We start from the raw sequence: 111,968 nt of genomic DNA, 5'->3' as shown, positions 1-111,968 counted from the left end.
CGGCGTCGCGTTCACCTTCACCAACCTGCTGTACTGCCTGATCGGCTGCATCCTGGGCACGCTGATCGGCGTGCTGCCGGGCATCGGCCCGGTCGCGACCATCGCGATGCTGCTTCCGGCCACGTATGCGCTGCCGCCCGTGTCGGCACTCATCATGCTGGCCGGCATCTACTACGGCGCGCAGTACGGCGGCTCCACCACGGCCATCCTGGTCAACCTGCCCGGGGAGTCGTCCTCGGTGGTCACCTGCATCGACGGCTACCAGATGGCAAGGCAGGGCCGCGCAGGCCCGGCCCTGGCCGCCGCGGGGCTGGGCTCGTTCTTCGCCGGCTGCGTGGGCACGCTGATCCTGGCCGCCTTCGCGCCGCCGCTGACCGAGCTGGCCTTCAAGTTCGGCCCGGCCGAGTACTTCTCGCTGATGGTGCTGGGCCTCATCGGCGCCGTCGTGCTGGCCTCGGGCTCGCTGGTGAAGGCGGTGGCCATGATCGTGCTCGGCCTGCTGCTGGGCATCGTGGGCACGGACGTGAACTCGGGCGTGGCGCGCTACAGCTTCGACATTCCCGAGCTGACCGACGGCATCGGCTTCGTGGTGATCGCCATGGGCGTGTTCGGCTACGGCGAAATCATCGGCAACCTCTCGCAGCCCGACGACGAGCGCGAGGTCTTCACGCACAAGGTCAAGGGCCTGTGGCCCACCAAGGACGACTTCAAGCGCATGACGCCCGCGGTGCTGCGCGGCACGGCGCTGGGTTCGGCACTGGGCATCCTGCCCGGCGGCGGTGCGCTGCTGGCGGCCTTCGCGGCCTACGCGCTGGAGAAGAAGATCAAGATGCGCCCCGGCGAAATCGCCTTCGGCAAGGGCAACATCCGCGGCGTGGCCTCGCCCGAGTCGGCCAACAACGCCGGCGCGCAGACCTCCTTCATTCCGCTCCTGACGCTGGGCATCCCGCCCAACGCCGTGATGGCGCTGATGGTGGGCGCGATGACGATCCACAACATCCAGCCGGGTCCGCAGGTCATGACCAGCAACCCCGAGCTGTTCTGGGGCCTGATCGCCTCGATGTGGATCGGCAACGCGATGCTGATCATCCTGAACCTGCCGCTGATCGGCATGTGGATCAAGCTGCTGACGGTGCCCTACAAGTTCCTGTTCCCGGCGATCGTGCTGTTCTGCGCCATCGGCGTGTACTCGACCAACAACAACACGTTCGACGTGTGGATGGTCGCGATCTTCGGCTTCATCGGCTACCTGTTCCTGAAGCTGCGCACCGAGCCGGCCCCGCTGCTGCTGGGCTTCATCCTCGGGCCGATGATGGAAGAGAACCTGCGGCGTGCGCTGCTGCTGTCGCGCGGCGCGTGGAGCGTGTTCATCACGCGTCCGCTGTCGGCCGGGCTGCTGGTGGCCGCGGCGATGCTGCTGGGCATCGTGCTGCTGCCGGCGATCAAGGCCAAGCGCGAGGAAGCCTTCGTCGAAGAATAAGGCTCGCCCCCAGGATTCGCGCACTTCGTGTCGCTGCTCCTTCCCCCTACCGGGGGCAACACCTGCGGCCCGGCGAAGCCGGTTCCGCGGTGTTTCTGGCTCGCCCCCAGGATGCGCGGCACTTCGTGTCCGCTTCTCCTTCCCCCTACCGGGGGCAACACCTGCGGCCCGGCAAAGCCGGTTCCGCGGTGTTCACGGCTCGCCCCCAGGATCGCGCACTTCGTGTCGCTACTCCTTCCCCCTGCCGGGGGCAACACCTGAGGCCCGGCAGAGCCGGCTCCTCGGTGTTCCTGGCTCGGCCCCGGGCTTCGCGCAGTTCGTGCGCTCGCCTGTCCCCTGCCGGCGTTGTTGCAGAGCCGGTTCTGCGGTGTTTTCGTGAAGAAGCCCCTGCGCACCTGCGCCAGGGGCTTTCTCATTTGAGGAACGCGTCGTAGGCGGTCTTGAGGATCAGGGCGCTCACGACGACGATGAACACGACGCGCACGAAGCCGGCGCCGTGCTTGAGCGCCACGCGGGTGCCCAGCAGGCTGCCGGCCACGTTGGCCACCGCCATCACGAGGCCGTAGTGCCACCAGACGTGGCCCTTGGCGGCGAGCAGGATGAGGGCGGCGCCGTTCGTGAGGGTGTTGATGATCTTGGCGGAGGCCGAGGCGTTGAGGAAGTCGTAGCCCATCCAGCGCACGAACAGGAACACGAGGAAGCTGCCGGCGCCCGGCCCGAAGAAGCCGTCGTACAGCCCGATCGACAGGCCGATGGTGCAGGCGGCCGCCGTTTCGGCGCGGCCGGTGAAGCGCGGCGCGTGCAGCCGACCCATGTCCTTGCGCGCCAGGGTATAGAGCAGCACGCCCAGCAGGATGACGGGGAGCGCCCGGCGCAGGAAATCGCCGGGGAACAGCGTGACGGCCCACGCGCCGAGCATGGCGCCGACGAAACCGAGCAGCGCGGCCGGCCACAGGGCGCCCCAGCGCATCTGCACGCGCTGGCTGAACTGGGCTGCGGCCGCTGCGGTGCCCCAGATGGACGCGCTCTTGTTGGTGCCCAGCAAGGTCGCGGGCGGCGCGCCCGGAAAAACGGCGAACAGGGCCGGCACCAGGATCAAACCGCCCCCGCCCACGATCGAATCGACAAAACCCGCGAGCAGCGAGGCACCCGTGACCACCAGCATTTCCATGGCGGCGATTGTCGCACCTCGGTCGCTATCAAAAGAGTAGCTTCATGCGCAGATGCGGCAAGCGAAAGAAGGGGTTTTTTCTGGAGGAAAACAAGGCCCGACGCTGGGTGTGCGGGCATAAAAAAAGGCGCCGACCAGCGGCGCCTTCCAAGTTCTGACCAGGCATCTCGTACGGAGCCTTTGAAGAATTTTTGTTGTTGCTTGGGAATTTGTCTCCTCGGACCCTCGGCAGTACGAGCAGGGCCCGTTCGCGAGTGGGCAGACTTTAGGGCGTGCACCGCGTCAGTGCATTGGGAATTACCCGCTTTGCCTTACGTCGATCGCCAATTTGGTGAACCAAAGTGTTTCGGCGCGTTACCTGCATGGCATGACTCGTGCAGGCAAGACCACACCACAACTCGAAGAAGACGACGGCCATGGCCCTGGCTCCACAAGCCTCCATCAGTGCGGCAGACACCGCCTGGATGATGACCTCGACCGCGCTGGTGCTGCTGATGACGCTGCCCGGCATCGCGCTCTTCTACGCAGGCATGGTGCGGCGCAAGAACGTGCTGGCCACCATGGCCGCCGTGGTGGCTGTCGCGGCGGTCGTGTCGCTGACGTGGTTCGCGCTGGGCTATTCGCTGGCCTTCACGCCCGGCTGGCCCTGGCTGGGCGGACTTGCGCGCTGGGGCTTCTCGGGCTTCGAGTACCTGAAGGACGCGGGCCAGGTGGCGGTGAGCCATGTGGCGCCCAACGTGCCCGAATCGGTCTACGCGATGTTCCAGCTGAGCTTCGCGATCATCACCACCGCGCTGGTGCTGGGCGCCTTCGTCGAGCGGATGCGCTTCTCGGCGGTGCTGTGGTTCGCGCTGCTGTGGAGCGTGCTGGTCTACGCGCCGGTCGCGCACTGGGTGTGGGAGCCGGGCGGCTGGCTCGCGCAGATGGGCGCGCTCGACTTCGCGGGCGGCTCGGTGGTGCACGTCAACGCCGGCATCGCGGGCCTGGTGTGCGCCTACGCACTGGGCCCCCGCAAGGGCTACGGGCGCGAGGCCTTCGAGCCGTACAGCCTGGCGTTCACGATGATGGGCGCGGGCCTGCTGTGGGTCGGGTGGTTCGGCTTCAATGCCGGCTCCGCGGTCGCGGCCGACGGGCGCGCCGGCCTGGCCATGCTGGTGACGCACATCGCCGCAGCCGCGGGCGCCATGAGCTGGATGGCGGGCGAGTGGATCGTGCGGCGAAGCCCCTCGCTGCTGGGCCTGTGCTCGGGCCTGGTGGCCGGGCTGGTGGCGATCACGCCGGCGGCCGGCTTCGTCGCGCCGCCGGCGGCGCTGGCCATCGGCGCCATCGCCGGACTGGCCTGCTACTGGGGCGCCACCGGCCTCAAGCATCTGCTGGGCGCGGACGACTCGCTCGACGTGTTCGGCGTGCACGGCGTCGGCGGCATCGTGGGCGCCCTGCTCACGGGCGTGTTCGCCGATGCGCGCATCTCGGGCGCCACGGGCGACGTCCTGACCCAGGCCATCGCGGTGGGCAGCGTGGCGATCTACAGCGCCACGGGCACGGCGGTGGTGCTCTGGCTGGTGCATGTGCTGGTCGGACTGCGCGTCGACGCCAACGGCGAGCAACTGGGCCTCGATCTTGCTCAGCATCGGGAACACCAGGGAGGCTGACCGGCCACAAGTCACAGGGAGACGCCATGCCATCCATGTCCGAAAGCGAACGCATCGCCCTCGCCGCCCGCCTTCATGTGGCGCTGCGGCGCAAGCACGGGCGCGTGACCGACACCGAATGGATGGCGACCAACGCCGAGTACGCCACCGAGATCGTGCGCATGACGCGGGCGCACGCGGCGGACACGAAGGACGAGGAGCTCTACCAGCTCGCCACGCGGCTCGAGCAGGCGATGGAGCCGCTGGCACGCGCCGCGCGGCTGGCGGCGCGGCAGCCGGACGGGCAGCCGCCCTCGCCGCCGCCGCGCTACGTCGGCGGCCTGCGCTGAAGGGCTGCCAACCAGTTCGCGGGACACCGCGGAACCGGCGTCGCCGGGCCGCAGGTGTCGCCCCCGGCGAGGGGGGGGCGAAGCGAAACGAAGTGCGCGAAGCCTGGGGAAGTGCTCAGCTCACGGCAAGTGCGGCCTTGCGGATCGACTGCAGCGTGCTGCCCGGCGTGATGGCTTCGGGGTCCAGCAGGCAATGCAGGATCGCCGGCTTGCCGCTGGCACGCGCGCGGGCCAGCGCGGGGCCGAACTCTTCCGTGCTCGTCACGCGCTCGCCGTGGCCGCCGAACACCTCGGCATAGCCGCGGAAGTCGGGGTTCCTGAGCTGCGTGGCGCTGATGCGGCCGGGGTAGTGCTTTTCCTGGTGCATGCGGATGGTGCCGTACATGGCGTTGTCGAGCAGCACCACGATGATCGGCAGGCCGTACTGCACCGCGGTGGCGAACTCCTGGCCGTGCATCATGAAGTCGCCGTCGCCGGCGAACACCACCACCTCGCGCTGCGGCCACAGCCGCTTGGCGCCCACGCCGGCCGGCAGGCCGTAGCCCATCGAACCGCTCGTGGGCGCCAACTGGCTGGCGAACGCGCGGAACGGCCAGAAGCGGTGCACCCAGGTGGCGAAGTTGCCCGCGCCGTTGCAGAAGATGGTGTCGGCGGGCAGCACCTCGCGCAGGTGCTGCATGACCTCGCCCATCTGCAGCGGGCCGGGAATGCGGATGGGCGCCGGGTCGCTCCAGCGCAGGAAGTCTTCGCGCGCGGTCTTGCTCTCGGCCTCCCACGCGGGCGTCGACGCGGGCCGAAGCGCAGCCACCGCCTCGGCGAACGCCTGCGGCGTGGCATGGATGCCCTGCGCCGGTCGGTACAGCTTGCCGAGTTCGTCGGCGTCGGCATGCACGTGCACCAGTTGCTGCTTCGGCTGCGGAATCGCCAGCAGCTCGTAGCCCTGAGACGGCACTTCCGACAGCCGCCCGCCCACCAGCAGCACCAGGTCGGCATTGCGGATGCGCTCGAGCATGCGCGGATTGCCGCCCAGGCCCAGGTCGCCGGCATAGCTGGGGTGTTCGGCCGACATCAACATCTGGCGGCGGAACGAGCAATACACCGGCAGCGAATACGCGGCCGCGAAGTCCGCGAACTGCTGCGTGGCCTTCTCCGACCAGCGGCTGCCGCCCAGGATCACGACCGGCCGCTGCGCCTGCGACAGCCGCTGCTGCAGCTCGGCGATCTGTGCCGCGCCGGGATGGGTTTCGGTGACGGCGTAGGGCAGCGCATCGGCCACCGTGGCGGCCTCGGTCAGCATGTCCTCGGGCAGCGCGATCACCACCGGGCCGGGGCGGCCCGAGGTCGCGACGTGGAAGGCGCGCGACACCAGCTCCGGCACGCGCGCGGGGTCGTCGATCTGCACCACCCACTTGGCCATGGTGCCGAACACCGCGCCGTAGTCCAGCTCCTGGAAGGCCTCGCGGCCCAGCGCGTCGCGCGCGACCTGGCCCACGAACAGCAGCAGCGGCGTCGAGTCCTGGTGCGCGATGTGCACGCCCGCCGCCGCATTGGTGGCGCCGGGGCCGCGCGTGACGAAGCACACGCCGGGCCTGCCGGTGAGCTTGCCTTGCGCCTCGGCCATCATCGTGGCGCCGCCTTCCTGGCGGCACACGGTCACGTCGATCGATGCGTCGTGCAGCGCGTCGAGCACCGCAAGAAAGCTTTCGCCGGGCACGCAGAAGAGCTGCCTGACGCCGTGGGTGATGAGCTGGTCGACCAGGATCTGGCCGCCGGTGCGGGGTGAGGTCATGCTTGTTCCAATGGGCTGAAGGTATGGGGTATTGCTCCTTCCCCTTTGGGGAAGGCCGGGATGGGGGCAAGCGGCGTTGGTCAGGCCGACAGCAATTGCCAGGCCGCCTGCCCCCACCCTGCCCTCCCCAGCGGGGAGGAGAAAGTCAAAGTCATTCGAGGGCTTCGCACGCGGCCACGATGCGCTTGCACGCCTCTTCCAGCTGCGCCATCGACGTCGCATACGAAATCCGGAAGTACGGCGCCAGCCCGAACACGCTGCCCGGCACCACCGCGACCTCGAAGTCCTGCAGCAGGTAGCGGCAGAAGTCGCTGTCGCTGTGCAGCAGCATGCCGCCGCGCGTGCGCCTGCCGAGCACGCCGGCGCAGCTGGCAAAGGTATAGAACGCCCCCTCGGGCACGCGGCAGTTCAGGCCCGGCGCGCGGTTCAGCGCGGCCACCACGAAGTCGCGCCGCGCCTGGAAATCGGCGCACCGCTCGGCCACGATGTCCTGCGGCCCGGTCAGTGCCTCGATGGCCGCGGCCTGGCTGACCGACGAGGGACACGAGGTGGTCTGGCTCTGCACCACTGCCATGGCCGCGATGAGCGCACGCGGACCCGCGCCGTAGCCCACGCGCCAGCCGGTCATGGCATAGGCCTTCGACACGCCGTTGACGGTCAGCGTGCGTTCGCGCAGGCGCGGCTCCACCGCCACGGGCGTGGCGAACGCCAGGCCGTCGTAAAGAATGTGCTCGTAGATGTCGTCCGCCAGCACCCACACCTGCGGGTGCCGCAGCAGCACCTCGCACAGCGGCTGCAGCTGCGCCGCGCTGTAGGCCGCGCCGCTCGGGTTGGACGGCGAGTTGACGAACAGCCAGCGCGTGCGCGGCGTGATGGCCGCCTCGAGCTGCCCGGCATCGAGCCGGAAGCCGTTGGCCTCGGTGCAGGGCACGCTCACCGGCACGCCGCCGCAGACCTGCACGATGTCGGCGTACGAGGTCCAGTACGGCGCGGGCAGGATCACCTCGTCGCCGGGGTTCAGGCTGGCCATCAGCGCATTGAAGATCACCTGCTTGGCGCCCGCGCTCACGCTGATCTCGTCGGGCGCGAAGTCCAGCGCGTTGTCGCGCCTGAACTTGAGCTGCACCGCCGCCTTCATCGCCGGGCTGCCGTCGAGCACCGTGTAGCGCGTGTCGCCGCGTTCGATGGCACGCACCGCCGCCTCGCGCACGTTCTGCGGCGTGTCGAAGTCGGGCTCGCCCGCGCCCAGCACGATCACCGGGCGGCCGGCGCGCTTGAGCGCATTGGCGTGGTCGGTGATGCGCAGGATCTCCGAGACGCCGATGGCGCGCACGCGCTGCGCGGGAAAGAAGGCAACGGTATCGGAAGTCACTTGGCGTAGGCCTCCAGCGGCTTGTCGTTGGGCTCGGCGATGAGCTGCTTCAGCGTCGCGCTCATCGGCAGGTTCAGGCTGGTGTTCTTCGGCGGAATGGCCGCCACGAACCACCTGGTGTAGATCTTCTCGAGGTCGCCGCTCTTCATCATGCGGCGCAGCGAGTCGTCCACCGCCGCCTTGAAGGCCGGGTCGTCCTTGCGGAACAGCAGCGCGATCGGCTCCGAGCCCAGCGGCTCGCCCACGATGCGGTAGGCCGACGGGTTCTTCGAGTTCGCGATGATCCCGGCCAGCAGGTTGTCGTCGAGCACGAAGGCATCGGCGCGGCCCGACTCCATCAGCAGGAAGCTCTCGAGGTGGTCCTTGCCGAGCATGGTGTTGTACGACACGTTCTGCGCGCGCTCGCGCTTGCGCAGCAGCTGCACGGCGGTGGTGCCGGTGGAGGCCGACACGTTGCGGCCCGCGAGCTGGTCGAGCGTGCCGATGCCCGAATCGACCTTGGTGGCCATGCGCACCTCGCTCACGTAGGTGGTGAGGGCGAAGGCCACCTGCTGCTGGCGCGCGGTGTTGTTGGTGGTGGGGCCGCAGCCGATGTCGAGCGTGCCGTTCTGCACCAGCGGGATGGTGTTCTGCGCGGTGACGGCCATGTACTCCAGCTTCGCCTGCGGCGCGATGTCCTTCAGCACGCGCTCGCACAGCTCCACGTGGTAGCCCACGTACTTCTCGCCCGCGCCCAGCATGTAGGCCATGGGTGGCGAGGCCTCGCGCACGCCGAGCACCACCTTGCCGCTGGACTTGATCTTGTCGAGCGTGCCGGTGGCTGCCGTCTGCGCGGTGGCGCCGAAGGCGAGCGCGAGCATGGCGGTTGCGATGGCGGCGGTGGCCGCGGTCTTGAAGGGAATGTGCATGGTCTCTGTCTCCTGTGGTTGTTGTGATCTGCAAGGCAAAGGCCGGCCGCGAGCAGCGGACAGCCCATTCGCGGGACATCGCGGAACCGGCTCTGCCGGGCCGCAGATGTCGCCCCCGGCGAGGGGGAAGGCGCAGCGACACGAAGTGCGCGAAGCCTGGGGGAGAGACTTACTCCCCGATGTCGAAGGTCACGCCCTGCGCGAGGGGCAGCGCCGTGGAGTAGTTGATGGTGTTGGTCGCGCGGCGCATGTACGCCTTCCAGCTGTCGGAGCCGGCTTCGCGGCCACCGCCGGTTTCCTTCTCGCCGCCGAAGGCACCGCCGATCTCCGCGCCGCTCGGGCCGATGTTGACGTTGGCGATGCCGCAGTCCGAGCCCGAACTCGACATGAAGCGCTCGGCCTCGCGCACGTTCAGCGTGAAGATCGACGACGACAGGCCCGCGCCCACCGCGTTGTGCCATTCGATAGCCTCGTCGAGCGCGCTGTAGCGCACCACGTACAGGATGGGCGCGAAGGTCTCGCGCAGCACCGGGCCGTCGTGCGACGTCAGCTCGACCAGCGCCGGGCGCACGTAGTAGGCGTCCGGGGTGCCGATGCCGTCCACGCGCTGGCCGCCGTGCACCTTCGCGCCGGCCTCGCGGCTTTCGCCGAGCGCCTTCTGCATGCCGTCGAAGGCCGCGCGGTCGATCAGCGGACCGACCAGCGTGCCGGCCTCGCGCGGATCGCCCACCTGAACGTTGCCGTAGACCTTCGCCAGCTTGGGCACCAGCTGGTCGTACACGCTGTCGTGCACGAACAGGCGGCGCAGCGTGGTGCAGCGCTGGCCCGCCGTGCCCATGGCCGCGAAGGCGATGCCGCGCAGTGCCAGGTCGAGATCGGCCGAGGGCGTGACGATCGCGGCGTTGTTCCCGCCCAGCTCGAGGATGGCGCGGGCGAAGCGCGCGGCCAGCTTGGGCCCCACCTGGCGGCCCATGGCCGTGGAGCCGGTGGCCGAGAGAATGGGCACGCGGTGGTCGTCCACCAGCACCTCGCCGATGTCGCGCTGCCCCAGCAGCAGGCCCAGCAGGCCTTCGGGCGCGTCGCCGAAGCGGGCGATGGCGCGCTGCGCGATCGCGTGCACGGCCAGGGCCGTCAGCGGCGTCTTCTCGGAAGGCTTCCACACCACCGAATCGCCGCACACCAGCGCGAGCGCCGCGTTCCACGACCACACGGCCACCGGAAAGTTGAAGGCCGAGATCACGCCGCACACGCCCAGCGGATGCCAGGTTTCCATCATGCGGTGCTCGGCGCGCTCGGTGGCCAGCGTGAGGCCGTAGAGCTGGCGCGACAGGCCGACCGCGAAGTCGCAGATGTCGATCATTTCCTGCACCTCGCCCGCGCCTTCGGACGGGATCTTGCCGGCCTCCAGCGTGACGAGCCGGCCGAGGTCGCGCTTGGCGATGCGCAGTTCTTCACCCAGCAGGCGCACCAGCTCGCCGCGGCGCGGGGCGGGCACGTTGCGCCAGGCCTTGTAGGCCTCGTGCGCGCGCCCGATGGCGGCGGTGGCCTCGGGCGGCGTGATCTGCCGCACCTGTGCGACCACCTCGCCGGACACCGGCGAGCGCACCGTCAGTTCGCCGCCGGTGTGGGCTTCACGCGGCACGCCCAGGCGCTGCAGCAGTTGTTCGACTTCGGTGGCGACGGACGCCGGGGAAAGGGGGGTGTGGTCTTCGGACATGGACGCGCTCCGGGAAGGAGGAGAAAGAAGGAAGGCAGGAAGGCGGTACGGGGTAAAACCCGGCCAATATCAGCGAACTGCGCGCGATTGGCTAGTGAAAAAATGGAAGGACCTGATGCGTTTGAGGAAGGATGATGGCGTGCGCCGCGCATCCGACGGGCTGCGCGCCTACGCACAAGGCGCCATGCCGCATCCAAGATGCGCCACCCTCACTCGCCCGACGCGCCATGAAGACGATCCTTTCTCTCTACGCCGCGCTCCACGCGCTGACGGCGTTCGCGTTCGCCGCAGCGGCCGTGGTGCTGATCGCGGTCGCGGGGCACGCGGGCCTTGTCGCCGTCATGCAGGGCATCGACATCGCGACGGCCGAAGCGGTGATCGAGGCGGTCGGCCTGCTGGCGGCCGCGGTCGTGGCGCTGCAGATCTCGCAGACCGTGCTCGAAGAAGAAGTGGTGCGCGACGCCCACATCGGCGCGCCGACGCGGGTGCGCCGGTTCCTGTCGCGGTTCATGGTGGTGATCGTGGTGGCCGTGGCGGTCGAGGGCCTGGTCGCGATCTTCAAGGCCCGCGAGACGCCCGAGCTCATGCTCTACGGCGCCGCCCTGCTGGGCGCGGTGGGCCTGCTGATGGCGGGCTGGGGCGTGTTCATTCGCCTCAACCGCTACGCCGAAGAGCTGGAGCCCGAAGCGATGCAGGAAGCCAAGAGCGAGGACATCAAGCTGAAGGAGTGAGCATGCCTTTTACGAACTTCCTCAAGCCCACCCTGGCCGCGCTGGGCGTGGCTCTGCCGCTCGCGGCCGCCGCCGCGGAACGCAACCCGCTCCTGGCCGAGCGCTGGAAGACGCGCCCGGTGGTCGTGGTGGTGCCGGCAGAAGGCGACGCGCTGCTGCGCAAGGTCGAGTCCGCCCTGCGCCAGACCGCCACGCGCGAGGCCTTCGTCGACCGCGAGATGGTGCTCTACACGGTGGTCGCGGGCCAGGGCCGCCGCAATGCGCAGCCGCTCGACGCGCCCCGGACCCGCGCGCTGCTGGCCGCGCTGAAACTCGATGCCGCGGGCCCGCCCACCTTCGTGCTGGTCGGCAAGGACGGCGGCGTGAAGATGACCGAAGGGCCTGACGTCGACCTGCAGGCGGTGTTCGCGGAGATCGACAGGATGCCGATGCGCCGGCGTTGAAGCTGGCGGTGCCGACACGCCGGCGTTGTTGATGCCCCGGCGTTGAACGCTCAGGCCTTCCCCGGCCCCGGCGCCTCGGGCATCGGAATCTTCTGCCCCGCCGGCGAGCCCGCGAGGCTCTGCGCCGGCCGCCTCAGCGTCGCATCGAACGGGTTGATCCGCGGCCCGATCGCCGCGGCCTCGCGCTTGAGCAGGTCGACCACGGTCGGCATGCGGTCGGCGTTGAGCCGGTCGGCGATGGTGCCCACGCTCAGCGCAGCCACGGCGCGACCTTCGCGGTCGAGCACGGGCACCGCCACGCCGGCCATGCCTTCGAGCAGGCCGGTGTTGCGGCCCGCGTACCCCTGCTGGCGCACGCGCTCGATCTCGGTGCGCAGATAGACCTCGTCGTACACGCCGTACTCGCGCACGCGCGAGAGGTTGAAGCGGATCACTTCTTCTCGCTCGGCCTCCGGCAGGAACGCCAGGATGGCCAGCGCGCCCTGCCCCACGCCCAGCGCGATGCGCCCGCCGATGTCGCCGGTGAAGGAACGGATGGGGAACGGGCCTTCGCTGCGGTCGAGGCACACGGCGTCGAAGCCGCTGCGCGCGAGCAGGAAGATGCTGTCGCCGAGGCTCGCGCACAGGCGCAGCAGCACCGGGCGGCAGATGGAGCGCAGGTCGCCGGGGTTGCCCGCGCTGGCAGCGAGCGCGAAGAAGTCGATGCTCAGCCGGTAGAGCTTGCTGCGCTCGTCCTGCTCGACCATGCCTTCGGCCATGAGCGACTGCAGCAGACGGTGCGTGGTGGCCTGGGTGAGGCCCACCGAACGTGCGATCTGGGTCACGCGCCCGCCCTCGGCCTGCACCGCGCCGAGCGCGCGGATCACCGAAAAGACGCGCGGCACGCCGCCACTGGACGCCGTCGTGGCCGGCGTGCCCGCCGGGGTGTTCGCCGAAGTGCTTTCCATACCTTGCTCCTGCGGAATCCAATCCGTTTCTTTGCCTCATCATATTCCATTGAATGGAATAAATTGAAGAAAGATTCTGATTAATGGAATACCCGGAGCGATCTGGCGCAATCGTTGCAATAGAGTGAATCGAAAGCAGCAAGTTGTCCATGGCCTGCACCAAGATGAATCACGGTGCCCGAAGCCATCTTTTCGCTTCCGCAGAAAGGCACTGTTCCATGTCATTCCTACGGCTCACCGACGTGACCAAGTTCTACGGCACCACCCGCGCGGTGTCTGCCATGAACCTCGCGGTGGAAAAGGGCGAGTTCGTCTCGTTGCTCGGCCCCTCGGGGTGCGGCAAGACCACCACGCTGCAGATGATTGCGGGCTTCGAGGCCGTGAGCAGCGGCCGCATCGAACTCGCGGGCAAGGACATCACGCATGCCAAGGCCAACACGCGCGGGCTGGGCATCGTGTTCCAGACCTATGCGCTGTTCCCGCACATGACGGTGGCCGACAACGTGAGCTTCGGCCTGGAGATGCGCAAGATGCCGAAGGCCGAGCGCACCGAGCGGGTGAAGCAGGCGCTGGCGCTGGTGCACCTCGACCAGCACGCCGCGCGCTACCCGCGCGAGCTGTCGGGCGGCCAGCGGCAGCGCGTGGCGCTGGCGCGTGCGCTGGTCATCGAGCCGCCGGTGCTGCTGCTCGACGAGCCGCTGTCCAACCTCGACGCCAAGCTGCGCGAGGAGATGCAGTTCGAGCTGCGCCAGATCCAGCGCAAGGTCGGCACCACCACGGTGATGGTCACGCACGACCAGAGCGAGGCCATGTCCATCAGCGACCGCGTGGTCGTGATGGAAGGCGGCTGCGCCACGCAGATCGACCATCCGCAGCGCGTGTACGAGCATCCGAGCACACGCTTCATTTCCACCTTCGTGGGCAAGGCCAACCTGCTGGACTGCCGCGTGTCGACAAGCGATGCCACGCGCACCTGCGTGAAAGTTGGTGCGCTGTCGCTCGACGTGGACGACACCGGTTTCAGCGCCGATGCCGCGGCGCTGCTGAGCGTGCGGCCCGAGAAGCTGCAGCTGGTGGCGCCGGGCCGCGGCCGCATCGACGGCGAGGTGGTCGAGCGCTTCTTCCTGGGCAGCCAGTGGCTGTATCGCGTGGCCACGCCGGTGGGCGACCTTACCGTGCTGAGCCCCAACGACGGCCGCGATGCCCTGGAGGAAGGCGCACGTACCGGCATCGACTGGCCGGCGCACTGCATGCGGCTGCTGCCCGCAGAGGAGATGGCGCAATGAGCGCGCTCTGCACCTCTTGCTCCGTCTCTTGCACCCTCTCCCCTCGGGGAGAGGGTGGGGATGAGGGCGGTACGCGATGAGCGGCGCATCCCGCACGGCCACGCCCTGGTGGCTCTCCGGTCCGGCGCTGCTGCTGTTCACGGCGCTGCTGGTGGTGCCGCTGCTGCTCACCGCCGTGCTGTCGTTCAACGTGTACGACCCGGCCACGGGCCCGAAGTCCGGCGAGTTCACGCTGGCGCACTACGCGCTGGTGTTCTCCGACTCCTACTACCTGGGCATCTTCTGGCGCACCTTCTGGGTGTCGGCGCTGGTCACGCTGATCTGCGTGCTGATCGGCGCACCCGAGGCCTACGTGCTGAGCCGCATGCGCAACCCGTGGCGCTCGGTGCTGCTGCTGGTGGTGCTGGCGCCGCTGCTGGTGTCGGTGGTGGTGCGCGCCTTCGGCTGGAGCATGCTGCTCGGGCCCGAGGGCGCGGTGAACGGCCTGCTGCAGGTGCTGGGCATCGGCCCGGTGAAGATCCTCTACACCAACGCGGCCGTGGTCATCGCGCTGGTGCACGTGATGCTGCCCTTCATGGTGATCCCGGTGTGGACTTCGCTGCAGAAGCTCGACCCCGGGGTGGAGAACGCGGCCCTGTCGCTCAACGCCACGCCTTTCACGACGCTGCGCCGCATCGTGCTGCCGCAGGTGATGCCGGGCATCCTCTCGGGAAGCCTGATCGTGTTCGGCCTCGCCGCGAGCTCGTTCGCCATTCCCGGTCTGCTGGGCGGGCGCCGGCTGAAGATGGTCGCGACCATCGTGTACGACGAGTACCTGAGCGAGCTCAACTGGCCGCTGGGCGCCGCCGTGGCGCTGGTGCTGCTGGTGGCCAACCTGGTCGTCATGCTCAGCTACAACCGCCTCGTGGAAGGCCGCTACAAGAAAGCGCTGGGCTGAACCATGACCTCCACGCTCCATCGATTCGTGTATCCGCTGGCATCCGGAAGGCGTGCGCCATGAACAGGAACGGCCCCATCGCCCTCGCATTCAACGCGCTCGTCGTCGTCTTCATGCTGGCACCGCTGGCGGTGGTGTGCATCGTGGCGTTCACGCCCGAGAACACGTTGACGATCCCGACCACGCACTTCTCGCTGCGCTGGTTCGAGGCTGTGTTCGCGCACCCCGACTTCATGCAGTCGTTCTGGAACAGCCTGTGGCTCGCGCTGAGCTCGGCCACCATCGCCACGCTGCTGGCGGTGCCGGCGGGCATGGCGATCACGCGCTACGAGTTCCGAGGCCGCAACTTTCTCAACGGGCTGTTCCTGTCGCCGCTGATCGTGCCGCACCTGGTGCTGGGCGTGGCGCTGCTGCGGCTGTTCGCACTCGTCGGCGGCACGGGCAGCTTCGCCTGGCTGGTGATGGCGCATGCGCTCATCGTCACGCCCTACACGCTGCGGCTGGTGGTGGCGGCGCTGGTGGGCTTCGACCGCAGCGCCGAGCAGGCCGCGCTGTCGCTGGGCGCGAGCCAGGCCACGGTGTTCCGCCGCATCACCCTGCCGATGATCCTGCCGGGCGTCACCGGCGGCTGGCTGCTGTCGTTCATCAACAGCTTCGACGAAGTGACCATGTCGATCTTCGTCACCTCGCCCAGCACGGTGACGCTGCCGGTGCGCATGTACATGTACGCCACCGAGTCGATCGACCCCCTGATGGCCGCGGTGTCGGCGCTGATGGTGGCGGTGACGGCCGTGGCGATGATCGTGCTCGACCGGGTCTACGGCCTCGACCGTGTGCTGGTGGGACGCAGATAGATGACGAAGACTTCGCATGCCCCTCACGCCTTGCTGCACCGCGTGGCCGAGGCCACCGGCCGCGACGCCGTGCCCTTCACGATCGACGGTGCGCCCGCGAGCGCGCTGGCCGGCGACACGGTGCTGACCGCGGTGCTCACGCAATGCACCCAGCTGCGGCGCAACGAGTTCAGCGGCCTGCCGCGCGCGGGGTTCTGCATGATGGGCGCCTGCCAGGACTGCTGGATCTCCACCGGCGACGGCGAACGCCTGCGCGCCTGCTCCACCTTCATCGCGCCCGGCATGGCGCTGCTCACCGGAAAGGACGTCGCATGACGGCCGCCGGCGAACTCCGTCCCGTGGTCGTGGGCGCCGGCCCGGCCGGCGTGCGCGCCGCGCAGACGCTCGTCGCGCACGGCCTGCGGCCAGTGGTCATCGACGAAGCGCCGCGCGCCGGCGGCCAGATCTACCGCCGCCCGCCCGCGAGCCTCGCGCAGCGCAACGCGAAGACGCTCTACGGCTTCGAGTCGAAACGCGCCGACGCGCTGCACGCAGCCTTCGACGGCCTGTGCGGGCGCATCGACCACCAGCCCGACAGCCTCGTGTGGAATGCGCAGGACCGGCAGCTCGACGTGATGCATGGCCCCACGCACGGCAGCCGCCAGGTGCCCTACAGCCACCTGATCGTGGCCACGGGCGCCACCGACCGCGTGCTGCCGGTGCCCGGCTGGACGCTGCCCGGCGTCTACACGCTGGGCGGTGCGCAGGTCGCACTCAAGTTCCAGGGCTGCGCCATCGGCCGGCGCGTGGTGTTCATGGGCACCGGGCCTCTGCTGTACCTGGTGGCCTACCAGTATGCGAAGGCCGGTGTGGAAGTGGCCGCAGTGCTCGACACCGCGCGCCTGTCGGACCAGGTGGCCGCCGCGCCCGCGATGCTGACGCAGCCTGCGGTGTTCGCCAAGGGCGTGTACTACGTCGGCTGGCTGCGCGCGAACGGCGTGGCGCTGCACAGCGGCGTGCGGCCGCTGCGCGTGACCGGCGACGGCACGCAGGGCCGCGTCACCGGCGTGGCCTGGCAGGACGGCGGCAAGGAACGCACGCTGGACTGCGACGCGGTCGGCTTCGGCTACGCGCTGCGCTCCGAAACGCAACTCGCCGACCTGCTCGGCTGCCGCTTCGAGTACGCGCCGCTGCACCGCTCGCACCTGCCGGTGCGCGACGCGGCGGGGCGCTCCAGCATCGCGGGCGTGTACCTCGCAGGCGACGGGGCCGGCATCATGGGTGCGGACGCGGCCGAATGGGCCGGCGAGCGCGCGGCGCTGGCGCTGCTGGCGGACAACGGCATCGCCGTCGAAGCCGAGCGCGCGGCGCAACTCGAACACAGACTCGGGCGGCTCGCCGGCTTCCGGCGCGGCCTGGAGCGCGCCTTCCCGGTGCCGCACGACTGGGCCGCGCACGCGCCCGACGACCTCGTGGTCTGCCGCTGCGAGAACGTCACCGCCGGCACCCTTCGCCAGACCGTGGCCGGCGCCGGTGCGGACGAACTGAACCGGCTCAAGGCGCTGTCGCGCGTGGGCATGGGCCGTTGCCAGGGTCGCATGTGCGGCGTGGCCGCGGCCGAGATCCTCGCGCACGCCACGCAGCAGCCGCTGCAGCAGGTCGGCCGGCTGCGCGGACAGGCGCCGATCAAGCCGATCCCGATCCGGCTGGTGCCGGCGGACAGGAGCGGTGCATGAGCACGCATCCGATCACCGTGCTCCGGTCCTGGTCCTGCGCCTTCCCCTTCCGGCGGAAGGCCGGGATGGGAGCAGGCAGAGCGCCCCGTGGAAGCGCCACTCGTCCCCACCCTGCCCTCCCTGGACGGGAAGGGAGAAAGACGGGGCGCACTGTCATGAGCACGATCAGCCAACTGCGAACGGACGTCGTCATCGTCGGCGGCGGCATCGTCGGCGCCTCGGCCGCGCTCGCGCTGCGCCGAATGGGCGCCGGGGTGGTGCTGCTCGAGCGCGACCTGTGCGGCTCGCGCTCGAGCGGCGTGAACTTCGGCGGCGTGCGCCGCCAGGGCCGGCCGGTGAGCCAGCTGCCGCTGGCGCAGCGCGCGCACCGGATCTGGGGCGGGCTGCCCGAACTGCTGGGCACCGACGGCGAATACATCCGCTCGGGCCATTTCAAGATCGCGCGCAGCGAATCGGACATGGCCTCGCTGGAGCGCTACCGCGCACTCAGCAGCGATTTCGACCTGGGCCTGGAACTCTTCTCCGCCGCGCGCCTGCGCACGCAGTGTCCCTGGCTCGGCGAGCGCGCCGTGGGCGGCTCGCTGTGCGTGGAGGACGGACAGGCCAACCCGCGGCTGGTGGCGCCGGCCTTCGCGCTGGCGGCGAAGCGCCACGGCGCGCAGGTCTTCGAGCGCCACAAGGTCGAGGAAGTGGCACACGACGGCGAGCGCTTCATGGTGCGCGCGGCGCATGGGCAAGGCACGCTCGAAGTGCAGGCGCCGCTGATGCTGAACTGCGCCGGCGCATGGGCCGGCGCCATCGCCGGCCAGTTCGGCGAGACGCCGCCGATGTATGCGCGCAGCCCGCTGATGGCCGTGACCGAGCCGCTGCCGCGCTTCATGACCTGGAGCCTGGGCGTCGAGGGCGGCGGCATCTACTGCCGCCAGGTCGAGCGCGGCAACCTCGTGCTCGGCGGCGGCAGCGGCTTCACCATCGGCGACGACAGGGCGCGCGCCGAACGCGAAGGCATCGCCACGCTGGCGTTGCAGGCCGTCGAGCTGCTGCCCGCGCTGCGCCACGCGCACATCATCCGCACCTGGGGCGGCAACGAGGGCTACTTGCCCGACCGCGAACCGGTCCTCGGCCCCAGCCGCACCACGCCCGGCCTGTTCCACGGCTTCGGCTTCGCGGGCGCGGGCTTCCAGATCGGCCCGGCCGCCGGCGAGGTGCTCGCCGAACTGGCGCGCGACGGGCACACCGACACGCCCATCGACGCCTTCGCCATCGACCGCTTCGACGCGCCGCCCGGCGCACCCGTTTCATCCGCGTCCCCCGTTTCCACCGTCGTCCCCACCTGAACTTGATTGGAGAGCATCACCATGTCCCGCACCGCCAGGTCCCTGAAGTCCCCCCGCCCCCTCCTGCTCCTCGCCTCGCTGCTCGCGGCCTCCGGCATCGCCGGCGCGCAGACCAAGACGCTGTACATCGGCATGAACGGCGGCACCATGGAGAAGGCGTACACGCAGTACGTGTTCCCTGCCTTCGAGAAAGCCTACGGCGCGAAGGTGGTGGTGGTGCCCGGCACCTCCTCCGACATCCTCGCGAAGGCGCAGGCGAACAAGGACAAGCCGCAGATGCACGTGATGTTCCTCGACGACGGCGTCATGGTGCGGGCCATCGGCATGGGCCTGTGCCAGAAGCAGAAGCCCAGCCAGGCGCTCAGCGAGATCTACCCCGCCGCGCGCTTCAAGGACGACATGGCCAGCGGCGTGAGCCTGGGCATGACCGGCCTGGCGTACAACGCCAAGATGTTCAAGGAAAAGGGCTGGGCGGCGCCCACCTCGTGGATGGACCTGGCCGACCCCAAGTACAAGGGCAAGGTGGTTTTCCAGTCGATGTCGTCCTCGTCCTTCGGACTGCACGGCTTCCTGATGATCAACCGCATCCAGGGCGGCAACGACAAGAACGTGGAGCCCGGCTTCAAGGCCTGGCCCACCACGGTCGGCCCGAACGTGCTGGAGTACATCCCGAGTTCGGCCAAGCTCTCGGAGATGGTGCAGACCGGCGAGGCCGCCATCTTCCCGCTGACGCCCACCGCCGTGGCCGCGCTCAAGACCAAGGGCATCCCCGTGGAGTACGCGCCGCCCAAGGAAGGCGCGGTGGTGCTGATGGTGGGCCAGTGCGTGATTGCCAACAACAGCGAGCCCGAGCTGTCGCAGAAGCTCGCCGAGTTCCTGCTGAGCCCGGTGGCGCAGGCCAACGTGCTGCAGTACGGCGCGCAGATCCCGACCAACCCGAAGGCCCCGGCCGAGGGTGAAGGCGCCGCCCAGGTGGCCGACATCAACAAGTGGATGAAGACCGCCGTCACCATCGACTGGGAGAGCATCAACGCGAACCGGCCCGCGTGGAACGCGCGCTGGAACAAGACCATCGAGCGTTGATTTGGGTTGCTCCCTCAACTTCCGGGGGAGGGCTGAGGTGGGGTGAGCGGCGATGAGATACGCGCGATGTCGTGAGGCCGTCGGCCCTCACCCTGGCCCTCTCCCGCAAGCGGGAGAGGGGGCAACACGACACGCCCCGCTGCGCCGAATCCATCGCCGATGTCTTGCCCCCTCTCCCGCACGCGGGAGAGGGCTGGGGTGAGGGTGAGCGGCGATGACGTCCGCGCGATGCAGCAAGTCTCCTGCCCCACCTAACGCATCGTCTTCAAATCAATCAGCGTGCGCTGGTCGCGCAGTGACGACTCCGAACGGCGGAACATCGGCACGGCGGCGCCGCGCCCGGCCCCCGCGGGCGCGGCCATGGGCTGCGCAAGTGCGGCGCCGGCCTTGCCGATGCCGCGCGCGGCCTGGCTCGGCGGCTTCGCGCCGGCGACGATGCGGCGGAAGGTCGACATCACCGTCTTCTCGTCGTCGTCGAAGTCGCCGTGGTGCATGGCGGCAGAAGCGCTCTGCGAATCGGCCGGCTGGTTGTTCGGCGCCAGCACCAGTTCGGCCCCGAGCTTCTGGAAGGTCTGGCGCAGGTCGGCGTCGATCCAGCGCTCCATGCCCAGGATGGGCTCGCCCTCGCGGAACAGCGGGATGCGCGCCTCCTTCTCGAACGCGGCCGACACGAGGTAGAGCAGCGACTTGTTGTAGATCCTGGCGCAGTTGTCGTCGCGCTCGGTCTTGTCGCTGAGCGCGAACACCGCCATCTTGCCGAGCGTGCCCTTCTGCATCGCCGGCAGGTAGGCCGATCGGAACAGGTCCACGGTGCAGGCGGGCGCCCACAGCGTGCAGGTCTCGACCTTGAGCCCGCGGTCGGTGAGCAGCTTGACCACCGGCGCCAGCAGGATCGAGCCCGCGCTGTGGCCCACCATGTGGATCTCGAGCCCCGGCAGCTTCTTCGCCAGCGCCTTCAGGTGGTCGGCCACCAGCACCGCGGCGCCGCCGGGCGCGCTGGTGGCGAGCGCGTTCTGCTTCATCTCGTCCCACGCCGACTTGCCGGTGAGCACGCGCGCCAGCGGCTCCAGCGCGTCGTCGAGCCGGTCGAGCATGAAGTCCTTGGTGGCGTCGAGTGCGCCTTCGGGGCGCCGCCGGCTCACCGTGTCCTTCAGGATGTTGGTGACCGTGGTCCAGTAGTCGGTGCGCCAGATGAAGGCCAGCGGATACACGTTGCCGCCGAGCAGCGGCGGCCGGTACTCGGCCAGCCGCTGCGTGGCGGCCTGCTCGCCCACCAGGCCGCCGTGCGCGTACAGGAGGATGCGCGGCTTGTCCCAGCCCTGCGTCACGCGCGGAATGTCGTCCTCGAAGATGCGCGCGAGTTCGGCCTCGGTGCAGCCGTAGTCGCCGCCGGCCTTCAGCGTGCCGTTGTTGCCGACGCTCACGATGTGCGGGCGCAGGTCGGCGAACGAGTACGCGTTCGACTGCGCGGCCGCGGCCGAATGCACCGCCGCGATCGATTCGAGCCTGCGCAGCGTGACCGGCGCACCCAGGCGCGCCACCCACGCGTCGCTGCCGTTCTCGAGCCAGTCGTCGTAGCTGATGCGCGCGAAGCCCTGGCGGCCCCAGCCCGGCCCCCACGAGTTCTGCAGCCAGAAGCCCTGGTCGTCGAAGGCCACGATGGCGAAGGCATGGCCGCCGGTGATGCTGGGCGACTGGGTGATGACGCCGTCGGCGCCCACGTCGTTCCAGCCGGTGTGCACGGTGCAGGTGACATACAGGATGCCGACCTCCGCCAGCGCGGTGTGCATCGCGACGATGTCCTTGTGGTTCACGCGGAAGTAGGCGCCCAGCGGCCGGCGCAGCGCGTCGGACGTGCGCGCGTCGGTCAGGCCCTGCGGGTCGCTCTTCTTCGCGGGCTTGTAGGGGAACAGCGTCTCGGAGCACACGCCGTGCTTGTGCCAGCCCTTCATCGCGCCGCGCGCGCTGGAGCCGCTGTAGTTCTCGCCGGGCCACTCGTCGTAGCGTCGCGCCAGCTCGTAGAACATGCGCGGACTCACCGGCACGTTGTCGGGCACCACGCGGCGGCGCAGCAGCAGGTAGTTGGCCACCGTGGCCAGCCCGAAGCCGGTGCACGCGCCCTCGCTGCCCTGGTCGAGGATCGGCACGCCGTGCTCCATGTAGTCGCCCAGCGGCACGTGCGTCGGCACCTCGATCAGCGTGGGGATGTACATGAGGTCGCGGAAGTCGAGCGTGTCGGGGCGGGCGTCGAGCACGCGCCGGGGTGCGGCGTCATCCGTGGCGGCACCGGCCTCCGGCGAGCCCGCGCGCTTCTTCGTGCGGCCCGTGGGCCGCTTCGCCGCGACCTGCCCGCCCGCGGCCTGCGCTTCGGTGTCGAGGGCGATCAGCTCGGGGCCGCGTTCGAGCGCGTCGGCCGCTGCCGTGCCGGCGCGCGCCCTGGCGCCCTTGCCGGCGGCCGCACGCGCACCGGCGGGAGACTGCACCGGCGCGCCCGCGCCCAGCACCTGCTTCGCCACGCCATAGAAGCGCTCGCGCTCGGCCGCGCCGTTCTGTCCGCCGTTGATGCGCCGCGTGATCTCCGTGAAGTCGCCCGCGTCGGCCAGTGCGTTGAGGCCCTTGCGTTCCCAGAAAAGCCCCGCGATGGCGAACCCGACCTCCGGCGTCGCGGCCTGGTCGGGGTTGCCCACGAGGTCGAGGCCCATCAGGTCGCCGAAGGTCTTGTAGTTGGCGCGGCCGGTGATCTGGATGGGCCCGCGCCCCTTGAAGCGCCGGCCGTCGCCGGGCTGCGTGTTGCCCAGCCGGCGCGCGAGGTCGCCCGGCGGCTCGTAGCGCTTCTGCGCGGCGGTCGGTCCCCAGATCTCCTCCATGAACTGCAGCTCGCCCGACTCGTGCGCCAGCTGCGCGAGGAAGGCCGCCATGCGCAGCGGCGTGTCGATGCCGTGCGCGGCCATGGCGTCGTTGAGCGGCTGAAGGAACAGCGCGCGCCGGCGCTGCGAGGCGTTGCGCATGATCTGCGCAAGTTGGAGATCGGTCAGCATGGGAGGTGCTCCTTCGGGCGATGAGGTCGCGTGCCGTGCGGCCCGCGCATCTTTCCGCGCGCGGGCGGCGAAGGAAATTCCACGAACTGCGTATGCCGAAGGTGGAGCGTCGCTGTAACGCTTCGTTCCTTTTTCGTCTCGGTGTTTCAGCCCTGCGGCGGGTCCGTCTTGCGCATCAGCACCGGCAGGCACAGCAAGTACACCGCGGCGCCCGCCAGCCACACGATGCCCGGGAAGGTCGTGCGGTACGCGAAGTAGAGCGTGCTGATGAGCAATGGCCCGAGCACCGCGGCCAGGCTGGTGATGCTCGCGAGCACGCCCTGCAGCCGGCCCTGGTGCGCCTCGCCCACGCGCACCGACAGCGATGAGCGCAGCGCCGGCGCGCCGATGCCGCCCAGGCACAGCAGCGGCAGCATCGCGAGCGCCATCCAGCCGCGCGTGGCGAAGGCGATCAGCACGTAGGCCGTGAAGTCGGCAGCGGTGCCGAGGGCGATCGTCGCGCGCTCGCCCCAGCGCTCGGCCACCGGCCCCGCCACGAAGGCCTGCACCAGCGCATGGCACAGGCCGAAGCCCGCGAGCGAGAGGCCGACCATGGTGCCGTTCCACGCGAACCTGTCCTCGCCGTAGATCACCCAGGTGGTGCCGGCCACTTCGCCCACCAGCACGAGCACCAGGAACACGCCGAGCATCGGCAGCAGCGCGGGAAAGCCCGCGGCCCAGCGCAGCGGAGCGAGCGGATGCAGCACGCCGCGGTCGAAGGGCTTCGCCCCGAGCGCCTGCGGGCGCGACTCGCGCAGCAGCACCAGGGCGGCCAGGAAGGTCAGCCCGTTGAGCGCGGCGGCCGCAACGAACGGCAGCCGCACGCCGTGGTCGCCCAGCACGCCGCCGAGCGCGGGTCCGGCGATGAAGCCGAGCCCGAAGCAGGCGCCCATGCGGCCGAACCAGCGCGCGCGCTGGTGCTCGGGCGTGAGGTCGGCGATGGCCGCCGACGCCACCGCCATGCTCGCGCCGGTCATGCCCGCGATCGCGCGGCCGACGAACAGCATCCACAGCGAGGACGCATTGGCCATGAAGAGCGCATCGACCGCGGCGCCTGCCAACGAGACCAGCAGCACCGGCCGGCGCCCGAAGCGGTCGCTCAGGGCGCCGAGCACGGGCGCGCAAAGGAACTGCATCAGCGCGTAGAGCGAAAGGAAGGCGCCGAAGCGCCAGCCGAGGTCGCCGGTGTGGCCGACCTCGCGCAGCAGGCCCGGCACGATCGGCATGACGAGGCTGATGCCCACGGCATCGAGCATGACGATGGCCAGGATCACGGCATGCGCGTGCCGGCGGCCCGCGACGGCATGCGAAGGGGTGTTTGAATTTATCATCGATAAGGAATTATCAGCGATAAATTCCAACCCGTGAAGTCCGCGCGCGCCATGGCATCCTCGGTGGCATGAAACTGGACCGCGAAGCGATCCTCGAAGCGGCGCTCGCGCTGCTCGACGAGGTCGGCATGGACAAGCTCAGCACCCGGCTCCTGGCCGAGCGGCTCGGCGTGCAGCAGCCTGCGCTGTACTGGCATTTCCGCAACAAGCGCGCCCTGCTCGACGCGATGAACGGCGAGATCCTGCGCCGCGCGCACGACCGCAAGCTGCCGTTGCCGGGCGAGACGTGGGATGCGTTCCTGCGCGAGAACGCGCGCAGTTTCCACCGCGCGCTGCTGGCGCGGCGCGACGGCGCGCGGCTGCATGCGGGCTCCGAGCCCGATCCGGGCGACCTCGACATGGTCGAGGCGCAGCTCGCTGCCGTGGTCGGCCTGGGGGTGCCCGCGCCGCAGGCCATGACGCTGCTGATCGCGCTGGGCCGCTACACGGTGGGCTGCGTGCTCGAGCAGCAGGCCACGCCGCCCGATGCCGAGGTGCAGCAGCAGGCGCTCGATGCGGCGGCGGCCTCCCGCCCGCTGCTGGCGGAGGCCTTCGCGAGCTACCGCAAGGCCGGCCCCGATGCGCTGTTCGAGATCGGCGTGGACCTCATGCTCGAGGGCGCGAAGGCGCGGCTGGCGGGTGAGCCGGCCCCGGCGGCCGCTTCCATTCCGAAGAAGCGCCGCGCCGCCAAGGGCCGCTGAGCGCCTCCCGGCCTCAGCCCTTCACGAAGGCCAGCAGGTCGGGGTTGATCACGTCCGCGTGCGTGGACAGCATGCCGTGCGGATAGCCGTCGTAGCTCTTCAGCGTGCCGTGCTTGAGCAGCTTGGCCGACAGCGGGGCCGAATCCGCGTAGGGCACGACCTGGTCGTCGGTGCCGTGCATCACGAGCACGGGCACGTCGATCTTCTTCAGGTCTTCGGTGAAGTCGGTTTCCGAGAACGCCTTGATGCACTCGTAGTGCGCATTGGCCGCGCCCATCATGCCCTGCAGCCACCAGCGGTCGATGAGGCCCTGCGAGACCTTCGCGCCCGGCCGGTTGAAGCCGTAGAACGGGCCGGCGGGCACGTCGATGAAGAACTGCGCGCGGTTGGCCGCGAGCGCGGCCCTGAAGCCGTCGAACACTTCCAGCGGCAGGCCCCCGGGGTTGGCCGGCGTCTTCAGCATGATGGGCGGCACGGCGCTCACCAGCACCGCCTTGGCCACGCGCCCCGGCTTGGCGCGGGCCACATAGCGCGCCACTTCGCCGCCACCCGTCGAATGGCCGATGTGCACGGCGTTCTTCAGGTCCAGCGCGTCGGTCAGGGCCGCGACGTCCGCCGCGTAGGTGTCCATCTCGTGCCCGTCGGCGGTCTGCGACGAACGGCCGTGGCCGCGGCGGTCGTGCGCGATCACGCGGTAGCCCTTGCCGAGGAAGAACAGCATCTGCGTGTCCCAGTCGTCCGCGCTCAGCGGCCAGCCGTGGTGGAAGACGATGGGCTGCGCGTCGCGCGGGCCCCAGTCCTTGTAGAAGATGTTCGCGCCGTCCTTGGTGGTGACAAAGTTCATGGGAGATCCTTTCGAGTGACTGGAGGAGACCGGTGGCGCCGCGCGTTTCTGCGTGGCGGCCGCTGTTGAAGTACCGAAGGCGGACGCGGACAAGATGCCGGCCGCGCCCGCCAGAATACGTCGCCGCGATGCACCTGTGGTGTCTGCCGTGCCTGTCTCGGGGGTCGTTGGGGTGTCGGACATGCTCTTTCCTGGCTGGGTTGTGTTCCGGCGAACGCGGGATTGCTGCGCCGGGCACGAGACTGTCGGCCAAACGGCGCGGCGCATCTTGAACAAAATGCCGGCGCCTTTCACGTTCGCACCGGCGCTCGACGCGCGGTGCGGGCCGGTCTAGAGTCGCCGTTCCTCCAACCTGCAGCCGCCCCCATGACGCGCCACCCTGCCGCCCCGCTCCACCGGACGGGCTTCTGCGCCCGCCGCGGCGGGAAGGTCGTCGCATGAGCCTGCCACCGTCGGACTGGCTGCTGCGCGGCGCCGGCAACAGCGGCCTGGAGCGCATCGAGGCCTTCTTCCAGGGCGACGCCTACGCGCTGCACCGCCACGACACATACGCCATCGGCTGCACCATGGCCGGCGTGCAGTCGTTCACGTACCGCGCCTCGATGCGCCACAGCTTGGCCGGCAACACGGTCGTGCTGCATCCCGACGAGGTGCACGACGGCCACGCCGGCACGGACGAGGGCTTCCGCTACCGGATGCTGTACGTGGAGCCGGCGCGGCTGCAGGAGGCGCTGGGCGGCGTGGCGCTGCCATTCGTCGCAGGCGGCGTGTCCACCGACCCGCGTCTCGCCCGCGCGGCGCGGGCGCTGCTGGACCATCTGGATGCGCCGCTGGAAGCGCTCGAGGAAGACGACGCGCTGCTCTCGCTGGCGCTCGCCCTGCAGGCCGCCGCCGGGACGCCGGCTCGCGAGCCGGCAGGCGACTTTCGTGCAGCGCGGATCGCGCGCGAGTTCATCCACGACGACCCCGATCGCGCCGTCACGCTGGACGCGCTCGCAGCGGCAGCAGGGCGCGACCGCTGGAGTCTCTCACGCGACTTCCGCACCTTCTTCGGCACGAGCCCCTACCGCTACGTCACGCTGCGGCGGCTCGACCGTGCCCGCGGCCACATGCTGGCGGGCCGGCCGCTGGCCGAATGCGCCGTCCTGGCGGGGTTCGCCGACCAGAGCCACATGACGCGGCAGTTCGCGGAGGCCTTCGGCGTCACACCGGCCCGGTGGCTGCGCATCTTCAGGGCCGGGCACGACCTCGCAAGCGACGCACGATCGTTCAAGACGACCGATGGAGAGCCTTCTAGAGTGCAGTTCGATTGAATCTTCCGGACCGCAAACGCCATGACACCGACTCTCGCGCCTCCTGAGCGCAACTACGCCAGCATCAACCTCGCCCACAAGCTGTCGCTGCTGCACGAGCACTGGTCGCAGCGCGTCGTCGCCGAGATGAACGACTACCAGTTCAAGATCGCCAAGCTGCAGGGCGATTTCGTGTGGCACAGCCATGCCGACACCGACGAGTGCTTCCTCGTCGTGGCGGGTGAACTGCGGATCGACTTGCGCGACGGCGCCGTCCGGCTTCGCGCCGGCGAAATGTTCGTGGTGCCGAAGGGCGTGGAACACAAGCCCTTCGCCCGCAGCGAAACGCACGTCCTGCTGGTGGAGCCGCGCGGCGTGGTCAACACCGGCGGCGAGCAAAGCGACCGCACCCGCCCGAACGACGTGTGGATCTGACGCGCACTCAGCGGTTGTCCTCGACGATCCAGCCCGCCGCCTTCTCGGCCATCATCAAGGTCGGGCTGTTGGTGTTGCCGCTGGTGATGGTGGGCATCGCGCCGGCGTCCACCACACGCAGCCCGCGCACGCCGCGCACGCGCAGGCGCGAATCGAGCACCGCCATCGGGTCGGCCTCGGCGCCCATCTTCGTCGTGCCCACCGGATGGAAGATGGTGGTGGCGATGTCGCCGGCCAGACGCGCGAGGTCCTCGTCGGTCTGGTACTGCACGCCGGGCTTCCACTCCTGCGGCTTGTACCTGGCCAGCGCCGGCTGCTCGGCGATGCGGCGCGTCACGCGCAGCGACTCGGCCGCGACCTTGCGGTCCTCGTCGGTGCTCAGGTAGTTGGGCGCGATGGCGGGCGCGTCCTCGAAGCGGCCGCTCTTGATGCGCACCGAGCCCCGGCTGGTCGGGTTGAGGTTGCACACGCTCGCGGTGAAGGCCGGAAAGCTGTGCAGCGGATCGCCGAAGGCATCGAGCGACAGCGGTTGCACGTGGTACTGCAGGTTGGGCCATTCGCGATCGGGCGAACTGCGCGTGAAGGCGCCGAGCTGCGAGGGCGCCATGCTCATCGGGCCGCTGCGCTTCATCAGGTATTCGAGGCCGATCTTCGCCTTGCCCACCATCGACGAGGCCATCACGTTGAGCGTGGGCGCGCCGGCGATCTTGTAGACCGCGCGGATCTGCAGGTGGTCCTGCAGGTTGGCGCCCACGCCGGGCGCGTCGAGCACCACGTCGATGCCGTGCTGGCGCAGCAGCTCGGCCGGGCCGACGCCCGAGAGCTGCAGGATCTGCGGCGAACCGATGGCGCCCGCGCTCAGCACCACCTCGCGCGAGGCGGTGGCGGTGGTCATCTCGGTGCCGTTCCACACCTCGGCGCCGGTGCAGCGGCGCGTGCCGTCGGGCTGGGTCTCGAACAGCAGGCGCGCGACCTGCGCGCCGGTCCACAGCTCGAAGTTGGGCCTGCCATAGCAGGTCGGACGCAGGAAGGCCTTGGCGGTGTTCCAGCGCCAGCCGTTCTTCTGGTTGACCTGGAAGTAGCCCACGCCCTCGTTGCTGCCGCGGTTGAAGTCGGTGGAGTGCGGCACGCCGGCCTGCACCGCGGCCTCGGCGAAGGCGTCGAGGATGTCCCAGCGCAGGCGCTGCTTCTCGACGCGCCATTCGCCGCCCGCGCCGTGCATCTCGTCGGCGCCCAGGTAGTGGTCTTCGTGCTTCTTGAAGGCCGGCAGCACGTTCTGCCAGCGCCAGCCGTCGTCGCCCGTGGCCTCGGCCCACTGCTCGTAGTCGCGCGACTGGCCGCGCATGTAGATCATGCCGTTGATGCTCGAGCTGCCGCCCAGCGTCTTGCCGCGCGGATAACGCAGCACGCGGCCGTTGAGGCCGGCGTCGGGCTCGGTGCTGTAGAGCCAGTCGGTGCGCGGGTTGCCGATGCAGTACAGGTAGCCCACCGGGATGTGGATCCAGTGGTAGTCGTCCTTGCGGCCCGCCTCGATGAGCAGCACGCGCCTGCTCTTGTCGGCGCTCAGGCGGTTCGCCATGAGCGAGCCCGCGGTGCCGGCGCCGATGATGATGTAGTCGAAGGTGTTGTCGTTGTCTCTCATCTTTTTTCTCAGGGTTTCACGGTCATGGTCTGGGCGGTGCCCTCGCCGAATACTTCGGGCGCGTACATGGCCTCGGCACGCACCGGCGGCAGCCTGAACTCGCCCGCGTTGTTCAGCCGCACGCTGTATTCCACGCTCCAGCTGCCGCGCGGCAAGTAGCGGAAGAAGGCCCGGTAGCTGTCGGTGGCGCGCTCGATGTGGCTGGGCCACGCCCAGCCCGCGCTGCGTTCGCCGCGCTGCGCAAGGGTGCTTTCGCGGCCGAGGCCGCGACCGAGCTGGCTGGCACCCGATGGCACGGCGTCGCGCACCACCACCCAGGTCTGCTCGGCGGTGGATTCGAGGTCGAGCCGCACGCGGTAGACATCGCCCACCGACCATTGGCCCTTGCGCTTCTGCTCCACCGGCGTGACCGTTCGGCGCACCACCAGGCCATTGGCCACGGGCTGCGTGTTGCGCACCGCGGCCAGCGTGCTGATGGTGGCCCAGGGCTTGCCGCTGCCTTCGTGGCGCAGCTGCAGCGTGCCTTGCGCGCCTTGCCCGGGCCACGGCAGCAGCATGTCCGGCACCTTCGCATCGGCCCATGCGGCCTCGCGCGTGGTGCGGCCCAGCGCAGCGCGCGTCACGCCGTCGACCGGGCCGGCCTCGAACTGCTGCTGGAAGCGGCGCAGCGCGACCGTGCTCCACGCGTTGCCGGTGGTGGTGCCCCAGCGGCCCGCGTCCTGCCGGCCGACCAGGCCCTGCGTGATGAGCGGTGCGTCGGCTTTCCAGGCCGCGTCGGTCTCGGCCCACTTCTGTGCCAGCAGCGCCATGCGCGCGGCGGTGCTGTCGCCGCTCCACATGAACCACCACCAGTGCTGCGCCGACTCGTCGCGCCAGCGCAGGCGCGTGCCCTGCACGTCGAAGCGGCTGCGCAGTTGCGCGCCGGCTTCATTCAGCGCGGCGTCGCGTTCGGCATCGGCCGGCATCGCCATGAGCGTGCGCGACCAGTCGACCAGCGACTGGGCCGAGAGCGCATCGAGCGCCCGGGGGCGCACCACGATCTTCGCGCGGCCGTGCTCCGCCAGCGTGGCCTGCGCGGCGAGCTGCTGCGGCTCGAGGTAGTTGCGCGGCGCCCAGTCCTGCGCCGCGAGGCGGCCCTGCAGCAGCGCATCGAGCGCGTCGAGCATGCGCGCGCGCTGCGCCTCGGGCACGGGCCAGCCCTTGGCCTGGGCGAGGTCGAGCAGCTGCATGGTGAGCATCTCGCTGCCGCCCAGGCTGGCCTCGGGGAAGAAGCGCGCCAGGCCGTTGCCGTCGACGTATTTCGGCAGTTCGGCCATGAGCCGGTCCCAGCCCGCGCGGTCGTCGAGCGAGACGAAGCGCGAGCTCTGCTGCTCGAGGCACATGTAGGGGTACTGCGCCATCCAGCGCATCGACTCGGCCAGCGCCGCGTCGACCAGGCTGGACTGCAGCGACACGCGCACGCCGCCGGTGAGCGGCACCGCGTCGCGCGGCTGCACGACGGGCACGGCACCGGCATCGGCCACCGACAGCAGCGTCGACTGGCGCACGGTCGCGGTCAGCGCCGGCACCACGCGCTGCGCGACTTCCAGCGCGTCGCGCTCCTCGCCGCCCTGCGCGCCGATGCGCCAGCGCAGCATGCCGGCGCCGGCGGGCACGGCCACGGGCCACAGCACCTCCTGGGTCTGGCCGGGCGCAAGCTGCACGCGGCGCTCGATCTTCAGGCCGCGCGCGGCCAGCGCATCGGCCGGCACCACGTCGCGCGCGCCGGACCATTCGCTGCCCGGCTCGACGGACGCCTCGGCCTTGAGCACCACGGCCATCGCGCTGGCGCCGGTGTTGCGCAGGCTGAGCTTCTGCGCGATGGCATCGTCCGCGCGCAGCAGCTCGGGCATGCCGCTGAAGATCTGCAGCGGCTGGGTGCTGGTGAGGGTGGTCTCGCCCTGCCCGAACAACGCCTCGCCCGCGCTCGCGATGGCGACGATGCGGAACTGCGTGAGTGCATCGTTCAGCGGCACGGTGGCGCGCGCGATGCCCTGGGCATCGGTGCGCAGGTCGGTGCGCCAGAGGATCAGCGACGAGAGGTCGCTGCGCGGCGGCGCCTCGTCGGGCACATCGGGCTTGCCGGCGCGCATCATGGCTGCGGCGGCCGCCGGTGCCGGGGCCGGCACGGCGCCGAACGCACCGCGGTCGGCCTCGTCGTAGGGCTTGTGCTGCGGCTGCGGGCCGGTCTCGACGCGGCGCATCAGCCGTGCATCGAGCGCCGTGCTGGTCACCGCGTTGCCGCGCGCCGCGAACATGACCTTGGCCAACGACCAGGTGTCGTTGGGCTTGAGCGCAAGCAGGGCCTGGTCGACCGCCACCAGCGTGACGCGCGCGCCGGCCACTGGCTGGCCGGCGGCGTCGCGCACCGCGACTTCCATCGGCACGGGCGTTTTCGGCCGCGCCACGGCGGCCGTGGGCCGAACGCCGACCGACAGCGTCCAGGCGTCGGGGCGCACCGGCACGTCGGCCCGCTGCGTGCTGGCAACGGGCTCGTCCTTGCCCGCGCCCTGCAGCGGATAGACATAGCGCGCGGACAGGTGCACGTTGGGCGCGTGCTGCGCGGCGATCGGCAGTTCGATGCGCTGCGCCATCGCGACGATCGGATGCACGCTGGCGGCAATGACGCCTTCGCGCTCGGTGGTGAGCAGCAGCGACGCCGGCAGCCGCTCGGGACGCGCCACGATCACGGCCGTCTCGCCGGGCCCGAACGACGGGCCGTTCTCCAGCTGCAGCGCGGTACGGGCCGCGGCTTCCTGCCAGCCCAGCGACCAGCGGTACTGCAGCATGCCGGTGCGCACGATGGCGCGGCTGTGCTTCAGGCTGGCGGCGCTGGCGTCGAACAGCCAGAGTTCGCTCGGCTGCTGCTGGCCCTGCGCCGCGGGCAGTTGCCATTCGCACGACCACTGGCCCTGCGCATCGGTGCGGGTGCTGCACACCTCCACCTCGGGGCCCAGGTCGGTGAGGCGCTGGCGGCCGCCGTTCCAGTCGCGCGTCACCGGCTTCACGCGCACGGTGACGGGCTCGTCGGCCAGCGGCTGGTCCCTGTCGTCCAGCGCGATGCCTTCGACGGCCTGCGGACGGTCGCGGTCCTTCGCGCGCAGGCGCAAGCCCAGCTTCATGCGGTCGGGCCACAGCATGGTGCCGGTGCCGACGGTCTGCGTCTCGCCGTTGGGGTCCTGGAACTTGAGCTCGGTGCGCAGCAGCATCGGCCGCTCCAGCGGCGGCACCTTCAGCCGCACCTGCGTCTTGCCGGCGGCGTCGAGCCTGGCGGATTGCGGCGCGATGGCCGCCGGCGAGGCCATCGACGCATCGACGGTTTCCTCGTAGAAGGTGTAGCCGGGACGCGGGCCCTGCACCGCGCGCGTCCAGCCCTGCTGCATGGTCACCGGCAGGTTGGCCGCCGCGCCGCCCGCGAAGTAGGCCAGGCGCGCATCGACCACCGCGAGCTGCGCATCGCGCTCCCACGTTGCGCGGGCGCGCAGTTCGCTGTCGAACACCGGCGTGCGGAACTCCTCGACCTGGAACTGCGTGCTGGTGAGCTGGCGCCCGCCCTGCGACACCGTCACTGTGTACCCGCCGAGCCTGGCGGCGACGGGGATCGTCCATTGGTTCGAGGCGCTGCCGTCGGCGCCGAGCGGCACGCTGGCGCTGTGCACCTTGTCGCTCCAGCCGTAGCGGATCTCGATGTCGAGCGTGCCCGCCGGCGGCAGTGCGAAGCCGCGGCTCTCGAGCTGCCGCACCACGTGCTGCATGCTCACCGTCTCGCCGGCCTTGAACAGGGTGCGGTCGAGCACGGTGTGGGCGCGGACGCCCTGCGCTGCGCGACCGCCGTAGAAGCCGCTCCACCCGGCCGAGACCTGCATCAGCGCCATGTCGTCGCCGGCGCGCACCACCACCCAGGGGCTGTTGTTGCCACCGCCGAAGCGCGGCGCGAGCGACGTGGGTGGGTTGTAGTTGCACGCCAGCTTGCCGCGCAAGGCTTCGTCGGGCCGCGCCAGGCCCTGCGCGTCGGTCCTTCCGCGCCAGAGCAGTTCGCGGTTGCACGAGTACACCGCCACGTCGGCACCGGCCACGGGCTTCGCGCTGTCGAACGCGGTGACCCAGATCACCGACGCGCCACCGTTGCTGAAGCTCGCACCGGGGTTGAGGTTGGTGGCCTGCACCACGGCGTAGCGCTGGCGCGGCGTGGTGTCGCGAGGCTGGTTCGGCGACTGGTTCGGCGGCGGGGGGCGCGTGTCGATGTACCGCGCGAACGCGGCGCTGTCGGCGCGCACCACGTGCAGGCCGGGCGCAGCGAGCGGCACGCCGACGAACTCCATCGCGTCGCCGCTCGTTTCGAGCGTCGAGGTGCGCGGCGCGCCGGCCCTGGCATTGAGCTGGTCGGTGGGCCACCGGCCCTCCTGCTGGCCTTGCAGCAGTTCGATGGCGTAGGCCTCGATGCCCTCGCCCATCTCGCCGCCCAGGCGCCATTGGCGCAGCGGCAGCGATTTCTCGACGCGGCGCACCGCGAAGGCCGCCATCGCATCGGACCTGCCAGCCTGCCAGGGCATCACCGCCAGCGGGTTGGCGACGCCGAGATACGGCGGCAGGCGAGCGAACTCGACGGTCTTCGGAAACTCCGACGCATTGGCCAGCGGCCGGCCGAGCACGTCGCGGAAATCCTGGGGCAGGCGCACGGTGAAGCGGGTGCCTTCGCCGAAGCCGTTCTGCGCAGGCGACACCTGCAATTGCCGGAACTCGTTGCGGCGCCAGCTGTCGACGACGTCGAAGGGCCGTTCCTCGCCCGAGGCATCGACCAGCCGGAACGTGCCGGCGCGCGCCGCAGCCACATCGCCCGAGAAGCTCAGCACGACCGGCTGGCGCGGGTCGCAGGCCTGCTGGCCCGCCGGATGGTCGAGCACCGTGCAGGAGATCCGGGCCGTGAAGCGCGGGCGCACGCTGTAGTTGAAGCGCTTCGGCTCGGCGTTGCCGACCGCCGCCTGGCTCAGGCGAAACTGCGAGCCTTCGGGCAGCGGCTGCGCGCAGCGCAATGCAAGCGCAAACACGCCCGGTGCCGTGGCGCGCACGGCGGCCGCCAGCGCGGCGCCGGTGACGGCCACTGCGGGCTGGCGCAGCACCTTGTCGCCGTCGCGCTGTTCGCAGGCGAAGCCCGCGGCCAGCGCCTGGGGATCGTCGGTCGGCTGGGGATCGTGGTGGCCCAGGAAAAAGACCTGGTCGGGCGCGACCTCGGCGCCCTCCATCGGATAGGAAGCAAAGAAGCCGTAAGGCCCGGCGACGAAGCTCGCCGTGGGGGGCGCGGTCACCGCCTCGCCCGCCAATGTCCTGAGGCCCGGCTTGAAGACGACGTTGCAGCGCGTGCCGCCGCGCACGTCCTTCGCGAACTCGAAGGCCCAGGTGCGCGGGCCGATCCAGCGCGCGCGGCCTTCGGGCACCTGCGGGGAACACCGGAGGGTGGCGGGCTCGGCGCCATCGCTCTGGCCGAGCGGCACCATGTCGGCGTCGAAGCGCACCGACACCTGGCGCACGTCGCGCGCCTCGCCCTGCGGGCTCACGGCGAGCACGCCGGCCGCGTGCAGCGGCGGCGCCGCCACGAGCGCTGCGGCCAGGGCCGGCAGCCACCACAGCGCGCGGCTGCCCGTCAGGGGAAAAGTCTTGTTCTTCTTTCGTTCCGCGGCCATCGTCTCCTCGCTCCTCTCTGGGTGTTCTGGAATGGGACCTGAAAGGCGTCCATGTTTCTAGCTGTTCATCGCGAACTCTACGAAAGAAAAACTTCAGAACCGAAGGAGGGAGAAAAACCCGGCCCCGGAAAGCACCGGGGCGGGGCCGCGCAGGCGCCTCGGGCCTGGCTTACTTGGCGGTGGGCATCACGAACTCGGCGCCCTTGCCGATGCTCTCGGGCCAGCGCTGCATGACCGACTTCTGCTTGGTATAGAAGCGCACGCCCTCTTCGCCGTAGGCATGCATGTCGCCGAAGAGCGAACGCTTCCAGCCGCCGAAACCGTGCCAGGCCATGGGCACCGGGATCGGCACGTTGATGCCGACCATGCCCACCTGGATGCGGCGGCTGAATTCGCGCGCCACGTTGCCGTCGCGGGTGAAGCAGCTCACGCCGTTGCCGAATTCATGCGCGTTGACCAGGTCGACGGCGTCCTTGAAGTTGGCCACGCGCACGCAGCTCAGCACCGGGCCGAAGATCTCTTCCTTGTAGATGCGCATCTCGGGCGTGACGTGGTCGAACAGCGTGCCGCCCATCCAGAAGCCGTCGCCGCAGCCTTCGCCTGCCTTGTTGCCGTCGAAGCCGCGGCCGTCCACCAGCAGCTTGGCGCCTTCCTTCTCGCCCAGGTCGATGTACCCGGTGATGCGCTCGTGCGCGGCGCGCGTGACGATCGGGCCCATCTCGGCCGCGAGGTTGGTGCCGTTGAGCACCTGCAGCGACTTCGTGCGCTCGATGAGCTTGGGAATGATCCTGTCGGCCACGTCGCCCACCAGCACCGCCACCGAGATGGCCATGCAGCGTTCGCCGGCCGAGCCGTAGCCCGCGCCGATCAGCGCGTCGACCGTCTGGTCGATGTCGGCGTCGGGCAGCACCACCATGTGGTTCTTCGCGCCGCCCAGGGCCTGCACGCGCTTGCCGTGACGGGCGCCGGTTTCGTAGATGTAGTTGGCGATGGGCGTGGAGCCCACGAAGCTGATGGCCTTGACGTCGGGGTGCTCGAGCAGTGCGTCGACCGCCGCCTTGTCGCCCTGCACCACGTTGAACACGCCGTCGGGCAGGCCGGCTTCCTTCAGCAGCTCGGCCATGCGCAGCGAAGCGCTCGGGTCGGTCGGGCTGGGCTTGAGCACGAAGGTGTTGCCCGCGGCGATGGCCACCGGGAACATCCACATCGGCACCATCACCGGGAAATTGAACGGCGTGATGCCGGCGACCACGCCCAGGGGCTGGCGCAGCGTCCAGTTGTCGATGCCGGTGCTGACCTGGTCGGTGAAGTCGCCCTTGAGCAGTTGCGGGATGCCGCAGGCGAACTCGACGATGTCGATGCCGCGGCTGACTTCGCCCTGCGCGTCGGTGAAGACCTTGCCGTGCTCGGCGGTGATGAGGTGGGCCAGCTCGTCCTTGTGCTCGTTGAGCAGCTGCAGGAACTTGAACATGACGCGCGCGCGGCGGATCGGCGGGGTGTCGGCCCATGCCGGGAAGGCAGCCTGCGCGGCGGCCACGGCGGCATCGACCTGCGCGGCGTCGGCCAGGCCGACCTTGCCGGTGACGGCGCCGGTGGCGGGGTTGGTCACGTCCTGCGTGCGGCCGGAGGTGTTGGCGGCGGGCTTGCCGGCGATGTAGTGGTCGATGGAGGTGGTCATGGAGAAGGCTGGAATGACGGGAGAATCCGGCCAGTTTAGGCAGCGGGGTGGCTGTCGCCTAGTCACGAGGCTTGAACTTATTGTTCATGCTGGCGAACAATGCTTGCATGAAACCCCAAAATATCGAAGCGCTCTGGACGCACCTGCATTGGCTCACGGTGCTGGCGCAGCAGGGCAGCTTCACGGCCGCGGCGCTGCGCCTGGGCGTGAGCAAGGCGGCCATGAGCCAGCGCATCGCCGAACTCGAACGCGCCGCCGGCGCGCCTTTGGTGCAGCGCACCACACGCAGCGTGCGGCTCACGGAGGCCGGCCAGCGGCTGGTGGACGACATGCGCGCGCCGTTCGAGCAGATCGCCCACAGCTTCGCCGGCGTGCGCGACCTGGCGGGCGTGCCGCGCGGGCTGGTGCGGGTGACGGCGCCGGTGGCCTTCGCGCGCCAGCAGCTGGTGCCGCGGCTGGCCGACTTCCTGCGCGCGCAGCCCGAGGTGCGCATCGAGCTCGACCTGTCGGACCGGCTCAGCTCGCTCGCCATGGAGGGCTTCGACCTGGCCATCCGCCACACCGCCGCACCGCCCGACACGCACGTGGCCTGGACCCTGTGCGACACCGGCTCGTTGCTGGTGGCCAGCCGCGCGTACCTGCGCCGCCGCGGAACGCCGCGCGAGCCCCAGGCGCTGGCCGGCCACGACTGCCTGCACTACCCGCGCGCGCAGGACACGCCGACCTGGCACTTCGAGCCCCGCGCCCCGGTGAAGGGCAAGGCGGCGGCGCCGCGCATCACGGTGCCGGTGTCGGGCCCGCTGGTCGCCAACAACAGCGAGGCGCTGCGCGACGCCGCCCTGGGCGGGCTGGGCATCGCGCTGGTGCCCGACTTCACCGCCCAGTCGGCACTGCAGTCCGGCAAGCTGCAGCAGGTGCTGCCGCAGTGGCGCTCGGTGGGCGCGTTCGGCGAACGGCTCTATGCCATCCGGCCCTATGCGACGCACGTGCCGCAGGCGGTGACGGCCTTCGTCGGCTGGCTGCGCTCGGCGCTGGCGGCGGGCTTCGCGGCATGAGGCGACATGGGGGGTGCGCCGGCCCCCACCCACGGGAGAGGCCCGGAAGCTGAAAGGAAACTGAAAAAACGGCGTTGCGCCCTACGCAAAGGAAGGGTCCGCGACACATGACGCGTGGATGCACCCGGTTACGATGCGCGCACCCTCCTCATTTTTTGTTAACTTTCCCGCTCACCCGTCCTATGTCCCCTGCCTCATCGCCTGCCGACGCTCCAGCCGCCGACAGCGCGTGGCCCAGCGTCGGGCAGCGTGAGGAAGACGGGCGGCAGTGGACCGTGGCCAGCGGCTGCTGGACCACGCTGGCGATGTCGTCCAAGCCGGCCTGGCAGGCGCTCACGCGCGGGCTCAAGGACGTGCCGCCGGACGACGACCGCGCCTGGGACCTGCGGCCCATCGGCCAGCTCGACCACATCGGCGCACAGCTGCTGTGGGAGCACTGGCGCCACCGCTGGCCCGAGACGCTGGAAATGTCGCCGCAGCACAAGGCGGTGCTCGATCAGGTGGCCCAGTACACCGTCGCCACGCCGGCCGAACCCGCCCCTTCGCTGAACGAGCGCATCCGCGCGTTCGCCCACCACGGACCGCGCGCGATGTTCGTCCTGCGCGACCTCACCGGCCTCATCGGCCAGCTCGCGCTGGACATCGGCACGCTGATCCGCGCGCCGCACCGCGGTCCGTGGCGCGATTTCTCGGGCCATCTCTATCAGTTCGGCGCGACGGCGCTGCACATCACGGCGCTGGTCGGCCTGCTGATCGGCGTGGTGCTGGCCTACCTGATCTCGCAGCAGCTGCGCCAGTACGGCGCCGAGACCTTCGTGGTGAACATCCTCGGGCTGTCGCTGGTGCGCGAGCTCGGGCCGGTGCTGGCGGCTGTGCTGATCGCCGGGCGCTCAGGCTCGGCCATCACCGCGCAGATCGGCGTGATGCGGGTGACCGAAGAACTCGATGCCATGCGCGTGATGGGCATTCCGCACGGCTTTCGCCTCGTGATGCCGCGCGTGCTGGCACTGGCCATCGCGATGCCGCTCATCAGCCTGTGGACCTCGATGGCGGCGCTGGCGGGCGGCATGCTCGCGGCCGACGCGGCGCTCGACATCTCGCCGGCGTACTTCCTCTCGGCGCTGCCGCGCGCAGTGCCCATCTCGAACCTGTGGCTGGCCATGGCCAAGTCGGCGGTGTTCGGCGTGCTCATCGCGCTGATCGGCTGCTACTTCGGCATGAAGGTCAAGCCCAACACAGAGAGCCTGGGGCGCGGCACCACGTCGTCGGTCGTGACGTCGATCACCGCGGTGATCCTGGTGGACGCACTTTTCGCCGTGCTCTTCAAGGGCATCGGTTTCAGGGCATAGCATGACGCACTCCCCCAGGCTTCGCGCACTTCGTGTCGCTTCTCCTTCCCCCTCGCCGGTGGCAACACCTGCGGCCCGGCAAAGCCGGTTCCGCGGTGTTTCTGGCGTGGGCGGGGAGCGATTTGCGCGTCGCGCGCCTTGCCTGCGGGCAGGAGCATCGGCATGAGCATGCCTGTGCGCCCGGACACCGACACCACCGTGGTGGACATCCGCGGCCTGTGGACGGTGTTCCAGAGTGCCGACGGCGAGCAGGTGGTGCACCGCGACTTGCAGCTGCACATCGACCGTGGCGAGGTGCTGTCGCTGGTGGGAGGGTCGGGCACCGGCAAGACGGTGCTGCTGCGCCAGATCCTGGGGCTGGAGAAGCCTTCGCGCGGCCACGTCGAAGTGCTGGGCCAGGAACCGGGCGAGCTCAGCGCCTCGGGCGCTGCCAACGTGGGCATGCTGTTCCAGCACGGCGCGCTGTTCTCGGCCTTCAGCGTGCTGGAGAACATCGCCTTCCCGCTGCGCGAGCTCAAGCTGCTGCCCGACGAGCTGATCCGCCACGCGGCGCTGGTGAAGCTGCAGATGGTGGGCCTCGGCCCGCAGCATGCCAACAAGAGCCCGTCGGACCTGTCGGGCGGGATGATCAAGCGCGTGGCGCTGGCGCGCGCGCTGATCATGGACCCGCCGCTGCTGCTGCTGGACGAACCCACCGCCGGCCTCGACCCCGAGGCGTCGGACAGCTTCTGCGACCTGTTGCGCGGGCTGCACCGCGAGCTGGGCCTCACGGTGGTGATGGTCACGCACGACCTGGACACGCTGTTCGACCTGAGCACCCGCATCGCGGTGCTGGCCGACCAGAAGGTGATCGTCACCGGCGCGGCGCGCGAGGTCATCGCGTACCCGCATCCCTTCATCCACGAATACTTTCTCGGCGGGCGCGGCCAGCGCGCCCTGGAGGCGCTGCACGACAGGCCCGCCGATGCATCCGAAACATCCGGGACGCAGCCCGCCGCGCAGGCGGGCCGCGCTGAAAGGTAGGTAGCCCCATGGAAAACAAGGCCCACGCCCTCGCTGCCGGCGCCTTCGTGCTCGGCCTGCTGGCCGCGCTCGTCGCGCTGGTGATCTGGTTCACGCGCGACAACACCGTGCGCAACGTCTACGAGCTGTCCACGCGCGACGCGGTCAGCGGCCTGCAGCCGCAGGCCATGGTGCGCTACCGGGGCATCGCGGTGGGCAAGGTGACCTCGATCGACTTCGACCCGAAGGTGAAGGGCAACGTGCGCGTGCGCATCACGGTCGACGAACGCGTGCCGCTCACCACCTCCAGCTTCGCCACGCTGAGCTACCAGGGTGTGACCGGCCTGGCCTTCATCGCGCTGGACGACAAGGGCGAATCCACCGTCTCGCTCAAGCCCGACAACGACGATCCGCCGCGCATCCCGCTCAAGCCCTCGATGCTGGCGCAGCTGCAGGACCGCGGCGAGGCCATCATCAACCAGGTGGAAGAGGTGACCAAGCGCGCCAACCAGCTGCTGAGCGACCCCAACCAGAAGCGCGCGGCCGATGCGCTGGAGAACATCGCGGCCGCCTCGGCCAGCGCCAACACGCTGCTCAAGACGCTCGACAACACCGTGAAGACGGGGCTGAACCCGGCGCTCACCAAACTGCCCGATACCATGGCCTCGGTCAAGAAGGCCGCCGGCGACGTCTCGCGGGTGGCCAACAACTTCAACACCACCGTGGGCCGCCTGAACGCGCCCGACGGCCCGGTCGAGCGGCTGAGCGACGGCACCAAGGCGCTGGCGCAGGCGGTCGATTCGTTCAATGCGGCCACGCTGCCGCGCGTGAACCGCGTGGCCGACGACACTTCGCACGCCGTGCGCCGGCTGGGCCGGGCGGCGGACAGCATCAACGACAACCCGCAATCGCTGCTCTTCGGCAACGGCAGCGCGGCCGCGGGTCCGGGCGAACCGGGCTTCAGCGCACCGGCCGCGGCGCGGCCCTGACACAGCGCGACGCAGGAGCAACGACCATGAACGCCACCCTCCGATCCCTGACCACCCCGCTGGCCCTCGGCCTCGTGCTGCTGGCCGCCGGCTGCGGCGCGCTGCCCGACAAGCCCCAGCGCGCCACGCTCTACGACTTCGGCCCCGGCGTGCCCGCCGCCTCCGCCACCGGCGCCAGCGTGTCCGCCGCCGCGCAGGCCACGCTGCCCACGCTGGCGCTGGCCGAGTTCGAAGCCAACGCGCGGCTCGACGGCACGCAGATCCTGTACCGCCTCGGCTATGCCGATGCGAACGAGCTGCGCCCTTACGGCCAGTCGCGATGGAGCCTGCCGCCCGCGCAGCTGCTGCGCCAGCGGCTGCGCGACACCCTCTCCGAGCGCCGCATGGTGCTCGGCCCGGAAGAAAGCGCGACCATCGCGCGCAGCAAGGGCGACGTGCCCGACATGCTGCGCATCTCGCTCGACGAGTTCAGCCACTATTTCGAATCGCCCGGCGCCAGCACGGGCCTGGTGCGGCTGCGCGCCACGCTGATCCGCGGCACCGCCGGCGGCGACCGCGTGCTCGGCCAGCGGCTGTTCACCGTGCGCCGCCCCGCCGCCAGCGCCGACGCGCCAGGCGGCGTGAAGGCGCTCATCGCCTCGAGCGACGCCGCCGTGGCCGAGGTGGTGCAGTGGGTCGACCAGTTGCAGCAGCAGCAACCGCGGCAGTAACCTGTATCGGTCCCCCCCAGCACCCGCCCCGTACCTGCAGCACTTCGGAGGAGCTACCCCATGAACGCAACGCGCATCGTCGGCATTCTTCTGATCGTGGCGGGCATCGCCGCCCTGGCGCTCGGCAGCTTCAGCTTCACCAAGGAAACCCACCAGGCCAAGCTGGGCCCGCTGGAGTTCTCGGTGAAGGAGCAGGAAACCGTCAACCTGCCGGTGTGGGCCGGCGTGGCGGTGATCGTGGTGGGCGGGGCGCTGGTGCTGTTCGGCGGCAAGCGCGGCTGAGGCGCTTCAGCCCAGGCCCGCCAGCAGTTTCGGCAGCAGGTCTTCCGAAGCCCCGCGCAGCACCGCCGAAGCCGCATCGTCCAGGTGCGGCAGCGGCTCCAGGTTCAACGTGACGAGCCGCGCGCCGTGCGACAGAGCGGCCTGCGGCAGCTCGGCCGCCGGGTAGACGATGGCCGTGCTGCCGACCACCAGGAAAAGATCGCACTCCTGCGCCGCGACCTGCGCGTCGAGCAGCACGCCGGGGTTGAGCATCTCGCCGAACATCACCACGTCGGGCCGCGCATGCGAGCCGCAGCGCAGGCAGCGGTGAAAGGGCCACGGGCCGCTGCGGTTGCCGCAGCGGTCGCAGCGCCAGCGGCGCAGCGAGCCATGCAGCTCGAGCACGTCCTGCCCGCCGGCCAGCGTCAGCAGGCCGTCCACGTTCTGGGTGACCAGCCGGGTCGCCGGGCGCAGCCGCTGCAGCTGCGCCAGCGCGGCATGGCCCGGATTGGGCTGCGCCGATTCGATCACCGACAGGCGCTGCGCCCAGAAGCGCGTGAAGCCGGACGGGTCCCGCTCGATGTCCTCGGCGTGCGAGAACTGCAGCGCGTTCTGGCTTTTCCAGAGCCCGTCGGCATCGCGGTAGGTCGGGATGCCCGAGGCGCGCGAGAGGCCGGCGCCCGAGAAGACGACGATGCGCCGCGCGTTGCGCAGCAGGTCGGCGGCGCGCTGGAGAGAAGCGGAAGGATCGTGAAGGTCGGGGACGGCAGGCGTCATCGCTCGGGTCTGGAGGAACTCGCCGCGGGCGTAATGGCGGAGGCCGGTGCGCCCAGGCGTTGCGAGACGGTGTCGGCACAGGCCTTGAGCGCACGGGCGATGTCGCCGTCCCACGCGGTATTGAAGATGCCGGCCGGCCCGATGGCGGTCACGGCCAGCACGATGGCGCCAGTGTGGTCGAAGACGGGCGCGGCCATGGCGCTGACGCCTTCGATGACCTCGCCGTCGGAGCGGCTGATGCCGTGCGCGCGCACTTCCTGCAGCTGGCACTCGAAGTCGCTCCACGAGGGCAGCGGCTGCACGCGCGGCATGCCGGCGGGCGGCGCCGGCTCGCCTTCCTGCGGCGGCTTCTGGCGCCGGCGCTCTTCCTCGAGCAGTTCGCGCACCACCGCGGCGTCGAGGTAGGTGGCGAAGAGGCGGCCCGAGGCGGTATGGGTCAGCGAGAACACCGTGCCGTGGCGCATGTTCACGTGCACCGGCGACGGCGACTCGGCCGTGCGCACGATGGTGGCGCCGCGCGCGCCCCACATGGCCAGCGCCACGGTGTGGCCGGTCTGCTGGGCGAGCTGGGCGATCAGCGGGGTGGCGATGTGCACCGGATCGGCTTGCTGCAGGCTGATGAGGCCCAGTTGCAAGGCGAGCGGGCCGAGCAGATAGTGGCCGCTGGCGCGGTCCTGCTCGATGAGGCCCAGGCGCCCGAAGCTGACCATGTACGGATGCGCCTTGGCGGCCGTCATGTCGGCCTCCCTCGCCAAGTCCTTCAGCGCCATCGGCCGGCCATGGTGCACCAGCGCGCGCAGCAGCTGGCCACCGACCTCGATGCTCTGGATGCCGCGCTGGGCGCGGTCGGTGTCACTGGCTGCCATGGCCCGCCGATCGTTCGTTCATGAAGAAGGCATTAGACATTAACTGATGGCAGGCTTACACTGCGAAAATTCGTTAACCGCAAATTGATTCGCCTTAGACGAATTCAATAACCATTCACCCCACCCACGGAGACACCGATGAGCCAAGCCAAGAAATTCGCCAGCCAGGCCGACATGGAAGAAAAGAAGGTCACCTTCAGCCAGATCTCGGAGCACGCCTGGGCCTACACCGCCGAAGGCGACCCGAACACCGGCATCATCATCGGCGACGACTGCGTGCTGGTGGCCGACACCCAGGCCACGCCCGCGATGGCGGCCGACGTGGTGCGCCGCATCCGCGAAGTGACCGACAAGCCCATCAAGTATGTGGTGCTCACCCATTACCACGCGGTACGCGTGCTGGGCGCAGCGGGCTACGGCGCCGAGCACATCCTGGCCAGCCAGGACACGCGCGACCTGATCGTCGAGCGCGGCGAGGAAGACAAGGCCAGCGAGATCGGCCGCTTCCCGCGCCTGTTCCAGAACGTCGAGACCGTGCCCCCGGGCCTGACCTGGCCCACCCTGACCTTCACCGGCAAGATGACCCTGTGGCTCGGCAAGCTCGAGGTGCAGCTCATCCAGCTGGGCCGCGGCCACACCAAGGGCGACACCGTGGTCTGGCTGCCGCAGGAACGCACGCTGCTGTCGGGCGACCTGGTCGAGTTCGGCGCCACGCCGTATGCCGGCGACGCCTACTTCAAGGACTGGCCGCAGACGCTGGACAACATCGCCGCGCTCAAGCCCGCCGCGCTGGTGCCGGGCCGCGGCGCCGCGCTGACCACGCCCGAAGCCGTGGCCGAGGGCCTGACGGGCACGCGCAACTTCATCTCCGACGTGTACGCCAGCGTGCAGGAAGGCGTCAAGGCCGGACGCGACCTGAACGCGGTCTACAAGGAGACCTACGAGAAGCTCAAGCCCAAGTACAGCCAGTGGGTGATCTTCGACCACTGCATGCCCTTCGACGTGAGCCGCGCCTACGACGAGGCCTCGGGCCATGCGGACCCGCGCGTGTGGACGGCGCAGCGCGACATCGACATGTGGAAGGCCCTGGAAGGCTGATCCCGCGTGGCTCCCTCCCCGTTGGGGAGGGCTGGGGTGGGGGCAGGCAGAGCGCCAGTTTCGAGCGCCGCCGAGCCCCCATCCCGACCTTCCCCCAAAGGGGAAGGAGCAAGACAAAGACAAAAGACACGGAGACAAGTACGTGATCGACTACCAAAGCCTGCGCTTCGATTACAGACGCCACGCCGACCAGAACGCGTCCCCGCCCGCCCGCCACCCCGTGGTGATCGTCGGCGCCGGCCCCGTGGGCCTCACGCTGGCCATCGACCTCGCGCTGCGGCAGGTGCCCGTGGTGCTGCTGGACAACGACAACACCCTCTCGAGCGGCTCGCGCGCGATCTGCTTCGCGAAGCGCACGCTCGAGGTGTTCGATCGCCTCGGCTGCGGCGACCGCATGGTCGACAAGGGCGTGTCGTGGAACGTAGGCAAGGTGTTCTTCCACGACGAGCAGGTCTACCGCTTCGACCTGCTGCCCGAGCCCGGCCACGAGCGCCCGGCCTTCATCAACCTGCAGCAGTACTACGTGGAGGGCTACCTGGTCGAGCGCGCCGCATCGCTGCCGCTGATCGACCTGCGCTGGAACCACAAGGTGACCGGCATCGAGCAGCGCGAGGACGGCGCCGTGCTGACCGTGGAAACGCCCGACGGCAGCCACCGGCTGCAGGCCGGCTACGTGTCCGCCTGCGATGGCTCGCGCTCCAACCTGCGCCAGCTGCTGGGCCAGGAGGCCAAGGGGCGCGTGTTCCGCGACCGCTTCCTGATCGCCGACATCACGATGGACGCGCACCTGCCCACCGAGCGCCGCTTCTGGTTCGACCCCTCGTTCCATCCGGGCCAGAGCGTGCTGCTGCACAAGCAGGCCGACGGCATGTGGCGCATCGACTTCCAGCTCGGCTGGGACGCCGACCCGGTCGAAGAGCGCAAGCCCGAGAACATCACGCCGCGCGTGCGTGCGCTGCTCGACAGCATCGGCTTCGAGGGCGTGCAGTTCCAGATCGGCTGGGCCAGCGTCTACACCTTCGCCTGCCAGCGCATGGAGCGCTTCCGCCACGGGCGCGTGCTGTTCGCGGGCGACTCCGCGCATGGCGTGTCGCCTTTCGGCGCGCGCGGCGCCAATTCGGGCGTGCAGGACGCGGACAACCTCGCCTGGAAGCTCGCGGCCGTGGTGCAGGGCGACGCGCCCGACGCGCTGCTCGACACCTATGCCAGCGAGCGCGAATACGCGGCCGACGAGAACATCCGCAACTCCACCCGCGCCACCGACTTCATCACGCCCAAGAGCGAAGTGAGCCGGCTGTTCCGCGACGCGGTGCTGGAACTCACCAAACGCCACGCCTTCGCACGCACGCTGGTCAACAGCGGCCGCCTGTCGGTGGCCACGGTGCTGCGCGATTCGCCGCTGAACACGCCCGACGCCGACACCTTCGCCGGCGCGATGGTGCCCGGCGCCGCAGCGGCCGACGCGCCCGTCGCGCGGCCCGACGGCAGCACCGGATGGCTGCTGCGCGAGTGCCATGCCGGACGCTTCACCGCGCTGGTGTTCGGCAACGGCAACGCGGCAGATGGCAGCCTGCAGGTGCTGAAGGACAGCGGCATGGCAATGCACATCGTGCGCGTGGAAGGCGGCGGCACCGAGGCCGACCTCGCCACGCAGCGCTACGACGCGCAGCCCGGCACCGTGTACCTGCTGCGGCCCGACCAGCACGTGTGCGCGCGCTGGCGCAAGCCCACGGCGGCGAACATCCGCGCGGCGGTCGACCGCGCACTGGCCAAGGCATGAACCCGATGCAACTGATCACCACCCCCCACCTCGAAGCGCCCGACGACTTCTACGAGGCGCTCATCGAGGCGCACCAGGGCCTTTCCACCGAGGAAAGCCACGCCTTCAACGCGCGCCTCGTGCTCGTGCTGGCCAACCACATCGGCTCGCTCGCCGTGCTGCGCGAGGCCTTCGACGCCGCGCGAGCCGGCTGAGCACCGTCACCGATTCCAACCTCATCGCGATTTTTCGAAAGAGAAAGCCCATGACCCAAGCAACCCCAGCTTCCGACCGGCGCTACCAGAGCGGCTTCGGCAACGAGTACGCCTCCGAGGCCGTGCCCGGCGCCCTGCCCCAGGGACGCAACAACCCGCAGCGCGGCCCGCTCGACCTGTACACCGAACTGCTCTCGGGCACGGCGTTCACCGCGCCGCGCCACGAGAACCGCCGCACGTGGCTCTACCGCCGCCAGCCCTCGGTGGTGTCGGGCCGCTACCAGCCCTACGCCCAGGCGCACTGGACCACCGGCGCCGACCGCGAGATCGCGCTGCCGCCCGAACCCCTGCGCTGGCATCCGCAGCCGCTGGACAGCGCAGGCGAGGCCGACTTCATCGACGGCATGCACACCATCGCGGCCAACGGCGATGCCGAGTCGCAGGTCGGCATCGGCTCGTTGATGTACCTGGCGGGCCGCTCGATGGAACGCCGCGCCTTCGTCAACGCCGACGGCGAGATGCTGCTGGTGCCGCAGCAGGGCCGCCTCGTCATCACGACCGAGCTCGGCGTGCTCGACGTGAAGCCCGGCGAGATCGCCGTGCTGCCGCGCGGCATGGCCTTCAAGGTGGCGTTGCCCGACGGGCTCTCGCGCGGCTACGTGTGCGAGAACTACGGCGCGCACTTCCGCCTGCCGGAGCTGGGCCCGATCGGCTCGAACGGCCTGGCCAACGCGCGCGATTTCCAGGCGCCGGTGGCGGCCTTCGAGGAAGAGGAAGGCGGCTACGAGATCGTCAAGAAGTTCGGCGGGCGCTTCTGGCAGGCGCCGATGAAGCAGTCGCCCTTCAACGTGGTCGCCTGGCACGGCAACCTGTCGCCGGTGAAGTACGACACGGCGCACTTCATGGTGATCGGCTCGATCAGCTTCGACCATCCCGATCCGTCGATCTTCACGGTGCTGACCTCGCCGAGCGACACGCCCGGCACGGCCAACTGCGACTTCGTGATCTTCCCGCCGCGCTGGATGGTGATGGAGAACACATTCCGCCCGCCATGGTTCCACCGCAACCTCATGAGCGAGTTCATGGGCCTGGTGCTGGGCGAGTACGACGCCAAGCCGGGCGGCTTCAAGCCCGGCGGCGCGAGCCTGCACAACTGCATGGTGCCGCACGGCCCCGACGAGGAAGCCTTCGACAAGGCCACCCACGCCGACCTGAAGCCGCACAAACTGGACAACACGCTGGCCTTCATGTTCGAGAGCCGCTACCGCTTCATCCCGACGAACTTCGCGCTCAAGAGCCCCGCGCTCGACACCGACTACGCCGACTGCTGGGCCGGCCTGAAAGACCAATTCAACAAATGAAACCCACCCCCGTTTCTTGCTCACTTTGTGTAGCCGAATCCCCCCTCAAGGGGGCGACACCAGCGGCCCGGCGAAGCCGGTTCCGCGGTGCCTCCCGAACGGTCTTCGCTTCGCTCGCCGCTGTTGCAGGCATCGCGCTCGTTACGCCGGCCTCCGCGTTTGCGGCCGACTACCCGACCAAGCCCATCCGCTTCGTCGTGCCCTACACGCCCGGCGGCACCACCGACCTGGTGGCGCGCACGGTGGGCCAGAAGGTGTCGGAGAAGCTGGGCCAGCCGGTGCTGATCGACAACCGCGGCGGCGCGGGCGGCAACATCGGCATGGACGCGGTGGCCAAGGCCGCGCCCGACGGCTACACGATCGGCTTCGGTGCCATCTCGACCAACGCGCTGAATCCGCACATCTACAAGTCGATGGCCTTCGACCCGCGCAAGGACTTCACCGCCATCAGCCTGCTGGGCACCTCGACCATCGTGCTCGAAGTGCCGGCGGCCTCGGCCGTCAAGACCGTGCCCGACCTGATCGCCGCGGCGAAGAAGAACCCCGGCCTGCCCTACGCCACCGCGGGTGCAGGCACCTCGATGAACCTGGCCGGCGTGATGTTCGCGCAGATGACCGGCACCGAGCTCGTGCACGTCGCCTACAAGGGCAGCGGCCCGGCGATCACCGACATGCTGGGCAACAACATCGGCGTGATGTTCGACAACCTGCCGGCATCGCTGCCGCACATCCAGGCCGGCAAGCTGCGCGCGCTGGCCGTGGCGGGCCCCACGCGCTCGCCCTCGCTGCCCGACGTGCCGACGATGGCGGAAGCCGGCCTCAAGGGCTACGCGCTGGAACCGTGGTTCGGCGTGTATGGTCCGGCCAGGCTGCCCGCGCCGATCGTGAAGGCGCTCAACGAGGCCTTCGTGGAAGCGCTTGCCATGCCCGACGTGAAGGCCAAGCTGCAGCAGGCCGGCTTCTCGCCGCGAGGCTCGACCGCGCAGGAGCTGACGACGCTGACCGAGACCGAATACAAGCGGCTGGGCGACGTGGCCCGCAAGGCCGGCATGACCGCAGAGTAAGGCTCGCCCCCAGGCTTGCCCACTTCGTGTGGCCGCCACCCCCCTTCCGGGGGCAACACCTGCGGCCCGGCGAAGCCGGTTCCGCGGTGTTCCTCGACAGAGTCCGCCCCTCCAGAACATTTGCTTGAAAGACATCCATGACCGCACTCAACGCCACCCATGACCCGAAGCTGCGCAGCTGGGTCGCCTCGGCCAACCAGGCCGGCACCGACTTCCCGATCCAGAACCTGCCCTTCGGCCGCTTCCGCGCCGCCGGCAGCGCCGAGGCCTTCCGCATCGGCGTGGCCATCGGCGACCAGGTGCTCGACTTGAAGGCCGCCGGCCTGATCGACACCGACGACATGAACGCACTGATGAATTTCAGCGCGAACGAGCGCCAGGCGCTGCGCGCGGCCATCTCCGCCGGCCTGGCCGAAGGCAGCGACAGGCAGGCCGCGTGGTCGAAGGCGCTGCTGGCGCAGGCCGATGCCGAGATGACCGTGCCCTGCCGCATCGGCGACTACACCGACTTCTACACCGGCATCCATCACGCCACCACCATCGGCAAGCTGTTCCGCCCCGACCAGCCGCTGATGCCCAACTACAAGTGGGTGCCCATCGGCTACCACGGGCGTGCATCGTCAATCCGCGTGAGCGGCCAGGTCTTCAAGCGCCCGCAGGGCCAGACCAAGGCGCCCGATGCCGAGTCGCCGAGCTTCGGCCCGTCGAAGCGGCTCGACTACGAACTGGAACTGGGCTTCCTGGTGGGCCGCGGCAATGCGCTGGGCGAACCGATCGCCATCGGCGAGGCCGAGGAGCACCTGTTCGGCGTGACGCTGCTCAACGACTGGTCGGCGCGCGACGTGCAGGCCTGGGAATACCAGCCGCTGGGCCCGTTCCTGTCGAAGAGCTTCGCCAGCACGCTGTCGCCGTGGATCGTGACGACGGAGGCGCTCGCGCCGTTCCGCGCGAAGTTCGAGCGCCCGGCGGGCGACCCGCAGCCGCTGCCGTACCTGGACTCGGCCGCCAACCGCGAGAGCGGCGCGCTCGACATCACGCTCGAGGTGTCGCTGCAGACCGCGAAGATGCGCGCCGAGGGCCAGGCCGCGGTGCGCCTCACGCGCGGCAACACCACCGAGGCCGCGTACTGGACGCCCGCGCAGCTGATCGCGCACCACACGGTGAACGGCTGCAACCTGCAGCCGGGCGACCTGCTGGGCTCGGGCACGCTGTCGGGGCCGAAGCCCGACGAAGCGGGTTCGCTGATCGAGCTGACGCTCGGCGGCAAGCAGCCGGTCACGCTGCCGAACGGCGAGAAGCGCACGTTCCTGGAAGACGGCGACACGCTGGTGATTCGCGGCTACTGCGAGCGTGCGGGTGCTGTGCGCATCGGGCTGGGCGAGGTCAGCGGAACGGTCGTGGCCTGAGGTGGGAGCGCCCCTCTCCCGCCTGCGGAAGAGGGAAAGGATGGAGGCTGTCGGCCTCACGGCATCGCGCCGGCGTCATCGCCGCGCACCCTCACCCCTGCCCTCTCCCCAAGGGGAGAGGGAGCAAGACAGGTTCGGGGCATTTGTGCGGAGGTTCGAGGGTTGTACCTCTGTCTCCGGGAAAGAGAGCCGGGGCGTCGGCCTGCAAACCGCGCGGACCCGGTTGCCGCTGGCCCCATCCCGGCCCTCCCCGGAAGGACAGGAGGCCATGCAGGGTCAGGACGCCACCACCAGGGATTCACGGTGTTGCGCCCCTGCCCACCTGCGGAAGAAAGACAGCGCGAGGGCAATCGACCTCACGGCATCGAGCGGCTTCGATCGCCGCTCACACTCCCGACCATGAGAGAGAAGGCAGGAGATCAGGGCGCGGTTGCCGGCGTGGCCACCGGCACCGGCCAGGCGACTTCGCTCGCCACGCGCGGCTTGCCCATCGGCGCGCCGGCCTTGCCGGTCTTGATGGCCGCCAGGTCGGCCTCGCTCGGGTACTGGTTCGCAAGCCAGTAGTCGAACACGCGGCGCGCGATGGGTGCCGCGGCCCCGGCGCCCCAGCCGGCGTTCTCCACGATCACGGCGACCGCGATCTTCGGATCGTTCACCGGTGCGAACGCCATGAACAGCGCATGGTCGCGCTGGTGCTCTTCGAGCGCACGGGCGTTGTACTTGGTGTTCTGGGCCTGCGTCACTGCCTGCGCGGTGCCGGTCTTGCCCGCGGCCTGGTAGCTCGCACCGGCGAACACGCTGCGTGCCGTGCCGCTGGTCACCACGCTGGTCAGGCCCTCGCGGATCACCGAGATGTTGGCGGCCGAGAAGCCCAGGTTCTCCGCCGGCGGCTGCGGCAGCGGCACGACCTGCCCGCTCACCGTGTTGCGCGTGGCCAGCACGAGGTGCGGCTTGTGCTTGATGCCGCCGTCGGCCACGATGGACGTGGCCTGCGCCAGCTGCAGCATGGTGAAGTTGTTGTAGCCCTGCCCGATGCCCAGCGAGATGGTCTCGCCCGCGTACCACTTCTTCTGCTCGGGGCGCTTGTACGTGTTGCGCTTCCACTCGGTGCTGGGCAGCACGCCCCGCACCTCGCCGCCGAGGTCGATGCCGGTGATCTGGCCGAAGCCCAGCGGCTTCATGAAGTCGTGGATCAGGTCCACGCCCATCTCGTTGGCCAGCGAGTAGTAGTAGATGTTGCTCGACAGCTGGATCGAACGGCGCATGTCGACGCCGCCCAGGTTGCCTTCGGGGCTGCCGAAGCGGTGGCCGCCGAAGTTGAAGTACCCGGGGTCGTTCACCACCACGTTCGGACCGCGCTTGCCGGTCTGCAGCGCGGCCAGCGCCATGAAGGGCTTGTAGGTGGAGCCCGGCGGATAGGTGCCGCGCAGTGCACGGTTCAGCAGCGGCTTGTCGAGCGACTCGGTCAGCGCCGCCCAGCTTTCGTTGTCGATGCCCTCGACGAACAGGTTGGGATCGAAGGTGGGCTTGCTCACGAAGGCCAGGATCTCGCCGGTCTTCGGGTCGATGGCCACCAGCGCACCGCGGCGGTCGCCGTACATGTCCTCCACCAGCTTCTGCAGCTTGATGTCGAGCGACAGCATCACCGTGTTGCCGGGCGTGGCCGGATGGCTCGCCAGGCGCCGCACGGCACGCCCGCCGGCGGAGGTCTCCATCTGCTCGACGCCGGTCTGGCCATGCAGCGTCTTCTCGTAGCTCTGCTCGATGCCGAGCTTGCCGATGTAGTCGGTGCCCTTGTAGTTGGCCTGCTCTTCCTCGTCCCAGTCTTCCATCGCGACCTTCTCGCGCTGGTTGATGCGGCCGATGTAGCCGAGCACATGCGCGGCCAGCTCGCCCTGCGGATAGTTGCGGAACAGCCGCGCCTTGATCTCCACGCCCGGAAAGCGGTATCGCTGCGCGGCGAAGCGCGCGACTTCCTCGTCGCTCAGGCGGGTGCGGATGGGAATGGAGTCGAAGCTGCGCGAGTCCTCGCGCAGCCGCTTGAAGCGGCGGCGGTCGCGCGGCGAGATTTCCAGCACCTGGGTCAGGCTGTCGATGGTCTCCTCGACGTCGCCCACCTTCGAAGGCGTGATCTCCAGTGTGTAGGCCGAGTAGTTCGAGGCCAGCACGATGCCGTTGCGGTCGAGGATCAGGCCGCGGTTGGGCACCACCGGCACCACGGCCGTGCGGTTGCTCTCGGCCTGTTCGGCCAGGTCTTCGTGCCGCGTGATCTGCAGGTACACCAGCCGCGCGCAGAGCAGGCCGAACGCGAAAAGCACGGCCAGCCCGATGACGATCACGCGGCGCTTGAAGCGCGCGAGATCGGCGGCAACATTGCGGATTTCGGTCATGGCGGTGGGAGCTTAGGCGCGCGCAGGTGCGATGGCAAATGCGGCCCGAAGGCACGAAGAGCGCCGACGATCCATCGCGGAACACCGCGCAGCGGACCTTGCCGGCCTGCGGGCGTTGTCACCGGCGGCACGAAAGAGACGCGGCACGAAGTGCGCGAAGCCTCGGGGTGAACTCATAACGGGCGGTTCTCGTCCGGTTCCGGCGTGCGGCGCTGCGGCGCGAGCAGCAGCGCCGTCGCGAGCGGCCACAGGGCAGCCTCGATCGCGGGCGAAGCCAGCACCGACCAGCCTGGAAACACACCGCCGCCGATCAGTCGCGTGACGACCTCGATCAGCTGCGAGAGCGCGAACAGCGGCAGCACCTGCAGCGCCTGCGACAGCACCGGATACCACAGCAGGCGCCTGTGGATGGTGATCGCGAAGAAACCCAGTGTGGTGTAGGACAGCGCATGCTGGCCGAGCATCGACGACTGGTGCACGTCCATGCACAGGCCGAAGACGAAGGCCGCGCCGATGCCCACGCGCGCGGGCTGGTGCACGCCCCAGAACACGATCACCAGCGCCAGCAGGTCGGGCATCCAGACCGCACGGCCGATGGGAATCATGTTGACGAGCAATGCCGCCACCAGGCTCGTCCACATGAAGAAGGGGCTGACGGGCAGCAGCAGCTGCTGCTGGCCTGGACGCTTGATCAACGGCGCTCTCCCGGCTTCTTCTCGTTCTTGCCGGCCCCGGGCTTGCCCTCGGGCCGCTTGCGCGGCGCGGCAGCCGGTGCGGGCGGCGGCGGCGCGGCCGGATTGCCCGTGGGTGCGAGCACCAGCACGTAGCGCGCAGCGGTCACGTGGGCCAGCGGCACGCAGTAGATGCGCGCGAAGGCCGAATCGGCGCGGCGTTCGATGCGCTCGATCTTCGCCACCGGCAGGCCGGCGGGGTAGATGCCGTCGACACCGCTGGTGGAAAGCAGGTCGCCCTCCTGCAGGTCGGCGTTGGCGGCCATGAAGCGCAGCTCCAGCCCGCCGCCGTGGGCCGAGGCATCGCCGAAGGCCACGCTGCGCACGCCCGTACGGGTGTTCTGCACGGGAATGGACAGGTCTCGGTCGATCACGAGCGTGACCTCGCTCGTGAAGGGCAGCACCTGGGTGACCTGGCCGAGCACGCCGCGCGAATCGATCACCGGCGAGCCGGGCTGTATGCCCTGGGCGAGCCCCTGGTCGACGACGATCTTGCGGGTGTAGGGGTCGGCCGCGTCATAGAGCACCTCGGCGGCGCGGCCCGGCGTGGTAGTGGTCTGGCGCAGCTCGAGCAACTCGCGCAGTCGGGCGTTGTCCTGCGCCAGCGTGTCGGCCTGGGCGGCGCGTTCGGCCTGCATCATGAGTGCCTTGCGGGCGTCTTCCTCGTTGCGCTGCGCGGTCTGCAGGTCTTCGAGATAGCGCCCGCCACCGAGCACCACCTGCACCGGTTTCAGCGCCACCCATTGCACCGGGTACAGCACGGCGCCGAAGGCCGCGCGGATCGGCTGAACGATGTGGAAGCGGGCGTCCGCCACCATGAGGAACAGGGCCAATGCGCCGAAGAAGATCAGCTTGCTGAGCGCCGACTGCCCCTGGTTGAACAGGGGTGGCGCTGTGCGATCGAGCGTGCCCAGAGGCATGAATTCGGCCTAGCCTAGTTTTCACCGCGCCGTGCGCGACTTGCAACGCAGGAAATTAACACACGATCCATTGCCAGGAATACCGCGGAACCGGCTTTGCCGGGCCGCGGGCATTGCCCTGGGCAGGGGATTGGCGCAACGACGCGAAGTGCGCGAAGCCTGGGGGTGTACCTTGGTTATTCGCTCGTGAAGATGCTGCCGAGACGGTCCATGCGCTCGAGAGCGATGCCGCAGCCGCGCACCACGCAGGTCAGCGGATCTTCGGCGACCAGCACCGGCAGGCCGGTTTCCTCGGCCAGCAGGCGGTCGAGGTCGCGCAGCAGCGCACCGCCGCCGGTCAGCATCATGCCGCGCTCGGCGATGTCGGCGCCCAGTTCGGGAGGGGTCTGCTCGAGCGCGTTCTTCACGGCCGAGACGATGTTGTTGAGCGGATCGGTCAGGGCTTCCAGCACTTCGTTGCTGCTGATGGTGAAGCTGCGCGGCACGCCTTCGGAAAGGTTGCGGCCCTTGACTTCCATTTCCTTGACTTCGGAGCCCGGGAAGGCCGAGCCGATGTTCTTCTTGATGACTTCGGCCGTCGGCTCGCCGATCAGCATGCCGTAGTTGCGGCGGATGTAGTTGATGATGGCTTCGTCGAAGCGGTCGCCGCCCACGCGGACCGAGCCCTTGTAGACCATGCCGCCCAGCGAGATGACGCCCACCTCGGTGGTGCCGCCGCCGATGTCGACCACCATCGAGCCCGAGGCTTCGCTGACGGGCAGGCCGGCGCCGATGGCTGCCGCCATGGGTTCCTCGATGAGGTAGACCGACGTGGCGCCTGCGGCCTCGGCCGCGTCCTTGATGGCGCGGCGCTCGACCTGAGTGGAGCCGCAGGGCACGCAGATGATGATGCGGGGGCTCGGCGTGAGCAGCGTGCGCGGGTGCACCATCTTGATGAACTGCTTGATCATCTGCTCGGTGATCACGAAGTCTGCAATGACGCCGTCCTTCATCGGGCGGATCGCCTCGATGTTGCCGGGCACCTTGCCCAGCATGGCCTTGGCCTCGCGGCCGACGGCCTGGATCACCTTCTTGCCGTGCGGGCCGCCTTCGTGGCGGATCGCGACGACGGAGGGCTCGTCCAGCACGATGCCCTTGTTGCGGGCGAATATGAGGGTGTTGGCGGTGCCGAGGTCGATCGCAAGGTCGGTGGAGAAGTACCGACGGAAAGCTCCAAACATGTGCGGAATCCTCTGAGCACGGCCTGCGCATCGGCAGGTCGTCGCTCTATTTTTTGAGTCGTTTGACGGGGTGGATTGATCGTTTTTGGCGCAAAAGCCGGCGCGTTCGCGGGGGTTGCGGCAAAGGCGGGATAATACCCGAATCCCCTCTGATTCCTGTATTAGCACCCGCTTCGGCGTGCGATTCCCCCCGCTTTTTTGGGCCGTTCCGTTCTATGTCACTTTCCGCTTCCGATATTGCGCGCATCGCCTCGCTGGCGAGGCTGCAGCTCGCTCCTGACGAAAGCGAGCGCATGCTCAGCCAGATCAACGGCTTCTTCGACCTGGTCGAACGCATGCGTTCCGTGGACACCTCCGGTGTCGAGCCGCTGGCCCATCCCGTGGCCGCCCTCGAAGACATCACGCTGCGCCTGCGCGACGACGTGGTGAGCGAACCCGACAACCGCGAAGCCAACCAGAAGAGCGCCCCGGCCGTCGAAGCCGGCCTGTTCCTCGTGCCCAAGGTGATCGAATGATGAGCAGCGGTGAATTGCACCAATTGAGCGTGGTCGCGCTGGCCAAGGCACTGGCCGAGCGCAAGGTCTCGGCCGTCGAGGCTTCGCAGGCTTTCCTGGGCCGCATGAAGGCCCACGAGTCGCTCGGCACCTTCGTCGACGTGAACGAAGAAGCCACGCTGGCCCAGGCCCGCGCCGCCGACGCGCTGATCGCCGCGGGCAACGCCCCGGCACTGGCCGGCGTGCCGATCGCGCACAAGGACATCTTCGTCACCACCGATTTCGCCACAACAGCCGGCTCGAAGATGCTCGCGGGCTACCGCTCGCCATTCGACGCGACCGTGGTGAAGCGCCTGGCCGAGGCCGGCGCCGTCACGCTGGGCAAGCTGAGCTGCGACGAGTTCGCGATGGGCTCGGCCAACGAGAACGTCGCCGTGCCCGCAGTCGGCCACGACAAGGCCGTGCCGGTGCGCAATCCCTGGAACCGCGAGCGCATTCCGGGCGGCTCGTCGGGCGCCAGCGCGGCCGCCGTTGCCGCGCGCCTGGCCCCCGCGGCCACCGGCACCGACACCGGCGGCTCGATCCGCCAGCCCGCTTCGTTCTGCGGCGTGACCGGCATCAAGCCGACCTATGGCCGCGCCTCGCGCTACGGCATGGTGGCCTTTGCCTCGAGCCTCGACCAGGCCGGCCCGATGGCGCGCTCGGCCGAGGACTGCGCGCTGCTGCTGTCGGCCTTCTGCGGTCCCGACCTCGACCGCGACTCCACCTCGCTCGACAAGCCCGCCGAAAACTTCGGCCGCTCGCTGAACGACTCGCTCGAAGGCCTGCGCATCGGCGTGCCGAAGGAGTTCTTCGGCGAAGGCGTCGCACCCGGCGTGCGCGCGGCGGTCGATGCGGCGCTTGCGGAGTACGAGAAGCTCGGCGCGAAGCGCGTCGAGGTGAGCCTGCCGCGCACCGAGCTGTCGATTCCCGTGTACTACATCCTGGCCGCGGCCGAGGCGTCGAGCAACCTGAGCCGCTTCGACGGCGTCAAGTTCGGCCATCGCGCGAAGGACTTCTTCGATCCGAACGACAAGAAGCGAAGCGCGCTCACGCAGATGTACGAGCGCACGCGTGCCGAGGGCTTCGGCGACGAGGTGAAGCGCCGCATCATGATCGGCACCTACGTGCTCTCGCACGGCTACTACGACGCGTACTACCTGCAGGCGCAGAAGGTGCGCCGCATGATCGCCGACGACTTCCAGCAGGCCTTCAGACAATGCGACGTGATCGCCGGCCCCGCCGCGCCCACCACCGCCTGGAAGCTCGGCGAGCACGGCGACGATCCGGTGGCCGACTACCTCGCGGACATCTTCACGCTGCCCGCATCGCTGGCCGGCCTGCCCGGCATGAGCGTGCCCGCGGGCTTCGATGGCGGCATGCCCGTGGGCCTGCAGCTGATCGGCAACTACTTCGGCGAAGCGAAGCTGCTCAACGCAGGTCACCGCTTCCAGCAGGCCACCGACTGGCATTCGCGCGCACCGCAAGGCTTCTGACATGAGCGAGACAGTGAACACCTTCGAAGCACAACAAGAGGGCCGCCCGACCGGCCCGCTGGTGCGCGGCTATGAAGTCATCATCGGCTTCGAGACGCACGCGCAACTCTCGACCGCGAGCAAGATCTTCAGCCGCGCTTCCACCGCTTTCGGCGCCGAGCCCAACACGCAGGCCTGCGCCGTCGACCTGGCGCTGCCCGGCACGCTGCCGGTGATGAACAAGGGCGCGGTCGAACGCGCCATCAAGCTCGGCCTGGCACTGGGCTCGCACATCGCGCCGCGCAGCGTGTTCGCGCGCAAGAACTACTTCTATCCCGACCTGCCCAAGGGCTACCAGATCAGCCAGTTCGAGATCCCGGTGGTGCAGGGAGGCACGGTGTCGTTCTTCCTCGGCGAAGAGCTCAAGACCGTGCGCCTGGTGCGCGCCCACCTCGAGGAAGACGCGGGCAAGTCGCTGCACGAGGACTTCATCGGCCAAAGCGGCATCGACCTGAACCGCGCCGGCACGCCGCTGCTGGAGATCGTGACCGAGCCCGACATGCGCTCCACCGCCGAGGCCGTGGCCTATGCGAAGGAACTGCACAAGATCGTGACGTGGATCGGCATCTGCGACGGCAACATGCAGGAAGGCAGCTTCCGCTGCGACGCCAACGTGTCGGTGCGCAAGCCCGGCGAGAAGCTCGGCACGCGCCGCGAGATCAAGAACCTGAACAGCTTCAAGTTCATGCAGCAGGCGATCGACTACGAGATCCGCTGGCAGATCGAGCAGATCGAGGACGGCGGCAAGGTCGAGCAGGCCACGGTGCTGTTCAACCCGGACACCGGCGAGACGCGTGCGATGCGCGCCAAGGAAGACTCGGCCGACTACCGCTACTTTCCCGACCCCGACCTGCCGCCGCTGGTGATCGCCACCGATTGGATCGAGCGCGTGAAGGCCGAGATGCCCGAGCTGCCGCGCGCGATGGCCGAGCGCTACGTGCGCGACCATGGCCTCTCGGCCTACGACGCGGCGCAGCTCACGCAGAGCGCCACGCTCGCCGCCTATTTCGACGAGGCCGTGAACGCGGGCGCCACGCCCAAGCTCGCGAGCAACTGGATCACCGGCGAGATGGCGCGCCGCCTGAACGCGGCAGAGATCGGCATCGAGGCTGCGCCCGTGAAGGCGCAGCAGCTCGGCCAGCTGATCAGGCGCATCGCCGACGGCACGCTGCCGAACAACGCTGCGCGCCAGGTGTTCGACGCGCTGTGGACCGGCGAGGGCAGCGACGTCGACGCGATCATCGAGGCGAAAGACCTGAAGCCGATGGCCGACACCGGCGCGCTCGACACGATCCTCGACGAGGTGATCGCAAAGAACGCGAAGAACGTCGAGGAATACCGCGGCGGCAAGGAAAAGGCGCTGAACGCGCTGGTGGGCCAGGTCATGAAGGCCAGCGGCGGCAAGGCCAACCCGGCGCAGGTCACCGAGCTGCTGAAGGCCAAGCTGGCGGCCTGAGGCCCTTCAAGGAAGCACCGCGGAACCGGCTCTGCCGGGCCGCAGGTGCCGCCCCCGGCAGGGGGGAAGGCGAAGCGACACGAAGTGCGCGCAGCCTGGGGGGTTACCGAGGATTCCCGCCGTTCTGCGGCGACCACAGGCCCTTGAGCCGTGTGCGCTCTTCGTCGAATCGCGCGTTCACCCGCTTCTTCTCGTCTTCCTGCTCTGCGATGAAGCGGTTCTGCACGGACACGCTCTGCGTGTTGTCCTCGATCTTGCGGCGCACCGAGCCGGGCGCCTTGCTCGGGTCCTGCTTGTAGAACTCCATCTCCTCGTCGATCTTCTTGCGGTCTTCGCCCAGTTCGGCGATGCGCTTGCGCGCCGCCTGGGTCACCGCGTCGATCTGCGCCAGCGCATCGGCGCGCTCGCGGTCGTGCGTGGTGGCGTTGGGGTAGCGCACCAGCAGGGCCCGCTCGCGCCGGCGCTCATCGGTGATGCGCGCTGCCTGGATGGCGGCTTCGCGGGCGCGATCCTCGCGCTCCTGCAGTTCGCGCGCGGTGTAGGTCGGCTCGATCTTGCGGCGCACCGAGCCGCTCGGGTTGAGTTCGCGCTGCTCGCGGTCGGTGCACTCGGCGATGGGCCGGTCGGCCGTCAGCGTGCGGCCCCGCGCGTCGGTGCAGGTGAAGATGCCCGGCGCCGCGCCTTCCACTTTCTGCGGTTGCGCATGCAGTGCGCCGCACAGAAACAGGGACAGGGCAGGAACCGCCAGGAACGAAGATGCCGCCGCCCGCAGGCGAGTCGGCTGGCCGTGATCGCGTGCGTTCATGCGGGCTTGCCTCAGTGGGCGCCGTAGCGCGTGCGGTAGGCCAGCACGCGCTCGTGGTGCGCGCCCAGGTCGGAGGCCGCGTTGCCCGAGAGGTAGCTGAGCAGGTCGTCCAGCGTGGCAATGGCGATCACCGACAGGCCGAGCTGGTTGCGCACGTACTGCACGGCGCTGTGGTCCACGTCGACGCCATTCTCGGTGGCCTTCTCCTGACGATCGAGCGCGATGGCCACGGCATGCGGCGTGGCGCCTGCGGCCTGGATCGCGGCGATCGACTCGCGCACTGCAGTGCCGGCGGACATGACGTCGTCGACGATCAGCACGCGGCCCTTCAGCGGCGCGCCCACCAGGTTGCCGCCCTCGCCGTGCGCCTTGGCTTCCTTGCGGTTGTAGGCGAAAGGGTAGTTGCGACCGCGCCGCGCGAGCTCCGCGGCCACCGTGGCGCCCAGCGGAATGCCCTTGTACGCGGGGCCGAAGATCATGTCGAATTCGAGCCCGCTCTCGATGAGCCGGTCTGCATAGAATCCGGCCAGACGGGCGATCTTGCCGCCGTCGTCGAACAGGCCCGAGTTGAAGAAATACGGGCTCATTCGACCGGCTTTGGTCTTGAACTCGCCGAAGCGCAGTACGCCGGCATCCAGTGCGAACTGGACGAAGTCCTGTGCGACCGCGCTGCTTTTCTCACCATCTACAGCCATCGGAAATTCCTTGTGTTCAAACTGACCAGTCTCAATCTCAATGGCCTGCGTTCGGCCGCTACCAAAGGCGTGGCCGACTGGGTGGCCGAACTTGCGCCGGATTGTATTTGCATGCAGGAGATCCGCGTCCAGGCCAGCGACATCGAAGGCCGTTTCGAGGAAATGGCCGGCCTCAAGGGCCACTTCCACTTTGCCGAGAAGAAGGGCTATGCCGGCACCGCCGTCTACACGAAGCACGCACCGAGCCAGGTGGTGGTGGGCTGGGGCGACGCGGAATTCGACGCCGAGGGCCGCTACCTCGAGTTGCGCTTCGACACGCCCAAGCGCAAGTTCTCGGTCATCAGCTGTTATTTCCCGAGCGGCAGTTCGGGCGAGGAACGCCAGGAGGCCAAGTTCCGCTTCCTCAAGGGTTTCTTCCCGCACCTGATCGCGCTGAAGAAGGAGCGCGAGTTCGTGCTGTGCGGCGACATCAACATCGCCCACAAGGAGATCGACCTGAAGAACTGGCGCGGCAACCAGAAGAACAGCGGCTTCCTTCCCGAGGAGCGCGCCTGGATGACGAAGCTTCTCGATGCCGGCGCCGACGGCGCGGGCCTGGTGGACGTGTACCGCATGCTCAAGCCCGACACCACCGCCGAGGCCTACACCTGGTGGAGCAACCGCGGCCAGGCCTACGCGAACAACGTGGGATGGCGGCTCGACTACCACCTGGCCACGCCGAAGACCGCCGCGCTGGCGCGCACCGAGCAGATCTACAAGACCGTGAAGTTCTCGGACCACGCGCCGATCACGGTGGACTACGACTTCACGCTGTAGCCGGCTTCCTCAGCGCGACAGCGCAGGCAGCGCCTTCTCCAGCGTGGCCACGAAGGCCTGCATGGCCTCGGTCTCGTGCGCGCCGCGCTTGGCGATGCGGTAGAAGTCGAGCCCGACCTTCGGCTTGGTCAGCACATCGGTGCGCACCCGGTGGCGGCGGCAGGCCGCCAGCGCGAAGGTCGGCATCACGGCCGTGCCGAAGCCGGCTTCCACCATCGAGATCAGCGTGCCGAAGAAATTGAACGCGGGCCGCTGCGCGTCGGCCAGCCCGATGGTGGACAGGTGCCCGTCGATCACCTTCTGGATCGGGTTGCCCGGCGGCAGGCCGATGAGTTCGTCGCCGCGCAGCGCCGACCACGGCGCCTGGCCGACGGCCGCCGCCCGGCCTTCATCGCCGTCATCGGCCGGCGACACGCGCATCAGGTGAAAGCGCCCGACCGGCGTGCGCTGCAGTCCGGGCGCCGCCTTGAAGAAGAAGCCCAGGCCCATGTCGGCATCGCCGGCGGCCACCATGGCCTCGACGTCGCGCAGGTCGGCGTCGAACAGGCGCAGGCTCACCTGCGGGTGCGCCGCATGGAAGCTGTTGAAGACTTGCGGCAGCAGGTGCGACGAGACCAGCGGCGTGGCCGCGATGCGCAGCGTGCGGCGCGCCGCCTCGCCGGCCGCACCGAGTTCGGACGCCACGTCGTCGAGGTCGGTCACCAGCCGCTCGACCACCGGCAGCAGCCGCCGCCCTTCCGGCGTGAGGCTCACCACGCGCGTGGTGCGGTCGAAGAGGCGGCAGCCCAGCTGCTTTTCCATCTCGCGCACAAGGATGCTCAACCCCGCCTGCGTGATGTGCGCCTGCTCCGCCGCGCGGGTGAAGTTGCCGATGCGCGCCACGTGCAGGAAGGCGCGCATCTGGCGGGTCGACAAGTTCATAAGAATTCATGATAAATCCATATCACATCTAAATTTCCCAAATGGTTGAACTGCGTTCCTAATGCGGCCGGAGACGAAACCCGAGCGCGACGCGCGTTTTCACCATGAGCAAAGAAGTCATCATCCTGGGCGCCGGCATCGGCGGCCTCACCCTCGCTCTGAGCCTGCACCAGGCCGGCATCGCCTGCCGCGTGTACGAGGCCGTGCCCGAACTGAAGCCGCTGGGCGTGGGCATCAACCTGCTGCCGCACGCGGTGCGCGAACTCTCCGAACTCGGCCTGCTGGACGCGCTCGACAAGGTCGGCGTGCGCACGCAGGAAGCGGTGTTCTTCACCGAGCACGGCCAACTGGTGTTCCGCGAGGCCGCCGGCCAGCACGCGGGCTACGACTGGCCGCAGTTCTCCATCCACCGCGGCGACCTGCAGAAGGTGCTGTACGAGGAAACGCTGCGGCGCCTGGGTCCCGACAGCGTGGTGTGCGGGCGCCGCTGCACCGCCGTCGAGCAGGACGGCGAGGGCGTGACGGTGCACTTCGCCGATGCGCCTTCGGTGCGCGGCGCGGTCGCGGTCGGCTGCGACGGCATCCACTCGGCGCTGCGCAGGCAGCTTTATCCGGACGAGGGCGCGCCGCGCTATTCGGGCGTGAACATGTGGCGCGGCACCACGCGCTGGAAGCCCTTCCTCTCGGGCGGCAGCATGGTGCGCGCGGGCTGGCTCTCGGTGGGCAAGATGGTGATCTACCCGATCCGCAACGACATTGACGACGAAGGCAACCAGCTCGTCAACTGGGTGGCGGAGATCCACGCGCCCCAGCCCGCGCTGCGCGACTGGAGCCGCGCCGGCCGCCTCGAAGACTTTCTGCCGGCCTTCGCCGACTGGCACTTCGACTGGCTCGACGTGCCCGCGCTGATCCGTGCGTCCGACACCATCCTCGAGTACCCGATGGTCGACCAGGACCCGCTGCCGCGCTGGACCCACGGCCGCCTCACGCTGCTGGGCGACGCCGCGCACCCGATGGTGCCGCGCGGCTCCAACGGCGCGGGCCAGGCCGTCATCGACGCGCGCTTCCTCGCGGGCGCGCTGAAGACCATGGGCGTGGGCACCGCGGCGCTCGACGAATACGACCGCGTGCGCGTCAAGGCCACCACCGAGGTGGTGCTGACCAACCGCAGCAATCCGCCCGACGCCATCCTGCGCGAGGTCTTCGAGCGTGCGGGCGGCAAGCGCTTCGGGAAGATCGAGGACGTGGTGCCCGTGGCCGAGCTGCAGGCGATCTCGGACAACTACAAGCGCGTGGCCGGCTACGACCCGGTCTCGCTGAAGGCCCGGCCTTCGTTTCTCTGAATCCATTCGTTCCCACATCCACACAAGAACACGGAGGCATGTTCATGCGTTCATTGATCAAGAAGACTTTCGCCACCCTGCTCACCGCGGCCGGTCTCGCCACCGCAGCGCACGCCTGGCCCGACCAGCCGATCACGCTGGTGGTGCCCTACACGCCGGGCACCGGCATCGACCTGGTGGCTCGCCAGCTTTCCGCGCGCCTGCCGGCGCTGCTGGGCCAGCCGGTGATCGTGGAGAACATCGCCGGCGCGAGCGGCAACATCGGCAGCGAACGCGTGGCGCGCGCCAAGCCCGACGGCTACACGCTGATGGTGCAGGTCAACACGCTGGTGATGAACCGCAGCCTCTACAAGACGCTGAGCTACGACCCGGTCAACGATTTCGCGCCGGTGTCGCTCACCTCGTGGGGCACGCTGCTGCTCGTGACCAACCCGAACGTGCAGAAGGCCACCTCGGTGCAGCAGATGGTGGCCGCGGCCAAGGCTGCGCCCGGCAGGCTGAGCTACGCCACGCCGGGCGTCGGCACGCCGCACCACCTGTCGATGGCGCTGCTGATGCAGGGCACCGGCACCGAGATGCTGCACGTGCCGTACAAGGGCACCGCGGGCGCGGTGACCGACCTGCTGGGCGGGCGCATCGACTACATGTTCCTGCCGGTGCACGTGGCGCTGCAGCACATCCAGGCCGGCAAGCTCAAGGCCATCGCCACCGGCAGCGGCAAGCGCCTGCCCCAGTTGCCCGACGTGCCCACCCTGGCCGAGGCGGGCGTGACCGCCGACAACGTCGACATGTGGTACGGCGTGCTCGCGCCGAAGGGCACGCCGCCGGACGTGGTGAAGCGACTGAATACCGAGATCGCGAAGGTGCTGAAGCAGCCCGAGGTGGCGAAGTCGTTCGAGTCGCAGGGCATGGTGCCGGCGAGCTCGACGCCGGCCGACTTCGGCGCGCTGGTGAAGAAGGATGCGGACCGCTGGGCAGGCGTGGTGAAGCGCGGGAATATCACGGCAGATTGAGTTTTGGCTTCTTTCCCTTCCCTGCTGGGGAGGGTTGAGGTGGGGGCAAGCGGCCTTTGAAAAGGCTGTGCTTTCGCGACGGCCGAGAGCCCCCATCCCAGCCTTCCCCCAAAGGGGGAAGGAGCAATACCCGGGAGCGGCTGCCTTTGTCTTTCTCCCTCCCCTTCCGGGGGAGGGCCGGGGTGGGGGCAAGCGGCCGTTGAGCCGACTGCTGCGCTTGCAAAGGCCAACGCCCCGCGTTGTCCCCTCTCCCGCTTGCGGGAGAGGGCTAGGGTGAGGGCCAGCGGCTCATGAACAGGCTGCGCTTTCGCGAAAGCCGAGAGCCCCCATCCCAGCCTTTCCTCCCGGAAGGGAAGGAGCAACACCCCTCTCAGCGCGGCGTCTTCCCCGCGTGCCGCGCAAGATGCACCTGGTGCAGCGTGATCTTGCGCACCTCGGCCTGGCTGGTCTCGATGTGCGCGCGCAGCAGCATCGCCGCCTGGTCGCCGCGATTGGCGCGCACCGCCTTCAGGATCTTTGCATGCTCGTCGTAGGTGGCGTCGATGCGCGGCTGCTTGGTGAAGTCGAGCCGGCGGATGATGCGGATGCGGTCGGTCACGTCGCCATGCACGCGGGCCATCTCGGCATTGCCGGCCGCGGCCACCAGCGCGCAGTGGAAGGCCTCGTCCCACTTCGCCACCTGTGCCATGTCGCCGCTGCGCTGCGCAGCGGGCACCAGCCAGATGTCGGCCAGCGTGTCGATCAGGCGGCGATCGATGTGGCGATCGGTCTCGCACAGCCGGTGCACGGCGGTGGTCTCCAGCACCATGCGCAGGTCGTAGAGCTGCTCGAACTGCTCGAAGTCGAAGGGCAGCACGCGCCAGCCGCTGCGGAACAGCACCTCGACGAACCCCTCCTGCTGCAGCCGGAACAGCGCCTGGCGCACCGGTGTGCGGGACACGCCGAGCCGGTCGCTGATCTCGTTCTCGGTGAAGCGGTCGCCCGGCACGAGGATGAACTCGGCCACGTCGCGCTTGAGCTGCGCGTACACCTCGTCGGCCCGCGTGCGGAAGACTGCCGCGTCGGTGGATGCGGCAGCGGCGGGCACGGAAGCTTCGGGACGGGGTCGGACGGTGGACACGGGAGGAATGGTAGTCGCAGGCACCGCAGTCATGAGGGCCTGTGCAGCACAGCCAGCAGCTCGGTGCTCGGCGCGGTCCAGCCGACGATGCCGCCCTGCGCGCGCACCATGTCGAGCGTGGCGGCCTTGAAGGCCGGGAAGTAGCTCTCGGTGCAATCCTCGAGCAGCAGGCCGTCGTAGCCGCGGTCGTTGGCTTCGCGCATGCTGGTCTGCACGCACACCTCGGTGGTCACGCCGCCGAACAGCAGGTGCGTGATGCCGCGCTGCTGCAGCCGTTCGTGCAGGCCTGTCGCATAGAAGGCGCCCTTGCCCGGCTTGTCGATGACGATCTCGCCATCCAAGGGTGCGAGCGCATCGATGATCCGGTTGCCCGGCTCGCCCGCCACGAGGATGCGGCCCATCGGGCCTTCGTCCCCGATGCGCAGCGTGGGGTTGCCGCGGTTGCGCTTGGCGGGCGGACAGTCGGAGAGGTCGGCGAGGTGCGCCTCGCGCGTGTGCACCACCAACCCGCCGGCCTGCCGCCATGCATGGAGCGCCCGCCGGGTCGCGGGCACGATCGCTTCGAGCAGCGACACGTCGTTGCCCAGCGTCTCGCCGAAGCCGCCGGGCTCGATGAAGTCGCGCTGCATGTCGATGAGCACCAGCGCCGTGCGGGCGATATCGAATTCGTAGGGAAACGGCAGGGCTCGTTCGATGCGCAGGGTGCGGCTCGCCGGTTGCCTCGTCGCAGGTCCGGTGTTCATGCGGCCTCCTTCGCGGGCTCGTGATGCCCGCCGCCCATGTGGGCGCCGATCACGTGCCGCTCGGCGCCCGCGGCCGGGGTCTCGAACACGACCTGTCCTTCGCTCATGACCACGATGCGGTCGGCGAGCTCCAGCAGTTCGTCGAGGTCTTCGCTGACCAGCAGCACCGCGCCGCCCTTCTCCCGCACCTGCACGATGCGCGAGTGGATCTCGGCCACCGCTGCGAAGTCGAGGCCGAACACCGGGTTCGCCGCGATCAGCACGTTGATGTCTCCCGCCAGTTCGCGTGCCAGCACCGCGCGCTGCACGTTGCCGCCCGACAGGCTGCGGATCGGCGCACCCTCGCCCTGCGTCTTCACGCCGTACTCGGCGATCCATTCGCGCGCCCGGCTGCGCCATCGCGAAAAGCGCAGCACGCCGCCGCGCGACAGCGGCGGCTGGTCGAAATCGCGCAGCGCCATGTTCTCCGCCACGCTGAGGTCGCCTACACAGGCGTTGCGCAACGGTTCCTCGGGCAGGCTGCGCACCTTGAGCATGCGGTTCTCCGCGCGCTGTGCGCCGTAGGGCCGCCCCATGACCGTGACCTGCCCCGCAAGGCGCGGGCGCTGGCCCACGAGCGCCTCGACCAGTTCGCGCTGCCCGTTGCCGGAGACGCCCGCCACGCCGAGAACCTCGCCGGCGCGCACCGACAGGCTGAGGCCGTGCAGAGCCAGCGTGCCGCGGTCGCCCTGCGCCTTCAGGCCGTCGACCTTCAGCGCGACCGGCGCATCGGCAGGCAGGGGTTTCCTGCGGGCCGCGGCCTGCGGAGGCGCCGCCGCCTGTTCCCCGCCCATCATGGCTTGCGCCAGTTGCGTCGGGCTCGTGTCGGCCACGCGGCAATGGTGCACCGCCTTGCCGCGGCGCAGCACCGTCACGCTGTCGGCATAGGCCATCACCTCGCGGAACTTGTGCGTGATGATCAGCACGGTGCACAGCCCGCTGCGCGCGAACTCGCGCACATGGCCCAGCACCTCGTCGGCCTCCTGCGGCGTGAGCACCGAAGTGGGCTCGTCGAGGATCAGCAGGCGCGGCTTCAGGTAGAGCTGCTTCAGCAGCTCGAGCTTCTGCTTCTCGCCGGCAGCCAGTTCCGACGGGCGCACGTCGAGGTCGAGGCTGAACGGCGTGGTCGCCAGGAATGCCTTGAGCTCCGCGCGCTTGGCTTTCCAGTCGATCAGCGCGGGCGTCTTGCCGCCCGCGAGCAGCAGGTTCTCGGCCACCGTCATGCCCGGCGCGAGCGTGAAGTGCTGGTACACCATGCCGATGCCGAGCGCGCGCGCGACGATGGGGTTGGCGATGTCCTGCTCGCGCCCATCGATCAGGATGCTGCCCTCCTCCGCGCGCTGGAAGCCGGCCACGCACTTCACCAGCGTGCTCTTGCCCGCCCCGTTCTCGCCCAGCAGCGCGTGCACCGTGCCGGGTTCGACGCGCAGTGTCACGCGGTCCATCGCGGTGAAGGCGCCGAAGCGCTTGGTGAGCTGGTAGGTGTCGAGCGCGAGCGCGCCGCTGCCCGCGGGCAGGCCACCGATGGCGTGAGGAGACATGGCGCCCATGGCGTTCAACCCAGCGCGGCCAGCAGGGCCGTCGAGGTGGCGTGCGCACCGAACACGCCGCCTTGCATGGTGATCATCTTCAACGCCGCCAGGTGGTTGCCGCGGTCCGTGGCCGCCGTGCAGTCGGACAGCAGCAGGCATTCGAACCCGCGGTCGTTCGCATCGCGCATCGTGGTGTGCACGCACACGTCGGTGGTGATGCCCGCCAGGATCAGGTTCTCGATGCCGCGCGTGCGCAGGATGAGCTCCAGGTCCGTTGCATAGAACGAACCCTTGCCCGGCTTGTCGATCACCACCTCGCCGGGCAGCGGGGCCAGCTCCGGAATGATCTGCCAGCCCGGCTCGCCGCGCACCAGGATGCGCCCGCACGGCCCGTCGTCGCCGATGCCCACGCCGTTCGCGCCGATCTGCCGCGAACGCCAGCGCTTGTTGGCCGGCAGGTCGCCCAGGTCGGGCCGGTGGCCCTCGCGCGTGTGGATGATGTGATAGCCCAGCGGACGCAGCGCCGCGAGCGTGCGCGCGATCGGCTCGATCGGCGCCTGCACCAGCGACAGGTCGTAGCCCATCACGTCGACATAGCCGCCCTTGCCGCAGAAGTCGGTCTGCATGTCGATCACGACCAGCGCGGTGTTGTCGGGGCGCAGCGCGCCGTTGTAGGGCCATGCATAGGGCTCGGCCGCCACGTGGCGTACGGTGGTGCTGGCAGGGGTCGTCGTGGTCATGGCGCGTTCATCCGGCGTAGTTGCGTTCGGGCGGCGCGAAGCCGCAGGAGCTGCCGTCGGTCACCTTCACGTCGGCGCTCCACGGCAGCCTGTAGGTGCCGGCGGCCATGTCGCGCATGTAGGTGTAGGGGCAGTCCTGCGCGCCGCCCTTCACCGCGACGTAGCCGCGGTGGTAAAGCTGGTAGATGTTGTTCTCCACGCCCCAGCCGGTGCGCGCCTCGCGCACGAGGTCGGGCCGCAGCTCGGCGGTGATGATCTCGTCGGCGCGCCCGCCGCCCTCGACCATCACCGTGCCGTCGAAGTGGCAGAACATGCCCTCGCCCATCGAGTCGAAGGTGCCGTCGCTGCCGCACAGGCACACGCTCGCGGTGTAAGCGAGGTTGCAGAAGGCGTTGGCCTGGTTGGTGACCTTCCAGGCGTGGCGGATCGGCGCGGTGTAGCCGGCCGTGCGCAGGATGATGTCCGCGCCCTTGTACGCCGCTTCGCGCGCCATCTCGGGGAACATGCCGTCGTGGCAGATGATGAGCGACAGCGTGCTGCCGTTGGGGCCCTCGCACACCGGCACGCCGAGGTTGCCCGGCTCCCAGGGCTCGACCGGCACCCACGGATGCAGCTTGCGGTAGTAGAGCCTGATGGCGCCGCAGTCGTCGACGATGAGCCCGCTGTTGTACGGATTGCCGCCGGGGTTGGCTTCCATGATCGAGAAGCAGCCCCAGATGCGGTGCTCGACGCAGGCTTGCCTGAAGGCGGCCACCTCGGGTCCGTCGAGCGTGCACATGATCTCGGGGTTGGTGTCCATCGAGAGGCCGTGCAGCGCGTACTCCGGGAACACGACCAGGTCCATCGAGCCCTGGTTGCGGCGCGCCTTGCCCACCAGCTCGCAGATGCGCCGCGTCTGCGCGGCCAGGTCGGCCGGCGTCTTCACGTCCGGCAACTGCAGTTGCACCAGCCCGACGACCACGCCGTGCGCCGATTTGTTGAGGCCTCCGAGACCGCTCATGAAGTTCAGCTCCTTGTCGATGAAAGTTCGCCGGGGCTGCCGGCGGCCGCGCTGCCCGGCCTGCAGGTGAACACCAGGATCACCAGCGTGAGCGCGTAGGGCACGGTGTTGAAGAGGTGATAGCCCCAGCCGATGCCGATGGACTGCAGCGCCGGCCCGATGGCGCCCGCGCCGCCGAACAGCAGCGCCGCGCCCACGCAGCGCAGCGGGCTCCAGCGCGCGAAGATCACCAGCGCCACGGCGATCAGGCCCTGCCCGCTGGAGATGCCCTCGTTCCAGCTGCCCGGGTAGAACAGCGTGAGCGACGCGCCGCCGAGCCCGGCGATGAAGCCGCCAGCGGTGGTCGCCGCGATGCGCAGGGCCGACACCGAATAGCCGAGGGCGCGCGTCGCCTGCGCCGAGTCGCCGGCCATGCGCACCAGAAGGCCGAGGCGCGTGCGCGCGAAGCCCCACCACAGCAGCACCGCAAGCGCCACGCCGACCGGTACCAGCGCGTTGAGCTGCAGCGCCGAGCGCACCACCGGGTTGTCGCTCCAGAAGCCCAGCGGGATCGCCGGGATCTGCGGCGCCTGCGGCTGGATCAGCGGCTTGCCCAGGTAGAACGCGAGCCCGGTGCCCAGCAGCATCAGCGCGATGCCGGTGGCCACGTCGTTCACCCTGTCGAGCGAGCACAGCAGCCCGTGCAGCAGCGCAAGCAGGGCGCCAGCCACCGCGCCGACGAGCACGCCGAGCCAGGCCGAATCGGTGAGGTACGCGCCACCGAAGGCCGCCATGGCCGACAGCACCAGCACGCCTTCGAGGCCGAGGTTGATGCGGCCCGATTTCTCGGTCAGGCATTCGCCCAGGCTCACGAAGAGAAACGGCGCACCCACGCGCAATGCGCCGCCGACGATGCCTGCGATGAGCGCGATCCACTGGTCGGCGGTCATGCGGGGGCACTCCTGTCGTGGTTCGTGTCGTAGGTCTTCGCCTCGGGCAGCATGCGGTCGCCGAACTTCTTCCAGTCGACCGTGCGCAGGCCCTCGCTCGCCAGGATCAGCACGAAGGCGATGCCCTGCAGCACCAGCACCGAGGCGTCGGGCAGGCCGACGCGCCGCTGCAGGAGGCTGCCCGCCGCGCCGAAGCCTCCGAACAGGATGGCCACCGGCACGATGGCCACCGGGTTGTGCCGCGCGATGAACGACACCAGGATGCCCGCATAGCCGTAACCCGCGATCAGCGATGCGTTGGCGTTGGTGTGCACCGCCGCCACCTCGACCGCGCCCGCGAGCCCTGCGCACGCACCGCCGAGCCCGCAGGCCGAAAGAATGAGCCGCGTGGCCGGCAGGCCCACCAGTTGCGCGGTGCGCGGGTTGCCGCCCACCACGCGCACCGAGAACCCGGAGGCCGTGGCGCGCAGCCACACGCCGAGCCCCAGGCAGGCCACCACGCCGATCGCCAGGCCCCAGTGCACGTCGGAGCCGCCGATGCCGCCGATGCGCAGCCCCTCGTCCAGCGCGTGCGTCGAGGGCTTGTTCAGGCTCGCGGGGTCGCGCAGCGGGCCTTCGACCAGGTGCTTGAAGATACCGATGGCGATGTAGGCCAGCAGCAGGCTGCTGATGGTCTCGTTGATGCCTCGGTACTGGCGCAGCCAGCCGGCGAGCATGATCCACAGCCCGCCCGCGACCGCACCCGCGACGCAGACGGCGACGGTGCCAGCCGCGTTGTCCGGCAGCGGCACCGCATGCGCAAGCGCCGCGCAGGCCAGCCCGCCCAGCACCAGCGCGCCCTCGCCGCCGATGACGATCAGGCCCGCACGCGCGGGCAGCGCCACGCACAGTGCGGTGAGCATCAGCGGCGCGGCGCGCTGCAGCGTGTTCTGCCAGGAGAACCAGTCGCCGAACGCGCCCTTGAACAGCGTGGCCCAGACCTCCACCGGATCGACCCCTGCCAGGGCCGCCACCAGGCCGAACAGCAGCAGCGCCGCGGCGATGGCGAACACCGGCAATGCGAACTCCCCAAGGACACGCCGCATGATGGAGCCTGCTTTCAGATCAGGGCCGTTGCGCAACCGGCTTCGCCGGCCCGCTGGCGGCGCCCCATTGCAAGGGGAATCGGCGGAGCGGCACGAAGTGCGCAAAGCCTGGGGGATGTCATCCGATGCTTCCCACGACGCCTTCGACCAGGTAGTTCATCTTCTCGAGCTCGAGGTCGGTCTGCTTGAGCACCTTGCCCGCCGGCACCACCACCGCGCCCTTGTTGTCCTTGATGCCGTCCTTGAAGATGTCGAAGCTGCCCGCGACCATCTTCGCCTTGATGTCGTCGGCCTGCTTCCGCGCGGCCTCGGGCACCATGGGGCCGTAGGCCGACATCTTCACGTAGCCTTCCTTCAGGCCGCCGCGCAGGAAGTTGGGATGCGGCTTGCCGGTCTGCGCGGCCTCGATGGCGGTCTTGTAGGCAGTGAGCCAGTTCCACTCGGCACCGGTGAGGTAGGCATTGGGCGCCAGCTTGGCCTGGCTCGCGTGGTAGCCGCAGACCATCTTGCCGCGCTTGGCCGCCGTCTCGACCACCACCTTGGGGCCGTCCACGTGCATGGTGAACACGTCGCAGCCCTGGTCGGCCAGGCTGTTGGTGGCCTCGGCTTCCTTCACTGCCATCGACCAGTCGCCCGTGAAGATCACGCTGCAGGTGATGTTCGGCTTGACCGAGCGCGCACCGAGCGTGAAGGCGTTGATGTTGCGCAGCACCTGCGGAATCGGCTTGGCCGCGACGAAGGCGATCTTGTTGCTCTTCGTCATGTGCGCGGCGATCACGCCGTTGAGAAACTGGCACTCGTCGATGTAGCCGAAGAAACTGCCCACGTTCTTCGGATGCTTGCCTTCGGTCCAGAGGCCGCCGCAGTGCGAGAAGCGCACGTCGGGGTTCTTCGGCGCGACCGCGAGGATGTGCGGGTCGAAGTAGCCGAAGGACGTCGGGAACAGCAGCTTGGCGCCGTCCTGCGAGATCATGCCGGCCATGGTCTTCTGCACGGCGGCGGTCTCGGGCACGTTCTCCTCCTCGACCACCTTCACGCCGGGCATCTTCTTGATTTCGGCGGCGGCCATGGCGTGCGCCTGGTTGTAGCCGTAGTCGTCGCGCGCGCCGACGTAGATCACGCCCACCGTCAGCGGCTTGGCCTGCGCGCCGGCGAGCGCGCTCCAGCCCCCCAGGGAGCCGGCGGCGCCCAGGGCGGCCAGTGTCTTGAGGGAATCGCGGCGGTTGAATTGGCTGGTCATCACATGCTCCGATCTTGGAAAAAAGTGAGGGTGGGTGCAAAGAGATCCGCGCTTCAGCCCAGCAGGCTGACGTGCGCCGAAACGACGCGCCAGCCCTCGGGCGTGCGCATCCAGGTCTGGCTCTGGCGCCCGGTGCGCGCCGCGCCCTCGCGGCGGAACTCGCAGTTGGCGGTGGCGAAGTCGCGCCCGTAGGTGGTGATGACGGTCGCCAGCAGTTCGCGCGCCAGGCCCTGCGACGGGCGCGATGCGCGAAAGGCGCGGATCTCGTCGTAGCCGTAGAGGTTCTCGGTGGCGCCGTAGCGCAGCGTGGTGGGGCTGTTCCAGAACAGTTCGTCGAGCACCTCGACCTTGTTGTTCACCAGCGCGTCCTCGTAGCGGGCAAAGGCGGCCTGCACCTCGGCAAGCACGTCGGGCAGGTTGATGTCGTCGATGTTCATGCGGTGGCTTTCTCAGGAGACAGCGCGGCCACGGGCGCGTGCGCCACGCCGGTGGCCTCGAGCGCGGCGGCCACGCGCAGCACGAGGTCTTCGCGCCAGGGCGCGCCGATCACCTGCACGCCGATCGGCAGGCTGGCGTGCGCGCCCCACACCGGCACCGCGCACACCGGGAGGCCGATGCAGGAGAAGGGTTGCGTCAGCAGGCCCATGTTGGGACGCACCGGCAACGCGTGGCCGTTGACTTCGAAGGTCTCGGCGCCAATGGGCGTGGCGGCTTCGGGCGTGGCTGGCGCCAGCAGGATGTCGTAGCGGCCGAACAGCCGCGCCACGGCCTCGGCATACGCCAGGCGCACGCGCTGCGCGCGCGACACCCATGCGGCCGGCAGCAGCGCGCCCGCGAGGAAGCGGTCGCGCGATAGCGGCTCGAAGTCCTGCGCGCGGCGGCGCAGGTCCTGCAGGTGCAGCGCAGCGCCTTCGGCGTTGGTGATGAGGAACGCGGCCGCGCGCCCGGCCTCGACCATCGGAAGGTCGACGCTGCCGCGCGAGACGATCGCACCGAGCGCGTCGGCCACGCGGCCGACCGCGGCCAGGGCGTCCGCGCCCGCACGCTCGCTGAAATAGCCCCCGAGCACGCCGACGCGCAGGCCGCGCGTGCCGTGGCCGAGCGACGGCGACACCGGCTCGGCCGCGCGCTGCGCACAGCCGGGGTCGTGCGGCGTGCCCGCTTCTTCAGGCCCCTGCATCGTGTCGTACACCAGCGCGAGGTCGCGCACCGAACGCGCGAACGGACCGAGGTGGTCGAGACTCGACACGAACGGGAAGCTGCCGGTGCGCGGCAGCCGCCCGAAGGTGGGCTTCAGGCCGAACACGCCGCACAGCGACGCCGGCACGCGGATCGAGCCGTTGGTGTCGGACCCCAGCGCCAGCGGCACCTGCCCGGCCGCAACGGCCGCGCCCGAGCCACCCGAGGAACCGCCCGCGATGCGCGCGAGATCGTGCGGGTTGCGCGTGGGGCCTTCGTGGCTGTTCTCGGTGGTGAAGCCGTAGGCGTACTCGTCCATGTTGAGCGCGCCGACCAGCACGGCGCCTGCGCGCTCCAGCCGGCGCACCAGCGTGGCGTCCGCGCGCGCGGGAGCGGTCCGCTGCTCGATCTTCGAGCCGGCCAAGGTCGGCAGGCCGGCGATGTCGAAGAGGTTCTTCACCGCGAAGGGCACGCCCAGCAACGGCAGTTCGCGGGTGCGCGGTCCATGCGCCGAGGCGAGCGACGCATCGACCTGAGCGGCCCGGCGCAGCGCGCGTTCGGCCAGCACCGAAGTGAAGGCGTTGACCCTGTCGTCGGTGGCGTCCACGCGGTCGAGGCTGGCCTGCACCAGCGCGGTCGCGGTGGCGGCGCCGGTGCGCACCGCATCGGCCATGGCGCAAGCGTCGCGCCCGAGGAGTCCGGCGGCGTTCATGCTTCTTTCTCCACCGGTTCGACGGGCGAGAAATGCACGGCGGATTCGGCCGACATCGACAGCGGCACCGCCTCGATCAGTGCGGCGAAGTCGGCGGCCAGCGCGAAATAGCGCAGCACGCCGGGCCGGTGGGCGGGCGACAGCGGCAACTCGAGCGCCGCGGCGGCAGCGTCGACGTAGCTCTCGATCTGTGCGGGGGTCATGGTCATCGCGTTGCTCCTTGCTCCTGCTGAAGGCGCCCTACCGGCGAACCTCGCGCTGGAAGATGTCGAGGCTGAGCTTCTTCATCGCGACGAAGCTCTCGGTGCTCAGCGTCTCGACGGTGCGCGGGCGGGCATCGCGGTAACGCAGGATCTCGGCCACCCTGGTGGGGCGCTTGGTCAGCAGCAGCACCTCGTCGGCGAGGTACACCGCCTCTTCGAGGTCGTGCGACACCAGCAGCATGGTGGTGCCGGTCTGCATGAACACCTCCTGCAGCTTCTCGCGGATGAAGAGCGTCATCTCGAAGTCGAGCGCCGAGAAAGGCTCGTCGAGGAACAGCACCTCGGGGTTGGGCGCGAGCGCGCGCATGATCGACGCCGTCTGCTGCTGGCCGCCCGATAGCTCGTAAGGAAAGCGCTTCAGGTCGAACTTGACGTCGAAGGACGCCACCAGCTCTTCCATGCGCCGGTCGACCTCCGCCTTGCTGCGGCCTTCGAGCTTCAGCGGATAGGCGATGTTGTCGATGGTGCGCATCCACGGGAACATCGCCTCGCGGTAGTTCTGGAACACGTAGCCGATCTTGGTGTCCTTGCGCTGCTTGCCGTCGAACAGGATCTCGCCCGAATCGATGGGGATGAGGCCCGCGATCATGTTGATGAGCGTGGACTTGCCGCAGCCGTTGGGCCCGAACACCGAGACGATGCGGTGCTTGGGAATGTCGAGGTCGAAGTTCTCGTACAGCGGCCAGCCCGCGAAGTACTTGGTCAGGCCGCGAATGGTGATGTGCGTGCCCACCGGGCCCGGCTTGAAGACCGGCTTGGGTACGTCGGCATACACCGGGCCGTTCAACACGGTTTCAGTCGAAGCTCGCATGGTTGCGCTCCTGTTCGGGTCCGTGGGTGAGCTGCCGCGGAACCGGCCTTGCCGGGCCGCAGGCCGGGCCCCCTCGCAAGGGGTTGGCGGCTGCGCGAAGCGAGCGAGCGCAGGGGTTGTCCATTACCTTCCGCTCCAGTGCACGATGCGGCGCTCCGCGATCAGGAAGAGGATGTTCAGCGCATAGCCCAGCGCGCCCGCCGCGAGGATGGCCGCATACATGCTCTTCACGTTGAGCACCTGCTGCGCGTCGATGATGCGGTGGCCCAGGCCGGTATCGGAGCCGATGAACATCTCGGCCACGATGACGATCACCAGCGCCATCGACACCGCCGAGCGCAGGCCGACGAAGCTGGGCTGCAGGCTCTCCCAGATCAGCACGTCCTTGAAGACCTGCCAGCGCGAGGCGCCCATGACCCTGGCCGCCATCACGCGCTGCTTGCGTGCGTTCATCACGCCGTAGGCGCTGTTGAACACCACGATGAGCAGTGCGCCGAAGGCCGCGATGGCCACCTTGTTGACGTCGCTCACGCCGAAGATCAGCAGGAACAGCGGAATGAGCGCGGACGACGGCGTGGAGCGGAAGAAGTCGATCAGGAACTCCACGCTGCGATAGGCGCGCTCGTTGCTGCCGAGCAGCACGCCCAGCGGCACGCCGACCACCGCCGCGATGAGGAAGGCCTGCAGCGTGCGCCACACCGTCATCGCGAAGTCGGTGAGCAAGGGGCCGCCCGCCAGGCCGGTGACGAGCGCGGCGATGGTGTCGGCGGGCGTGGGCAGCAGGATCGGCTTGATGAAGCCCAGCCGCACCACCAAGTCCCACGCGATGAACAGCACCACCGGGCCGATGAAGGGCAGCAGCCGGTCGCGCAGCGGCGGCTTCGGCGCCGCGGTGGCCGTGGCGGCCGGCGGCGTCCACGGCGCGGCCGTGGCGGTGGTGGCTTCGCTCATTTCAATGCTCCTTCTGGATTGCTTTTTCCCAAGAACACCGAGTAACCGGCCTTGCCGGGCCTCCGGTGTTGCCCCCGGCAGGGGGTCGACGAAGCGGCACGAAGTGCGCGAAGGCTGGGGGCGAGCCTCATGTCAGGCCTTGTAGAGCAGGGGTTCCACCGCGACCTTCTTCTCGAAGATGCCCTTCTCGGTGAACAGGTCGTAGAACTTCTGGAAGTACGCGACGTCGCTCGGCTTGAACTCGTTGTAGAGCATGTACGAAGCGAGCGGCACTTCGGCCGTGAGCTTGCCTTCGATGGCGGTGTAGCCCTTCATGAACTGGCGCGCCTCGTCGGGCTGGTTGCGCACCAGCTCCACGCCGCGCGCATACGCCGCGATGTACTTCTTCGCCGCCTCCGGGTTCTTCCTGATGAACTCGGTGGTGAGGCTGGCGGCGCCGCCATGCCAAGGCGCCATCGGGTCGCCCAGGATGTACTTCGCGACCACGCCGGCCTCGATGACGCGGGTGGTGCCGTTCATGCGGCCCACCGTGCCGGTGGGCTCGAGCGTGTAGCAGGCGTCGACCTGGCCCGCGACCAGCGCGGCCACGTGCTGGCCGATGGGCAGCTCGCTCACGACCGCGCCCTTGGCGCCGGCGCGCTCGAGCATGGTCTTGCACAGCGTGACGTTCTGGATGCCGGGGCCCGAGGCGATCTTCTTGCCGGCCAGCTCGGCCACGGTCTTGACGGGACTGTCCTTGGCGACGATGAACTCGTCGAGCACGAACTTCGCGTTGCTCGGGTTGGTGCAGAAGATCTTGAAAAGTCCGGGCTGCGCGATCTCGCCGATGGCGAGGTTGGCCGAGCCGGTGCCATTGGCGCTGCCGTCGCAGCGGCCCGCCAGCATGCCTTCCATCACCTGCTGCGCGCCGGCGAACTTGAGCGGCTCGACGTCGAGCCCGGCTTCCTTGAAGTAACCCTTGTCCACGGCCGCGAAGAACGGCAGGCCCGCGGCCACCGGCCAGAAGCCGATGCGCAGCCTGGGCGAGCCCTGCGCACGCACGATGGCCGGCGCGGCCAGCACGGCCAGGCCCGCGGCGCCGGCCTGCAGCAGCTGGCGGCGGCGATGCGATGCGGATGGTTGGTCTTGGGTGCTCATCGGAACTCCTGGGTCGATGTCAAAGTGAAGAAGAGGATGTGGAGGCGGACGCGGGGGCCGGGGCGGCAGCGAGGCTCGCCGCGTAGGCGCGCCAGCCGCCGTGGGAGCTCACGTCCTGCGCACCGGCCAGCGCGTGGCCTTCGCAGATGAAGCCCTTCACCCACGTGCCGTCGGCGAGCTCGACGCTGCCCAGGCCCAGCGGCGGCGGAATCAGCGCGAGGAAGCTGCCGACCTGCGCAAGCGGCACGGCCCACACCTCGAGCGCGATGGCGACGCCAGCCCCTGCCTCAGCGTCGGCCACGCGCCGCAGTCCGGGCTTGGGCGGCACGGTGCCCGGCAGCGCGTGCAGGCGGTAGGCCGCCGCGGTGGTCGTGGCGCGCAGCAGCGTGGCGCCGCGCTCGGTGAGCTGGCCATTCAGCGGCATGCCCGACAGATGCGCACCGACCACGGCGATGGGCAGCATGTCGGCACCGTGCGCGGCCAGGCCGGCAATGGCGCGCGGCGCGGGCAGCGGCGTACCGATGGCGCCTTGCGTGAGCCCGGTGGCGTGGTGGAAGCGCTGGCCCAGGTCGGCCAGCGCCAGGTCGCTGCCGCAGGGCCCGATCAGCGTGATGCCGAACGGCAGGCCGTCGGCGCGCAGGCTGCTGGGCACCGAGAGCGCGGCGTAGTCGAGCAGGTTGACGAAGTTGGTGTACGCGCCCAGGTTGCGGTTGAGCGCCACCGGGTCGGCGCGCATCTGCTCGCGCGTGTAATGCGTGGGCGCGGTGGGCACCACCAACACGTCGATGCCGCGCCACATCGGCTCGACCCGCTGGGCGATCGCGCGCAGGCGCGTCTGGGCGTCGAACACGTCGGCGGCGCTGTAGGACCGGCCCCGCGAAAGGATGCCGCGCACGGGCTCGATCACTTCATCCGCGTGCTCGTCGAAGAACTCGCGCACCGCGGCGTAGCGCTCGGCGACCAGCGCGCTTTCGTACAGCAGCGCGGCCGCCTCGGCCAGAGGTGCGTAGGGAACGACGACGGGCGAGCCTCCCATGGCCAGCAGCCGCGCCGTGGCGTCGTTGAAGGCTTGCGCGGCATCGGCATCGCCGAAGAAGTCCAGCGTATCGGGCACGCCGAAGCGGAAGCGCGCGGGCAGCGGCTGGCGGCGCAGTGCGAGATCGCGCGAATACGGATCGCGCGCATCGCGGCCGGCAGCGGCCAGCAGCACGTCGACGGCGGTGGCGACGGTGCGCGCGAAGATGGAGACGCAGTCGGCGCTCTGCGCCGCGGGCACCACGCCGTAGGCGCTCAGCAGGCCGCGCGAGGGCTTCAGGCCGACGATGTTGTTCAGCCCGGCCGGTACCCGCCCCGAGCCGGCGGTGTCGGTGCCGAGCGCGAAGTCGACCTCGCCAGCCGCCACCGCATACGCCGACCCCGAGCTGGAGCCGCCCGAAACGTAACGCGCATCGAAGGCATTGGGCACTTCGCCGTACGGCGAGCGCGTGCCGTTCAGGCCGCAGGCGAACTGGTCGAGGTTGGTCTTGCCGGCCAGAGATGCACCGGCATCGAGCAGGCGCTGCACCACTGTCGCATGGGCTGCTGGACGACGCTCGAACGCCGGGCATGCGGCCGTGGTGGGCACGCCGGCCACGTCGATGTTGTCCTTGACCGCGAACCGCAGCCCGGCGAGCGGCAGGGCGGAATCCGGGGCGTTTCCGGCGCGCGCATCCACCATGGGCTGCGCGAACTTCGCGATCCAGGCGGCGGCAGGCGATCCGTTGACTTCATGCACCATCATCAGGCATCCAAACTTGTGTACAAGTCGAGATGCAAGCGGCGTGCCAGCGGGAACGTGCCGCAGCGTGGATCAGATCAGGCGGGGGTTTGCTTCCTCTCCCCTTGGGGAGAGGGTCGGGGTGAGGGCCACTGCGGACGACGAGGCGCGGCTCTTTCTTGTATGAAGGCCGCCATCCTCACCCCTGCCCTCTCCCCAAGGGGAGAGGGAGAAAGATGGAAGCTCAGCTCTTCTTCGCGTCGCGGTAGAGCTTGTCCACCTTCGGCAGGTTGGCTTCGAGCTTGGCGATGCGGTCCGGCCCGCTCGGGTGCGTCGACAGGAAATTGAGACCGCCCTGGTTTTTCGATGCGGTGGCCATCTTCTGCCACAGCGACACCGAGGCCTTCGGGTCATAGCCCGCGCGCGCCGCGAGTTCGAGGCCCACGAGGTCGGCCTCGGTCTCGTCGCTACGACTGAACTTGAGGGTGATGAGCTGCGTGCCGGCGCGCGCCGCCAGGTCGCCCACCTGGCCCAGGCCGAGAAGCTGCGCTCCGATGGAGAGCGCCGCACCGGTGCCCGCGCTCTTGGCCATGCGGGCGCGCGCATGCTCGCGCAGCGCGTGGGCCATCTCGTGGCCCATGACCATCGCGACCTCGTCGTCGCTGAGCTTGAGCTGCTCGAGGATGCCGGTGAAGAAGGCGATCTTGCCGCCGGGCATGCAGAAGGCGTTGATCTGCTTGCTGCCGATCAGGTTGACCTCCCACTTCCACTCGCGGGCACGTGCGTTCCAGGGCGTGGCGAAGGGAATGAGCCGGTTGGCGATGGCGCGCAGGCGCTGCAGCTGCGGGTTGCCGTCGCCCGCCAGCGCGCCCTTGGCGCGCGCCTGCTCGAGCAGCTGGCCGTACTGCTGCACGCCGGCCGCCTCGATCCTGTCGGCCGGCACGAGGTTGCGCGCCACCGAGGCGTTGCCGACATTGACCTGCGCCAGCGCGGGCCCGCCGAGGACCGTCCCGGCCGCGGCCAGCAGGAAGGCCCTCCGGGGGTTCCACGCGGAAGCGGCGGAGATGGCGGAAACGGGGCGATCGCATCGTGTGCACATAGGGGCCGGATCATAGGAACAAATGAAGACAAACGGCGCCCCGATGCCCCCCGCCGCTCATGGACAATCCCAAGCCAATGTCCGCATCGCCCGCAGAAACCCCACCACCCCCTCACCGCCCTGGCGCGACGCGCTGAAGGTCTATCTGGAACCCGCCACGCTGCGCATGCTGGCGCTGGGTTTCTCGGCAGGGTTGCCGTTGCTGCTGGTGCTGGGCACGTTGAGTTTCCGGCTGCGCGAGGCGGGCATCGACCGCACCACCATCGGCTACCTGAGCTGGGTCGGGCTGGCCTACGGCTTCAAGTGGGTCTGGGCGCCGCTGGTCGACCGGCTGCCGCTGCCGCCGCTGACCACGCTGCTCGGGCGGCGGCGCGGCTGGCTGCTGCTGGCGCAGGGCGTGATCATCGCGGGTCTGGCCGGCATGGCCATGAACGATCCGCGCCTGGGCCTCACGCCGCTGATCTGGTGCGCCCTGCTGGTGGCCTTCGGCTCGGCCACGCAGGACATCGCGCTCGACGCCTTCCGCATCGAGTCGGCCGAGCCGCGCAAGCAGGCGGCGCTGGCCGCCGCCTACCAGACCGGCTACCGGCTCGCCATGATCTGGGCCGGCGCCGGCGTGCTGTGGGTGGCCGCCTGGGCCGAGGTGGCGCCCGCCGTGGCGGCCACCGGCGCGGCCGCCTACCAGAACGGCGCCTGGAAGACGGCCTACCTCGTGATGGCCGGCTCGATGGCGGTGGGCGTGGTCACGGTGCTGCTGTCGCCCGAGCCGGTGCAGCGCGCGCTGCCCAAGGCGAAGAACGCGGCCGAATGGCTGCAGAACGTGCTGGTGGAGCCCTTTGCCGACTTCATCCGCCGCTACAAGTGGCAGGCCGTGCTGATCCTCTCGCTCATTGCCATCTACCGCATCAGCGACGTGGTGATGGGCATCATGGCCAACCCGTTCTACGTCGACATGGGCTTCACCAAGGACGAGGTGGCCACGGTCAGCAAGATCTACGGCGTGGTCATGACGCTGGCCGGTGCCTTCGTGGGCGGCGTGCTGTCGATGCGCCTGGGCGTGATGCGCGTGCTGATGCTGGGCGCGGTGCTCAGCGCCGCCAGCAACCTGCTGTTCGCCTGGCTGGCCTCGCGCGGGCATGACCTGACCGCGCTGATCGCCGTGGTGTCGGCCGACAACCTGGCCGGCGGCATTGCCTCGGCGGCCTTCATCGCCTACCTGTCGAGCCTGACGAACGTCAGCTATTCGGCCACGCAGTACGCCCTGTTCAGCTCGCTGATGCTGCTGCTTCCGAAGTTCATCGCGGGCTACTCGGGCGCCTTCGTCGACGCCTATGGCTACAGCACCTTCTTCACCGCCACGGCGCTGCTGGGCGTGCCGGTGCTGGTGCTGGTGGCGCTGGCATCGCGGCTCACGGCCGTCCGTCCCCGAAGCGAGCGTCAGGACACGCCGGACACCCTATAGGACAAGGACCACGCTGCGCGATCCGCGCAACTGGTACGCTGTACGCGTATACATTCAGCCCCTGCATACTTTCCTGCGCAATCCGCATCACGCCAGCCAGTCCACCTACTAGATCGTGCCGTCCCGAATTCCTCCTCTCCAAATCACCGCCTACACGGCGACGTCCGCCGTCGGTGTCGGCAAGGAAGCACTGGCCGACGCGCTGGCGCAGTCGCGCAGCGGCCTGCGCGCAAACGACTTCGGCGACGCGCCGCTGCCGACCTGGATCGGCCGGGTCGAGGGCGTGGAAGACGTGCGCCTGCCTGAAGCGCTCGACCAATGGGACTGCCGCAACAACCGGCTGGCCTATATGGGCCTGCAGGCCGACGGCTTCATGGAGGCGGTGGCCGCCGCGCGCGAGAAGTACGGCGCATCGCGCATCGCGCTGATCCTGGGCACCTCGACCGCCAGCATCGGCGAGACCGAACTGGCCTACACGCAGCTCGACGCCGAAGGCCGCTTTCCGCCGAACCAGCGCCGCGCCGCGGTGCACACGCCGCACTCGCTGGCCATGTTCACGCAGGAGCTGCTGGGCATCAGCGGCCCGAGCGAAACCATCTCCACCGCCTGCTCGTCGAGCGCCAAGGTGTTCGCCTCGGCAGAGCGGCTGATCCGCCTGGGGCTGGCCGACGCCGCCGTGGTCGGCGGTGCCGACACGCTGTGCGGCAGCGTGCTGTTCGGATTCAACTCGCTCGAACTGGTCTCGAGCGAACCCTGCCGCCCCTTCGACGCCGCGCGCAAGGGCATCAGCCTGGGCGAGGCCGCGGGCTTCGCGCTGGTCGAGCGCGTGCAATCGGGCGCCGGCGCGGCGCCGCTGCGGCTGCTCGGCTACGGCGAGGCGAGCGACGCGCACCACATGTCCACGCCGCACCCCGAAGGACTGGGCGCCGAGCGTGCACTCGACGAGGCGCTGGCACGCGCCGGCCTCGCACCGGAAGCGATCGACTACATCAACATGCACGGCACCGCGAGCCAGAAGAACGACGAGGTCGAGGGCGCGCTGGTGGCACGCCGCTTCCCGGCCCGCACGCATGCCAGCTCGACCAAGGGCTTCATGGGTCACACGCTGGGTGCGGCGGGCATCGTGGAAGCGGTCATCAGCCTGCTGGCGATCGAGCGCGGCCTGATGCCCGGCACGGTCAACACGCGTTCGCTCGACGAAAGCTTCGGACCGCAGATCCGGCTCGAGCCTGTACGCGGCGAAGTGCGCTACGCACTGAGCAACTCCTTCGGCTTCGGCGGCAACAACTGCTCGCTCGTGTTCGGCAAGGCAGCATGAGCGACATGAACCAGCGTCCACGCCCCCACCCTCTACATCGAAGGCCCCGCCTTCTGGACCCCGACCCTGCCCGGCTGGGACGCCGCGCGCGCGGCTTTCCGCGGCGAAGGCGCGCTGGCCGACCCGCCCGCCAAACGTCCCGCGCCGCAGGTGCTGGCTCCGGCCGAACGCCGCCGCGCGCCCGACACGGTGGCACTGGCGCTCGAGGTGGCCGCGGCCACCATGGCCGCCTCTGGACGCAACGCGGCCGACGTGCCCTGCGTATTCACCTCGGCGCACGGCGATCTGTCGATCAACGACTACATGTGCGGCACGCTCGCGTCCGATCCCAAGATGCTGTCGCCCACCAAGTTCCACAACTCGGTGCACAACGCCGCGGTGGGCTACTGGACCATCGGCACCGGTTGCATGGCGGCCAGCAACGCCGTCTCGGCCTACCAGCACAGCTTTGCCTCGGGCCTGCTCGAAGCGGCCGTGCAGAGCGCCTCCGACCAGGAGCCGGTGCTGCTGGTGGGCTACGACACGCCCACCGTCGGCGCGCTCACCTCGGTCACCGACAGCCGCGGCCTGCTCGCGGTGGCGCTGGTGATCGCGCCCGCACCCACCGAGCGCACGGTGGCTGCGCTGCAGTGGTCGGTGCTCGGCGGCGCCGACGCCGTGCCCACCGCCACGCCGCCGGCTTCGGATGCGGCGAAGTCGCTCGCGGGCATCAACCCGATGGCCGACGCGCTCGGGCTGTTCGAATCGCTGGCGCGGCTCGGCGCGGGCCCGTCCGCACCTGTCGACCTGCCGTTGTCCCCCACCCTTTCACTTCGGCTGCAGCTGCAGCCGCTCAACCGGAGCTGACCATGACGGACACTGCGACCGACACCTTCGACGCAGTGATCATGGGAGGCGGGCTGGCGGGCCTCACCCTGGCGCTGCAACTGCGCCAGCGCTTTCCCGATCTTCGCGTGCTGGTGCTGGAGCGCCGCGCGCATCCGGTGCCGCATGCGGCGCACAAGGTGGGCGAGTCGTCGGTGGAGATCGGCGCGCACTACTTCGACACGGTGCTGGGCCTGAAGGCCCACATGGACGAGGCGCAGCTGCGCAAGTTCGGCTTCCGCTTCTTCTTCAGCGAGGGCCGCACCGACATCGACAAGGTCACCGAGATCGGCGCGAGCCGCTACCTGTCGGTGCCCAGCTACCAGATCGACCGCGGCATCTTCGAGAACTTCCTGGCCGAGGAAGCCACGCGGCGCGGCGTGCACTTCGTCGACAGCGCGCTGGTGCGCCGCATCGATCTGGCCGACGACCCGCACGCGCTGCACGACGTCGAATGGACGCGCGGCGAGCAGAGGCACCGCATCCAGGCCCGCTGGGTGATCGACGCCTGCGGGCGCGCCGGCATGCTCAAGCGCAAGCTGGGGCTGGTCGAGACGAACGCGCACGACGTCAACGCGGTGTGGTTCCGCATCGGCGAGCGCATCTCCATCGACGAGTGGAGCGACGACACCGCCTGGCGCGAGCGCTGCGACCCGCAGGCGCGCTGGCTCTCGACCAACCACCTCGTGGGCGCGGGCTACTGGGCCTGGCTCATTCCGCTCGCCTCGGGCTCGCATTCGGTGGGCATCGTGGCCGACCCCAGGCTGCACCCGCTGGACACCATCGACACCTTCGACAAGGCGATGGACTGGTTCGCCATTTACCAGCCCCGGCTGCACGAGGCGCTGCACGACAAGCGCCACCTGCTGCAGGACTTCGCGTTCCTCAAGCACTTCTCGCACGGCTGCAAGCAGGTGTTCTCGGGGCGCCAGCGCTGGGCGCTGACGGGCGAGGCGGGCCTGTTCCTCGACCCGTTCTATTCGCCGGGCAGCGACTTCATCGCGATCGGCAACACCTACATCACCGACCTGATCGCGCAGGACCGGGCGGGCCGCCCGATCGACAAGCGCGCGCAGCTGTACGACCAGCTCTATCACACCTTCTACGAAAGCACGCTGGCGCTCTACCAGGACCAGTACCCGCTGTTCGGCGACCCCGAGGTGCTGCCGGTGAAGGTGATCTGGGACTACGCCTACTACTGGGGCGTGCTCTCGCAGATCTTCTTCCAGCAGCGGCTGACCGACCTGCACGCGCTGGGCAGCCTGAAGAACGAACTGCAGCACTGCCAGCGCCTGAACGTCGCGGTGCAGGTGCTGCTGCGCCAATGGTCGGCCGCGAGCCGGCGCGACAACCCGGCCGTGATGCTCGACCAGGCCGCGATGCCATGGTTCGCCGAGCTCAACCGCAGCCTGCGCGACACGCTGGACGACGCGGCCTTCCGGGCACGCATCCGCGCCTCGACGCTGCAGCTGCGGCAGCTTGCGGGCGAGATCCTCGCTCGGGCCCGCGCTTCCGACCCCGAGGTGGACGCCGGCGCCCTGCCCGCGTTACTGGAACAGAATGGCGACTTCCCTCAGGTGGTCATTGGCGAAAGCGCTATGCTTTTCGCAGCGGATCCGGTTGACATCGCCGCCTGAGGTTTACCCAACTTTACGGAGCGTTCAAGCCCGCTTGCTCCCCGTGGACGACCATGAAGCGCATGAGCACCCCCCAACTCCTGATGATCGAAGACGACGCCCGCCTGGCGCAGATGGTGGGCGAGTACCTGACGCAGTCGGGCTTCGCCTTCAACCATGCCGGTGACGGTACGAGCGGCCTCGAACAGCTGCAGCAGCACGCGCCCGACCTGGTGATCCTCGACCTGATGCTGCCCGACACCGACGGGCTCGAAGTCTGCCGCCGCATCCGCGCGCTGCCGGGTCCGCTGTCGAAGGTGTCGGTGCTGATGCTGACCGCCAAGGGCGACCCGATGGACCGCATCATCGGCCTGGAGATCGGCGCCGACGACTACCTGCCCAAGCCCTTCGAGCCGCGCGAGCTGCTGGCGCGCATCCGCGCCGTGCTGCGCCGTCGCAGCGAGAACGCCACCGAGAGCGAGGCCTCCACCGTGATGCGCTTCGGCACGCTGGAGATCGACCGCAACGCGCGCACCGTGGCGGTGGCCGGCGCGCTGGCCGACCTCACCTCCTACCAGTTCGACCTGCTGGTGGCGATGGCCGAGCGCGCGGGCCGCGTGCTCACACGCGACCAGATCATGGAGGCCGTGCGCGGGCGCGAACTCGAGGCCTTCGACCGCTCCATCGACGTGCACATGGGCCGCATCCGCGCGGCCATCGAGGTCGACGCGAAGAACCCCAAGCGCATCCTCACGGTGCGCGGCGTGGGCTACGTCTTCGCCAAGCAGCAAGACTAGAAGGCTGCCGATGCTGCGCAGCTTCTATTCACGCCACCTCTACGTCCGCATCTGGCTGGCGGTGGTGGGCGGCGTGGTCATCCTCACGCTGATGGCCAACTGGATCGTGCGCGAAGCGGCCGAGGCCGAGCGCGAGCGGCTGGCGCCGGTGCCGCGCGAAGTCGTGGTGCTCGACGCGCAGGACAGGAAGATCGGCGCGGGCACCGCGCTGCGCGTCCCGGGCCAGGGCCTGGAATTCGACGTGACCTTGAGCGACGGCAAGGCCGTCACGCTGCGCGTGGCGCCGCGCGAGCGGCCCACGGGCACCGGCGGCTTCGCGCCCTGGCGCACGCCGTTCGGGCTGGGCTGGATGATCGCCCTGGTGGGCGTGGCGGTGGCGCTGGGCGTCTACCCGATCGTGCGGCGCATCACGCAGCGGCTGGAGTCGCTGCAGCGCGGCGTTCAACGATGGGGCGAGGGCGATCTCTCGGTGCGCGTGACCGAAGAAGGGCAGGACGAAGTGGCTGATCTCTCCAAACGATTCAACGCGTCGGCCGAGCGCATCGAGCAGCTGGTGCGCTCGCACAAGTCGCTGCTGGCCAACGCCTCGCACGAGCTGCGTTCGCCGCTCACCCGCATCCGCATGGGCCTGGAACTGATGGGCGAGCGTCCGAGCCAGTCGGCCCGCGAGGAAATCTCGCGCAACATCGGCGAGCTCGACCAGCTGATCGACGAGATCCTGCTGGCCAGCAGGCTCGACGCCAGCGAGGCCGACATGGGCACGGTCGAGGCGGTCGACCTGACCGGCCTGGCCGCCGAGGAGTGTTCGCAGGTGAACGCCGAGCTCGACCTGGCCGAGGGCACCGACAACGCCACGCTCACCGTGCCAGGCGTCTCGCGCCTGCTGCGCCGCGCGATCCGCAACCTGCTGGAAAACGCCCGCCGCTACGGCGCCGGCGAGATCGCGGTGGAGCTGGGCAGCGCCAACGGCTACGCCACGGTGCGCGTGAACGACCGCGGCCCGGGCGTGCCGCCGGCCCTGCGCGAGCGCATCTTCGAGCCCTTCTACCGCCTTCCCGGCGCCAGCGAACGCAACGGCGGCGTGGGCCTGGGGCTGGCGCTGGTGAAGTCGATCGCCGAGCGCCACGGCGGTTCGGTGCGCTGCGAGGACCGCCCCGGCGGCGGTGCCAGCTTCGTGATCCGCCTGCCGGCCGCGGCCCCCGCTCACTGACGCACTGCCCCCGATCCATTCGCGAGATGCGGCGGAACCGGCTTAGCCGGGCCGCAGGCGTCGCCCCCGGCGAGGGGGAAGGAGAAGCGACACGAAGTGCGCGAAGCCTGGGGGAGTACCCATCCTGCCACCTAAAATCGCGCCCCTATGCAGAGATCGCACATCGTTCGGCCCGCGGCCATGTTCTGGGGGCTGGTGGTGTTCATGCCGGTCGGCGTCACCTACCTCTCGGCCCTCCTGCTGCTCGCCACGATGCTGCTCGCCGGCGGCCACCGCGAGCGGTACGCGCGGCTGCGCACCAACCCGCTGTGGTGGCCGGTGATGGCCTACCTGGCCTGGACGCTGATCGTGCTGGCCGTGAGGCCGCACTATCCCGAAACCCCTTCCAACCTGTTCCACGGGCTGCGCATCGGCCTGACGATGCTGATGGCGATGGCGCTCACGCGCGAGGAAGCGATCTGGGCGCTGCGCGGCTTCCTGCTGATCGCGGCGCTCAACGTGCTGCTGGTCATCCTCTATTACGCGATCGGCTTCGAGATCTGGTCGCCGCTGCGCGCGGTGGTCATGGAAGTGGGCAACAAGTCGATCAGCAATGCGCTGCTGTTCAGCGTGGTGGCGTCCACGGCCGCCGTGTGGGGCATCGCGCAGATCGCCGCGCACAAGCCGCTGCGCGCCATCCCGGCCTTCGTGCTGATGCTCGGGCTGGGGCTCGTGGTGGCGCTGCCGCTGACCTCGCGCACCTCGGTGCTGGCGCTGCTGCTGGTGATCCCGGCGGTGTGCGTGCACCAGTGGCGCAGCCACCTGAAGATGCTCGTGGGGTCGCTGGTGCTGGGTGCCGTGGTGCTCGGCGCGGGCCTCTACCAATTGCCGCCGCTGCAGCACAAGGTCGAGACCGGCGTGCAGGAGCTCGAGGAAGCGCAGGCCGGCGCGGTCTTCAAGGGCAGCTGGGTCATCCGCTACTACATGTACCGCGACACCGGGCACATGATCGCCGACCGCCCGCTCACGGGCTGGGGCATCGGCGGCTGGACCGAACAGTGGCACAAGCGCGGCCCCGCTCTTTTTGCGGACTCGAACATGCCGCACAACGATTTCCTGTGGGTGGGTGCGCAGGGCGGCCTGCCCGCGCTGCTGAGCCTGCTGGTGATCATGGTGACAGCCGTCTGGCAGGCATGGAAGCGCCCCGACATCGCGGGCCGCTATGCGCTCGCCGCCACGCTCATCGCGCTGATCGCGTCCAGCGTCAACTCGGCGATGCGCGATGCGCAGATCGGGCTGGCGCTGCTGTGGATCGCCATGGTCTACCTGCGGCTGGCGCAGGAGCGCCTCGACCCCGCGCCCTGGCGCGACGTGCTGCCGCGGCGCATCGCCGCGCACGTTCCCAATCCCACCTGAACGAAGCCGCCCGCCATGCGCCTTGCATCGATCGCGCTCGCGACCGCCCTCCTCGCCTGCACCGCCTTCGCGCGCGCGGCGCCGCTGGAAGTGCGCGATGCGCCCGGGGAGCCCGCCGGCGCGCACTTCCCGCTGGTGGCCGGCGCAGATGCCAAGGCCGCGGAACGCATCAACCAGGCGCTGTTCATCGCGAACCTCTCGCAGATGGCGCCACGTCCCGGCGACGGCGCGCCGCCGCTCGACGGCATGAGCTACAGCGTGCTGCGCAACGACGCGCGCGTGCTGTCGCTGCGCATCGACAACGACCAGTGCGGCAACTACTGCGGGCATTCGAGCACGACGCCGGCCTTCGACGCCGCCACCGGACGCCACCTGTCGGCCGGCGACCTGTTCACCGCCGAGGGCCTCAAGGCCATCGCGCGCCGCACGCTCGAGGCGAGCGTTGCCGCCAACCGCGCCGACCTCGCCGCGCTGCGGCGCCAGCCGGCCACGGATGCCGACGCGCAGGACCGCATCGGCCTGTATGAAGAATGCCGGCCGGGCCCGGCCATCGTCGGCCGGATGCAGGTCGAGGCGAAGGCCGTGGCCTTCGTGCAGCCGCGTTGCAGCAACCGGCCGCAGCGCCCGCTCGACGATCTGGGCGACCATGAAGCGCGCTTTCCGATGGCCGAGCTCGCGCCCTGGCTGAGCGGCTACGGCCGCGCGTTGCTGCTGGGGGAAGGCGCTGCGCCGGAACCGTTCTCGCCGTACGGCCAGGTGCTGCGCGGCAGCATCGACGGCCGGCTGCCCATCACGCTGAGCCTGGGCGAGCCCAAGGCCGGCGGCACGGTGGACGGCGTGTACTTCTACGACCGATATCGCAGGCCCATCGCGCTCGCTGGCCGCGTGCGCGATGGCGCGATCGAGCTCGAGGAACGCGAGTCGCATGCGCACCTGCGGCTGCGGGCCGAGGGCGCCGCGCTGCGCGGCGAGTGGCGCAGCGGGCAGAAGACGCTGCCCGTGGCCGTCGCGCCCTGACACTCGGCGCCGCCACCGCTGCAGCCCTTTCTTGCGCCCCTATTCGAAGCGGAAGGTCTGCTTGCGACTTGCGTCCACCTTCACCCGCTTGAACTGCCATTCCGACGCGGTGGTGGTGCCGCTGTCGCCGAGCACCAGGATCGGGCCGGCGTAGGGTGCGCCGCACACCGCCAGGTTCGACGGCGCCAGCGCGGCCGATGTCGCGCAGCTCGGGTCGGCCGACGCGTTGCGCAGCATGCCGCCGTCGCCGGTGATGCCGTCGACGATGCAGGCGTCGGGATAGGCCGCGTGGTCGAAGCCCTCCAGCGTCTCGCTGCCGTTGTAGTTGGGGTTGATCGCCACCGAGCCCACCGGCGTGCCCGCCGAGATGCGCCAGCCCGGCGTGGCCGGCGTGATGGCGATCGACCTGAACTCGCTGGTCGAGATCTCGCTCGAGGCCTGCATGAAGTGGTAGTACGTGTCGAAGATCACGATGCGGCGGCGCGCGCGCACCTGCTCCAGCGTAGCGCCGGCCTGCAGCGGCGTGGCGTCGCAGTGCAGGTCCACCGTCATGTTGAGGTACGCGTACGGCAGGCCCTGCCCGATGCCACCGGCGTCGCCCTTCAGTTCGAGCTCGATCTGCTTGAGATCGCTCAGCTTCACGCCCGCCAGGCCCGGCAGCTGCAGCACGGCCTTGTTGCCCGTGCCGCCGCCCACATACGCACCGACCGGGCTCGCGCCCGCGTCGAGCTTCATCGACAGCACGCCCGCGGTGCTGGACAGGTGCGCCTTGTTGAGCTGCGGCTGTGCCGCGAGCTCGGCCGCCTTGAGCGTGCGCGTCAGCGGAAGGTCGAAGCCGTCGTCGTTGGCCGCGGCAATCAGCGCGGCGACGATGCCGTCGAGCGTGGTGTCGCCATCGGCCAGCGACTGGGCCAGGTGCTCGAGCAGGTCGTCGTACGCGTCGCCTGCGACGGCCTTGAACTCGCCGGTGAAGGGGTCCGCCGCGAACGCGCCATAGCCCGACTCGCCGAGCAGCGCGACGATGTCGGACTGCGCCGCATCGAGCTTGGCCGCCAGCGCCATCAGGGCCTCGATCTCGAGCGTCTCGATGCCGTCGGGCGCCATGCCGGCGGCGCGCGCCAGGATCAGTTCGGTCAGCGGCGTGATGTTCACGTAGCCTGCGGCGCGCAGCATCGAGTGCAGCTTCTGCCCGGCTGCCAGCGAGCCGCCCGATGCGGTCGCCACGCAGGGGAACACGGGCGCGTCCAGCCGCGCCGACCAGGTGCCGTCGCTGCCGGTGATGGCACTGCCGGTGACGCCGTTCAGGCAGCGCAGCGCAATGTCGCTGCCGGTTGCGGGTGCACCGGTGGCCACGGTGCCCGAGACCGCGACGCGGGTGTCCGTCGCAGGGGGTTGTGTGGGAGGTGGGGTGGTGCCGCTGCTCGGGGGAATGAAGCCGATGCCGGCGCTGCCGCCGCCTCCGCCACCACCGCAACCCGAGAGCACGAGCGCGAGCGCGCCCACGGCAAAACTGAAAGCTCTTGTACTCAACATCGACTCCTCTTCTGGTCTCAACGCCAGTGAGGTCGATGCTAGAAATGGTGCTCCTGGAGCACCATCACCGGTATCCGTAGTTCGACCGCGGGAGTACCCGCGGCCGGGGGGACATCAGGAAATCAGCAGATCGCGCAGCCGCGTCAGTGACGCGACGACACCGTCTCGCCAGCCTTCAGCCGGTACACGGTGCCGCAGTACGGGCACTTGGCTTCGCCGGTGCGCGCCACGTCGAGGTAGACCTTCGGGTGGCTGTTCCAGAGCTTCATGTCGGCCTTGGGGCTGGGGCAGAACACGCCGCCCTGATGGTTGAGCTCCTTGGCCAGGAGTTCGACGACTGCATTGGTGGACATGGGATTCAGACTTTCGTGAGCCAGTGGGCGTACTTGGGATTCTTGCCGTTCACGATGTCGAAGAAGGCAGACTGGATTTTCTCGGTGATCGGGCCGCGCGCGCCGCCGTCGCCGCGGTTGCCGATCTCGACGCGGTCGAGTTCGCGGATGGGCGTGACTTCGGCGGCGGTGCCGGTGAAGAAGGCCTCGTCGGCGATGTAGACCTCGTCGCGCGTGATGCGCTTCTGCACCAGCTCGAGGCCCAGGTCCTTGCACACGTGCAGGATGGTGTTGCGCGTGATGCCGTTCAGGGCGCCGGCCGACAGGTCGGGCGTGTACACCACGCCGCCCTTGACCACGAAGATGTTCTCGCCCGCGCCTTCCGACACGAAGCCGCTCGCGTCGAGCAGCAGCGCCTCGTCGTAGCCGTCGTCCAGCGCTTCCATGTTGGCCAGGATCGAGTTGGTGTAGTTGCTCACCGTCTTGGCCTGCGTCATCGTGATGTTGACGTGGTGGCGGGTGTAGCTGGAGGTCTTCACGCGGATGCCGCGCTTCATGCCCTCTTCGCCGAGGTAGGCGCCCCATGACCAGGCCGCGACCATGGCGTGGATCTTGTTGCCCTTGGGGCTCACGCCGAGCTTCTCGGAGCCGATCCAGATCAGCGGGCGCAGGTAGCAGCTCTCGAGCTTGTTCTCGCGCACCACCTGTTTCTGGGCCTCGTTGAGCTGTTCCTGCGTGAACGGGATCTTCATGCGCAGGATCTTGGCGCTGTTGAACAGGCGCTCGGTGTGCTCGGCCAGGCGGAAGATGGCGGTGCCGCCGTCGGCCGTCTTGTAGGCGCGCACGCCCTCGAAGGCGCCGCAGCCGTAGTGCAGCGTGTGGCTCAGCACGTGGATCTTGGCGTCGCGCCAGTCCACGAGTTCGCCGTCCATCCAGATCTTGCCGTCACGGTCGTCCAGCGAGGGGGGGATCGAGCTCATTTCCTGATTCCTTTGGGGGAGCGGTGTGGGGGGCGACCAGCGGGCGGTCGCAAAAGCTTTCGATTTTACGGCGGCGGGATTCCCGAGGTGCCCGACAATGATCTGTTGTCCAAACCAGTGGAAAAAGGGTTCCCGTGTCCGTATTCAAGAACGTCATCGTCTATCGCATCGAACCTGCCTGGTCCCAAACACTGACCGAGGCGGAAGAAGGGCTCGGCAAGCAGCGCTTCGTGCCTTGCGGCCCCTCGCAGGAAAAGTCCGCGGGCTGGGTCGAGCCCCGCGGCGAGGCCAACGGCCCGCTGGTGGAGTCCATCGACGGCCAGTGGCTGGTCGAGTACATGATCGAGAGCAAGCAGGTCCCCGGCTCGGTGGTGCGCCGCAAGCTCGACGAACGCTGCGCGCAGATCGAGGCCACCACCGGCCGCAAGCCGGGCAAGAAGGAAAAGAAGGAGCTCAAGGAAGACATCACCCTCGAGCTGCTGCCCATGGCCTTCACCCGCAGCGCGCGCGTCACCGTGTGGATCGACAAGGCCGAGAACCGCCTCGTGATCAACAGCGGCAACGCCTCGCGTGCGGACGAGGTGGTCACCAGCCTCGTGAAGTCGCTCGACGGCTTTGCCGTGGCGCTGGTCAACACGCAGATCGAGCCGGCTGCCGCCATGGCCAACTGGCTGCTCACGCAGGAGCCGCCCGCCGGCTTCACCATCGACCGCGAGTGCGAGCTCAAGGCCTCCGACGACTCCAAGGCCGTCGTGCGCTATGCCAAGCATCCGCTGGACATCGACGAGGTGAAGCAGCACATCACCGACGGCAAGCGGCCCACGCGCCTGGCGCTCACCTGGGACGACCGCGTCTCCTTCGAGCTCACGCAGGGCATGCTGATCCGCAAGATCACCTTCCTCGAAGGCACGGGCGACGGCGCCGCCGGCGGCAAGAAGGAAGACAACTTCGACGCCGACGTGGCCATCGCCACCGGCGAACTCGGCCAGCTCGTGCCGGCGCTGCTCGACGCGCTGGGCGGCGAGGCCGCGTTCTCCGCGGCGTTGCCCGACGACACCGCGAAGCCCGCTGCAGCGGCATCTGCCGCCACGGCGCGGGCCGATGCACCCGAAGAAGAAGACGCGCCGTTCTGAGTCGGGGCGCGCCGAAGACGTGAAGAAGCCGTAGCGAGCAGCCGAGTTCGCATCGAGGACCGCAACGGTGCTCGCGTGCGGCGAGGCCCGCAGATCAAGGATCGGGCTGCGCAGCAAGCAGCTTCGATCAAGTCTTCGCCAGGTACGTTTGCGCGAGCCGCACCCAGCAGGCCGCGCCCAGCGGCAGCACCTCGTCGTTGAAGTCGTAACCCGGGTTGTGCACCATGCAGCCGCCGAACTCGCCCTCCCCGTTGCCCAGCATCAGGTAGCAGCCGGGCAGCGCATCGAGCATCCAGGCGAAGTCCTCGCTGCCCGCGAAGCCCTTGGGCGCCTGCCGGACCACGTTCTCCTCGCCCACCAGCTCCGCGCAGACCTGTGCGGCCAGCTGCGTCTCGGCCGCGGTGTTGACCACCGGCGGCACCAGCTGGCGGTAGTCGATCTCGGCCTCCACGCCGTGCGCCTGCGCGGTGAAGCCAACGATCTCGCGGATGCGCTGCTCGACCAGCGCACGCGTCTGCGGCCGCGCCGCGCGCACGTTCAGACCCAGCGTCACCGACTGCGGGATCACGTTGTGCGTGGTGCCGCCGCGGATGAAGCCGACCGACACCACCGCCGTGTCGTCCGGCGCGACGTTGCGCGCCACAACCGTCTGCAGCGCGGTGACCACGGCCGCCGCGGCCGCGACGGGGTCGCGTGCGCGATGCGGCATTGCGCCGTGGCCGCCCACGCCCTTGATCGTGACGTCGGCCACGTCGGACGACAGCGTCACCGGACCGGCCACGGCCAGCATGGTGCCCACGGGCACGCCGGGCGCGTTGTGCAGCGCGTACACCGCGTCGCAGGGGAAGCGCTCGAACAGGCCGTCGGCGATCATCGCGCGCGCGCCGCAGAGGTTCTCCTCGTCGGGCTGGAAGATCAGGTTCAGCGTGCCGTCGAAGTCGCGCGCCTTCGCCAGCGCCTTGGCCGCCGCCAGCAGGATGGCGGTGTGGCCGTCGTGCCCGCAGGCATGCATGCGGCCGGCATTGCGGCTTGCATACGGCAGGCCGGTGGCCTCGGTGATGGGCAACGCATCCATGTCGGCGCGGATGCCGAGGCGACGCGTGCCCGAGCCGAGCTTCAGCTGCGCCACGATGCCGGTCTTCCCGATGCCCGTGTGCACCTCGTAGCCCCAGCTGCGAAGCAGGCCGGCAACGAGTTCGCTGGTGGCGTTCACCTCGAAGCCGAGTTCGGGGTTGGCGTGGATCCGGCGGCGGATGTCGACGAAGGCCTGCGTGTCGACGTCGGCCTGCGGCAGCAGGCGCGACAGCAGATGGTTGGTGCGGGGGCTGAGTTGGCGGGTCATGGAACGAGGAATGAAATCCGTTGCGAAAGGGTACGTGGCGGATGTCAGGCGACCTTGCGCTCGCGCAGGCTCAGGAGTGCGCAAAGGCTCAGCACGCCGCAGAACATCATGTAGAACGCGGGGGACATCGGGTTGCCGGTCTTCGCGAGCAGCCAGGTCACGATGAACTGCGACGAGCCGCCGAACACCGTCACGCCCACGCTGTAGATCACAGAGATGCCGCTGGCGCGCACGCCGGCCGGCAGCATCTCCAGCAGCATCAGGAACATGGGCGTGGTGCCGATGTTCACGCTCGCGGTCAGCAGCGCCGACAGGCACAGCACCAGCGGCACGCTCGGGTAGTGGCTGATGAGCCAGAACACCGGGTACACCGCGACCACGCTGAACAGCAGCGAGCCGATCACCAGCGGCTTGCGGTTCGGCAGCCGGTCGGCCAGCCGCCCCGCGACCAGCGACACCGCGAACAGCGTGATGCCCGTGACGCAGCCCGAGAGCAGCGACAGCGACGGCGGCATGTGCAGCACGCGGATCATGTAGGTCGGCATGAAGAACACCACGAGGTACATCGTGGCCGTGCCGGCGGTGGTGGCCAGGATGCCCTTGAGCACCAGCCCGCCATGCTCGCGCAGCAGCCGGCCGATGGGGCTGGACTCGTGGCTGTCGGCCACATGCGTTTCCTCCAGCTGCGCGCGGATGTAGAGGCCCACCGGCGCGATCAGCAGCCCCAGCAGGAACGGCAGGCGCCAGCCCCAGCTCTCGAGCGAGGCCTGCGGCAGCGCGGCATACAGCGCGGCACCGGTGAGCGCGCCCAGCAGCGCCGAGACGCCCTGGCTCGCGAGCTGCCAGCTCACCCGGAAGCCGCGGCCCTTCACGCCGCCGGCTTCCATCAGCATCGAGGTGGCCGCGCCCACTTCGCCGCCGAGCGAGAAGCCCTGCAGCAGCCGGCCGGCGACGATCATCAGCGAGCCGAACACACCGGCCGACGCGTAGGTCGGCGCGAAGGCGATGCACAGCGTGCCGAGCACCATGAGGCCGATGGTCAGCGTCATCGCGGCCTTGCGGCCCTTGCGGTCGGCGTAGTTGCCGATGATCACGCCGCCCAGCGGGCGCATCACGAAGCCGATGCCGAAGGTGGCCACGGCCAGCAGCAGCGAGCCGTAGGGGCTGTCGGAGGGGAAGAACAGCTTGCCGATCAGCAGCGCGAAGAAGCTGTAGACGGTGAAGTCGTACATCTCCAGCGCATTGCCCAGCGAGCAGGCGGCGATCAGGCGGAACTGGCCCCGCGTGCCCCTGCTTCGCGCAGGCTCGCCGGCGTGGGGGTTGGCGGTCAGGACCGGGCTTGCAGGCAAGGTGGCTTCGCTCATCTAATCTCTCCACGAACAGGTTGCGACAGGGCCGAAGGGGCCTTGGCGGCGGAGTATTCAGGCAAAGCACAGCAGCGAAGAATCACAAATTTTCATGCCGATAACCAAACGGAATCCCCGACAGAAACATGCGTTCGGCGCCATCGGGAGAACCACCAACAGCGCGTTCTCGCGCCCCTTTTTCGAGAACGCGGCACCACGATGAAGCTGCAACAGTTGCGCGTACTGCTGGCCGTGGCGCAGCACGGCAGCATCCACGAGGCCTCGCGCAGCCTGCACACCACGCAGCCCGCGCTGTCGAAGACCATCTCGGAGCTCGAGCGCGAGCTGGGCGTGACGCTGATGTCGCGCTCCACGCGCGGCGTGAGCCTCACGCCCTACGGCGTGGCGCTGGTCAAGCGCGCGAGCCTGGTCGAGCAGGAGCTGCGGCACGCGCTCGAGGACATCGAGGCGATCCGCGGGCACGACGAAGCGCAGCTCAACATCGGCTTCACCGCGGTGGCATCGAGCGGACCGCTGCCCGATGCGATGGCCTCGTTCCGCCAGCGCTTTCCCAACGTGGCGCTGCGCGGCTTCGAGCTGCGGCCGCAGCAGATCTTCGAAGGCCTGCGCGAAGGCCGGCTCGACCTGGCGCTGGTGTCCACCTGCAACGGACCGGGCACCAACGCGTTTCAATGGGAGCCGCTGTTCTCCGAGGCCATGCACCTGTCGGTGCGCGCGGGCCATCCGCTGCGGCGGGTGCGCAAGCTGCAGCCGCTGCTGGACGCCGACTGGCTGGTGCTCGACCCGATCGACGATGCGGGCAGTCCCATGGTGAGCACGATGCGCATGCACGGGCTGGAGCTGCCGCGCCGCATGGTGCACAGCGCATCGAACCTGCTGGGCCTGCAGCTGGCCACGCAGACCGACCTGATCAGCATGTGGTCCGACTTCGTCTTCCACGGCGCGGGGCCGCTGCGGCTCCAGCCCGGCATGCTGGAGAAGCTGCCGATCACCGATGCATTGCCCGACTTCGAGGTGTTCCTGGTCTACCGCTCGGCAGACCTGATGACGCATGTCTGCGCCGAGTTCGCCAAGGAGGCGCGGCACCAGGCCAAGGCGAATCCGCCGTGGCGCGCGCCGCGGCGCAGGCCGCGCGGCGGCTGAACGGCCGATGGCCCGTGCTGGCGGTGCTGGCCGTCAGGCGGCAGGGGCCTGGTCCTCCTCATCGACCGCGTTCTCGGGCCGCGTCATGCTCCAGCTCTGCAGCTTGCCGCCCATGAACACCGTGTCGACATAGGAGCCGCCGCCGTCGGTCCAGCGGTAATGCTCGGGCTGCTCGTCCTTCGGCGAGCGCAACTCGCCGAGCGCGTGCGTCATCGCGATCACGTGCATGAGCGTGGAACCCGGCTTGAGCTTGGCGTTGAGCATCACGGCACTGCCCACATAGCCCACGGGGCGGTCCGCCGCACGCTTGAGCACCTGCATGGCGCGGTTGAAATGCAGCAGCAGGAACATCACGATCGCGCCGCCGGCCAGGGCGACACCGCCCCAACCGCCGCTGCGCCAGGCCAACCCCAGGAGAACGATGGCGCCGACGGGCACCAGAAATTTCTTGAAATTCATGGCCCGCATTGTCGCCGCCCACCATTCGGCACCTTGTTTCGGGGCCTCATGCGCTCCACATGGCCGATGCGGCCCGCGGCAACCGCATGGAAGATCGCATCGAATTCTTTCGGTCTACAGCGGTGAACGAAGGACGCCACGCGGCAGCAGGCGCCGGGCATGCGGCAGTAGCGGCGTCGGCTACCGCCGGGCGCGCGCGGCGGTACTCGCCCCCAAAAGCGCAGGCCACGCGAATGCCGCCCGGCACATTCGCTTCACGGGCATCGGCCCGGGCCACCGAAAAGCGTATGACCATTCCGCGTTCCGTCACCTTCGTTCGTCTCACCCTCGTCGCCGCGCTCGCCGGCACCGCATTGAGCGGCTGCTACGTCGTGCCGCTCGGCCAACCCGCCCCCGCCGTGCCGCCTTCGCAGTCGTATGCCGTGGCACCGGGTCCGGTGGCGCAGACCTTCAACGCACGGCTGTACCCGTCGAACGCCGAGGCCGCGCGCTACGGCGCCGTCACCGGCACGGTCACGAACGACATGAACGGCCGCGGCCACTTCAACGCTCAGATCGGCAGCGAACAGTTTCAGGGAGAGGCAACCCGGGTCGCAGGCTCGCGGGGCACCGGCGTGGCGAATGCCACCGGCAGCCGCGGCGGCAACCTGAGTTGCCAGTACACGATGAACTCGGCCACGTTGGGCAGCGGCCAATGCGTGCTCAACAGCGGACCGGCGTTCACGATGCACATCGGGGGGTAGGGAGGGTAGGCCCGGCGCGCCACGGTGCGCCGGGTCGTTTTTTCCCGGAACGATCAATCGAGGCGGCGGACGATGTCCATCGCCTCTTCGATGCGGTCGACGGCATGGATCGTCAACCCTTCGATGTCCTTCGCGCCCTTCCTGGGCGCGTTGGCCCTGGGCACCACCGCCACGCTGAAGCCCAGCTTGGCGGCCTCGCGCAGGCGCTCCTGCCCGCGCGGCGCGGGACGCACCTCGCCGGCCAGACCCACTTCGCCGAATGCGATGAAACCCTTGGGCATCGGCTTGCCGCGCAGGCTCGAGGTGATCGCCAGCATCACGGCCAGGTCGGCCGCGGGCTCGCTGATGCGCACGCCGCCCACCGCGTTCACGAACACGTCCTGGTCCATGCAGGCGACACCCGCGTGGCGGTGCAGCACGGCCAGCAGCATGGCGAGGCGGTCCCGGTCCAGGCCCACCGACAGGCGCCGCGGGCTCGGCCCGCCGTTATCGACCAGCGCCTGGATTTCCACCAGCATCGGCCGCGTGCCCTCGAGCGTGACCAGCACCACGCTGCCGGGCACCGGCTCGGCATGCTGGCTCAGGAAGATCGCGCTCGGGTTGGTCACGCCCTTCAGGCCGCGCTCGGTCATCGCGAACACGCCGATCTCGTTGACCGCGCCGAAGCGGTTCTTGATGGCGCGCACGAGGCGGAAGCTGGAGTGCGTGTCGCCCTCGAAGTACAGCACCGTGTCGACCATGTGTTCCAGCACGCGCGGGCCTGCCAGCGCGCCTTCTTTCGTGACGTGGCCGACCAGCACCACGGCCGTGCCGCTGGTCTTGGCGAAGCGCGTGAGATGCGCCGCGCATTCGCGCACCTGCGCCACCGAGCCGGGGGCCGAGGTGAGCTGGTCGGAATACACCGTCTGGATCGAATCGATCACCGCGATCGCGGGCCGCGTGGCGTCGAGCGTGGCGATGATCTTCTCAAGCTGGATCTCGGCCAGCACCTGCACCTGCGAGTGGTCGAGCCCGAGCCGCCTGGAGCGCAGCGCCACCTGCGAGCCGCTTTCCTCGCCGGTGACATAGAGCGCGTTCTGCCCCGCGCGTTGCAGCGCATCGACCGCCTGCAGCAGCAGCGTCGACTTGCCGATGCCGGGGTCGCCGCCGATGAGCGTGACGCCGCCGGAAACGATGCCGCCGCCCAGCACGCGGTCGAGTTCGTCGATGCCGGTGGGCGTGCGCGCGACGTCGGTCGCTTCGATTTCGGAAAGGGTCGCGAGCTCCGACGCGCCAGCAAGCGACGCGAACTGCGTGCCGAAGCGGTTGTTGGCCGGGCCGCCGCCCGCGCCTGCGCCCGCCGCCTGTTCCACGAGGGTGTTCCATGCGCCGCAGCTCGGGCATTTGCCGAGCCATTTCGGGCTGGTGCCGCCGCATTCACTGCAGACGAAAAGTGTTTTGTCCTTGGCCATCCGTCGAGTTTAGGTGGCCGCGCGACGCGGCTCACGCCACGGAGAATTCACGCACCAGCAGGTCCGCGAAGGCCGCGGCGGCCGGCGACAGCACCCGGCCCTGCCGCGTCACCACCGCGATGTTGCGCGCCACCGTCGGGCGGATCAGCCGCCGCGCCACCAGCCGCGAGTGATCGGCATGCGCCAGGATCGATGCAGGCAGCAGCGCCGGGCCGAGTCCGCTGGCCGCCATGGAGAGCGCGGTGGTCAGCAGCGTGACTTCGTAGGCGATCTCCAGCCGCACGCCGGCCGACGCCGCGGCAATGTCGATGCTGCTGCGCACGCCGTAGCCCGGCTTGACCGTGATGAGCGGACAGCCCGCGAGCTGGCGCCACGTCATGCGGTCGGTGCCCGGCAGCCGCAGGTCGCGGTCGGCGATGACGGCCAGGTGGTCGTGAACGAACACGCGCTCGTCGAGCCCCGGCGTGCGGCCCTGCAGCGTGCCGACGCCGAAGTCGACCTGCTCGCCGGCGACCTTCTCGACGAACTGCCCGGGTGCGCAATCCTCGATCGCGACCCGCACCCCGGGATGCAGGTCCATGTAGCGGCGCAGCGCCTTCGGCATGAGCGTCTGCGCGATGGTGGACGTGGCCGCGATGCGCACGCGTCCGCGCCGGCCCGCAGCCAGCTCCGCCATGCCGGTGCCCAGCGCATCGAGCTCGGCGAGCACGCGCTCGGCGTAGCCGATGGCCTCGTCCGCGGCCTCGGTGCGCTGCAGCGAGCGCGTGGTGCGCTCGAACAGCCGCACGCCCAGCCGCTCCTCCAGTTCGCGCAGCAGCACGCTGACCGCCGGCTGCGTCAGCGACAGCGAGGCCGCGGCGCTGGAAAGCTGGCCGCTGTGATACACGGCCGCGAACGCACGCAGCTGCCGTACCGAGGGCACGCCGCGCATTGATAAAGGCTTTTTATGAATGGCCATGAAAGTTTCACTTTTGCACCATTGGGTTCGGCACTGTAATGGCGCCGCAAGAACAAGGAGACAAGGAACCCATGACAGAGCAACTGGAAGCCCAGGTGCTGATCGTCGGTGCCGGCCCGGTCGGGCTGACCCTGGCGATCGACCTGGCGCAGCGCGGCATCGACGTGCTGGTGACCGAGATACGCCACCGCGGCGAGCCGCCCAACGTCAAGTGCAACCACGTCGCGGCGCGCTCGATGGAGGTGTTCCGCCGCCTCGGCGTTGCGCAGGCGCTGCGCGATGCGGGCCTGCCGGCCGACTATCCCAACGACGTGGCGTACCGCACGGCAGTGACGGGCATGGAGCTGTCGCGCATCCCGATTCCCGCGCGGCGCGACCGCTACACCGCCACCGGCGGTCCCGACACCTGGTGGCCCACGGCGGAGCCGCCGCACCGCATCAACCAGATCTTCCTCGAGCCGGTGCTGTTCGCCCATGCCGAATCCACGCCCGGCCTGCGCGTGCGCAACCGCACGCGCATCGACGACCTCGAGCAGGACGAGGACGGCGTCTGGGCCACGGGGGTGGACCTCGACGACGGCCGCACGGTGCGCATCCGCTGCCGCTACCTGGTGGGCTGCGACGGCAGCCGCTCGACGGTGCGCAAGAAGATCGGCGCCAGCCTGCACGGCACCGACGTGGTGGGGCGCGTGCAGTCGACCTACTTCCGCGCGCCCGCGCTGCTGGGCCTGCTGAAGCACCCGCCGGCCTGGGCCACCTTCGCGCTGAACCCGCGGCGCTGCGGCAACGTCTATGCGATCGACGGACGCGAGACCTGGCTGCTGCACAACTACCTGCTGCCCGAGGAGACCGATTTCGACTCGATCGACCGCGACTGGGCCATCCGCCAGATCCTGGGCGTGGACAAGGACTTCGCGTACGAGGTGATCTCCAACGAGGACTGGGTCGGAAGGCGGCTGGTGGCCGACCGCTTCCGCGACCGCCGCGTGTTCATCTGCGGCGACGCGGCCCACCTGTGGATTCCGATGGCGGGCTACGGCATGAACGCCGGCATCGCCGACGCGATGAACCTGTCGTGGCTGCTCGCGGGCCGGCTGCACGGCTGGCTGGCCGAGGCGGCACTGGCGGCGCACGAGGCCGAGCGCCAGCCGATCACCGAGCAGGTGTCGAGGTTCGCGATGAACCACGCACTGGCCCTCCAGCGGCAGCGCGAGGGCGTGCCCGACGGCATCGAGGCGGCCGGCCCCGAGGGCGACGCCCTGCGCGCGGCGCGCGGCCAGGCGCTGTACGACCTGAACGTGCAGCAGTACTGCTGCGGCGGACTCAACTTCGGCTACTTCTACGACGGCTCGCCGCTCATCGCCTACGACGGCGAGGCCGCACCGGCGTACACGATGTACGAGTTCACGCCGTCGACCGTGCCGGGCTGTCGCACGCCGCACCTGTGGCTCGACGATGGCCGCTCGCTCTACGACGCGATGGCGGTGCCCGGCGAGGGCTACACGCTGCTGCGCTTCGACCCGTCGATCGACGTCGCGCCGATCGAGTCCGCGGCGGCCGCGCGCGGCCTGCCGCTGCGCACGCTCGACGTCCGCGCCTCGAAGGACGCCGACGCGGTGTACGACCGCCCGCTCGTCATCTCGCGCCCCGACCAGCACGTGGCCTGGCGCGGATACGCCGTGCCGGCCGACCCGCTTGCGCTGGTCGACCTGCTGCGCGGCGCCACCGTGGCCGTGCCCACATCCCAAAAAGAAAGAGAGACAACCGCATGAACCGCCGCAATGCACTTCAACGCCTCGGCCAGCTCGGCGCCCTGTCGGCCGCCGCCGGCACCGCAATGCCCTTTCGCGCGCTGGCGCAGGCCGACAAGCCCGTGACCATCGTCGTGCCCTACGCGCCTGGCGGCACGACCGACATGCTCGGGCGCCTCATCGCGCAGCAACTGGGCACGGCCCTGGGCCGCACCGTGATCGTCGACAACCGGCCCGGTGCGGGCACCGCCATCGGTGCGTCGCAGGTGGCGCGCGCGGCGCCCGACGGCTCGACATTGCTGGTCGCTACCAGCACCACGCTGGCGATCAACCCGTGGCTCTACAAGAAGCTGTCGTACGACCCGGCGAAGGACTTCGCGCCGGTCGGGATGATCGGCGCGGTGCCGCTGATGGTGGTGGTGCATCCGTCGGTGCCGGCGAAGACGCTGGCGGAGCTGGTGGCGCTCGCGAAGTCGCGGCCCGAGGCCCTGAGCTATGGCTCCGCCGGCAACGGCAGCCCGCAGCACCTGGGCGCGGAGATGTTCAAGTTCGCGACCTCGGTCAACATGACGCACGTGCCCTACAAGGGCAGCGCGCTGGCGCTGACCGACCTGCTCGGCGGCCAGCTGCAGCTGATGTTCACCGACATCGCGCCGGCGCTGCAACACGTGCGCACCGGCAAGCTGCGGGCACTGGCCGTGACCTCGCGCAAGCGCCAGCCGACCTTTCCCGACGTGCCCACCGTGGCCGAGTCGGGCGTGGCTGGCACGGCCGACTTCGAGGCGGTGGCGTGGCAGAGCGTGGTGGCGCCCGCCGACACGCCCAAGGCCGCGGTCGAGCGCTTCAACCACGAGATCGCGCGCATCGTTGCGCAACCCGCGCTGCGTCAGAAGCTGGAAAGCGAAGGCTTCGAGCCCGCCACGCCCGGTTCACCGGGCGCGGGCACGCCGGAGCGCCTGGCCGCCTACATCCGCAGCGAGACCGAGCGCTGGGGCAAGGTCATCCGCGCGTCAGGAACGACCGTGGATTGACGCGGCACCGGCGGCGCTGGCGTGCTCGCAAGGGTTATCCCGAAGCCGTGCATTTTCTCGATTCATTTAACATGTTAAATAATTTCGAGAGGCATCGCTTTTGAGCACGACATTCACGCACCGCAATTTGCCGCGCCTGCTGCTGCAGGCCCGCGAAGCCGTGATGGCCCACACGCGGCCGAGCCTGCGCGAGCACGCGCTGTCCGACCAGCAATGGCGCGTGCTGCGCGTGCTCGGTGAGCACGGCGCGGTCGACACCGGCCGCGTGGCGCGCGAGGCCTTCATCCTCGGCCCGAGCCTCACCGGCGTGCTCGCGCGCATGGAGCGCGACAACCTCATCACCCGTGCGCGCGATCCGGCCGACCAGCGCCGCACCGTGGTCGAGGCGACGCCGCACGGCATGAAACTGGTGAAGCGCCTGTCGACCAGCATCGAGGCGCACTACGGCTGGATGGAAGCGTCGCTCGGCAAGGCCAAGCTCACGCAGCTCTACGGGCTGCTCGACGAACTCATCGCACTGGAACAACCTTCATGAGCACCGCTCCACACTTCCTCCCGACCGGCACGGTGTACGGCACCCTGCTGAACTTCCGCGACGAAGCCGAGGCACTCGCGCCGCAGATGACGCAGCCTCCCTACAAGGCGCCGCCGAAGGCGCCCGTGCTCTACGTGAAGACGGCCAACACCTGGAGCCCGCACGGCAGCGACATCGCGGTGCCTGCGGGCGTGCCCGAGGTGGAAGTCGGCGCGAGCATCGGCATGGCGATCGGCGCCGAAGGCGACATCGAGGGCTTCGTGCTGATGAACGACCTGTCGATTCCGCATGCGAGCTTCTTCCGCCCGCCGGTGAAGTTCAAGTGCGTCGACGGCTTCCTCGGCATCGGCCCCGTGCTGCGCGATGCGCAGGACGTGGACGACCCCGCAAGCTTTCGCGCCGAGGTGCGCATCAACGGCGAACTGAAGCAGTCGCTCGACTTCTCGCAGCTGGTGCGTCCGGCACGCCAGTTGCTCGCCGAAGTGGGCGAGTTCATGACGCTCGCGCACGGCGACGTGCTGCTGCTCGGCTGCGCCGCGGGCCGCCCGCTGGCGCGCGCGGGCGACCGCATCGACATCTCCGCCCCGGGCTTCGAGACCCTGAGCAACACGCTGGTGAAGGAAGCCGTATGAAGCACGCACGCGTCATCTTCGAAGGCCGCGAACACACCGGCACCGCCCACGAGTTCGACGGCCGGCCCGACGCGGCGGTGCGGCTGGACGACGGCCGCGTCGTGCCGCAGGAGCAGCTCACCTGGCTGCCCCCGCTCGCACCCACGGCACGCCCGCGCACCATCCTCGCGCTCGGCCTCAACTACGCCGACCACGCCAAGGAGCTCGAGTTCAAGGCGCCCGAAGAGCCGCTGGTGTTCGTCAAGGGCCAGAGCGCGCTCATCGGCCATCGCCAGCGCACGCACCGCCCGGCCGGCGTGAGCTTCATGCACTACGAATGCGAGCTCGCCATCGTGGTCGGAAAGACCGCGAAGAACGTGAAGCGCGACGACGCCTACGACTTCATCGGCGGCTACACCGTGGCCAACGACTACGCCATCCGCGACTACCTGGAGAACTGGTACCGCCCCAACCTGCGCGTGAAGAACCGCGACACCTGCACGCCGCTGGGCCCGTGGTTCGTCGATGCGGCCGACGTGCCCGACCCGATGGCGCTCGCGCTGCACACCACCGTCAACGGCAAGGTCACGCAGCAGGGCAACACGCGCGACATGATCTTCGACGCGCCGTTCCTCATCGAGTACTTCAGCCGCTTCATGACGCTGTCCCCGGGCGACCTGATCCTCACGGGCACGCCCGACGGCGTGGTCGATTGCCAGCCGGGCGACGTCGTCGTCACCGAGATCGAGCGCATCGGCGCGCTCATGAACACCATCGAGACCATCCAAGGAAAAGCATGAGAGTCGATCACCTGATCAACGGCAAGAGCGTTGCCGGCAGCGATTACTTCGAGACCGTCAACCCCGCCACGCAGGACGTGCTGGCCGAGGTCGCCTCGGGCGGCGAGGCCGAAGTCAACGCCGCCGTGGCCGCCGCCAAGGACGCCTTTCCCAAGTGGGCCGGCATGCCCGCGCCCGAGCGCGCCAAGCTGATCCGCAAGCTCGGCGACCTGATCGCGAAGAACGTGCCCGAGATCGCGCAGACCGAAACCGACGACTGCGGCCAGGTCATCGCGCAGACCGGCAAGCAGCTGGTGCCGCGCGCGGCCGACAACTTCTACTACTTCGCCGAAATGTGCACCCGCGTGGACGGCCACACCTACCCCACGCCCACGCACCTGAACTACACGCTGTTCCATCCGGTGGGCGTGTGCGCGCTCATCAGCCCGTGGAACGTGCCCTTCATGACGGCCACCTGGAAGGTCGCGCCCTGCCTGGCCTTCGGCAACACGGCGGTGCTGAAGATGAGCGAGCTGTCGCCGCTGACGGCAGCCCGCCTGGGCGAACTGGCGCTCGAGGCGGGCATTCCGCCCGGCGTGCTCAACCTGGTGCACGGCTACGGCAAGGAAGCCGGTGAGCCGCTGGTGGGCCACCCCGACGTGCGCGCCATCTCGTTCACCGGCTCCACCGCCACCGGCAACCGCATCGTGAAGAGCGCGGGCCTGAAGAAGTTCAGCATGGAGCTGGGCGGCAAGAGCCCGTTCGTGATCTTCGACGACGCCGACCTCGACCGCGCGCTCGACGCGGCCGTGTTCATGATCTTCAGCAACAACGGCGAGCGCTGCACCGCGGGCTCGCGCATCCTGGTGCAGCAGTCGATCTATGCCGACTTCGTCGCGAAGTTCGTCGAGCGCGCCAAGCGCATCACCGTGGGCGACCCGCTCGACGAAAAGACCATCGTCGGCCCGATGATCTCGCAGGCCCACCTGGCCAAGGTACGCAGCTACATCGAGCTGGGCCCGAAGGAAGGCGCGACGCTGCTGTGCGGCGGCCTCGAGGCGCCCTCGAACCTGCCGGATCGCGTGAAGAAGGGCAACTACGTGGCGCCTACGGTGTTCGCCGATGTCGACAACCGCATGAAGATCGCGCAGGACGAGATCTTCGGCCCGGTGGCCTGCCTGATTCCGTTCAAGGACGAAGCCGATGCGATCCGCCTGGCCAACGACATCCAGTACGGCCTCTCGAGCTACGTGTGGACCGAGAACATCGGCAAGGCGCACCGCGTGGCCGCCGCCGTGGAGGCCGGCATGTGCTTCGTCAACAGCCAGAACGTCAGAGACCTGCGCCAGCCCTTCGGCGGCACCAAGGCCTCGGGCACGGGGCGCGAAGGCGGCACCTGGAGCTACGAGGTGTTCTGCGAACCGAAGAACATCGCGGTGTCGATGGGCTCGCACCACATCCCGCACTGGGGTGTGGCGTGAGCCACACCCCACACCTCGCTCTGCGGCGTGACGTGAGCATGCGGCGTCGCACGCTGCTGGAGGGCGCGGCCGCCTTCGCGGCCCTGCCTTCGCTGGCGCGCGCGCAGGCCGCATGGCCCGCCAAGCCGATCCGCGTGATCGTGCCCTTCACGCCCGGCGGCACCACCGACTTCGTCGCGCGGCTCGTGGGCGTGGAGCTGTCGAAAGCGCTGGGCCAGAGCGTGATCGTCGAGAACAAGCCCGGCGCGGGCACGGTGATCGGCGTCGATGCCGCGGCCAAGGCCGCGCCCGACGGCTACACCTTCGTCTGCGTGGCCAACAGCTTCGCGGCCAACCAGACGCTGGTGCGCAAGCTGCCCTACGACACGCAGAAGGACCTGCGCCCGGTCGCGCTCATGGGCATGTCGGAGCACGTGCTGGCGACGCACCCCGCCAGCGGCCTGAAGACGCTGGCCGACCTGCGCAACGCGGCCAAGGCCAGGCCGGGCACGCTGAGCTTCGCCTCCTTCGGCAACGGCACCTCGGCCCACCTGTCGGGCGAAATGCTCAAGCTGCAGATGGGCCTGGACATCGTGCACGTGCCCTACAAGGGCCAGGGCCCGGCGCTCACCGACCTGCTGGGCGGACAGGTGACGATGATGTTCGGCAACTGGCCCGAGTTCCGCAGCCACGTCGAGAGCGGCAAGCTGGTGGCGCTGGGCATGGCGACCGCGCAGCGCTCGCAGTACGCGCCCGCCATACCCACACTGGCGGAACAGGGCGTGCCCATCGAGTCCAATTCGTGGAACGGCCTGCTGGCGCCCGCCGGCACGCCTGATGCGGTCGTGCAGCGCATGAACGCCGAGGTGAACCGCGCGCTGGCCGGGCCGGTGGTGACCGAGGCCTTCCGCAAGGGCGGCATTGCCTCGCTGTCGGGCACGCCCGAGCGCTTCGCGGCCTTCATCCAGAGCGAGATCGCGAAGTACGGCGACGTGATCCGCAAGGCCAACATCCAGATCGAGGGCTGAACGATGAGCCTCTATGCGATGCAGAAGTTTCTGTTCGCGCTCAACCGCGAGCCGGAAGTGCAGCGCCGCTACGCCGAAGGCGGTGAGACGCGCGCCGCGCTGCTCGGCGGCTACGACCTGAACGACGAGGAGCGCGAAGCCATCGACACCGGCGACGTCGGCAAGCTCTACGTGCTCGGCTGCAACGGCCAGCTGCTGATGCACTTCGCGCCGCTGCTGGGCATCGCATGGGCCGACTATCTCGAAGCGATGCGCGAGGGCGTGCGCAAATATGGTCCGGTCCGCGCAGGCATCTACGCGATGACGACCGGCACGGACGAAAAGGTGGCAGGCGTATGAGTTTGGTCTTTGCAGGCGTGTGCAGCCACGCCCCCGGCATCACAGGTCGCGCTCATCTGGCCGACGCGGCGGTGAAGGACGAGTTCCACGCGCAGTTCCATCGCTTCGGCGAGACGATGCGCGCGACGAAGCCCGACGCGGTCATCGTGATCGCCGCCGAGCACTTCGCGAACTTCTTCATGAACAACATGCCGGCCTATGCGATCGGCATGGCCGACAGCTACGACGGCCCGATCGAGGACCCGAAGTGGCTGGGCATCGGCAAGCACACCATTCCCGGCGACGCCGCGCTGTCGCAGCGGCTGATCCGCGAGGTGATGCAGACGGTGGACGTGGCCTACGCGGAAGAATGGAAGTTCGACCACGGGATCATGGTGCCGCTGAACTTCCTCACGCCGAAGTTCGACACCAAGGTCATCCCCGTGAACATCAACTGCCAGGGGCCGCCGCTCACGCCGCTGCACCGCGCATGGGCCTTCGGCGAGGCGCTGCGCCGCGCCTGCGACAAGGCACCCGAGCGCATCGCGCTGGTGGGCACGGGCGGCATCTCGCACTGGCCGGCCACGCCCGACTCGGGCAAGGTCAATGCGGAGTGGGACGCCGAATTCATGCGCCGCTGGTGCGCCAACGACCGCGAAGCGCTGCTCTCGCAGGACACCTACAACGACGAGGCGACCTACCGCGAGGCGGGCCAGGGCGGCTTCGAGATCCGCACCTTCCTGAGCGTGGCCGCTGCCGCGCGCGGCAAGGGCGAGATCTTCCACATGAAGGCCATCCCGATCTTCGCTGTGACCTGCACCGCGGCGACGATGTCCATCGAATGACGCACGGGAACCGCACATGCCCCACCTGGTGATCCTCTACACGCCCAACATCGAGGCCGAGACCGACATGTCGGCCCTGTGCCGCTCGCTGGCCGACACCATGCTCGCGCAGCGCGACGAAGCCGCCAAGCCGGTGTTTCCCATCGGCGGCACGCGCGTGCTGGCCTACCCGGCCGCGCACCATGCGGTGGCCGACGCCAAGGCCGACTACGCCTTCGTGTACCTCAACCTGCGCATGGCTGCGGGCCGTTCGGAGGCGGTGAAGAAGAAGGCCGGCGATGAGCTGCTGGCGGCCGTGCGCGCGCACTTCGCGCCGATCTTCGACAGGCGCCACATCGGCATCACGCTGCAGATCGACGAAAGCCCGGGGCAGGTGTACGACGGCAAGCACAGCAACCTGCATCCCCTGTTCAACAAGACCTGAGCCAAGGCCCCCATGCTCTCTTCCGACACCATTGCCAAGCTGGCCGCCGAACTGCACGAAAGCGAGAAGTCGCGCGTGCAGGTCGAGCATTTCTCCAAGCGCTTTCCGGAGATGACCATCGAGGACGGCTACGCCATCTCCCGCGAATGGGTAAAGGCCAAGATCGCCGAAGGCCGCACCGTGAAGGGCCACAAGATCGGCCTGACCTCGCGCGCCATGCAGCAGTCCAGCCAGATCGACGAGCCCGACTACGGCACGCTGCTGGACGACATGTTCTTCGAGCAGGGCGGCGACATCCCGTTCAAGCGCTTCATCGCACCGCGCGTCGAGGTGGAACTCGCGTTCGTGCTCGGGAAGAAGCTGCAGGGTCCGAACGTGACCATCTTCGACGTGCTGGCCGCCACCGACTACGTGGTGCCCGCCATCGAGATCATCGATGCGCGCATCGAACAGTTCGACCGCCACACCAAGGCCATGCGCCGCGTGTTCGACACCATCGCCGACAACGCGGCCAACGCCGGCATCGTGATGGGCGGACGCCCCGTGAAGCCCGACGCGGTCGACCTGCGCTGGGTCAGCGCGCTGCTCTACAAGAACGGCGTGATCGAGGAGTCGGGCGTGGCCGCAGCCGTGCTCAACCACCCGGCCACGGGCGTGGCCTGGCTGGCGAACAAGCTCGCGCCGTGGGACGAATGCCTGGAGGCCGGCGAGGTGGTGCTCGGCGGCTCGTTCACGCGACCCACCACCGCCCTTCCCGGCGACACCTTCCATGCCGACTACGGTCCCCTGGGTTCGATTTCCTTCCGCTTTGTATGAAGGTCGCCCCCAGGCTTCGCGCACTTCGTGTCGCTTCGCCAACTCCCTACCAGGGGCAACACCTGCGGCCCGGCAAAGCCGGTTCCGCGGTGTTCCACGAATGAAGACAGCCAT

At 69.5% G+C, this 111,968-nt stretch carries 100 protein-coding genes (1 of these 100 running past the window's edge); 55 read left to right on the top strand and 45 right to left on the bottom strand.

All coding sequences use genetic code 11. The features are described from left to right. Positions 1–1,480, top strand: the 3' portion of a protein-coding gene (locus tag AACL56_RS04465; protein ID WP_339088627.1) for a tripartite tricarboxylate transporter permease. It extends 32 nt beyond the left edge of the window; the window shows 1,480 of its 1,512 coding nt (coding positions 33–1,512); its start codon lies beyond the left edge, outside the window; it ends in the stop codon at positions 1,478–1,480. Positions 1,481–1,892: 412 nt separating this feature from the next. Here the strand turns inward: AACL56_RS04465 and AACL56_RS04460 are convergent, their stop codons facing one another. Further along, a complete protein-coding gene (locus AACL56_RS04460; RefSeq protein WP_339088626.1) occupies positions 1,893–2,651 on the bottom strand; it encodes a TSUP family transporter in 759 nt (252 codons plus the stop codon). A 416-nt stretch (positions 2,652–3,067) separates the two neighbouring features. Between AACL56_RS04460 and AACL56_RS04455 the strand changes: the two genes are divergently transcribed. Then, complete coding sequence (locus AACL56_RS04455) at positions 3,068–4,303, top strand: ammonium transporter (RefSeq protein ID WP_339088625.1); 1,236 nt, start codon at positions 3,068–3,070, stop codon at positions 4,301–4,303. Between the two features lie 26 nt (positions 4,304–4,329). Beyond that, complete coding sequence (locus AACL56_RS04450; RefSeq protein WP_339088624.1) at positions 4,330–4,632, top strand: hypothetical protein; 303 nt, start codon at positions 4,330–4,332, stop codon at positions 4,630–4,632. A 115-nt stretch (positions 4,633–4,747) separates the two neighbouring features. Here AACL56_RS04450 and AACL56_RS04445 read toward each other — a convergent pair whose 3' ends face one another. The 4 genes from AACL56_RS04445 to amaB all read right to left on the bottom strand — a co-directional run bounded on the left by AACL56_RS04445 (position 4,748) and on the right by amaB (position 10,418). After that, positions 4,748–6,421, bottom strand: coding sequence for a thiamine pyrophosphate-binding protein (locus AACL56_RS04445; protein ID WP_339088623.1), 1,674 nt, complete (start codon positions 6,419–6,421; stop codon positions 4,748–4,750). 151 nt (positions 6,422–6,572) lie between these two features. Next, the gene (locus AACL56_RS04440) at positions 6,573–7,793 is read right to left on the bottom strand and encodes a pyridoxal phosphate-dependent aminotransferase (RefSeq protein WP_339088622.1); all 1,221 of its coding nucleotides are present in this window, start codon (positions 7,791–7,793) and stop codon (positions 6,573–6,575) included. Further along, entirely contained in the window at positions 7,790–8,701 is a 912-nt protein-coding gene (locus AACL56_RS04435) for an amino acid ABC transporter substrate-binding protein (RefSeq protein ID WP_339088621.1), read from the bottom strand. The genes AACL56_RS04440 and AACL56_RS04435 overlap by 4 nt, the downstream gene beginning before the upstream one ends. Positions 8,702–8,870: 169 nt before the next feature. Next, on the bottom strand, positions 8,871–10,418 hold the full coding sequence (amaB, locus tag AACL56_RS04430) for an L-piperidine-6-carboxylate dehydrogenase (RefSeq protein ID WP_339088620.1): 1,548 nt from the start codon (positions 10,416–10,418) through the stop codon (positions 8,871–8,873). Positions 10,419–10,645: 227 nt separating this feature from the next. On the opposite strand from amaB, the gene AACL56_RS04425 reads away from it, so the two are divergent. Together AACL56_RS04425 and AACL56_RS04420 are read left to right on the top strand one after the other, a co-directional pair. Further along, a complete protein-coding gene (locus AACL56_RS04425) occupies positions 10,646–11,149 on the top strand; it encodes a hypothetical protein (protein ID WP_339088619.1) in 504 nt (167 codons plus the stop codon). Between the two features lie 2 nt (positions 11,150–11,151). Further along, positions 11,152–11,592 (top strand): DUF4174 domain-containing protein, encoded by a 441-nt coding sequence (locus AACL56_RS04420; RefSeq protein ID WP_339088618.1) that lies wholly within the window; start codon positions 11,152–11,154, stop codon positions 11,590–11,592. A gap of 50 nt (positions 11,593–11,642) precedes the next feature. Here AACL56_RS04420 and AACL56_RS04415 read toward each other — a convergent pair whose 3' ends face one another. Continuing rightward, positions 11,643–12,539, bottom strand: a complete 897-nt coding sequence (locus AACL56_RS04415; RefSeq protein WP_339088617.1) for an IclR family transcriptional regulator — start codon at positions 12,537–12,539, stop codon at positions 11,643–11,645. A 218-nt stretch (positions 12,540–12,757) separates the two neighbouring features. On the opposite strand from AACL56_RS04415, the gene AACL56_RS04410 reads away from it, so the two are divergent. The 7 genes from AACL56_RS04410 (at position 12,758) to AACL56_RS04380 (ending at position 19,751) form a co-directional block, all read left to right on the top strand. After that, entirely contained in the window at positions 12,758–13,825 is a 1,068-nt protein-coding gene (locus tag AACL56_RS04410) for an ABC transporter ATP-binding protein (protein ID WP_339088616.1), read from the top strand. A gap of 76 nt (positions 13,826–13,901) precedes the next feature. Further along, positions 13,902–14,762, top strand: a complete 861-nt coding sequence (locus tag AACL56_RS04405; protein WP_339088615.1) for an ABC transporter permease — start codon at positions 13,902–13,904, stop codon at positions 14,760–14,762. 59 nt (positions 14,763–14,821) lie between these two features. Beyond that, the gene (locus AACL56_RS04400) at positions 14,822–15,616 is read left to right on the top strand and encodes an ABC transporter permease (protein WP_339088614.1); all 795 of its coding nucleotides are present in this window, start codon (positions 14,822–14,824) and stop codon (positions 15,614–15,616) included. Beyond that, positions 15,617–15,931: a (2Fe-2S)-binding protein gene (locus AACL56_RS04395; protein WP_339088613.1), complete on the top strand. Its 315-nt coding sequence runs from the start codon at positions 15,617–15,619 to the stop codon at positions 15,929–15,931. Then, positions 15,928–17,331: an NAD(P)/FAD-dependent oxidoreductase gene (locus tag AACL56_RS04390; RefSeq protein WP_339088612.1), complete on the top strand. Its 1,404-nt coding sequence runs from the start codon at positions 15,928–15,930 to the stop codon at positions 17,329–17,331. The genes AACL56_RS04395 and AACL56_RS04390 overlap by 4 nt, the downstream gene beginning before the upstream one ends. A 155-nt stretch (positions 17,332–17,486) precedes the next feature. Further along, positions 17,487–18,668, top strand: a complete 1,182-nt coding sequence (locus tag AACL56_RS04385; RefSeq protein ID WP_339088611.1) for an NAD(P)/FAD-dependent oxidoreductase — start codon at positions 17,487–17,489, stop codon at positions 18,666–18,668. A gap of 21 nt (positions 18,669–18,689) precedes the next feature. Continuing rightward, positions 18,690–19,751, top strand: coding sequence for an ABC transporter substrate-binding protein (locus tag AACL56_RS04380; RefSeq protein WP_339088610.1), 1,062 nt, complete (start codon positions 18,690–18,692; stop codon positions 19,749–19,751). Positions 19,752–20,002: 251 nt separating this feature from the next. Here AACL56_RS04380 and AACL56_RS04375 read toward each other — a convergent pair whose 3' ends face one another. Then, positions 20,003–22,789, bottom strand: a complete 2,787-nt coding sequence (locus AACL56_RS04375) for a glycoside hydrolase family 19 protein (RefSeq protein WP_339088609.1) — start codon at positions 22,787–22,789, stop codon at positions 20,003–20,005. Positions 22,790–22,935: 146 nt separating this feature from the next. Further along, a complete protein-coding gene (gene tet / locus AACL56_RS04370) occupies positions 22,936–24,159 on the bottom strand; it encodes a Tet(A)/Tet(B)/Tet(C) family tetracycline efflux MFS transporter (protein ID WP_339088608.1) in 1,224 nt (407 codons plus the stop codon). A 68-nt stretch (positions 24,160–24,227) separates the two neighbouring features. Between tet and tetR the strand changes: the two genes are divergently transcribed. Further along, positions 24,228–24,899 carry a tetracycline resistance transcriptional repressor TetR gene (gene tetR / locus AACL56_RS04365; RefSeq protein ID WP_339088607.1) on the top strand — a complete coding sequence of 224 codons (672 nt, stop codon included), beginning with the start codon at positions 24,228–24,230 and terminating at the stop codon, positions 24,897–24,899. Between the two features lie 13 nt (positions 24,900–24,912). On the opposite strand, the gene AACL56_RS04360 is transcribed toward tetR, so the two are convergent. Continuing rightward, positions 24,913–25,743 carry an alpha/beta fold hydrolase gene (locus AACL56_RS04360; RefSeq protein WP_339088606.1) on the bottom strand — a complete coding sequence of 277 codons (831 nt, stop codon included), beginning with the start codon at positions 25,741–25,743 and terminating at the stop codon, positions 24,913–24,915. A 437-nt stretch (positions 25,744–26,180) separates the two neighbouring features. Between AACL56_RS04360 and AACL56_RS04355 the strand changes: the two genes are divergently transcribed. After that, positions 26,181–27,056, top strand: a complete 876-nt coding sequence (locus tag AACL56_RS04355) for an AraC family transcriptional regulator (protein WP_339088605.1) — start codon at positions 26,181–26,183, stop codon at positions 27,054–27,056. A gap of 21 nt (positions 27,057–27,077) precedes the next feature. Continuing rightward, a complete protein-coding gene (locus AACL56_RS04350) occupies positions 27,078–27,470 on the top strand; it encodes a cupin domain-containing protein (RefSeq protein WP_339088604.1) in 393 nt (130 codons plus the stop codon). A 7-nt stretch (positions 27,471–27,477) separates the two neighbouring features. Here AACL56_RS04350 and AACL56_RS04345 read toward each other — a convergent pair whose 3' ends face one another. The 3 genes from AACL56_RS04345 to AACL56_RS04335 all read right to left on the bottom strand — a co-directional run bounded on the left by AACL56_RS04345 (position 27,478) and on the right by AACL56_RS04335 (position 36,510). Beyond that, positions 27,478–29,112 carry a GMC family oxidoreductase gene (locus tag AACL56_RS04345; protein WP_339088603.1) on the bottom strand — a complete coding sequence of 545 codons (1,635 nt, stop codon included), beginning with the start codon at positions 29,110–29,112 and terminating at the stop codon, positions 27,478–27,480. 8 nt (positions 29,113–29,120) lie between these two features. After that, a complete protein-coding gene (locus AACL56_RS04340; RefSeq protein WP_339088602.1) occupies positions 29,121–34,832 on the bottom strand; it encodes an alpha-2-macroglobulin family protein in 5,712 nt (1,903 codons plus the stop codon). Between the two features lie 169 nt (positions 34,833–35,001). Continuing rightward, the gene (locus AACL56_RS04335) at positions 35,002–36,510 is read right to left on the bottom strand and encodes a CoA-acylating methylmalonate-semialdehyde dehydrogenase (protein ID WP_339088601.1); all 1,509 of its coding nucleotides are present in this window, start codon (positions 36,508–36,510) and stop codon (positions 35,002–35,004) included. 107 nt (positions 36,511–36,617) lie between these two features. On the opposite strand from AACL56_RS04335, the gene AACL56_RS04330 reads away from it, so the two are divergent. The 6 genes from AACL56_RS04330 (at position 36,618) to AACL56_RS04305 (ending at position 41,897) form a co-directional block, all read left to right on the top strand. Then, positions 36,618–37,565, top strand: coding sequence for a LysR family transcriptional regulator (locus tag AACL56_RS04330; protein ID WP_339088600.1), 948 nt, complete (start codon positions 36,618–36,620; stop codon positions 37,563–37,565). A 182-nt stretch (positions 37,566–37,747) separates the two neighbouring features. Beyond that, entirely contained in the window at positions 37,748–38,914 is a 1,167-nt protein-coding gene (locus AACL56_RS04325) for an MlaE family ABC transporter permease (RefSeq protein ID WP_339088599.1), read from the top strand. Positions 38,915–39,076: 162 nt separating this feature from the next. Continuing rightward, positions 39,077–39,937, top strand: coding sequence for an ABC transporter ATP-binding protein (locus AACL56_RS04320; RefSeq protein WP_339088598.1), 861 nt, complete (start codon positions 39,077–39,079; stop codon positions 39,935–39,937). Positions 39,938–39,945: 8 nt separating this feature from the next. Beyond that, complete coding sequence (locus AACL56_RS04315; RefSeq protein WP_339088597.1) at positions 39,946–40,905, top strand: MlaD family protein; 960 nt, start codon at positions 39,946–39,948, stop codon at positions 40,903–40,905. Positions 40,906–40,931: 26 nt separating this feature from the next. Then, positions 40,932–41,615: an ABC-type transport auxiliary lipoprotein family protein gene (locus tag AACL56_RS04310; protein WP_339088596.1), complete on the top strand. Its 684-nt coding sequence runs from the start codon at positions 40,932–40,934 to the stop codon at positions 41,613–41,615. A gap of 60 nt (positions 41,616–41,675) precedes the next feature. Continuing rightward, positions 41,676–41,897, top strand: coding sequence for a hypothetical protein (locus AACL56_RS04305; protein ID WP_339088595.1), 222 nt, complete (start codon positions 41,676–41,678; stop codon positions 41,895–41,897). Positions 41,898–41,903: 6 nt separating this feature from the next. Here AACL56_RS04305 and AACL56_RS04300 read toward each other — a convergent pair whose 3' ends face one another. Next, positions 41,904–42,653 carry an SIR2 family NAD-dependent protein deacylase gene (locus AACL56_RS04300; protein ID WP_339088594.1) on the bottom strand — a complete coding sequence of 250 codons (750 nt, stop codon included), beginning with the start codon at positions 42,651–42,653 and terminating at the stop codon, positions 41,904–41,906. Next, positions 42,650–43,519, bottom strand: coding sequence for an IclR family transcriptional regulator (locus AACL56_RS04295; protein WP_339088593.1), 870 nt, complete (start codon positions 43,517–43,519; stop codon positions 42,650–42,652). Before AACL56_RS04295 ends, AACL56_RS04300 begins: the two co-directional genes overlap by 4 nt. 138 nt (positions 43,520–43,657) lie before the next feature. Between AACL56_RS04295 and AACL56_RS04290 the strand changes: the two genes are divergently transcribed. The 6 genes from AACL56_RS04290 (at position 43,658) to fahA (ending at position 50,422) form a co-directional block, all read left to right on the top strand. Continuing rightward, entirely contained in the window at positions 43,658–44,617 is a 960-nt protein-coding gene (locus tag AACL56_RS04290) for an MBL fold metallo-hydrolase (RefSeq protein WP_339088592.1), read from the top strand. Between the two features lie 142 nt (positions 44,618–44,759). Further along, on the top strand, positions 44,760–46,397 hold the full coding sequence (locus tag AACL56_RS04285; RefSeq protein ID WP_339088591.1) for an FAD-dependent oxidoreductase: 1,638 nt from the start codon (positions 44,760–44,762) through the stop codon (positions 46,395–46,397). 5 nt (positions 46,398–46,402) lie between these two features. Further along, the gene (locus tag AACL56_RS04280; protein ID WP_339088590.1) at positions 46,403–46,591 is read left to right on the top strand and encodes a DUF2783 domain-containing protein; all 189 of its coding nucleotides are present in this window, start codon (positions 46,403–46,405) and stop codon (positions 46,589–46,591) included. A gap of 50 nt (positions 46,592–46,641) precedes the next feature. Then, complete coding sequence (gene hmgA, locus AACL56_RS04275; RefSeq protein ID WP_339088589.1) at positions 46,642–47,952, top strand: homogentisate 1,2-dioxygenase; 1,311 nt, start codon at positions 46,642–46,644, stop codon at positions 47,950–47,952. Then, a complete protein-coding gene (locus AACL56_RS04270; RefSeq protein ID WP_425336982.1) occupies positions 47,949–49,016 on the top strand; it encodes a Bug family tripartite tricarboxylate transporter substrate binding protein in 1,068 nt (355 codons plus the stop codon). Before hmgA ends, AACL56_RS04270 begins: the two co-directional genes overlap by 4 nt. A 137-nt stretch (positions 49,017–49,153) precedes the next feature. Continuing rightward, positions 49,154–50,422 carry a fumarylacetoacetase gene (gene fahA / locus AACL56_RS04265; protein WP_339088588.1) on the top strand — a complete coding sequence of 423 codons (1,269 nt, stop codon included), beginning with the start codon at positions 49,154–49,156 and terminating at the stop codon, positions 50,420–50,422. 419 nt (positions 50,423–50,841) lie between these two features. Here the strand turns inward: fahA and mrdA are convergent, their stop codons facing one another. The 4 genes from mrdA to AACL56_RS04245 all read right to left on the bottom strand — a co-directional run bounded on the left by mrdA (position 50,842) and on the right by AACL56_RS04245 (position 55,683). Beyond that, entirely contained in the window at positions 50,842–52,812 is a 1,971-nt protein-coding gene (gene mrdA / locus AACL56_RS04260) for a penicillin-binding protein 2 (RefSeq protein WP_339088587.1), read from the bottom strand. Positions 52,813–52,985: 173 nt separating this feature from the next. Then, a complete protein-coding gene (mreD, locus tag AACL56_RS04255) occupies positions 52,986–53,507 on the bottom strand; it encodes a rod shape-determining protein MreD (RefSeq protein WP_339088586.1) in 522 nt (173 codons plus the stop codon). After that, entirely contained in the window at positions 53,504–54,463 is a 960-nt protein-coding gene (gene mreC, locus AACL56_RS04250) for a rod shape-determining protein MreC (RefSeq protein ID WP_339088585.1), read from the bottom strand. The genes mreD and mreC overlap by 4 nt, the downstream gene beginning before the upstream one ends. Positions 54,464–54,639: 176 nt before the next feature. Then, positions 54,640–55,683, bottom strand: coding sequence for a rod shape-determining protein (locus tag AACL56_RS04245; RefSeq protein WP_007833435.1), 1,044 nt, complete (start codon positions 55,681–55,683; stop codon positions 54,640–54,642). Between the two features lie 215 nt (positions 55,684–55,898). On the opposite strand from AACL56_RS04245, the gene gatC reads away from it, so the two are divergent. From gatC to gatB, 3 genes are read left to right on the top strand one after another with little or no spacing between them, the layout of a single operon-like run. Then, a complete protein-coding gene (gatC, locus tag AACL56_RS04240) occupies positions 55,899–56,198 on the top strand; it encodes an Asp-tRNA(Asn)/Glu-tRNA(Gln) amidotransferase subunit GatC (RefSeq protein ID WP_339088584.1) in 300 nt (99 codons plus the stop codon). Further along, entirely contained in the window at positions 56,198–57,712 is a 1,515-nt protein-coding gene (gatA, locus tag AACL56_RS04235; protein WP_339092795.1) for an Asp-tRNA(Asn)/Glu-tRNA(Gln) amidotransferase subunit GatA, read from the top strand. The genes gatC and gatA overlap by 1 nt, the downstream gene beginning before the upstream one ends. A gap of 1 nt (position 57,713) precedes the next feature. Continuing rightward, a complete protein-coding gene (gatB, locus tag AACL56_RS04230) occupies positions 57,714–59,207 on the top strand; it encodes an Asp-tRNA(Asn)/Glu-tRNA(Gln) amidotransferase subunit GatB (protein WP_339088583.1) in 1,494 nt (497 codons plus the stop codon). 103 nt (positions 59,208–59,310) lie between these two features. Here gatB and AACL56_RS04225 read toward each other — a convergent pair whose 3' ends face one another. Beyond that, a complete protein-coding gene (locus AACL56_RS04225) occupies positions 59,311–60,012 on the bottom strand; it encodes a DUF4124 domain-containing protein (protein ID WP_339088582.1) in 702 nt (233 codons plus the stop codon). 11 nt (positions 60,013–60,023) lie between these two features. Continuing rightward, positions 60,024–60,707: an orotate phosphoribosyltransferase gene (pyrE, locus tag AACL56_RS04220; RefSeq protein WP_339088581.1), complete on the bottom strand. Its 684-nt coding sequence runs from the start codon at positions 60,705–60,707 to the stop codon at positions 60,024–60,026. 12 nt (positions 60,708–60,719) lie between these two features. Here pyrE and AACL56_RS04215 point away from each other — a divergent pair, with 12 nt between their 5' ends. After that, entirely contained in the window at positions 60,720–61,523 is an 804-nt protein-coding gene (locus tag AACL56_RS04215; RefSeq protein WP_339088580.1) for an exodeoxyribonuclease III, read from the top strand. Between the two features lie 9 nt (positions 61,524–61,532). Here the strand turns inward: AACL56_RS04215 and AACL56_RS04210 are convergent, their stop codons facing one another. Continuing rightward, positions 61,533–62,444 (bottom strand): LysR family transcriptional regulator, encoded by a 912-nt coding sequence (locus tag AACL56_RS04210; RefSeq protein ID WP_339088579.1) that lies wholly within the window; start codon positions 62,442–62,444, stop codon positions 61,533–61,535. A 104-nt stretch (positions 62,445–62,548) separates the two neighbouring features. Between AACL56_RS04210 and AACL56_RS04205 the strand changes: the two genes are divergently transcribed. Together AACL56_RS04205 and AACL56_RS04200 are read left to right on the top strand one after the other, a co-directional pair. After that, positions 62,549–63,787, top strand: coding sequence for a flavin-dependent oxidoreductase (locus AACL56_RS04205; protein WP_339088578.1), 1,239 nt, complete (start codon positions 62,549–62,551; stop codon positions 63,785–63,787). 38 nt (positions 63,788–63,825) lie between these two features. Next, positions 63,826–64,800 carry a tripartite tricarboxylate transporter substrate binding protein gene (locus AACL56_RS04200; protein ID WP_425336981.1) on the top strand — a complete coding sequence of 325 codons (975 nt, stop codon included), beginning with the start codon at positions 63,826–63,828 and terminating at the stop codon, positions 64,798–64,800. 370 nt (positions 64,801–65,170) lie between these two features. Here the strand turns inward: AACL56_RS04200 and AACL56_RS04195 are convergent, their stop codons facing one another. From AACL56_RS04195 to AACL56_RS04120, 16 genes are all read right to left on the bottom strand, one after another. Continuing rightward, positions 65,171–65,920: a GntR family transcriptional regulator gene (locus AACL56_RS04195; protein WP_339088576.1), complete on the bottom strand. Its 750-nt coding sequence runs from the start codon at positions 65,918–65,920 to the stop codon at positions 65,171–65,173. A gap of 29 nt (positions 65,921–65,949) precedes the next feature. Further along, positions 65,950–66,663: a cysteine hydrolase family protein gene (locus tag AACL56_RS04190; protein ID WP_339088575.1), complete on the bottom strand. Its 714-nt coding sequence runs from the start codon at positions 66,661–66,663 to the stop codon at positions 65,950–65,952. Beyond that, positions 66,660–68,252 (bottom strand): ABC transporter ATP-binding protein, encoded by a 1,593-nt coding sequence (locus tag AACL56_RS04185; protein WP_339088574.1) that lies wholly within the window; start codon positions 68,250–68,252, stop codon positions 66,660–66,662. Before AACL56_RS04185 ends, AACL56_RS04190 begins: the two co-directional genes overlap by 4 nt. A gap of 5 nt (positions 68,253–68,257) precedes the next feature. Next, positions 68,258–68,974: a cysteine hydrolase family protein gene (locus tag AACL56_RS04180; protein WP_339088573.1), complete on the bottom strand. Its 717-nt coding sequence runs from the start codon at positions 68,972–68,974 to the stop codon at positions 68,258–68,260. A 7-nt stretch (positions 68,975–68,981) separates the two neighbouring features. Then, the gene (locus tag AACL56_RS04175) at positions 68,982–69,974 is read right to left on the bottom strand and encodes a formamidase (protein ID WP_339088572.1); all 993 of its coding nucleotides are present in this window, start codon (positions 69,972–69,974) and stop codon (positions 68,982–68,984) included. A 5-nt stretch (positions 69,975–69,979) separates the two neighbouring features. Then, positions 69,980–70,903 (bottom strand): ABC transporter permease, encoded by a 924-nt coding sequence (locus tag AACL56_RS04170; protein WP_339088571.1) that lies wholly within the window; start codon positions 70,901–70,903, stop codon positions 69,980–69,982. Further along, positions 70,900–71,988: an ABC transporter permease gene (locus AACL56_RS04165; RefSeq protein WP_339088570.1), complete on the bottom strand. Its 1,089-nt coding sequence runs from the start codon at positions 71,986–71,988 to the stop codon at positions 70,900–70,902. The genes AACL56_RS04170 and AACL56_RS04165 overlap by 4 nt, the downstream gene beginning before the upstream one ends. 118 nt (positions 71,989–72,106) lie before the next feature. Next, positions 72,107–73,228: a BMP family ABC transporter substrate-binding protein gene (locus AACL56_RS04160; RefSeq protein WP_339088569.1), complete on the bottom strand. Its 1,122-nt coding sequence runs from the start codon at positions 73,226–73,228 to the stop codon at positions 72,107–72,109. Positions 73,229–73,281: 53 nt separating this feature from the next. Beyond that, positions 73,282–73,665, bottom strand: coding sequence for an oxalurate catabolism protein HpxZ (gene hpxZ / locus AACL56_RS04155; RefSeq protein WP_339088568.1), 384 nt, complete (start codon positions 73,663–73,665; stop codon positions 73,282–73,284). Continuing rightward, the gene (locus AACL56_RS04150) at positions 73,662–75,119 is read right to left on the bottom strand and encodes an AtzE family amidohydrolase (protein WP_339088567.1); all 1,458 of its coding nucleotides are present in this window, start codon (positions 75,117–75,119) and stop codon (positions 73,662–73,664) included. The genes hpxZ and AACL56_RS04150 overlap by 4 nt, the downstream gene beginning before the upstream one ends. After that, positions 75,116–75,328: an AtzG-like protein gene (locus AACL56_RS04145; protein WP_339088566.1), complete on the bottom strand. Its 213-nt coding sequence runs from the start codon at positions 75,326–75,328 to the stop codon at positions 75,116–75,118. The genes AACL56_RS04150 and AACL56_RS04145 overlap by 4 nt, the downstream gene beginning before the upstream one ends. Positions 75,329–75,359: 31 nt before the next feature. Continuing rightward, complete coding sequence (locus AACL56_RS04140) at positions 75,360–76,193, bottom strand: ABC transporter ATP-binding protein (RefSeq protein WP_339088565.1); 834 nt, start codon at positions 76,191–76,193, stop codon at positions 75,360–75,362. A 123-nt stretch (positions 76,194–76,316) separates the two neighbouring features. Beyond that, complete coding sequence (locus tag AACL56_RS04135) at positions 76,317–77,144, bottom strand: ABC transporter permease (protein ID WP_339088564.1); 828 nt, start codon at positions 77,142–77,144, stop codon at positions 76,317–76,319. Positions 77,145–77,276: 132 nt separating this feature from the next. Continuing rightward, entirely contained in the window at positions 77,277–78,281 is a 1,005-nt protein-coding gene (locus AACL56_RS04130) for an ABC transporter substrate-binding protein (protein WP_339088563.1), read from the bottom strand. Positions 78,282–78,300: 19 nt separating this feature from the next. Beyond that, positions 78,301–80,061, bottom strand: a complete 1,761-nt coding sequence (atzF, locus tag AACL56_RS04125) for an allophanate hydrolase (RefSeq protein WP_339088562.1) — start codon at positions 80,059–80,061, stop codon at positions 78,301–78,303. A gap of 220 nt (positions 80,062–80,281) precedes the next feature. Beyond that, positions 80,282–81,136: a M48 family metallopeptidase gene (locus tag AACL56_RS04120; protein ID WP_339088561.1), complete on the bottom strand. Its 855-nt coding sequence runs from the start codon at positions 81,134–81,136 to the stop codon at positions 80,282–80,284. 43 nt (positions 81,137–81,179) lie between these two features. Here AACL56_RS04120 and AACL56_RS04115 point away from each other — a divergent pair, with 43 nt between their 5' ends. The 8 genes from AACL56_RS04115 (at position 81,180) to AACL56_RS04080 (ending at position 90,815) form a co-directional block, all read left to right on the top strand. After that, on the top strand, positions 81,180–82,598 hold the full coding sequence (locus AACL56_RS04115) for an AmpG family muropeptide MFS transporter (RefSeq protein ID WP_339088560.1): 1,419 nt from the start codon (positions 81,180–81,182) through the stop codon (positions 82,596–82,598). Between the two features lie 115 nt (positions 82,599–82,713). Then, positions 82,714–83,916: a beta-ketoacyl-[acyl-carrier-protein] synthase family protein gene (locus AACL56_RS04110; protein WP_339088559.1), complete on the top strand. Its 1,203-nt coding sequence runs from the start codon at positions 82,714–82,716 to the stop codon at positions 83,914–83,916. Positions 83,917–83,952: 36 nt separating this feature from the next. Continuing rightward, positions 83,953–84,762 carry a beta-ketoacyl synthase chain length factor gene (locus AACL56_RS04105; RefSeq protein WP_339092794.1) on the top strand — a complete coding sequence of 270 codons (810 nt, stop codon included), beginning with the start codon at positions 83,953–83,955 and terminating at the stop codon, positions 84,760–84,762. Between the two features lie 2 nt (positions 84,763–84,764). Continuing rightward, positions 84,765–86,417 carry an NAD(P)/FAD-dependent oxidoreductase gene (locus tag AACL56_RS04100; RefSeq protein WP_339088558.1) on the top strand — a complete coding sequence of 551 codons (1,653 nt, stop codon included), beginning with the start codon at positions 84,765–84,767 and terminating at the stop codon, positions 86,415–86,417. A gap of 53 nt (positions 86,418–86,470) precedes the next feature. Beyond that, the gene (locus AACL56_RS04095; protein WP_339088557.1) at positions 86,471–87,193 is read left to right on the top strand and encodes a response regulator transcription factor; all 723 of its coding nucleotides are present in this window, start codon (positions 86,471–86,473) and stop codon (positions 87,191–87,193) included. Between the two features lie 10 nt (positions 87,194–87,203). Next, positions 87,204–88,403, top strand: coding sequence for an ATP-binding protein (locus AACL56_RS04090; protein ID WP_339088556.1), 1,200 nt, complete (start codon positions 87,204–87,206; stop codon positions 88,401–88,403). Positions 88,404–88,550: 147 nt separating this feature from the next. Beyond that, the gene (locus AACL56_RS04085) at positions 88,551–89,798 is read left to right on the top strand and encodes an O-antigen ligase family protein (protein ID WP_339088555.1); all 1,248 of its coding nucleotides are present in this window, start codon (positions 88,551–88,553) and stop codon (positions 89,796–89,798) included. A gap of 15 nt (positions 89,799–89,813) precedes the next feature. Then, a complete protein-coding gene (locus AACL56_RS04080; protein ID WP_339088554.1) occupies positions 89,814–90,815 on the top strand; it encodes a hypothetical protein in 1,002 nt (333 codons plus the stop codon). Between the two features lie 39 nt (positions 90,816–90,854). Here AACL56_RS04080 and AACL56_RS04075 read toward each other — a convergent pair whose 3' ends face one another. The 3 genes from AACL56_RS04075 to AACL56_RS04065 form a co-directional block, all read right to left on the bottom strand. Next, on the bottom strand, positions 90,855–92,345 hold the full coding sequence (locus tag AACL56_RS04075; protein WP_339088553.1) for a hypothetical protein: 1,491 nt from the start codon (positions 92,343–92,345) through the stop codon (positions 90,855–90,857). 146 nt (positions 92,346–92,491) lie between these two features. Continuing rightward, positions 92,492–92,701 (bottom strand): zinc-finger domain-containing protein, encoded by a 210-nt coding sequence (locus AACL56_RS04070; RefSeq protein ID WP_007836801.1) that lies wholly within the window; start codon positions 92,699–92,701, stop codon positions 92,492–92,494. 5 nt (positions 92,702–92,706) lie between these two features. Beyond that, entirely contained in the window at positions 92,707–93,660 is a 954-nt protein-coding gene (locus tag AACL56_RS04065) for a branched-chain amino acid transaminase (RefSeq protein WP_081270013.1), read from the bottom strand. A gap of 134 nt (positions 93,661–93,794) precedes the next feature. Here AACL56_RS04065 and AACL56_RS04060 point away from each other — a divergent pair, with 134 nt between their 5' ends. Then, a complete protein-coding gene (locus AACL56_RS04060; protein ID WP_339088552.1) occupies positions 93,795–94,793 on the top strand; it encodes a recombination-associated protein RdgC in 999 nt (332 codons plus the stop codon). Between the two features lie 127 nt (positions 94,794–94,920). Here AACL56_RS04060 and AACL56_RS04055 read toward each other — a convergent pair whose 3' ends face one another. Together AACL56_RS04055 and AACL56_RS04050 are read right to left on the bottom strand one after the other, a co-directional pair. Next, a complete protein-coding gene (locus AACL56_RS04055) occupies positions 94,921–96,135 on the bottom strand; it encodes a M20 aminoacylase family protein (protein ID WP_339088551.1) in 1,215 nt (404 codons plus the stop codon). A 44-nt stretch (positions 96,136–96,179) separates the two neighbouring features. Next, positions 96,180–97,499 (bottom strand): MFS transporter, encoded by a 1,320-nt coding sequence (locus tag AACL56_RS04050; RefSeq protein WP_339088550.1) that lies wholly within the window; start codon positions 97,497–97,499, stop codon positions 96,180–96,182. Between the two features lie 201 nt (positions 97,500–97,700). On the opposite strand from AACL56_RS04050, the gene AACL56_RS04045 reads away from it, so the two are divergent. Further along, entirely contained in the window at positions 97,701–98,645 is a 945-nt protein-coding gene (locus tag AACL56_RS04045) for a LysR family transcriptional regulator (protein WP_339088549.1), read from the top strand. 33 nt (positions 98,646–98,678) lie between these two features. Here the strand turns inward: AACL56_RS04045 and AACL56_RS04040 are convergent, their stop codons facing one another. Continuing rightward, on the bottom strand, positions 98,679–99,113 hold the full coding sequence (locus tag AACL56_RS04040) for a glycerate kinase (protein WP_339088548.1): 435 nt from the start codon (positions 99,111–99,113) through the stop codon (positions 98,679–98,681). Positions 99,114–99,391: 278 nt separating this feature from the next. Between AACL56_RS04040 and AACL56_RS04035 the strand changes: the two genes are divergently transcribed. Then, a complete protein-coding gene (locus AACL56_RS04035) occupies positions 99,392–99,847 on the top strand; it encodes a hypothetical protein (protein WP_339088547.1) in 456 nt (151 codons plus the stop codon). Between the two features lie 53 nt (positions 99,848–99,900). Here the strand turns inward: AACL56_RS04035 and radA are convergent, their stop codons facing one another. Beyond that, a complete protein-coding gene (gene radA / locus AACL56_RS04030; protein ID WP_339088546.1) occupies positions 99,901–101,298 on the bottom strand; it encodes a DNA repair protein RadA in 1,398 nt (465 codons plus the stop codon). Positions 101,299–101,329: 31 nt separating this feature from the next. Beyond that, positions 101,330–102,256, bottom strand: coding sequence for a LysR family transcriptional regulator (locus tag AACL56_RS04025; RefSeq protein ID WP_339088545.1), 927 nt, complete (start codon positions 102,254–102,256; stop codon positions 101,330–101,332). 71 nt (positions 102,257–102,327) lie between these two features. Between AACL56_RS04025 and AACL56_RS04020 the strand changes: the two genes are divergently transcribed. From AACL56_RS04020 to hpaH, 11 genes are all read left to right on the top strand, one after another. Then, positions 102,328–104,028: an FAD-dependent oxidoreductase gene (locus AACL56_RS04020; RefSeq protein WP_339088544.1), complete on the top strand. Its 1,701-nt coding sequence runs from the start codon at positions 102,328–102,330 to the stop codon at positions 104,026–104,028. Further along, a complete protein-coding gene (locus AACL56_RS04015) occupies positions 104,025–105,038 on the top strand; it encodes a Bug family tripartite tricarboxylate transporter substrate binding protein (protein WP_339088543.1) in 1,014 nt (337 codons plus the stop codon). Before AACL56_RS04020 ends, AACL56_RS04015 begins: the two co-directional genes overlap by 4 nt. Before the next feature lie 100 nt (positions 105,039–105,138). Continuing rightward, positions 105,139–105,573 carry a homoprotocatechuate degradation operon regulator HpaR gene (gene hpaR / locus AACL56_RS04010; protein ID WP_339088542.1) on the top strand — a complete coding sequence of 145 codons (435 nt, stop codon included), beginning with the start codon at positions 105,139–105,141 and terminating at the stop codon, positions 105,571–105,573. Next, on the top strand, positions 105,570–106,205 hold the full coding sequence (locus AACL56_RS04005) for a fumarylacetoacetate hydrolase family protein (RefSeq protein ID WP_339088541.1): 636 nt from the start codon (positions 105,570–105,572) through the stop codon (positions 106,203–106,205). The genes hpaR and AACL56_RS04005 overlap by 4 nt, the downstream gene beginning before the upstream one ends. After that, entirely contained in the window at positions 106,202–106,984 is a 783-nt protein-coding gene (locus tag AACL56_RS04000) for a fumarylacetoacetate hydrolase family protein (RefSeq protein ID WP_339088540.1), read from the top strand. Before AACL56_RS04005 ends, AACL56_RS04000 begins: the two co-directional genes overlap by 4 nt. Next, positions 106,981–108,444, top strand: coding sequence for a 5-carboxymethyl-2-hydroxymuconate semialdehyde dehydrogenase (hpaE, locus tag AACL56_RS03995; RefSeq protein ID WP_339088539.1), 1,464 nt, complete (start codon positions 106,981–106,983; stop codon positions 108,442–108,444). The genes AACL56_RS04000 and hpaE overlap by 4 nt, the downstream gene beginning before the upstream one ends. Positions 108,445–108,482: 38 nt before the next feature. Further along, on the top strand, positions 108,483–109,451 hold the full coding sequence (locus AACL56_RS03990) for a tripartite tricarboxylate transporter substrate binding protein (protein ID WP_339088538.1): 969 nt from the start codon (positions 108,483–108,485) through the stop codon (positions 109,449–109,451). A 3-nt stretch (positions 109,452–109,454) separates the two neighbouring features. Continuing rightward, the gene (locus AACL56_RS03985) at positions 109,455–109,790 is read left to right on the top strand and encodes an aromatic ring-opening dioxygenase subunit LigA (protein ID WP_339088537.1); all 336 of its coding nucleotides are present in this window, start codon (positions 109,455–109,457) and stop codon (positions 109,788–109,790) included. Then, positions 109,787–110,614, top strand: coding sequence for an extradiol ring-cleavage dioxygenase (locus AACL56_RS03980; RefSeq protein ID WP_339088536.1), 828 nt, complete (start codon positions 109,787–109,789; stop codon positions 110,612–110,614). The genes AACL56_RS03985 and AACL56_RS03980 overlap by 4 nt, the downstream gene beginning before the upstream one ends. Positions 110,615–110,630: 16 nt before the next feature. Beyond that, the gene (locus AACL56_RS03975; RefSeq protein ID WP_339088535.1) at positions 110,631–111,038 is read left to right on the top strand and encodes a 5-carboxymethyl-2-hydroxymuconate Delta-isomerase; all 408 of its coding nucleotides are present in this window, start codon (positions 110,631–110,633) and stop codon (positions 111,036–111,038) included. Positions 111,039–111,050: 12 nt separating this feature from the next. After that, positions 111,051–111,854, top strand: coding sequence for a 2-oxo-hept-4-ene-1,7-dioate hydratase (hpaH, locus tag AACL56_RS03970; RefSeq protein ID WP_339088534.1), 804 nt, complete (start codon positions 111,051–111,053; stop codon positions 111,852–111,854). Positions 111,855–111,968 lie beyond the last annotated feature (114 nt).

The organism is Variovorax paradoxus (assembly GCF_902712855.1).
Taxonomy (GTDB): domain Bacteria; phylum Pseudomonadota; class Gammaproteobacteria; order Burkholderiales; family Burkholderiaceae_C; genus Variovorax; species Variovorax paradoxus_Q.
This window is presented reverse-complemented; position numbering and strand designations above follow the sequence as displayed.

What these genes read in the sequence shown, in the direction of transcription:
- AACL56_RS04460 (WP_339088626.1), bottom strand. Translation starts at nt 2,651, where the DNA reads ATGGAAATGCTGGTGGTCACGGGTGCCTCGCTGCTCGCGGGTTTTGTC.
- AACL56_RS04455 (WP_339088625.1), top strand. Translation starts at nt 3,068, where the DNA reads ATGGCCCTGGCTCCACAAGCCTCCATCAGTGCGGCAGACACCGCCTGG.
- AACL56_RS04450 (WP_339088624.1), top strand. Translation starts at nt 4,330, where the DNA reads ATGCCATCCATGTCCGAAAGCGAACGCATCGCCCTCGCCGCCCGCCTT.
- AACL56_RS04445 (WP_339088623.1), bottom strand. Translation starts at nt 6,421, where the DNA reads ATGACCTCACCCCGCACCGGCGGCCAGATCCTGGTCGACCAGCTCATC.
- AACL56_RS04435 (WP_339088621.1), bottom strand. Translation starts at nt 8,701, where the DNA reads ATGCACATTCCCTTCAAGACCGCGGCCACCGCCGCCATCGCAACCGCC.
- amaB (WP_339088620.1), bottom strand. Translation starts at nt 10,418, where the DNA reads ATGTCCGAAGACCACACCCCCCTTTCCCCGGCGTCCGTCGCCACCGAA.
- AACL56_RS04425 (WP_339088619.1), top strand. Translation starts at nt 10,646, where the DNA reads ATGAAGACGATCCTTTCTCTCTACGCCGCGCTCCACGCGCTGACGGCG.
- AACL56_RS04420 (WP_339088618.1), top strand. Translation starts at nt 11,152, where the DNA reads ATGCCTTTTACGAACTTCCTCAAGCCCACCCTGGCCGCGCTGGGCGTG.
- AACL56_RS04415 (WP_339088617.1), bottom strand. Translation starts at nt 12,539, where the DNA reads ATGGAAAGCACTTCGGCGAACACCCCGGCGGGCACGCCGGCCACGACG.
- AACL56_RS04410 (WP_339088616.1), top strand. Translation starts at nt 12,758, where the DNA reads ATGTCATTCCTACGGCTCACCGACGTGACCAAGTTCTACGGCACCACC.
- AACL56_RS04405 (WP_339088615.1), top strand. Translation starts at nt 13,902, where the DNA reads ATGAGCGGCGCATCCCGCACGGCCACGCCCTGGTGGCTCTCCGGTCCG.
- AACL56_RS04400 (WP_339088614.1), top strand. Translation starts at nt 14,822, where the DNA reads ATGAACAGGAACGGCCCCATCGCCCTCGCATTCAACGCGCTCGTCGTC.
- AACL56_RS04395 (WP_339088613.1), top strand. Translation starts at nt 15,617, where the DNA reads ATGACGAAGACTTCGCATGCCCCTCACGCCTTGCTGCACCGCGTGGCC.
- AACL56_RS04390 (WP_339088612.1), top strand. Translation starts at nt 15,928, where the DNA reads ATGACGGCCGCCGGCGAACTCCGTCCCGTGGTCGTGGGCGCCGGCCCG.
- AACL56_RS04385 (WP_339088611.1), top strand. Translation starts at nt 17,487, where the DNA reads ATGAGCACGATCAGCCAACTGCGAACGGACGTCGTCATCGTCGGCGGC.
- AACL56_RS04380 (WP_339088610.1), top strand. Translation starts at nt 18,690, where the DNA reads ATGTCCCGCACCGCCAGGTCCCTGAAGTCCCCCCGCCCCCTCCTGCTC.
- AACL56_RS04375 (WP_339088609.1), bottom strand. Translation starts at nt 22,789, where the DNA reads ATGCTGACCGATCTCCAACTTGCGCAGATCATGCGCAACGCCTCGCAG.
- tet (WP_339088608.1), bottom strand. Translation starts at nt 24,159, where the DNA reads ATGATAAATTCAAACACCCCTTCGCATGCCGTCGCGGGCCGCCGGCAC.
- tetR (WP_339088607.1), top strand. Translation starts at nt 24,228, where the DNA reads ATGAAACTGGACCGCGAAGCGATCCTCGAAGCGGCGCTCGCGCTGCTC.
- AACL56_RS04360 (WP_339088606.1), bottom strand. Translation starts at nt 25,743, where the DNA reads ATGAACTTTGTCACCACCAAGGACGGCGCGAACATCTTCTACAAGGAC.
- AACL56_RS04355 (WP_339088605.1), top strand. Translation starts at nt 26,181, where the DNA reads ATGAGCCTGCCACCGTCGGACTGGCTGCTGCGCGGCGCCGGCAACAGC.
- AACL56_RS04350 (WP_339088604.1), top strand. Translation starts at nt 27,078, where the DNA reads ATGACACCGACTCTCGCGCCTCCTGAGCGCAACTACGCCAGCATCAAC.
- AACL56_RS04345 (WP_339088603.1), bottom strand. Translation starts at nt 29,112, where the DNA reads ATGAGAGACAACGACAACACCTTCGACTACATCATCATCGGCGCCGGC.
- AACL56_RS04340 (WP_339088602.1), bottom strand. Translation starts at nt 34,832, where the DNA reads ATGGCCGCGGAACGAAAGAAGAACAAGACTTTTCCCCTGACGGGCAGC.
- AACL56_RS04335 (WP_339088601.1), bottom strand. Translation starts at nt 36,510, where the DNA reads ATGACCACCTCCATCGACCACTACATCGCCGGCAAGCCCGCCGCCAAC.
- AACL56_RS04330 (WP_339088600.1), top strand. Translation starts at nt 36,618, where the DNA reads ATGAAACCCCAAAATATCGAAGCGCTCTGGACGCACCTGCATTGGCTC.
- AACL56_RS04325 (WP_339088599.1), top strand. Translation starts at nt 37,748, where the DNA reads ATGTCCCCTGCCTCATCGCCTGCCGACGCTCCAGCCGCCGACAGCGCG.
- AACL56_RS04320 (WP_339088598.1), top strand. Translation starts at nt 39,077, where the DNA reads ATGAGCATGCCTGTGCGCCCGGACACCGACACCACCGTGGTGGACATC.
- AACL56_RS04315 (WP_339088597.1), top strand. Translation starts at nt 39,946, where the DNA reads ATGGAAAACAAGGCCCACGCCCTCGCTGCCGGCGCCTTCGTGCTCGGC.
- AACL56_RS04310 (WP_339088596.1), top strand. Translation starts at nt 40,932, where the DNA reads ATGAACGCCACCCTCCGATCCCTGACCACCCCGCTGGCCCTCGGCCTC.
- AACL56_RS04305 (WP_339088595.1), top strand. Translation starts at nt 41,676, where the DNA reads ATGAACGCAACGCGCATCGTCGGCATTCTTCTGATCGTGGCGGGCATC.
- AACL56_RS04300 (WP_339088594.1), bottom strand. Translation starts at nt 42,653, where the DNA reads ATGACGCCTGCCGTCCCCGACCTTCACGATCCTTCCGCTTCTCTCCAG.
- AACL56_RS04295 (WP_339088593.1), bottom strand. Translation starts at nt 43,519, where the DNA reads ATGGCAGCCAGTGACACCGACCGCGCCCAGCGCGGCATCCAGAGCATC.
- AACL56_RS04290 (WP_339088592.1), top strand. Translation starts at nt 43,658, where the DNA reads ATGAGCCAAGCCAAGAAATTCGCCAGCCAGGCCGACATGGAAGAAAAG.
- AACL56_RS04280 (WP_339088590.1), top strand. Translation starts at nt 46,403, where the DNA reads ATGCAACTGATCACCACCCCCCACCTCGAAGCGCCCGACGACTTCTAC.
- hmgA (WP_339088589.1), top strand. Translation starts at nt 46,642, where the DNA reads ATGACCCAAGCAACCCCAGCTTCCGACCGGCGCTACCAGAGCGGCTTC.
- AACL56_RS04270 (WP_425336982.1), top strand. Translation starts at nt 47,949, where the DNA reads ATGAAACCCACCCCCGTTTCTTGCTCACTTTGTGTAGCCGAATCCCCC.
- fahA (WP_339088588.1), top strand. Translation starts at nt 49,154, where the DNA reads ATGACCGCACTCAACGCCACCCATGACCCGAAGCTGCGCAGCTGGGTC.
- mrdA (WP_339088587.1), bottom strand. Translation starts at nt 52,812, where the DNA reads ATGACCGAAATCCGCAATGTTGCCGCCGATCTCGCGCGCTTCAAGCGC.
- mreC (WP_339088585.1), bottom strand. Translation starts at nt 54,463, where the DNA reads ATGCCTCTGGGCACGCTCGATCGCACAGCGCCACCCCTGTTCAACCAG.
- AACL56_RS04245 (WP_007833435.1), bottom strand. Translation starts at nt 55,683, where the DNA reads ATGTTTGGAGCTTTCCGTCGGTACTTCTCCACCGACCTTGCGATCGAC.
- gatC (WP_339088584.1), top strand. Translation starts at nt 55,899, where the DNA reads ATGTCACTTTCCGCTTCCGATATTGCGCGCATCGCCTCGCTGGCGAGG.
- gatA (WP_339092795.1), top strand. Translation starts at nt 56,198, where the DNA reads ATGAGCAGCGGTGAATTGCACCAATTGAGCGTGGTCGCGCTGGCCAAG.
- gatB (WP_339088583.1), top strand. Translation starts at nt 57,714, where the DNA reads ATGAGCGAGACAGTGAACACCTTCGAAGCACAACAAGAGGGCCGCCCG.
- AACL56_RS04225 (WP_339088582.1), bottom strand. Translation starts at nt 60,012, where the DNA reads ATGAACGCACGCGATCACGGCCAGCCGACTCGCCTGCGGGCGGCGGCA.
- pyrE (WP_339088581.1), bottom strand. Translation starts at nt 60,707, where the DNA reads ATGGCTGTAGATGGTGAGAAAAGCAGCGCGGTCGCACAGGACTTCGTC.
- AACL56_RS04210 (WP_339088579.1), bottom strand. Translation starts at nt 62,444, where the DNA reads ATGAACTTGTCGACCCGCCAGATGCGCGCCTTCCTGCACGTGGCGCGC.
- AACL56_RS04205 (WP_339088578.1), top strand. Translation starts at nt 62,549, where the DNA reads ATGAGCAAAGAAGTCATCATCCTGGGCGCCGGCATCGGCGGCCTCACC.
- AACL56_RS04200 (WP_425336981.1), top strand. Translation starts at nt 63,826, where the DNA reads ATGTTCATGCGTTCATTGATCAAGAAGACTTTCGCCACCCTGCTCACC.
- AACL56_RS04190 (WP_339088575.1), bottom strand. Translation starts at nt 66,663, where the DNA reads ATGAACACCGGACCTGCGACGAGGCAACCGGCGAGCCGCACCCTGCGC.
- AACL56_RS04185 (WP_339088574.1), bottom strand. Translation starts at nt 68,252, where the DNA reads ATGGGCGCCATGTCTCCTCACGCCATCGGTGGCCTGCCCGCGGGCAGC.
- AACL56_RS04180 (WP_339088573.1), bottom strand. Translation starts at nt 68,974, where the DNA reads ATGACCACGACGACCCCTGCCAGCACCACCGTACGCCACGTGGCGGCC.
- AACL56_RS04175 (WP_339088572.1), bottom strand. Translation starts at nt 69,974, where the DNA reads ATGAGCGGTCTCGGAGGCCTCAACAAATCGGCGCACGGCGTGGTCGTC.
- AACL56_RS04170 (WP_339088571.1), bottom strand. Translation starts at nt 70,903, where the DNA reads ATGACCGCCGACCAGTGGATCGCGCTCATCGCAGGCATCGTCGGCGGC.
- AACL56_RS04165 (WP_339088570.1), bottom strand. Translation starts at nt 71,988, where the DNA reads ATGCGGCGTGTCCTTGGGGAGTTCGCATTGCCGGTGTTCGCCATCGCC.
- AACL56_RS04160 (WP_339088569.1), bottom strand. Translation starts at nt 73,228, where the DNA reads ATGACCAGCCAATTCAACCGCCGCGATTCCCTCAAGACACTGGCCGCC.
- hpxZ (WP_339088568.1), bottom strand. Translation starts at nt 73,665, where the DNA reads ATGAACATCGACGACATCAACCTGCCCGACGTGCTTGCCGAGGTGCAG.
- AACL56_RS04150 (WP_339088567.1), bottom strand. Translation starts at nt 75,119, where the DNA reads ATGAACGCCGCCGGACTCCTCGGGCGCGACGCTTGCGCCATGGCCGAT.
- AACL56_RS04145 (WP_339088566.1), bottom strand. Translation starts at nt 75,328, where the DNA reads ATGACCATGACCCCCGCACAGATCGAGAGCTACGTCGACGCTGCCGCC.
- AACL56_RS04140 (WP_339088565.1), bottom strand. Translation starts at nt 76,193, where the DNA reads ATGCGAGCTTCGACTGAAACCGTGTTGAACGGCCCGGTGTATGCCGAC.
- AACL56_RS04135 (WP_339088564.1), bottom strand. Translation starts at nt 77,144, where the DNA reads ATGAGCGAAGCCACCACCGCCACGGCCGCGCCGTGGACGCCGCCGGCC.
- AACL56_RS04130 (WP_339088563.1), bottom strand. Translation starts at nt 78,281, where the DNA reads ATGAGCACCCAAGACCAACCATCCGCATCGCATCGCCGCCGCCAGCTG.
- atzF (WP_339088562.1), bottom strand. Translation starts at nt 80,061, where the DNA reads ATGATGGTGCATGAAGTCAACGGATCGCCTGCCGCCGCCTGGATCGCG.
- AACL56_RS04120 (WP_339088561.1), bottom strand. Translation starts at nt 81,136, where the DNA reads ATGTGCACACGATGCGATCGCCCCGTTTCCGCCATCTCCGCCGCTTCC.
- AACL56_RS04115 (WP_339088560.1), top strand. Translation starts at nt 81,180, where the DNA reads ATGCCCCCCGCCGCTCATGGACAATCCCAAGCCAATGTCCGCATCGCC.
- AACL56_RS04100 (WP_339088558.1), top strand. Translation starts at nt 84,765, where the DNA reads ATGACGGACACTGCGACCGACACCTTCGACGCAGTGATCATGGGAGGC.
- AACL56_RS04095 (WP_339088557.1), top strand. Translation starts at nt 86,471, where the DNA reads ATGAAGCGCATGAGCACCCCCCAACTCCTGATGATCGAAGACGACGCC.
- AACL56_RS04090 (WP_339088556.1), top strand. Translation starts at nt 87,204, where the DNA reads ATGCTGCGCAGCTTCTATTCACGCCACCTCTACGTCCGCATCTGGCTG.
- AACL56_RS04085 (WP_339088555.1), top strand. Translation starts at nt 88,551, where the DNA reads ATGCAGAGATCGCACATCGTTCGGCCCGCGGCCATGTTCTGGGGGCTG.
- AACL56_RS04080 (WP_339088554.1), top strand. Translation starts at nt 89,814, where the DNA reads ATGCGCCTTGCATCGATCGCGCTCGCGACCGCCCTCCTCGCCTGCACC.
- AACL56_RS04070 (WP_007836801.1), bottom strand. Translation starts at nt 92,701, where the DNA reads ATGTCCACCAATGCAGTCGTCGAACTCCTGGCCAAGGAGCTCAACCAT.
- AACL56_RS04065 (WP_081270013.1), bottom strand. Translation starts at nt 93,660, where the DNA reads ATGAGCTCGATCCCCCCCTCGCTGGACGACCGTGACGGCAAGATCTGG.
- AACL56_RS04055 (WP_339088551.1), bottom strand. Translation starts at nt 96,135, where the DNA reads ATGACCCGCCAACTCAGCCCCCGCACCAACCATCTGCTGTCGCGCCTG.
- AACL56_RS04050 (WP_339088550.1), bottom strand. Translation starts at nt 97,499, where the DNA reads ATGAGCGAAGCCACCTTGCCTGCAAGCCCGGTCCTGACCGCCAACCCC.
- AACL56_RS04045 (WP_339088549.1), top strand. Translation starts at nt 97,701, where the DNA reads ATGAAGCTGCAACAGTTGCGCGTACTGCTGGCCGTGGCGCAGCACGGC.
- AACL56_RS04040 (WP_339088548.1), bottom strand. Translation starts at nt 99,113, where the DNA reads ATGCGGGCCATGAATTTCAAGAAATTTCTGGTGCCCGTCGGCGCCATC.
- AACL56_RS04035 (WP_339088547.1), top strand. Translation starts at nt 99,392, where the DNA reads ATGACCATTCCGCGTTCCGTCACCTTCGTTCGTCTCACCCTCGTCGCC.
- radA (WP_339088546.1), bottom strand. Translation starts at nt 101,298, where the DNA reads ATGGCCAAGGACAAAACACTTTTCGTCTGCAGTGAATGCGGCGGCACC.
- AACL56_RS04025 (WP_339088545.1), bottom strand. Translation starts at nt 102,256, where the DNA reads ATGGCCATTCATAAAAAGCCTTTATCAATGCGCGGCGTGCCCTCGGTA.
- AACL56_RS04020 (WP_339088544.1), top strand. Translation starts at nt 102,328, where the DNA reads ATGACAGAGCAACTGGAAGCCCAGGTGCTGATCGTCGGTGCCGGCCCG.
- AACL56_RS04015 (WP_339088543.1), top strand. Translation starts at nt 104,025, where the DNA reads ATGAACCGCCGCAATGCACTTCAACGCCTCGGCCAGCTCGGCGCCCTG.
- AACL56_RS04005 (WP_339088541.1), top strand. Translation starts at nt 105,570, where the DNA reads ATGAGCACCGCTCCACACTTCCTCCCGACCGGCACGGTGTACGGCACC.
- AACL56_RS04000 (WP_339088540.1), top strand. Translation starts at nt 106,202, where the DNA reads ATGAAGCACGCACGCGTCATCTTCGAAGGCCGCGAACACACCGGCACC.
- hpaE (WP_339088539.1), top strand. Translation starts at nt 106,981, where the DNA reads ATGAGAGTCGATCACCTGATCAACGGCAAGAGCGTTGCCGGCAGCGAT.
- AACL56_RS03990 (WP_339088538.1), top strand. Translation starts at nt 108,483, where the DNA reads ATGCGGCGTCGCACGCTGCTGGAGGGCGCGGCCGCCTTCGCGGCCCTG.
- AACL56_RS03985 (WP_339088537.1), top strand. Translation starts at nt 109,455, where the DNA reads ATGAGCCTCTATGCGATGCAGAAGTTTCTGTTCGCGCTCAACCGCGAG.
- AACL56_RS03980 (WP_339088536.1), top strand. Translation starts at nt 109,787, where the DNA reads ATGAGTTTGGTCTTTGCAGGCGTGTGCAGCCACGCCCCCGGCATCACA.
- AACL56_RS03975 (WP_339088535.1), top strand. Translation starts at nt 110,631, where the DNA reads ATGCCCCACCTGGTGATCCTCTACACGCCCAACATCGAGGCCGAGACC.
- hpaH (WP_339088534.1), top strand. Translation starts at nt 111,051, where the DNA reads ATGCTCTCTTCCGACACCATTGCCAAGCTGGCCGCCGAACTGCACGAA.